Here is a 115343-nt window from a genome sequence, read left to right as displayed (position 1 = left end):
ATAAATGGCGGTTTGACATGTGCAGCAATGGCTTGTGGCGTGACCCCGCAAGCCCAAAAAAGCGGCACTTCACCATCGTTAATCGTCACGCGGTCACCGTAGTCAGGCTGATTTATATCGTCGATACCGATACTTTCCGGATTGCCAATATGGAGCGGTGCACCGTGGACGGTAGGAAAACGACTTGTTACTTGCACGGCGCGTACCACATCTTTTTCGGCAACAGGACGCATACTGACAACAGTGGGTCCTTCGAATATTCCGGCTTTAATGGTTGGAATAGATGTTTTGTACATCGGTACATTTATTCCTTCGTCGTTGTGGCGAATCGGAATGCCGTTGTTGACTAAAGCTTCTTCAAACGTAAAGCTACTACCAATGAGAAACGCGACCATGTCATTATTCCAAAGCTCCGTAATGTTTGTCAGCGTTTCCGTTAATTTCCCGTCTCGGTAAACATGATAAAGCGGAATGTCACTTCTTATATCTGCTGTAGGCGCGGATTGGACAGGTGTAAATGAACCGGCATCGGTGACGTCTATTAATGGACAAGATTTTGGGTTGCGCTGGCAAAACAGCAGGAAATCGAACGCCATGTCTTTTGGAAGAACGACAAGGTTAGCTTGCAAAAAGCCATTCGCCATCCCCGAAGTAGGACTCTTTAAATTGCCTTCTCGAATCAGCTGCCGGATTTCTTCTGGTGTGGAATTTTGTAAGTTGATCATTTGCGATTTTCTCCCATCTGAAAGCGTGAGTTTTATCAATTGGTAGTCTTGTTATATGAGGTTACTGATTAGCAATAAAAGTAATATCTGGTCATTATTTTATACATCAAATAAAACAACAAAGAGCACAATCAAAACGGTAATCCGTTCTGGCTGTGCTTTTTCATAGTGGATCAAACTTGAGCTGCCCAAATTTCAATTTCAATTTTGATGTCGGGCAACCCCAGTTCTGTAATGTACCCAATCGTCATGGCTGGATAATCAGTGCCGAATAGCTGTGACCATTCAGCATATAAGAAATCCCAATCGATCTTTTCGGTAGCCCATATATTTACTTTGATAATATTCTCAGCAGTTAACTGTTCTGAATAGAGAACTTGTTTAATATTTTTAACTGTATTGGTAATTTGAGAATGGAATCCCTTAGGAAGCTTGCCGTTCGCATCTAGACCAATTTGCCCCGAAGTCACATACAGCTCTGCATTTCTGGGGATTCTCGTAATGTGTGTGTAATTGCCGACGGGTTTCGGCATACCGATGGGATTGCGTCTGGTGATTTTATCGTTTTCCACTAGGCTTCCCACCTTTCTTTGCAATTGTATTTTTAGAAAAAGAAAGGATGATCAGTTGTTCCATACTACGTTTTTTTGCGCTTTCTCATTGACACTCAACTGAAAAACATCCGGTCTAGCGTAATGTCCCGATACGTCTAAATCGAACTGACTTTCGGCGATTTGGTCTAAATCGAGTTCGGCGTAGAGAATGGTTTCTTCTCCGTACACTGGCTCGACGATCAACTCCCCTAGAGGTCCTGCGATGCAACTTCCGCCGCGAGACATTTCCTCTGGCAACTCTTGAAATTCAGCCCGTGACGAAATAGCTTCTGGGTACATTGATTTTGTTGAATATTGATTGCACGACAATACGAAGCAACGCCCTTCTGCCGCTACGTGTCGAACCGTTGAGGTCCATGTATCCCGTCCATCGGCAGTTGGCATGACGTAAATCTGGATCCCTTTGTCATACATTGCAGCACGCGCGAGCGGCATGTAATTTTCCCAGCAAATTAACGCACCAAGTCGTCCGTAAGGCGTCTCGAAAACTGGCAATGTACTGCCGTCGCCTTGTCCCCAAATGAGACGTTCCGACCCGGTCGGTTTTAACTTACGGTGCTTGCCGAGCAATTCGCCATCAGGTCCATAAAATAAGACTGTGCAATACAGCGTGCCTTGGCTACCGTTCGAGTCTTTTTCGATGACACCGATTACGACGTAAGCTCCCGCTTGTCTCGCTGCTTTGCCAATCGCTTGTGTTTCAGGACCAGGTGCTGTGATGGAATTGTCCCAGTATTCACGAAAATCTTTGCGACCTTCCAAGTCACGGCTGCCAACCACTGCACCAAACGACATACCACGCGGATAGGCGGGGATGAATGCTTCTGGGAAGGCAATAATATTAGCTTGCTGCCTAGCTGCTTCTTGAATCAAACGAACTGTTTTGGCTACGCCTTTTTCTTTGTCCATGATTTCAGCACCGGCTTGGACGACGGCTACTTTGAATTTCGTGATTTTTTTCATGTGATCATCCTTTCGTATCTAGTAGGTGTTTTGAAAAATCCTAACTCGTTTAAAAAAAGTTTCGAATATACACAAAAAATATTCCATAAAATAGAAATAGTGGAAAATCGACTTGATCCAAAGCTGCATTATATATATCCTTGGTAAGAAGACATAACTTATATCGTAACAATTAAATCGTCTTTCTAAATCTGAATTTTGCAACAGTTAAATTATATCAAATTTAAATCAATCTATTACCACTGCTTTAACTTAAATAAAAATAAAAGTAGGTGAGAAAAATGAAAATAAAAAACATATATGTCGTTGGGGCAGTTATTAAAGACGGTAACAAAATCTTGTGTGCACAACGTGGAACGGAAAAAAGTTTGCCTGGTTTATGGGAATTTCCTGGAGGCAAAATAGAAGAAACTGAAACGCCGCAAGCAGCGTTGCGAAGAGAAATCCAAGAAGAAATGCATTGCCAAGTAGAAATTGGTGAACAAGTAGAACATACGGTGTATGAATACGACTTTGGTATTGTTCATTTAACTACGTTTTACTGCCAATTGGTCGAAGGAACTCCAGTATTAACAGAACATATAGCAATCGAATGGTTAGAAGCGCACGAACTCGAGCAGCTAGAATGGGCGCCAGCAGATATTCCAGCGATACAAAAACTAAAACAGCATGCTTAAGTTTAGAGATATAAAATTGGCTGAAAGAAAAGCGGGGGATAGGTATGAATTTTCTTCAGAATTTAGAAGACTCTCTATATAAAGGGTTTATCGACCAAGCAAAACCAAGTGGTGAACGTTTCAAGCCAACTTTGCTGATCAATAATACGAAAACAAATGACACTGTGTTGAATTCCATTACAGAAGAGTTAGATAGCTGTCAATCATTTCTCTTTTCTGTAGCATTCGTGACTGAAAGTGGCTTGGCGACCTTAAAAACGCATTTATCAGATCTTGACCGAAAAGGAATCAAAGGAAGAATTTTAACTTCGACTTTTTTAAATTTTAATCAGCCTAAAGTATTTAAAGAACTTATGAAAATCAATAATGTGGAAGTCCGGTTATCGAACATGAAAGGTTTTCATTCAAAAGGCTATATTTTTTCACATGAAACGCATCAGACGTTAATTGTCGGCAGTTCTAATTTAACGGCACAAGCCTTGCAAGTGAACTATGAGTGGAATGTCAAATTGAGTTCTCATGAAAACGGAGAATTGGTCCATCATTTTTATCAGCAATTCGAAGAGGTTTGGGAAAATGCACAACCGCTAACAGAACAGTGGATTACAAACTATGAACAATCTTATGTACCGATTGAATACCGCAAAGAATTAAAAAATATAGCTGAATTTCCCGAAGTGTATACTGAAAATCCGTTAAAAGAAGCCATCAATATCAAGCCGAACAAAATGCAAGAAGCTGCTCTTCAACAAATACAGTCAGTACGTGAAGCTGGAAATGACAAAGGTTTGGTAATTTCGGCGACGGGGACAGGGAAAACTTATCTATCTGCTTTTGACGTCCGAAGTTTTGCTCCAAAAAGAATGCTATTTATCGTTCACAGAGAACAAATTCTTCAAAAGGCAAAGTCGGACTTTATTCGAATACTGGGTGGAGTGGAAAGTGATTTTGGAATTCTTTCAGGAAATTTGAGAGAAACGGATGCGCGTTATTTGTTTGCGACGATTCAAACTATTTCAAAAGAAGCCACGCTCAATCAACTAGATCCGCAAGCTTTTGACTATATTTTGATTGATGAAGTACATAAAGCGGGAGCTAAGTCGTATCAGAAAGTCATCGAGCATTTCCAGCCGAAGTTTCTCATGGGCATGACGGCAACACCGGAACGAACCGATGATTTTAATATATATGAGCTATTCGACTATAACGTTGCGTATGAGATTCGCTTACAAGAAGCATTAGAAGAAGACATGCTTTGTCCGTTTCACTATTTTGGCGTAACCGACGTTGAGTATGAAGAAGGCGTGATTGACGAAGCGACCGTTTTTTCGAAATTGATAACAGAAGAACGAGTTGATCATCTTCTGCAAAAAATCAATTACTATGGACATTCAGGTGAAAAAGTGAGAGGGCTCATGTTCTGTAGCCGAAAAGAGGAAGCTATCAAGCTTTCAGAAGAATTGAATCGTAGAGGGTTAAAGACGGTAGCATTGACTGGCCAAAATTCGCAAGAAGAACGAATTTTACACGTTGACCGGTTAGAGAATGGCATCATTGATTATATTTTAACTGTCGATATTTTTAATGAAGGAATCGATATTCCGAGTGTCAATCAAGTGGTTATGCTAAGACAAACACAGTCTAGCATTATTTTTATCCAGCAGTTGGGCCGTGGTCTTCGCAAGCACGGATCAAAAGAATTCGTAACCATCATTGATTTCATCGGTAACTATAAAAATAACTACCTCATTCCAGTCGCGTTGTCAGGTGAGCGTTCACAAAACAAGGATAATATTCGCCGCCGAATGAAAGACACTAGCTACATCAGAGGGATTTCCACAGTGAATTTTGAAGAAATTGCGAAAAATCGTGTGTTCTCAGCGATTAAGAAAAGTAACTTAAGTGATATGAAGATTCTTCGAGAAACTTATCTAGAGTTAAAAAATAGAATCGGACGCATTCCACAGCTTCAGGATTTTATTCAGCACAACTCTATTGATCCGTTAGTGATTGTTCACAAATACACAACCTATCACCAGTTTTTATTGAAGTTGAAAGAAATTGATCCGCTTGTCACTGTTTATGAGGAACAGGTATTGACGATGCTGTCACTGGAAATTCTAAACGGCAAAAGGCTGCATGAGATCCTATTGCTTGAATTATTAGTGGGAAAAGACCAAGTCACGCGGGGCACTTACGAGCAATCTGTAAAATCCCATAACTGTACGGTCAATTCGGACACTTTTGCTTCGGTAGAGCGCATCTTAGGTTTAAGCTTTTTCAACCAAGGTCCACGTAAAAAATATGGCAATAAACCACTTGTGGTCTTTGGAGAAAGCAGCATCTATTTTAATGAAGATATTCAAGAAAGCTTAAAGAAGAATACGAGCTTCCGAAAAATGTTTGTTGATCTAATAGTGAGTGCTAAAGAATTGAGCAAAAGCTACGAATGTAATCGTGCTTTAACACGTTATAAAAAATACACGCGTAAAGATGCGTGCCGTTTATTAAACTGGTCAAGCGATGAAAGCTCCACGATTTATGGCTATAAAACAAAGCACGGTTCTTGTCCGATTTTTGTTACGTATCACAAAAATGATGAAGTAGAATCGAGCGTTGCCTATACAGAAGGCTTTATCAGTCCTGAAATCTTTAAATGGTCAACAAGAAGTAATCGCACCTTAGCATCTGGAGAAGTAAAAACCATTATAGATGCTGCGGAAAATAATATTGATCTCCATTTGTTTATCAAAAAGGATGACGACGAGGGTGGCGATTTTTATTATTTGGGTCAAGCTCTTCCAGATAAAGAAAACATAGAGCAAGCGTTGATGACGGATAAAAACCTAAAAGAAATCCCGGTAGTCCATATGCATTTAACGTTAGAGAATACTGTGGAAAGTAAGTTGTATCACTACATTACGAGTGAAGAAAACTGATTTTAACAGCAGCTCTTGTTAATGGAAGACACGTATTTAGATTCGCCACTGCCGGCAATGAGTACAGTAATCGGTGACTAGATACGTGATTCGCATGACTGGAAAGTAGCAGGTAACAAATGTGCTTACATAAAAAACTGCTGTCTCGTGAGTCTCTATAAGTACGATTAATGCTTGATTTTACTTTATTAATTTTTACTTTATCTCCATTTGAGAATAGGCTGATTGAAATGAAGTTGCCGACTCCTGCGGGAACAGCACGAGCTGGAGCCACTGGACTGAGTGGAGCGAAGGAAGCGGCAGAGGCCGTGCCCGCGGAAAGCGTCCGCCGCAATGAAAATTAGCCGGTCTTATCGAGAACAATAAAAGGGCTGTCACCAAAAGTCATTTTTTATGACCTTTTGAGGCAGCCCTTCTTTTTTATGCTTTTTACCCTGAAAATCCTACAACTTCACAATCGTTCTTCCTAAATGCTGGCCGTTTTTAATCGCTTCAATCGTCTGAGGCAATTCTTCAAGCGTTACTTCATCCGTTAAAGTCGTTTGGGTGATGTTCCATTCGTTGGCCATCTTCTCCCAAATAGCTCCACGCTTGTGAATCGGTACGTTCACCGAATCGATACCAAGCAAGCTTACACCTCTCAAGATAAAGGGCAAGACCGTAGTCGTGATTTGCAAGCCACCAGCGTTGCCACACATGCTCATACTGCCGTCGTAAGCAAGTTGAGGAATGAGTACAGCGGCAACATCTCCACCGACTGTATCGACCACATAATCAAAACGTGTTTTGTTTAATGGCTTTTGTAATTCACCTAAGTCATCTGCGAAAACGACGTTTGTTGCGCCAAGTGATTTTGCGACTTCAACTTGGTTGTCTTTCCGAACAAGTGCCGAAATGTTTTGGAAGCCCATTTTCGATAAAATCTGAAGTGCGATACTGCCGACTCCGCCTGTTGCGCCGGTAACCAAAATTTCGGGATGGTTCGCTGCGTCCATCCCGCTCTTTTCCAACGCACCAATAGACAGTGCTGCAGTAAATCCAGCTGTTCCGAAGACCATCGCGTCCTTTAAGCTCAAGTTACCAGGCAATGGGACGATCCAATCTGCAGGGACACGTGCGTATTCTGAGAAACCGCCTGTGTGGCTCATGCCCATGGCAAAGCCTGTAACGATGACTGCTTGCCCTTTTTTGAAACGTGAATCTGTCGACTCAAGGATTGTTCCGCTCAAATCGATTCCTGGTGTCATCGGATAATTGCGGATCACGCCGGTATTTTTTTGAACAGCTAACATATCTTTATAATTGATGGAGGAGTAGGCAACTTTGATTAAGACTTCACCTTCTGAAAGTTGGTCGATGGTGACCTCTTCTAAATCATAAGTGACTTCAGTATTTTGTTCATTAACTCGAATTGCTTTAAACGGATTCATAAAAAATTGCCCCTCTCTATTTGTTGTTTCTGAAGAATAGTTCTGCAACAAAATTATTTGAATACAAAACCTAACATGATAAGATGAATATTGTCAATATGGAGGAGATTAAATGGAACTAAATGAGTGTATTAACTACTTACTGAGTATTAGCCAAAACAAGGTGTTTAAACACTTTAGCAAGCTATTAGAAGAATACGACTTAACCCCAGCTCAATACGGGGTGTTAAATTGTTTATGGAGAAAAGGCGAAATGTCTCCTAAACAAATTGGTGCCATGATGCATTTGGAAGCTTCGACGGTGTCTGGGATTTTAGATAAAATGCAAAAAGCAGGCTTTATCGAACGCTCAATCGATCCTGAAAACCGCCGAAACATTTTAGTGGCCACCACGAAAAAGGCGAAAGCGATTCAACAAGACGTAGAAGCAACGACTGAACAGCTAAATGAGTCAGTGCTGCAATTTCTCTCAGATAGCGATAAAGTGGTGCTAAAGAAGTCATTAGCAAGTATTATACAAGCTGATTTTTATTAACTAAAAGAGCTACCGAATCGAGGGATTCGGTAGCTCTTTCTTATCGTAATTTTCTTTTTAAGCTAAGCTGTTTTTTCTTTTTCTTTTCTGAAATGGGCGGCTCTGGTGCTGGATTGTAAGTATCCGCATATAATCCGGTGTAGGACTTGTACCAGGTGAACAGATGACTCAAAATTACTTTAAGGACGGCGTAGGCCGGAATTCCGAGGATGACGCCGAAAATACCAAAGAGATTCCCCGCAGTCAATAAAACCGCAATGATGGTAACAGGGTGAATTTGTAAATTACTGCCAAGTATAAGCGGTTGAATAACACGCCCTTCTAAAGTTTGTTCGATAAAAAAGACAATCAGTACTTTAACGAGCATAAACGGCGAATGGACGACAATCGCGATAATAACGATAGGAACGAAAGCGATAAAGGATCCAAGAAAAGGAATCAAGTTCAAAATGCCCGCCAGTACACCTAAGGTTAACGCGTATTTAAGTCCAATGATGCTAAAACCAATCCAGAACATCAGTCCAACAAAAAAGGCGACAATCAATTGTCCTCGGATATACTGGCTAATCTGTAAGTTCATTTCGCGCAACAACAGGTAGCTATGTTCACGCATATTCGAAGGCACGAGCTTCATAATGTGATAAGGCAAATGGTGGCCGTCTTTCAGCAAGTAAAAAAGAATAAATGGAGTCGTGATGATAGCGAGTAACGTTGTCGACAAGACGCCAAAGACACTACCGAGGCCAGTCACGGTCGTACCCACCACATTATCTGCTTGATTAGTAATGGACGTGGATAAGTTCTCTGTTCCTCCCGTTAGCTGCGTTTGCAGTTGTGACAGCAAATTACTCTGGAAAAAGCTATCGATTTGAGAGACAAAGGTATTCAAATAGTCTTGCCAGTTTTCCAGTAAGCTTATTGTCTGTTCTCGGATAATCGGAATCAATGTCGCAATGCCCCAAGCGAGCAAACCAGCAATCACTACAAAGACAATTAAAATACTGGCCGAACGTGGGAATTTTTTCGTTTCCATCCAATTAACGAGTGGATTAAGCAAGTAATAAAAGACCCCCGCCATGATTAATGGCAGCCCCATGACATCGAAAAAAGCAGTGAATGGCCGGAATATAAAACTAACTTTTGGTAACAGTAGCAAGTTTACTAAAATCAACAAAACAATAATCAGTATGGCTACCGCTTTGTTGTTCAGTACCCATTTTGTAAACCAGGAAGCTGCATGGCTAAAAGGATTCTTGTTTTTATCTTGCTCCATCATGTCCACCTCTTTCTCGCTAACTCTAGCTAGTGTCGTTTTGAAATTCCATTTCTTGTAGTAAGATTAAAATACCCGGATAGCCGATTTTTCACACTAAAAAGAATTTTTCTTTCAAGTTGTTTCTAGGTATGTTGAAAGTTTGTCGTAAATTTCTAACGTATTTGTCCACATGTGGATAAGTGGCAGAGAATGACAAAACACCATAGTTATCCCCGTTTCTACGTGAAATCATCCACATATTCAAGGTTAGCTCCAATCCCTAAACAACTTCGCCTTCACTATCCACTAAATTAAAGAACAGAAAAAACCGAAACCTCAATTCTTTTCGTTCGTAGAATAGACAAGCGATTAGGAGGTGCGAGATATGGATACAAGTTTTTTGTTTGTTTGGCTAGTCGTTATTTTCGGCTTTCATTTTTTAAGAATATTTTTGAAAAAGCGCTTTGGGATTGATAAAGAAGCACAAGCAGGAGTTCCAGTGAAGAGATTCGAGCGATGGAATGGGTTGCTGACTGTAGCTGCAATCATTGCCATAGCTTTAATGTTCCAAGGTTCATTAGAAAGATTTTTCTTTTGGCTATTTTTTATTTTTTTTGTGGGGAGTGCTATGCAAATTATTTTAGAATGGAAGTATTTAAAAGGATCTCGAAAGTATCAGGCGTCACTTCTGTACTTTTCAATCGTAGCAGTAACCTTGGTCGTTTTCACGACGATGGCTTTCTTACAAGTAAGCTAGTAGATGAAAAACTTTCAGGCAAATTGATTTTTTGAGGAGGTAGAGTGAAATGGAGACGTTAATTCTAATTGGACTTGGTGCTCTTCTGCTGTTTATTGGCTTCTTGCTCCAGCGAATAGAGAAAAAGCACGGAGTAGACCGAAAAGCAGCGCCCGTAAAGAAAATCGAGCGATGGGTAGGATGGATCCTTGTCACGAGCTTGATTGTACTTTTGCTTTTGTCGATAAACGAGGTAACGATCAATTACATAAATGTCTTATTGTTTTTTGGAATAGTAGCATTGTTCCAGACCGTTCTTGAATGGGGTTATGTTAGAAATACGCAACGATCTGTTATTAGCTTGGTTTTAAATCTTGTTTTTTTGTTGTCGCTAGTTGGGTTGGTTGAAGTTGTGAAATGGACGATTGCGAACTTTTAAAAGAGATCTCGCTATGACGAAAGAATAAGCACAAGTCAGTAGAGAATAAATATTCTTTTCTCTTGTTTATACCGGATTCTGCGCTCCAGTCGGTCGCTTTCCGCGGGCTTGCCCCAAACTAACTCTGGCTAATCGCCCGAGTGGATTTCATCGCTTCGTTATCTCGCAGGAGCACCTCTTTGCCCTTTGGATCCTGGAGTGTGGAGGCTACACGTATTCAGCATCTCTAAGTAAGGAACGGATAAATAGTTTGCTCTCTTTGATTAAAGCCGCCTGCTTCTAAGCGGGCTGAGCCCACGGAAAGTGAAGTGGTCAGCTCGCTTGGAAGTATACACTACTATTCATTCTCATGTGGACTAGTTATCCAACACTACCGAACCGTCATACATTTTGCCATGAAGTTTCGCAAGTTTACCCGCCATGGTTTTGGGAGAATCTTTAAAATCTTGTTGGATCCAGTAAAAGAAAAAGCCTAAGCTGCCGTATGTCATAAAATAATTGAGTGTGGGAATTTCTAAGTCGCTCGTTTCTTCCAATTGTAGCTCTGTAGCAGATATTTGAACGAGCGTTTCACAAAACTGATTTTGTGAACCAGGCAGTACTTCTCCTCTAATAATCAACTGGAAGATAAATTGATGTTGATAAATGTATTCGAAAATTGGCAAATGACGCTGCACGTCGGTTGAAGAAAAGCGTTTTAAATTCTGAAAGCTCTTACGAAAATCACTTGCAAGATTTTCCAAGTGATCTGTCACGATAGCTGCGAGCAAGTCGTTCAAATCCTTATAATGTGAGTAGAACGTCACACGGTTGCAGTCTGCGCGCTTCGCGACTTCTGTAATAGTCAGTTGTTGCAGTTCTTTTTCTTGCAATAAATGCAATAAGGCTGTCTTTAACTTTTTTTGTGTTCGCAAAATGCGGCGGTCTTCTGTGCTGTTCACCTTATTTTCCTCCTCTTGTATCTAGAAAATGAAGCGATTTGTGAATTAAGTATGACATGGAATCTTTTCATTGGACAAACTAGATATTTATCTGTTAACTTACAAGTGTAGTTTAATTATGAATCGATTTCCAGCATAACCATAGGAGGAATAGAAAATGGCAAGATTACAAGGCAAAGTAGCAATTATTACGGGTGCGGCACAAGGTATGGGTGCATCGCATGCGAAGAAATTTATCGAAGAAGGCGCAAAAGTTGTAATCACGGACTTAAACGTAGAAAAAGGCGAAGCGCTAGCGAAAGAACTTGGAGACAATGCATTATTCGTTAAGCAAAACGTCACTAACGCAGAAGACTGGGCAACAGTAGTGGCAGAAACTGAAAAAGCATTCGGTCAAGTAGACGTATTGGTTAACAACGCCGGTATTACGATGGCAAAATCAATCTTACAAACGACAGAAGAAGAATACCGTCGCATTGTAGACATTAACCAAGTATCTGTATTCCTTGGAATGAAAACAGTCATTCCAGCTATGCAAAAAGTAGGCGGCGGTTCGATCGTCAACATTTCTTCTATGAACGGGATGGTTGGTGGAGCAATCGGTTACACAGATACAAAATTCGCAGTTCGCGGCATGACAAAAGCAGCAGCACTTGAATGCGCAAACTATGGTATTCGTGTAAACTCTGTACACCCAGGCGTTATCGCAACGCCAATGGTTGTTCAAGAAGATACAAAAGCAGCTGTAGAAGCATTTTCAAAAACAATTCCAATGAAGCGCGTTGCGCAATCTGAAGAAGTTTCGAACATGGTGTTATTCTTAGCTTCTGACGATGCAAGCTACTCTACTGGTTCAGAGTTTCTTGTTGATGGTGGACTAACAGCTCAGTAAAAACAAAATAAAAAGCCGTTACGCTGCAATTTGCGTAACGGCTTTTTTTATGTTGTTTTTTTGTTTACAAACAATACGAGTACGGGTCCAATAATTGGAATCCAAGCGAGTGATTTGAGTTTTGCTTGTGAGTAGAAATGATAGGTAGCATAGACGGATAAGCCCCATAGCACAAACCAGTCAACAGTCATAACAGATACCAGGCTTGATGCGAAAAAAGCTTCGCGGTAAGCAGCTAATGAAAACCCCTGGAATAATGTCAGGCCATTGAGTAACCAAAACACCATAAGCACAACCAGCCAAAAGCGGGAAGCAAGAAAGCGAGCAAGCCAGTCGGGAGTCCTTAATTTTCTATCAGCTTGTCGATTGCCAAAAGCGAAATACAGTAAGAGTGAAAAAGCACCAATACCGAAAGACAGCAGTGCAAACGGCCACGCCGGCCATTTTTGTCGATCATTGAGTAGCAGCAAAGTCAAAAAAACCAGTGGAAACAAGCCGAGCGCATTGAAAACGGCAAGCACGAGCGGATCAATGGCACCCAGGTCGCCACTGAATATGCTCGACAAGATTGGATCTGTTTCGCCACCAGGTGCTAGAAAAACAGCATAGCCGATTAGTAGTAGCCAGACAATCAAGAAAATCATGGGTAGCACTCCTTTTTAGAGTAAAGTTATTAAATGACTAGTTAAGTTGAATAAAAGAAAACGTTTTCTACACCGCTTCGGGCGCTTTGGGCATGGCTCCCGCAAGAAGCCAGGCAAAGTTCGCCTGGCTTCTTACTTCGCCGAGCCCATGGACGCGCGGTCCTGTCGCGCCAGAGGCATGAATCATATCCTGTGGGCCCGAAAGTACAGCTGTTTTGCAGAATATCAACAAGTGGAAATCATTCGTTCAACCTATGTAGTTCCCTTAAAAAGTTATGGACAAACGAACGAGTGGTTTAGCTAGCATGGAAAAAAACCATAAGGACAAACAAACCGAGAATTAGTAAGCTTCTGACTTTACTAGCTTTCCATGTGACAATGCTTGAACCAATGCCACCTATAATCAGTAACACAAGGCCCATTGTTTTGATCATGGGAACAGCAAAGGTATCACTGAATTCGATAAGAAAAGCCCCTAAAGCAAAAGAGCCCATACTTACTAGAAATTTTGGCGATGTAAAATCAGACTTCACAGACTGTTGGTCAGTCGCGTTCATTTTGAAATAAGCCCATGTCATCATTGCAATGGGTACACCAAACGCAATGAGGAAAGTGACAAGTGAATCTGTATCCGTCTCCAATGCATATGCCTCCAATCACGTAGAAAAATAAGTAGCAGGTGAAATCGTCTCTTTTGTAGAATTTTAACAGGTAGAGGAGTGCTTGCATATGGAAGTTGTGATGTATATGGGGTTATTTGTTCTTGTCATTTCTTATTTTCTTTTCTCGGACGTATATTTAAAGAAAAAGCGTGGAATCAAAAGAGGTTCGAGAAGTATTTTTCACGAAAACAAAAATCGTTACGTACTGATTTTGCAAGGAGTTATTTTCATCGGTTTTATTTACGCGTGTATGTATCTAGTTGCAGAACTAGATTTTACAGAACTTTCTTTAGCTGTCCAGATCAGTCCTTTAGCAGGTCTCTTTGTTCTCCAAACAGTTGTTACAGGGCTTGAAGAGTGGGTACTCCATCGAGACAAAGAGCGCTATTGGTATGATTGGACTGAAACAGTATTTGTTGGGCTAATTTTTGCTTTATTACTTACAACGGGAGGGTAATGACTATGTATAGGGTAACGAAAAAGAGAGCTAAAGCGTTGTTGATCGATTCGGTGATTGCTGCGACTGTGTCATTGGGCGCAGAACTGTTATTAAAAAAGAGAATAAAAAGTCCGTTTTTTCACCAGATAGTTTCGCCTTCATTAGTTTTCTGGGGGCTTGAGTATGCGCAGCTACGAGTGAACGGGCAAACAGTCGGACAGAAAGCGATAGGCATTGCGTTAAAAGATGAAGCCGGTGGTGAGCTAAGCGCAGAACAAATTCTCAAACACATCGTGCACCGAGATACGACAAGTGCCTTCATGTATGTGAAAAATCGAGCACGCTACGATAGTTACAAAGGTGAAAAATACCCACATGATCTTTATGCGCACACAGTCGTTAAAGAAGTAGATTGACGGTCATCTCTCCTTATTCAAGGAGAGATTTTTTTGTTTTGAAAATGATATTGCAAGATACAAGACATAATCTACCGGCATATCCTACTCGTTTGATTTGTGAGAATATATTCTATCGATATACAATCTTGTTTTTTAGCGCTACAATATCCAAGGTGCTAGTCATTCCATCATTTTTTAACGGGTGACAAGTGCAAACGTATACGTCAAAACGATGAACTAGATGGTTCGAAAGAATATAAAAGTAAGATGCTGGAGGATTTGTATGAAGAAACAAACAGAAATAAACAATACTGAAAAAGCTGGATGGGTCTTGTTGATTGGTATTGTGTTAATTGGAGCAAATTTACGTGTGCCGATCACGTCGGTGGGTACATTAATGTCATTTATCCGTGAAGATCTTGCTATAAGCAATGCGGTCGCAGGATTGGTTACGACATTGCCTTTAATCGCTTTTGCTGTGCTTTCTCCCTTTGCACCGAAAATCGCAAACCGTATCGGCATGCAATGGACAATCGCCTTATCCATGGTGTTTCTAATTATCGGAATTGCCATAAGGTCTGTAACGGGAATTGGTTTTCTGTTTATCGGAACACTTCTCATCGGATTGGCGATTTCTATAGGAAATGTGTTGATCCCGGGAATTATCAAAATGAATTTTCCCTATCGAATCGGCGTCATGACGGGGATATACGCAGTCTTTATGAATATATTCGGTGCGTTAGGCTCTGGTTTAAGTGTACCGATTTCTGGTATCGGTAATATGGGGTGGCAAGGTGCGCTTGGGGTTTGGGGAATACTTGCCACCATAGCCTTAATCGTGTGGCTTCCGCAATTGCGCAAACAGCAAGGAGCCGTGTCAAAAGCACCGATACAACCAAAACAAAAAACCAAGTTATGGCGATCCCCGCTTGCTTGGAGTGTCACTCTTTTTATGGGAGGACAGTCTTTAGTCTTTTATACCTTAGTCGCCTGGATGCCAGATATACTGAACACGATTGGGTACAATGCCGGTTCTGCCGGATGGATGGTCTTTCTAATGCAAGCGGCCATTATTCCGACTACGTTCGTAGTTCCCGTGATTGCTGAGAAGTTAAAAAATCAAGTCGGTCTTGCTATTGCTACAGCTTTGTTGTTTATGACCGGATTTTCGGGCTTGCTTTTTGGGAGTATGATGTTGGTGCCGTTGTGGGCCGTGTGTCTTGGAGTTGCTGGGGGAAGTGGATTTAGTCTTTCGATGATATTCTTTACACTAAGAACGAAAGATGCAAAAGAAGCAGTGGAATTGTCAGGGATGGCTCAATCATTTGGTTATATGCTGGCAGCTATTGGTCCTGTTTTTGCAGGTGTCTTGTACGATATCGGCAGCGGTTGGACATTGCCACTGCTATTCTTGATGTTGATATCTATTGTTATCTTGATTGCAGGGATCATCTCCGGTAAAGAAGGCACAATAGCAGAACGAGCTAAAATAGTAGCATAAATGCACGATAAGCTTTTATCACTCGACTTTCCTATCATAAGGAAAGTCTTTTTTTATGGATAAAACGAAATAAAGCAGCATTCTTCTACAATCTTCTTGCCAAGTTATATAATGATAAAAAAGCGAAAGGGTGATTCGCGTGAAACTGTACAAGGACTTGGCCAACTGGTGGCCGCAATGCTTTTTACTTTAAAAAGTTTTTTTCAATGACTTTGACGAACTTGTCACCAAATATGTTGGAAGTGAGTCGGGAGTTGAACCCAGATTGCCTTCATATGCAAAGCGAAATAGGGATAATCGACGCAGGGCGCGATTTTGATTTGGTATTTATTCATGACGTAATTTCTTATTTTACGGATAAAAATGATTTACTCACGGTAATGAAAAATGCTAAAAAACATTTGAACTCCGATGGCCTGCGCTATTTGGAATGGAGCTATGACTTAGACACAAAAGACCAAGTAACGGAAGTCGAATACGCTTATCTTATGTGTGGAGAAGACGACTAGATTTTTTATGAATTTGACAGCGCAAAATGCGTGTAGTTTTCTATGGGTAACTAATAGGTAACGCTGGAATTAACGCTCATTTTGAACGCGTAATCTTTTCAGAGGAACCCGGTACCTATTTTGCGATTGCTGCTACACAAATAAAACAAAAAGTATAAATATGATTCAAGGAATAGAAAGGACAGTGGATATGGAACAGTACCGCATCAATCCAGACAAGGGCATGGAATTTGGTATTTATACGTTGGGAGATCATCTGCCAGACCCGCATACTGGGCAGCGGATTTCTGCAAGAGAGCGCATTCAAGAAATCATTGGCTTGGCAGAACTAGCAGATCAAGCGGGACTCGACTTTTTCAGTGTCGGTGAAAGCCATCAAGAATATTTTGCCACTCAAGCGCATACGGTGGTACTCGCGGCGATTGCCCAAGCAACGAAAAATATCAAAATCTCTAGCTCTTCTACTATTATTAGCACGTCAGATCCGGTACGTGTGTTTGAAGATTTCGCGACCATCGATTTGATTTCAAATGGCCGCGCAGAAATTATTGCCGGGCGAGCGTCGCGTGTTGGATTATTTGACTTGCTTGGCTACGACATCCGTTATTACGAAGAATTGTATGAAGAGAAATTTGAGTTGCTGCTACAAATCAACAAAGAAGAAACGGTCGATTGGAGCGGGCAGTTTCGTGCTCCACTACGTAGCGCACAAGTTATTCCGCGTCCGCTTACAGGTTCGCTTCCCATTTGGCGTGCGGTTGGTGGACACCCAGCAAGTGCGATTAAAGCGGGGCATGCGGGTGTGCCGATGATGCTTGCGACGCTCGGCGGTCCTGCAGAAACATTCAAGCATACGATTGATGCTTACCGCGAAGCAGCGGAAGAAAGTGGCTTTAGTCCCTCTAAGTTACCTGTTGCGACTGCTGGATTTTTTAACGTGGCCGCAACAACTCAACAAGCCATGGAAGAAGTTTATCCACATGTGGATAAAGGGATGCGAAAAACCAATGGACAAGGTTACCCACAAGCCGCATTCATGCACGGTGCACAAATGGATAGCGTCATGAACATCGGCAGTCCCCAGCAAATTATCGAAAAAATCCTTTACCAACATGAACTGTTTGGTCATCAACGCTATATCGCGCAAATGGATTTTGGTGGCGTGCCGATTGACCGTTTAAAACGCAATATCGATTTGATCGGGACAGAAATTTTGCCAGCGATTCGGAAATATACGATGAAAAAATAAAAAGATGATTCAGGCATTGTGCCTGAACCATTTTTTCGAATGTTACTGTTTTACTTTTATCGTCGCTACAAAATCTAAAAGATCTTTCAATGGCATATCCGCCATCGAATCCAGGCGGTGCTCTACGTGACCAAAATTCATTGTGCTTGTGATTTTGTTCGGCACCACTACACAACTCATACCCGCGCGTTTTGCCGCTGTGGCACCATGAGCCGAGTCTTCAAAAACAAGACATGTCTCAGGAGCTAAATCCAAATGCTCGGCTGCTTGTAGATATAAAGCAGGATCGGGTTTTACTTTTTCAACATGGTCCGATGTTCGGATACACTGAAAGTAATCATACAGATCTAGGCGTTTTAAATGACCCGAAACCCAGTGATAACTAGAACTCGATGCCAAACCAATTCTCAAATCCATTTCTTTTGCTGTTTCCAAGTACTCAACGACACCATCGCGTGGTTTTTCTTTAGACAAAACAGAAAGAAATCTTTCTTTATATTGTTTGTTTAGTAACTCATGTTCTACGGGCTTCCCAATTTGCTGCTCCATATAATGGAACGGTGAAAACGAACCATCTGTACCTACTTCATTTTGCCACATACCTAGTGGCAATTCGCTATTATACTCGGCAAACATTTCTTGAAGAAGTTGATACTGATGCGTTTCTGTGTCAAAAATCAATCCGTCAAAATCAAATATAATTCCATTTATCATAAGGCACGTCCTTTGCTATTTAATTGAATAAGCTATTCTTCAAAATTAAAGCTACTCTATATCTTCTGCTATATGTCTAAATACAACATACTCAGAAGAAAGTGCGAAAGGCGGCGACTCCAGGGGGAACAGGACGAGCTGAAGACCCTGGACTGAGCGGAGCGAGGGAAGCGGCTGAAGCCGGCCCCCCGGAAAGCGTCCGCCTGGAGCGCTTTCTTCTTTGCTCTCTACGCCAACAACTTCGTCACTTCACGAGAAATAGCATGTGTGTTGATCGTTGATTCTAACTGCTCGTTTTTCACGCAGCTGATAAACTCTGCCAACTCATAATACATCGAGTCAAAATTATGCGCTACAGACAAGTCTTCAGTCTGCCCGTCTCTATACTTAATGAAGATATTTTTCGGATCACTGATGCGATCAATTTCAATGGTGCCATTCTCGCCTTGAATTTCACTTGGCAGAAAAGAATCCGAAATCTTCGAATACATAATAACTGCTTCCATATCCGCATAATTCCAAATCATGCTGCCTTGCCCATCGGCACCTGTCGATAATAGTAATTGATTTTTCATTGCAGACTCAGGGGCGCCAACCAAATGAATAATTGGTGCGATGCAATAAACGCCTAAATCCATTTTAGAACCATTGCCAAGTTCGGGCTTAAAGGCATTTTCAATAATGCCATTTTTGTATTTATCGTAACGTGAAGAATATTGGTTGTAATGAAACACAAAACGACGAATCGGCCCAATTTTATCGATATTTTTCTTCAAGTTCAAAAAAGAAGGAACCAATGTCGATTTCATCGCTTCCATATAAGTTGTTTTGTGTGTTCTTGAAGCTTCAATAATTTGGTCCATTTCATCAATTGATGTAACAGCTGGTTTCTCACAAAGAACATGAATGCCGTGCTTCATCGCCAATATGCTTTGCTCAGCATGCATAGCATTAGGTGACGCGACATAAACCGCTTCAATCTGTCCGCTGCTGAACATAGCCGCCATATCGGTATAGACGTTATCAATCGCGTATTTTTCCGCAAATGCGGTGCCAGTTTCTAACTTTCTGGAATATACAGCTCCAATTGTAAAGTCAGGATGCTCTTTAGCCGCTTTAATAAATCGGTCAGTAATCCAATTTGTGCCGATAATGCCAAACTTCATTGTAACTCCTCCAATATAAATATAGATACGATTCTCATCCTCTATTCTAACTTAAATATCTCCAAAAAGAGCGGGAGGGATCAGACTGTAGAAAAAGTCTCATTAAAGTGAATAGCGGTGTATAACTTCCAAGCGGGCTAACCACTTCGCTTTCCGTGGGCTCAGCTTCAGTCTCCTCGTCACTAACGTTCCTGCGGGGTCTTCAGCTTTCGCTCTCCCACAGGAGTCTTCGTGGTCAGCCCGCTTGGAATCTTCTTGCTTATATCAAAGTGAGTTATCTTAGTCTACTTTTTACCAATAAAAACGTTTCGAAGTCTTTTTAACTAATCAATCAAGGATCTGGAGCATCAAATGGCGACTCCTGCGGAAGAACGGAGTGATGAGACCCCGCAGGAGCTTGCGACGAGGAGGCTCAGGAAAGCGTCCGTTTGATGCGGAGGATCCCACATAAATACGAGACAATGAATTACTATTCTTTTGTCTACAAGCTGGGAGGGATGTTCTTTCTAAAGTTTGTTCGGAAAATGATTTAGCTTCTCGGCTACAGAAGTTATACTGTAAGTACACAAAAGCTTCACTGGAATAGCTGAGTTCTACTTTAATGTATGAGGAGTCCTTTAAATGAAAAAACTGCTGGGTCTAATAAGCTTAACTTTGGTCATGAGCGGCTGTAGCGATAATTCTACAAATGCCGAAGAAGTTTTAGTTTCGGCGGCATCTAGCCTGACAGAGGTCATGAAAGAAATGGAACAACAATTTCAAGAAGTAGAACCGAATATTGTGCTAACTTTCAATTATGGCTCATCTAGCAAATTGAGAAGCCAAATTGAACAAGGCGCACCGGCCGACTTGTTTTTGTCAGCTAGTGAAAGAGATATGGAATTACTGGAATCCCAACAGCTAATAGATGAAGATAGCATCAAGCCGTTTGCTGAAAATCAGCTCGTTTTAGCTTCATTAGAAGAATTTCCTGAAACAACTGATTTTCAAAAACTCGTCTTGAATACAGAAGAAAAGATTGCAATTGGAGAACCGGACAGTGTTCCCCTCGGCGCCTATTCAAAAAAAGCATTAAAAAATGAAAACTTGTGGAACTCCCTTAGTGCTCGTCTAATTTATGCGAAAGATGCTCGTCAAGTCGTTACTTATGTGGAAAGCGGAAATGCAGAACTCGGAATTATTTACTCATCAGATGCGTTTATTTCCCAGGAAATAAGTGGGACACTTGAAATGCCAGGGCAGACAGACCCTATTATCTATCCAGGAGCAGTCGTCGCCGATTCCGAAAATCAGCCTGCAGCAACTGCTTTTTTAGAGTTTGTCATCGGTTCAAAAGGGCAAGCCATTCTTAAAGAATATGGATTTATGCCCATAGCTGGAGAAACGCCATGATGGCTTATGATTTGTCTCCACTTTGGTTATCGCTCAGAGTCGCAGTGATTTCAACGTTATTTGTGTTTGTCGTGAGTCTTGCGCTGGCTCGCTTTATGACGAGACGTGAGTTTTTCGGCAAAAGTTTTCTTGAAGCGTTGATCCTATTGCCTTTAGTATTGCCACCGACAGTAATTGGCTTTGGGTTAATTGTGTTGTTTGGCATAAATGGGCCACTAGGTATATTACTTGAACAGTGGTTCGGCTTTCGCGTAGTGTTTACATGGATTGGTGCGGCAATTGCTTCGTTTGTTGTGTCGTTACCACTCATGTATCAAAGTGTTTTAGCCGCTTTTGAAAAAGTAGATCCACGCTGGGAAAACGTAGCGCGAACTATGGGTGTATCCGAATGGCGAATTTTTCGGACCATTACGTTTCCTCTTGCTTGGTCGGGTATTTTGGCCGGATTAATCTTGGCTTTTGCACGTGGCATCGGCGAATTTGGGGCGACGTTGATGATTGCCGGCTATATTCCGGGTATTACAGAAACAATTCCACTAGCTATTTACTTTGCTTATGAAGCAGGCGACATGGAAAAAGCTTTGTTTTGGGTATTGATTGTGTCGTCACTCGGAGTAGCTGCAATTACGTGGGTGAATTATTGGCGTAAAAAGACCGCTGTACGAATCGGAAGGGAATGAGCAAATGCTGCAAGTGGATTTCAAAAAGCAATTAGATCATTTTAGTTTAACGATGCAATTTAGATTGGATAAAGAAATTTTAGCATTGGTTGGCTCTTCTGGTTCAGGGAAAACGACATTATTAAACTGCATCGCAGGTATTGTCCATCCGGATGTTGGTGAAATTTCATTGAATGAACGAAAATTTTATAGCGATGATCAAAAGCCACTAAAAATACAAACGCGCAAAGTCGGTTATTTGTTTCAAGACTATGCACTATTTCCGCACTTGACCGTAGAACAAAACATTCTTTACGCAGTGCTAAAGGGCAGCAATATTGCGCATATTACGGAATTAACGAAAATTCTTGGCATTACCGGTTTGTTAGGAAAATACCCACACCAAATTTCAGGTGGTGAAAAGCAACGTGTCGCACTGACGCGTTCGTTAGCCGCACAACCCGATATTTTGTTGTTGGATGAGCCTTTTTCAGCATTGGACGATGCCAATCGTGACCGCTGTCAAAATGAACTGTTGCGAATTCACGAAAAGTGGCAGATTCCCATTATTTTCGTAACACACCGAATTGCGGACGCTGAAAAATTAGCCGACCGTATTATGAGAATTGAAAAAGGACAGATGACTGAAGAAACGGTGCGCTGAGAATATAAAAAAGTATAAACTCGTTTGAGAGATCAAGCGGCTAGAAAGTGGGAATCACAGTGGATGAACGTTATTCAAGACAAGTCTTATTCAAACCGCTTGGTGAGTCGGGGCAGCAACACTTATTACGTGCGACCGTTACCATTGTGGGGTGCGGAGCTTTAGGTTCAGCGATTGCAGAAACCTTGACACGAGCGGGTATCGGAACGATTCATTTGGTCGATCGTGATTACGTTGAAGTATCCAATTTGCAGCGCCAGCAATTATTTACGGAAGAAGATGCGCGTCAAATGATGCCCAAAGTGGCAGCGGCTGAGCAAAGACTAAAAGCCATTCGTAGCGATTTGCAGCTATTCACGTATTTAGAACATCTCGATGCAACGGGAATGCAGAAGTTGGCAGCAGTCAGTGATTTGATCTTGGATGCGACGGATAATTTTGAAACACGGTTGTTGATCAACGACGCTTCTGTAAAATTTGGTGTGCCTTGGATATACGGTGCTTGCGTTGGCAGTTCAGGTGTTGTATTTCCATTTGTGCCGGGAGAAAGCTCATGTTTTCGTTGCTTAATACCGGTGCTTCCTGCCATTAATGAAACGTGCGATACAGTCGGCATTATCTCACCAGCTGTTCAAGTGACAGCAGCGCTTCAATGTACAGAAGCTTTAAAGTGGTTGAGTAACAACCGTGATGCGATGCGTAAAAAAATCCATCATTTCAATTTATGGGACAATAGCCAATTGGATATTGGCGTTTCGCGCATTAAAGACCCTAACTGCAAAACGTGCGGAGAAGAGGCGGTATTCCCGTCACTCAACGAGACAGCCGCAAGTTCTTACGCTGTTTTATGTGGTCGCGATGCTGTACAAATATTGCCTGATGCGAACCGCCCGATTACATTAGACGACGCAGAGAAAGTCGGAAAACGACTAGAAGCTGGTGTGAAAAGAACTCCTTATTTTGTTGAACTGAAAGTCTTTAATCATCGCATGATGTTGTTCGGCAATGGTCGTTTGCTAATTCACGGCGTTCACAATATAGCAGAAGGTCGGAAATTATATCATCAAGTATTTGGCTAAAAGGAAAGGGGAGATTGGATGTCGGAAACATTTCATACTGATCATCAAGTGCGGATTGCGGTGTTAACTGTTAGTGACACAAGGACTGAAGAAACCGATACTGGCGGTCAGCTTGTACAACAGATGGCTAAAGATCATGAGCTAGAAATTAGTGACTATGCATTAGTTCCAGACGACATCGCACGCATTCGACTAACGATTTCTGACTGGTTGGAACAGGATGACATTGATACGATTATAACGACTGGTGGAACCGGAATAGCGAAGCGTGATGTTACTTTAGAAGCGATTCAGCCATTGTTTAAAAAAGAAATATCAGGATTCGGAGAACTCTTCCGTTACGTTAGTTTCACTGAAGATGTTGGTACAAAGGCTCTTCTTAGCCGAGCGGCAGCAGGAGTAGCCAATGACAAAGCCATTTTTGTATTGCCAGGATCTCGAGGAGCTGTAAAGCTGGCGATGGAGCGATTGATTTTACCGGAGATTAAGCATATATACTCGGAATTGACGAAGCATTAATCACGTTCATAATCACTGATTGAAAAACCCTGTGGCATTGTCAGTTGAATGACATTACCACAGGGTTTTTAAATTCGTAACGTAACAATTTAATCACGCGCGTAGTCAGATTTCCCACCGGTTTTCTCAAGCAGCATCGTCTGTCCAATGACCATTTCTTTACCAGAAGCTTTGCACATATCGTAAATTGTCAGTGCTGCAGCAGAAGCCGCGGTAAGGGCTTCCATTTCAACCCCTGTAGGTCCTTTTGTTTTTACGGAAACGGTCAACAACACTTCGAAATGTTTTTTTTCTTCATCAACATTCCATTGAAATTCAATATCCACGCCACTAAGTGCTAATGGATGACACATCGGAATGATTTGTGAAGTGTTTTTAGCTGCCATAATGCCAGCCACTTGGGCAACTGCAAAAACATCGCCTTTTTTATTGGTACCTTCTTTAATTTGTTGATAAATTGCTTTGTTTAACAAGACAGAAGTAGTCGCACGCGCTGTGCGGACACTGTCTTTCTTGTCGGAGACGTCGACCATCTTGGCACGTCCTTGGGCATTAAAATGTGTGAGTTCTGACAATGAAATCATCCTTTCGCGAGTGAATAATGTCAGTATAGCATGACGGATGTCGACTGCTTTAACTATTCAATCTGGTTGCATTGGTGCTTTACGTGAGGAACGCTTAGCACTACGTAGGTTGAATAAACTCTTATGATGGCTGTATTTTCTAATATTTACATTATTATTCCAGTATGTTTGAATAGAGAGAGTATAAAAAAAGGTGGAGATCAATTGAAAACGACAGAGTACCAAGATAATTTAAATCCGTTTATCGCTATTTGGACGCGTCCGCGCGAGACCGTTCGATATGTGATTGAAGAAAAAGAGTCTAATTTTAGCTTTTTATTAATCGTGTTGTCCGGCTTTGTGGGAGGTCTTCTCAGTAGCCTGGATTCAGAACTATTTCTTCCTGTATGGGGAATTCTTTTGCTAGCGTTAATAGGTGGACCGATTGGGGCTGTAGTAAGTACCGCGATTGGAGCTGGTATTTATTTGTTAGTAGGTCGGTTATTTAAAGGCGAAGCTACATATACTGAAATGTTTCGTGCAATTTTAACAGGACAAATTCCACAAATCTGGCTTTTTCCGCTTCTGTTATTTTGGATGCTCGTATTTCCGGAAACTTATTTTGTAGAGTCTGACCAACTGCCATTTGAGGACACGAATCTACTGTCAATGATTTTTTTCCTTATTTTAGGGGTAGTGTCTATTTGGACGTTTGTTGTTCAGTGTAAAGCTGTAGGAGAAGCACATAGACTTTCTGCTTGGAAAGGGTTTTTCATCATTGTTCTTCCTGGGATCGTGTTTATTGGAGTCATTGTGGCCATTATTGCCGCGGTTCTAACGACAATTATGTAAGTTATCAAAAACAAGGCAGCCAATAAGGCTGCCTTGTTTTTATGGTTTTTCTACCTTATGAATAACTCCAGTTTCTTCAACATCGGCTACTTCTCGACGGACCGTCTCTTTGACAACCTCTACGTCTTGAACGGTACGTTTGCCAATGACAATTTCTTCTCGAATGACTTTCTTTTTGCCAATATCTAAACGTTCTTCGGACAGCGGAATGTAAATGGCATCGCCTTTTTCATACGCTTGCTGCGGTGTTAATGTATGTTCACTTTTTTCATTAGCTGTTTCTTCAGTAATGGGACGTCGGTTAACGACGATTTCCTCGCGCTCTACGGGTACTTGAATTTCTCTGTCTTCTTCGACCATTTTTTTATGAACTTGGACTTCCCCTGTCTGAACTTTTTCTTTATCAATGCTTACCCGTTCTTCGTGTAAGGCAAGGCGTTGTTCTTCAGTAGCAATAGCTTTATTTGTTTGTTCAGGTGGGTAAGAGGGTTCGGGTTGAAGTGCAGATAAGGGTTCGCTGCTTGTGTAAAGGAGGAGTCTACCATTCTCAACCTGCTGGAAATAATAATCTGTTTCTTCCGCGCTCAATCCCATCCGGTTAAAGGCATCTTTTGTGATGTCATCGCCGGCTAAAAAAGCAATGACTTTGCCTTTGAAATTGTCCCGGTCTTGTGTATCCACATGGACAGCTGTGTGCGTGATTAGCAATTCTATTTGTTCGTCATGTTTTGATACTAAATACAGTTCCTCTTCTTCGTATCCTACTGCTTTGAGTTCACCGACTGTAATCAGCACTTGTGCTTGCGCATCAAATAATCCAATGCGTTTGTTTTCTTTTTTATCCATGCCCAATTCCTCCCCTATCAATTGTACCGAATTGCTTTGTTAAGGCTCATTTACCCGTAGTCACGTTCTAGATAAACCTCAACATCAAAAAGCGTATCCGAACAAAATCGTCCGGATACGCTTTTTTACCCATTAAAATAAATCGCGCTCATCTTTTTTCGGTTTTACTAGTTCATCAATATCCGCTTCTTCGTGTCGGACAGTTTCGCTCACCAGTTCGGAGTCTTGAACTGTGCGTTTACCGACAATAATTTCTTCACTAACGACGTCTTTCTTACGGACGTTGACACGCTCTTCTGAAACAGGAATATGAATCGTTTCTTCATCATCGTAAAGGTTTATATTTGCTGAATTAGTTGTATTCGAGTGGACTTCTTCGTTTACCGGACGACGTTCTACATAAACTTCTTCACGTTCAACTGGAATTTCGAGAGTTTGATGTTCTTCGACAACGTGCTTTCCGACAGTTACTTCACCTGTCTGAACCCGTTTTTTTTCAACGCTTAGTCGTTCCTCGTGAAGACGTAGATGTTCTTCTTCAGCAGTAGTTGCTCGCGCCCCTGTTTGAGTATGAGTGTGTGGCTTGTACGATGCGCCGTAATCGCTATTCACGTAAAGCACTAACTTGCCGTTTTCGACTCGTCTGTAATATTTGTCTGCTTCGCCGCTTCCTAACCCCATTTGTGTAAATGCATCATGCGTCGAATCTCCACCAGAAATGAATGACTTGAATTTGTCCATTATATCTTCATCATCTTGGACATTTAAATGAACATCTGTCTGGCCTTGAACCATAGATAGCTGATCGTTACGCTTAGCGATCACATACATATCTTCTTCTTTATAGCCTTGTGCTTTTAACTCGCTAATTTTGTGTAAAACTTCTGCTTGTACATCATATGATTGAATCATTACTGTTTCTTTGTTTGTCATTTCTAATTCCTCCCAATAGTGATGGATCACCTATAGAGCAAGGTAGTGATAATGTACCCTGTTGTTTTTCAGAACAAACCCATTGGTTTTGAATAAGCAGAAATGCTATAGCTTGAAAATAAACGCTTGCTTTCCTGTTAACTTTTTAATACACTATAAAACGTAATGATTACTATTTGTGAAAATGGACGACAATGTACAAAAGGAGGGGAAAAGATGAGAGTCAATATCACGTTAGCGTGTACAGAAACAGGCGACAGGAATTACAGTACGACGAAAAATAAGCGGACAAACCCCGAGCGCATTGAGTTAAAAAAATACAGCCCACGTCTTAATAAAGTTGCTATTCACCGGGAAACAAAATAATTTTTTGTGTAGTATAAAATGTAGCAATTACTTTTGGAGGTAATTTCATGGCTAAAAAATCAAAAATAGCACGTCATAATAAGCAACTGCAGCTAGTCGCGCAGTTTGCTGAGCAGCGACAAAGCTTTAAAGAACAAGGGAACATTCACGCATTAACCAATTTACCGAAAGATTCTTCTCCCACTCGTCTAGCTAATCGATGCTTGGTGACAGGAAGACCACGTGGATATATGCGGAAATTTGGGATTTCGCGTATTACCTTCCGGGAATTGGCGCATAGAGGTCAAATTCCTGGCGTTAAAAAAGCAAGTTGGTAAAACGAACCCAATCAAAAATAGCAGATTTTTATCTGCTGTTTTTTTATTTATATAGAACTATCGCAAAAAAAGTGTTTTAACTAATAAAATTTTTCTACCTGGCTCTTTTAAATATAACTTTTGATGCTATGATTAGGATATATTTAACTTATATACAAGAAGAAATTTTCAATAAGAAATGCACAAAGGGTGGTAATTAGAATGACAGTTCAAACAGCAAATGATATTTTAAAACGCAATAATGTTCAGGTTATTGGTCAAGGTGAAAAAACCTTAGTATTTGGTCATGGTTTTGGCTGCGATCAGCAAGTCTGGGACAATACAATTGTAGAATTTTCAGCAGATTATCGAATTGTCACTTTCGACTATGTTGGTGCAGGGAAAAGTGATAAGGCCGCTTATTCGACCGAACGCTATAGCACGTTAGACGGTTACAAACAGGATCTTCTAGAAGTTTGCGCTGCGTTAGAACTTGAGGAAATTTTATTTATTGGTCACTCTGTCAGCGCTATGATTGGGATGCTTGCTTCAATCGAACGTCCAGAGTTGATGGAGAAAATGATTATGATTGGACCATCTCCTTATTATCTGAACGAACCTGGCTACAATGGTGGATTTGAACAATCTGATATCGATGAATTATTGGATATGATGGAAATAAACTATAAAGAATGGGCGAAGTATTTGGCGCCTGTCGTCATGCAGAACGAGGAACGTCCTGAACTGGCTGCGGATTTTGAGCAATTATTGTGTTCAAATGACCCGATGATTGCTCGTCAATTCGCTGAAGTAACGTTCACTTCAGATCTTCGTGACCAATTAGATAAAGTTACAGTACCTACGTTGATTCTTCAACCAAAATTTGATGCCATTGTACCATTAGAAATTGGTCAATATCTCCGCGATCATATCTCAGGTAGTCAATTGGTTGTAATGGAAGCAATGGGACACAATCCACATTTGAGTGATTCAGAGGAAACGGTAAAACGCATTAAGGCGTATTTAGCAGAATAGAGGAGTGAAAATCGTGGAACAGCAACTCGATAGAGCCCCTTGTGGTTATTTGGTTCTGGACCAGGAATTGCGTGTCGTTGAAATGAATAGCACGTTGCGGAATTTGACAAGCGTAGAAAATCCGCAGCATATCCATGATTTACTGACTATCGCTTCCCGGATGTATTTCCAAACGTACTTTACTCCTTCTATTAAAATGCATGGCACCGTAAATGAAATGTTTTTGACCTTGAAAAGTGCGGCAGGACATATGCCAGTCTTGATGAATGCAGTAGAGCAAAATGGTTTGTACGAATGTGCATTGATCCAGATGAGTGTTCGTGGTGAATATGAAAAAGAACTCCTATTAGCCAAACGCAATGCAGAAAAGATCAACCGTGAAACAGTAGAAGCCTATGAGAAACTACAACATTTAATGAGCGAAGTAGAAAGTAAACAGCAACAACTGATTGATCTGAACTCAACACTACAGCAATTGTCCATCACGGATTCGCTAACGGGTTTGAAAAACCGTCGCTATTTGGAAGAGCGACTTCATGACTTTTTACTGCAGGCGCAAAATGGTCGAAAAGTGGCTCTTTTGATTTTGGATATTGATTATTTTAAGCAAGTTAACGATACATATGGTCACCAAATAGGTGATGCAGTATTGCAGGAATTAGCGTGGCATCTAGAAACGAAAGTTGGCACGGCCGATATTGTAGCACGTCTCGGAGGAGAAGAGTTCGTCGTCGTGATGCCAGACTTAGGAATTGAAGAAGGCTTAGCTATGGCTGACTCTTTGTGTAAGCACATAGAAGCTGCTGACTGGATGCATGTACCCATCACGGTAAGTATCGGTATCGCCATTTATGCGCCTGGAGACGAAGTAGGAAGCTTGCTCTCTAGAGCGGATGGTTTTCTATACAAAGCAAAAGCTAATGGAAGAAATTGTGTCTTCGGCAATGAATAAAGAACTACCTTTAACATCCGTCTTTAAAAACGGATGTTTATTTATTGGGAAAAATAGGGAACTGGACTCATTGCAACCATTCGTTTACCAGCTATACTTAGCGTACAAAATATCTTTGCCTCTGGAGGTCTTATGGAAAAAGAGAATCGGTTATTGGGGGAACGCGTGTCGTTAGATAAAGAATTGATCGCACAATTGATTCATGAGGAAGTCAATACCAATCTTCAGGCTGAGCAGTTGCAAATGAATAAAGATTTTATCGAAGTCGTCAATAGAATCCGAATCGATTTTGTGGATTTAATTGGACAATCCATTAGCAATAGCTGCGACATTCAAGGAGTTTATGCGAATATTCAACGGTGGGGAGAAAAAACAGGTAATTTTTTTCTCGAAAACAATCGATCATTAGAAGACGCACTTGTAGAAGTTTCTCTGTTCCGAAAACACATTGGAACAGTCATCAAAACAGAAGCCGTTCACAAAAAAGTTGCCATTCAAGTCGTTTTTGATATTATGGAAACCTTTCATTCGTTACTGGATTATGCAGCTGTTTCCTATACAGAAGCCTACACAGTTTCATATCGACGAAAATTGGCATGCGCAAGAAAAGAATTTCTTGAACTTTCCTCACCCGTTGTCCCGGTCAGTGATCAGATTGCCGTTTTACCACTAGTGGGTAGCATTGAAATAGACCGAGCTCGTTATATACTGGAGAAAACCTTACTAGCAACAAATCAACTAAAAATTACGGTATTGATTGTAGATTTGTCAGGTGTCGTGAGAGTCGACTCAATCGTTGCAGAACAAATTATTAAAATCATTCAGTCGCTAAAGCTTGTAGGTATACGCTCGGTTCTCACGGGAATTCGTCCAGAAATTGCAGCGATGCTTGTTGGTATTGGCGTCGATTTAAAAGACATTGAAATTGGTGGCAGCCTGAAACGTGTCTTACATCAGATGAATGTCACTTAATTAAAAAAACGCTGAAGTTCCTAGACTTCAGCGTTTTTTTTAGTTAGTCAATTTGTCACTGCTTCTGAATGCAGACTGGGTAAAGACTTGTGTAACGTCAGGGTTTCTTCATCAGTCAGTGCAATCATTGGCAACCGAACGCCGCCAGTCGGAACACCTGTCATGTGCAGTGCTGCTTTAACTGGAGATGGATTTGGCGCAGCGAACAATGCTTTCATTGTTGGCAATAACCGTCTATGAATAGTTGCTGCTGTTTTCACATCACCTGTTTTAAAACTCGTAATCATGTCTTGCAGATCGTTGCCGATAATATGTGCAGCAACCGAAACGATGCCCGCACCACCGATAGACAGCATCGGTAAAGTCAGACTGTCATCGCCGCTATAGACAGTAAAAGATTCAGCTGTGTGTTCAATAATTTCTGAAGCAGCATCCAAATCACCGCTCGCTTCTTTAATAGAAACGATATTGTTAATTTGAGACAAGCGGATGACGGTTTCTGGAAGCAAGTTAACGACGCTACGTCCTGGAATGTTATAGAGCATGACAGGTAGATGAGTCGACTCCGCAATGGCTTGGAAATGTTGGAACATGCCTTCTTGTGAAGGTTTATTGTAATAAGGCGTAACTAGCATAATGCCATCTACGCCGACTTTCTCTGCTTGTTGAGTCAAAGAAATCGATGCCCGCGTATTGTTCGAGCCGGTTCCTGCGATGACCGGAATCCGTCCAGCAACAGTGTTGACGGTAAACTGGAACAATTCTACTTTTTCCTCTATCGATAAAGTTGGCGATTCGCCTGTGGTTCCTGCGACGACAAGGCCGTCAGATCCATTAGCAATCAAGTGCTCGATTAAGTTTTGCGTTGCCGGAAAATCAATTTCCTCGTATTGGTCGAATGGTGTTACCATTGCTGTAATTACTTGGCCGAAATTCATACAGAACACACCCTTTTCTAATTTTTTTCGAAGCTTAGAGGTGAGAGGCCCGTCAGGAACAAACAAAAAAGCAGCAACAGGAGGTCCTGTTGCTGCAGTAGAAACAATGTTTACCATTTGCTCCTGTGCATCAGATAGCCCTCCATATAGTTTCCTATATGACAGTCCTGCATTTATTAAATGCAGACCCAGCGCACGGAAATGTGAGATCTCCGCCACTTCGGCAAATCCCCCTTTCGGCAAACGTCAACGGATCTCATCATCCTCGTTTTGCGTACTAATGGTTTTTGCGCCTCTATCCTACTCTTGTAAAAACAAGAGCAAGAAATATTGAATTAGCTGTACTATAACAAATGTTTCTATTAATTGCAAGATGAAGAACGTAAAAAATTATAACCGAGGAGAGATAGAATGAGTGAGCAAGCCTATGACCAACTGCTAGCCATTGCAACAACAGGAAACCAGCAAGGATTTAATGCCTCTTTGCATCATAATCGTTATGAGCCTACACCTTACGATTTACTCGACAAATTGTTTGAGCATTATAGCCTGTCTCCTGAAGATTGTATCGTTGATGTTGGCTGTGGAAAAGGGCGCTTGAATTTTTATGTGCATCATTTTTTTGGTGTAAAAAGTGTAGGCATCGAAATGAATCCGACATTTTACACAGAAGCCCTCGAAAATAAAAAACAGTACGCGAAAAAGCACAAAGGTGCAGAGTTTCACATTAACTTTTGTAATTGCTTAGCTCAGAAATACCCAGTTACAGCAGACGATACCGTATTCTATTTCTTTAACCCTTTTTCAGTGGCGATATTCATCGCATTTGTGAATAAAATTTTAGCTTCAGTCGAAAAATCTCCACGGACGGTAGACATGATTTTGTTTTTTGCCTCTCAAGATTACAGTGATTATCTGGAAGCTAACGGAGTTTTTCAGCTAATAGAAGAAATTCAATTGTCGGATTTCCATAAAGATCCGCGCGAACGATTTTTAATTTATCGATTGTCTAAAATGGATTAGAACTAGTGCTCTAAAGGGTATATTTACAGTAAAACAATTGTGAAACGAGGGACCCCTATGGAATGGAAAGGTAGAAAAGCCAGTAGAAACGTTGAAGATCGGCGAGGGAAAGGTGGAGCGCTAGTAGCAGGAGGCGGCATCGGCGGTATTTTAATTGTGTTATTAGTGGCTTTTTTAGGAGGCGACCCAGGTGTCATTCTTGATCAATTGGGTGGATCCTCAGGAACGACTTCAAACCAGTCTTACGAATCAACTCCACAAGAAGAAGAATTGGCTGAATTTGTGTCAGTCGTTCTAGCGGATACGGAACAAGTTTGGACAGAAGTTTTTAAAGAAGAAGGCATGGAATATGTTGAGCCGACACTCGTTTTGTATAGTGGCAGCGTCGAGTCTGCCTGTGGAACAGCAGGCGCAGCCGTCGGACCCTTTTATTGTCCAGGCGATTACAAACTTTATATTGATTTGAGTTTTTACAATGACCTACAAACCCAATTTCAAGCACCCGGTGATTTTGCCATGGCGTATGTCGTGGCACACGAAGTTGGACACCACGTTCAAAATCTTCTTGGTGTTATGGAAGACGTGCAGCCACTTCGCAGCCAGCTTAGTGAAGAAGAATACAATAAAGTGCAAGTACGCTTGGAGTTGCAAGCGGATTATTTGTCGGGCGTCTGGGCCCACCATGCGCAAGGTATGGGCTATTTAGAAGAAGGTGACCTAGAAGAAGCATTGACAGCCGCAAGTGCGGTAGGGGATGACACCATTCAACAGCGGTCCCGTGGTTACGTTGTACCTGAGAGTTTTACACATGGTAGTTCCGAACAGCGCCAGCGATGGTTTAAAAAAGGCTTTCAAGCCGGTAATTTAAAAGAAGGCGACACGTTTAATGCAACTGATTTGTGATGGCACCTAAAGTGAAAATTACTTTTAGCATGCAAATAAAAGGGTGCAGCATTGATATTTTTGCTGATGTGATTCATTATATAAAATAGACAGTCTTTTCATTTCGCATGGAAAGAAATATAGCTCTGCGAAGGAAGTACAGCATGTTGGATGACAATATCACACGCCTAGAATACAACGGCAAAGAATTAATCCTAATCGGTACGGCACACGTTTCTAAAGCTAGTGCAGAGCAGGTGAAAGCCGTCATTGAAACCGAGCGACCGGATTCGGTATGCATCGAATTAGATGCGCAGCGCTATGAATCGGTAACTCAAGACAGCAAATGGAAAGAAACCGACATTTTCAAAGTGATCAAAGACAAAAAAGCAAGTTTGTTACTCATGAATTTGGCTATTTCCTCTTTTCAAAACCGTCTTGCAGATCAGTTTGGCATCAAACCTGGACAAGAAATGATTCAAGGGATTGCTTCTGCTAAAGAAACTGGCGCAGAATTGGTACTCGCTGACCGTAATATTCAAGTAACGTTTTCGCGCATTTGGGGCAATATCGGTTTTATGGGGAAAGCGCAATTGCTGACTTCCGTATTCTTTAGTATTTTCAGCAAAGAAACAATCTCAGAAGAAGATTTGGAAAAGATGAAGTCACAGGATACCCTCAACGCGGTAATGAATGATTTTACCCAATCTTTCCCTAAACTGAAAGAGCCGCTCATTGACGAACGAGACCAATATTTGGCGCAAAAAATTAAAGAAGCTCCTGGTCAAAAAATTGTCGCGGTTCTTGGTGCAGCACATGTTCCAGGAATCATTAAAGAAGTCCACAACGAACACGATTTGGAAGAACTATCAAAAGTTCCAGCCAAATCAAAGTGGCCGAAAGTTATCGGTTGGGCAATTCCGTTAGCATTGGTCGCTATGATTGCCATCACGTTTATGAATAACCCTGCAGCTGGTCTCGACCAAACGATTAGCTGGATCCTTTGGACCGCATGTCTTGGGGCAATAGGTGCTGCTGTAGCTTTCGGTCATCCATTAGCAATCCTCACTGCTTTTGTCGGGGGTCCGATCGGTGCACTACATCCATTGTTAGCGGCAGGCTGGTTTTCAGGACTTGCACAAGCCTATGTTCGTCGCCCGAACGTTGGGGATTTCCAAACCTTATCGAAGGACGTTTTTACGCTTAAAGGCTTTTGGGACAATAAAGTTACGCGTGTTCTACTAGTTGTGGTGTTAACAAATTTGGGTACAGCAGCAGGCAATGTAATCGGAGGATTAGACGTTATTCGTTTGTTTTTCCAAAACCTATAAGTAGATTTCCTACCGGACGGCGAAACTTTGCTGTCCGGTTTTTTGTTTTTCTCTTGTTGCTGATAGTTTAAGAGCGGGTATATATAACAAAAGACCATTAGAAATGAGGAGGCGCATGGAGATGAGCTTTTTTCTAGTAGGCATTTTACTGTGGTCGTTGGTCATTTTGTCCGTCGTGTTGGCAATAATCGGTTTCTGGAGGGGTTCCTGGCAAGCGTTAGCCTGGAGCGGAATTGCTTTGCTTCCACCGATGCTACTTATTTATATGGGGGGAGATGGAGTTTGGTTCCAGTTTGGTATCTTGTTGCCGATCCTTTTGTTGGTTGCTGCTTTTTTGATGAAACAGCAAAAGACACCCAATTCGTAATCGGCTGGTAATTTCAGCCGATTTTTCTAAGCATGCCACTGGTAATTCCAAAGTCATAGTTATACAATTATTATACAAAAAATGCAGAGGAGCTAGGCCAATGAAATATCTATTAGGTCGAAGCAAGTTATTCATATTTTTAATTTTAATCTTATCGATCGTTGGGGCATATGTCTTTATCACATTACCGCAACGTGAGATTCCGGAAACCCCATCAAGCCTTGTTTTAATTTCAACAATTTTGCCAGGTGCAGGGCCTGAGGAAGTGGAAACGTCCATCACCAATCTGCTCGAGCGTGAAATCCAACAAGTAGATGGCATTGCATCGCTGCAATCCGTGTCTGCCAATTCTGCTTCCATCATTACACTGGAAATAGAAGATGGTGAGAATCCGGATGAGTTAATCAACAGCATTCAGCAACAAGTAGGAAATGCGACATCAGGATTTCCTGATAACGCATCAGAAACAACGGTGGAAAAACTAGATTTAACTTTCCCCTTAGTGTCGTACATGTTCTATGGGGATAAAGAAGAACTAAAAAGTATGGAAGATGCGTTAGCCACGCTTTCTGAAGAAGTAGAAGCCGTTTCAGGAGTTGCTGGAACAACGGTTAAAGGTTTAAACTCACAGCAAGTTCTAATTGAACTCAATAGTGAAGAACTAGCCGCTAATGGGCTTCAGCCATTTGAAGTGCTCCAATCGCTTCAACAAGCAAATCAGCCATTGTCACTTGGCACACATGATAATGGCAACGAGCAAGTGAGCCTAACTGTGCAACAAGGTCAAGGCATCGACAAACTAAAAGAACTACAAGTAGGTGCAGCAGCAGTACCACTTGAAGATGTTGCAACGATCGAGACGGTAGATCAAGAAACAGAAGATATTGTAACGTTTGAAGGCGAAGACGCCATTTCGTATACGGTCTTTTTGCAAACGGCACAAGACGTTCCTTCTGTAGATGATAAGGTCTCTAAAGTTATTGAAGAATTTGCAGCTGATCTTCCAGCTGGCGTTCAAGCTGAGAAATACGAATCTCAAGCTGATAATGTGAATGAAATCTTCGACAGCCTATATGTTTCATTGGCCATCGCTGTCTTAGCTGTTTTGATCGTCACAACAGCTGGATTAACGTTGTATGGATCTTTTGCAGTCGCGTTAACGGTCTTAGCTTCCGTACTCATCGGAATGATCCCGATTCCGTGGTTAGGCGTTGACTTGAACCAAATCTCAGTGATTGGTCTCATTATTGCCATCGGTATTTTAGTCGATGACAGTATCGTTGTTAACGATAATATTCAGCGGCGTTATAAGCTAGGGGATTCCGCTCGCGATGGAGCGATTACCGGCGTCCGTGAAGTATACCCGTCGATTATTTCTTCTAGTTTGGCAATTGTCGTGACATTCTCTCCATTGTTATTGCTATCAGGCGGTAATGGTGCGTTTATCAAGGCCTTGCCAAGTATTTTAATTACGACAATATTAGCTTCAACGGTGCTGTCGATTACACTTGTACCCATGATGCAATATTTGAAAACGAAACAAAGAGCAAAGAAAATTTCAGATACCCCTGGATTCTTAGGGAAACCACTCGAGAAAATTGCGTTGTTTTATTCGAATAAAGTATTGCGTGGCGTATTAAAACGCCCTCTACTTGTTGGCGTCGGAGGCATGTTAGTCGCGACAGGATTATTATCTCTTGCGCTCTTTACGCCTTTTGAATTTTTCCCAGCAGCTGACCGTGAAGAAGTAACGATGAACGTCCGCCTTGCAGAAGGCACAACGATTGAAAATACGGATGAATTTCTTGCTAACTTAACGGAAGAAGTCAAATCTGAAGATGATAACATTGCTGAAATTTCAATCTTTTCAGGTGAAGGATTGCCAAACTTGTTTGCCTCTTCAATGAACAACACAGGAGGCAACACCGGTCAAGTAGTATTCCGTATTGACCGTGAGCAAACAACCGCTTCGGACTTCATTGATAAGTGGCAGCCCGAGTTGCGTGAACGTTTCCCAGAAGCCGAAATTTTCTTGGATACGATTGTACAAGGGCCACCTGTAGGAGCTCCAGTTACAGTGGATATTACAGGTGAAGATATTGAAGAATTGGCGTCTATACGCGATGAATTAAAAGCGCAATTGTTGGCAGAAGGCGCTACGATTGTTACCGATAATTTAGGCGACTCGGTTCCAGCGATTGAGTATGTACCAAATCAACAGGCGCTACAAGAAAACAAAATCGCGCTTAGTTCAGTGACCAATCAACTCCAGCTGTTGACACAAGGTGTGCCTCTTTACACCATTTATGAAGGTCAAATGCCGTACCAAGTGTTCTTGAAGCAATCAGGCATTGACGATGGTCAACCAATTGACTTGTCTCAATTCGAAGTTCCGGCGCTTAGTGAACAAGGACCACCGACCTTGGTGCCGATGAATGAGTTGCTAACACCAGAAGACACAACGAAACTGTCACAGGTGCCGCATAAAGAAGGGGACCGTTCGATTACACTTCGTGCATTTGGTGACATTGATGACTTTGAAAACAACATGTTGGCTGTCATTGACAAAGAGCGTGAGTCATTGACAGAAGGCTACGAATTATCGACAGGTGGAGAAAACTCTGATCAAGAAGCTTTCTTTGCTGAAATTGGTCTATTGTTCCTAGTTGTCATTTTGTTAGTGTACTTAGTTATTGCTTTCCAGTTTAAATCGTTTAGCTTACCATTCCTTGTGTTGATCGCTGTTTACTTAGGTATTTCTGGTGCAATTCTTGGATTGTTCTTAACGCAAACACCGCTAAGCTTCCTTGGCGTTATGGGAATTGTTTCCCTGACAGGGATTGTTGTGCGAAACGCAGTTGTGTTGATTGACTTTGTAGAAACACGTCGTCTATCAGGAGACTTTGATATTAAGGAAGCCATTGTCGAATCAGGCTATGCCCGTATCAAACCAATCCTTTTGACAACTATCACGTCAATCATCGCACTCGTGCCAGTCGCGTTGTCAGGAGATCCATTATTTGAACCGTTAGCAGTTACAATCATTGCTGGACTTGCATTCTCAAGCTTGTTCACATTGGTAATGATTCCATCACTTTACTTAGTATTTTACCGTGTGAACCGTCGCAGAAATCAAGTGACAGAATAACAATAGACTGCGCAGCCTTTGGGTTGTGCAGTTTTTATTTGAATAATGAGTATTTGGAAAGTGAGCAAATCAGTAATAAAGTAACGTTGATCGAAAGAGTGAGTTATAAAGGGGATTCAACAGAACAAGCAGGTGATATGGCGAAAGCTTCGTTTTTGCTAGTGCGTAGGGCTGAGTCTTTCCGGCAATGCTCAATCCGATTCTGCGCGCTACAGCTTCACCTCGTAACATGAATAACTTAAGCCATACTGTGAATACGACAGACAAATAATCAGATTTCAGGTGCTGGAGTGAACATACGAAGTATTATCGGAGTAGTTTCAGCTTTTTTTCTAGGAAAATAACTTACTTTAATGAAGGAAGAGACTAAAAAAATGAAACAAAGCGTGTCACAGCGGGATAGGTGGGCAATGTATGCGTTATCATTTTGTCACACGATAGTCATTTACTTCTTTCACTAGATTTGGTAAGATGTCTGACGACAGTAGAGTTAAACAATGTATTTGCTTAATTTTCTGATAAAAATATATATAGATGAGGTGAAGTTGTGAATTTATTGTGGGGCATCTTTGGCGTATTCGTTGTTCTTGGAATCGCCTTCTTATTATCAAGCGGCAAGAAGTCTATCAAGCCACGGACAATTCTCGGCGGATTAGCCATCCAGATTACATTTGCATTTATGGTACTAGAATGGGAATTTGGAAGAAAAATGTTGTTAGGTCTTTCGAATAAAGTCCAAAATGTAATTGACTATGCAGGTGAAGGAATTGCTTTCTTATTTGGTCCAGCGGCTGACATTGGTGGATTTGGATTTGTTTTCGCCTTCCAAGTTTTGACAATTATCATCTTCTTTTCTTCTTTAATTTCAGTACTATATTACTTAGGTGTTATGCAAATTGTCATCAAAATTCTGGGAGGCGCATTATCGAAGCTTCTTGGAACGAGTAAAGCAGAGTCAATTTCAGCAGCAGCGAATATTTTCGTTGGCCAAACAGAAGCACCGCTAGTCATTCGCCCCTTTATCGCGGGGATGACCAAGTCCGAATTATTTGCAGTTATGACAGGGGGACTGGCTTCTGTAGCAGGTTCTACTCTGGCGGGTTACGCACTTCTTGGTGTACCGCTTGAATATTTGTTAGCTGCAAGTTTCATGGCTGCTCCAGCCGGGTTGATCATGGCTAAAATCATGATGCCGGAAACAGAAGAAGTCGAAGAAAAAGAGTTTGTTATGGAAAAAGACGAAGCTTCAGTTAACGTCGTAGATGCAGCAGCACGTGGTGCGTCTGACGGTCTTCAATTGGCGTTAAATGTGGGCGCGATGTTACTTGCATTTATCGCATTAATTGCTTTACTAAATGGTGTACTTGGCGGCATCGGTGGATGGTTCGGTTTTGGTGGTTTGACTATCCAAAGTATTTTAGGCGTCATTTTTGCACCGCTTGCATGGGCAATTGGTGTACCTTGGGCTGAAGCAGTCCAAGCGGGTAGCTTTATCGGACAGAAGCTAGTACTTAACGAATTTGTTGCGTATTCAGCTTTTGCTCCTGAAATTGCCAACTTGTCACCTAAAACGGTCATCGTTGTCAGCTTTGCTCTTTGCGGATTCGCAAACTTAAGCTCATTGGCAATCTTACTTGGCGGACTTGGTGCGATCGCACCAAGTCGTCGTTCAGATATTGCTCGTCTTGGCATGCGCGCCGTTGCGGCGGGTGTACTCGCTTCATTATTGAGTGCAGCAATTGCCGGAATGTTCGTTTGAAAAATAAAATAATGAGGGCCTGCAGCTATTGCAGGTCCTTTTTAGGTTTTGAGGCGAATAGCTGCGGCATATGCACGCTCGAGGAGAAATACGCACGCTCGGGATGCAGATACGCACGTTCACCGAGATTTCTGCACGCTCAAGCGAGACTTACGCACGCTCGTAGAAAAATACGCACGTTCAAAAAAACTCAACAAAAAAGCTTCCCACTCTATCGGGAAGCTTTTGCATTATTCTCGTATGCAATACGAGGAGGCTTTTGATTCTCCAGTTTTCTCTAAATCCAATTGACCAAGCAACCTGGTGGCAACCGCACGTGATGCGAATCCGCAGAAATTACGAAGCTTTTGATTTGTTATGGTCGGCCCTACAAACGTGAAATATTCTTGAAGAGCCAAAAGGTGCGCAGATGCGTCTCGTACTCCGCAATAATCGCAAACCCAGCTACGCTTGTTCCGTTGCATCGTAAAAGCTTTGCAAGTTTGACAATAGACGCCAGGTTGTAAATCTATTGGATCAATAAAATAGTAAGTGCACAAAGGGGGTTTTTTATAAGGGGTTTGATTGGTCAAAATCAATTTCTTGAGTTTAGTCAGTTTTATCATTTCGGCTTCGAGGGGGAAAGCCTGTAGAATTTTCAAAAGGTATTCGATCATTTGGTAAGTCTTACAACTAGCAACACCGCATGGTTTGGAAATAAATTCACTGTCTTTAGCGGTGAAAACAACCAAGCCAGATACGGGTAAATTAATTTTATGCAGTTTAAAATATTGTGTCAGAAAACGAATATGCTTATTCAGCTGGATTTTCGGATTTTCCATAACCGTTTTTTCTCCTGCGGAATTAATACGGAAAAATTCATCCGTCTGTTCATCAAAATGGAGTTGGCCACTAATGTTTTTAGACTCAATGATGATTACGCAACGCCTAGTCAGCAATAGACCATCCATTTGGACAGACCAGTTGTCGATTTTCAAGTTTACATCCCATAAGGTATGAAACTCTCCTTCAAAATGGAATTCATTGAATTTCTTCTGCATCCGATTTTCTCCACGCTTTCCCGCCGTAATCCAGTAGAGCTCCCTTTCAAGAAATTGCCGTTGTGGATGGTGACAGCTAAGCCTTGCTAGGAGTAACGTTAAAGCATCTGCTTGTGTTAATAAACTAATTTTTTTCGTTATGTCGTTCCCTCCTTTGTGTGAATTACTTGAATTATAGCACTCGCAGCTTTCTTGCAAAAGCTTATTTTAAAAATCTTAATTACCGGCTTTTCGCGAGCGAAAAGCGATAAAACCAACTAGTTTTTCGGACATATGCACGGTCGTGGAGAAATACGTACGTTCAGCGAAGGCATACGCACGATCGTGGAGAAATACGCACGTTCAGCGAAGGCATACGCACTATCGTGGAGAAATACGCACGTTCAACGAAGGCATACGAACGGTCGTGGAGAAATACGCACGTTCAGCGAGGGTATACGCACGGTCGTGGAGAAATACGCACGTTCAACGAAGGCATACGCACGGTCGTCAGAAAATACGCACACTCACATCCCAAATATCCACCCGCCAAGCGAAACACCTTGACAGTGCCTTCTTTTTAGATTACACTCCTACCTTGGCTTACCTATTTCGATAGGCAGAGCGGGTAGGGAGAGGGCTAATTTAATAGAAGGTTATGACGATGTTTAATTGGATGGATCGGTTTTTCGGTCTTCAGGAAAATGACACGACAGTTAAGCGTGAAATGACAGCGGGCTTAATCGGCTTTTTTACGGTGGTCTACATTATTGCCGTCAATGCGCTGATTTTGTCGGAAGCGGGCATGCCGCTTGAAGCAGCGATTGTTGCGACGATTGTGGCGTCGGTCTTTGGCTGTTTGCTCATGGGCTTTTGGGGCAATGCACCGATTTTGTTAGTGCCAGGTATGGGTATTAATGCGCTATTTTCGTACACGATGGTTCAGTCTATGGGCTTGTCTTGGCAGGAAGCGCTAGCGGTAGTGTTTGTTTCCGGTGTGATTTTTGTGGCGGTGGCTTTTACGCGTTTTGCGAAAATGCTGAGTGCCGCCGTGCCGCATTCGCTGAAAGAAGCCATTACTGTCGGGCTCGGCTTATTTCTTATGCTGATTGGTCTAGAAAAAGGCGGCATTGTTGAGCGTGGCACGAGTTCGATTTTGGCACTTGGTTCGCTTGCGGATGCGCATGTATTGGCCACTGTTTTGACGGTTATTATTGCGGTAGTGTTGTTTATTCGCAATGTGCCAGGGAATTTTCTGATTACCATTGTTGTGGGAACAGTCATCGCGGCGTTTTTCGGCCTTATCGACTTTGGCAGCATGAACGAGTCGTCGATTAACGCGACGGAAGCTTTTGCGGTATTTGGCGCGCTATCATTCGGGAATATCTTGTCCACAACGTTTTGGGTTGCGGTATTTTCACTGACCATGGTGCTAGTGTTTGAAAACATTGGACTGGTTCATGGGCAAGTGGCGTTTATTGAGCGCCCCGAGAAATTCAGTCGTGCTTTTCAAGCAACGTCTGTGTCTGCGATGACGTCGGGAATTTTTGGTACGAGTCCAACTGTAGCCACAGTTGAAAGTGCTGCGGGCATGACAGCTGGCGGTCGGACCGGATTAACGTCGATTACGGCGGGATTATTGTTTTTGGTCGCTTCGTTTTTCATTCCGGTCATCAAGCTGATACCAGATAGTGCAATTGCGCCAATCTTAATCATCATTGGTTTTTTGATGCTGCAAAACATTAAAAGCCTTGATATGACCGATATGACGGAAAGCTTTCCAGCGCTTTTAATCGTGGCGTTGATTCCGTTTACGTACAGCATTGCCGATGGAATCGCGATCGGCTTTATTATGTACCCGATTTTAAAAATCGCTGTCGGCAGAGGACGCGAAATATCTCCGACGCTCTACGTCATCGCTAGTTTATTCCTGGCGAATTTTGTTTTTCATTATTTAGGATAAACAATAGATGGTCACGCACTTGCTGAGCAAGTGCGTTTTTTTCTGCAGCAGTGTACAATAAAGACAAGAAGATCTAAAAGGAGCGGATACAGATGAAATACACCAAATCCAAAATGGAACAGTTGGTCAGTGATCATCCGGAATTGAAAAAACGGTTGAAAGTGCTGAAGGATGAGATGGAGCTTGAAAAAGGCTTTGCGTTAAAAGCGCTTTATCACTCAGAAGTCACAGACAACGGACCATACCAAAAAGACTACCAAGATCTTGATTGGCAATAAAACACAAAAAAACTCCCTCAATTTCATTATTGAGGGAGTTTTTTGGATAGGCATCAAAATTTTTGGTCATCTAACCACTGCTGCCAAATTTTCACATCGCTACCTAAATACCAGCGATTTTCTTTAGTTTGTTCGCAGTCCACACCTTGCCCACCAAGAACAAAATGCATTTCTGGATTTGCCTTGGCTAAAGCGTCGATATAGTCATTGGCCAGTGGCAACATCTTAGGAGAAGCGATGGACATACAGAGTAATTTGAAATTTTGTTTAGCGACCATTTCCTCTAAGCCTTCAAGAGGCGTATCTGGTCCAATGTAAACTACGGAAAAACCGTTCTCGCGTAAGAACAAAGTAAACAGCAACAAGCCAAGCTGATGTTGTTCACCGCTTGGGCTAAGTGCCATGACTTTTGGCAAGTTTGGTGAAATTGGGAAAATGCGGAAAAATTGATTAAAGCGTTGCTGAACGATATGGGTGATCATATGTTCGTGAGCAACACTAATGATGCCGTTCTCCCAAGCCTCTCCAATCCGTACCATCAGTGGCGCGATAATATAAAAAAAGACTGTTTGATGATGAAATAAAGAAAAATGCAAATCCAACAAATAGTTAAAGCGTTCCGTATCCATTTCGGCAGCGGCCTGAAAAAGTTGATCAATTTGTTCGCCGTATTCTAATGTCTCTCGGTTAGGAAGTTCGTTATTCGGAACAATAAACTTCTTGCGTGAAGCATGTAGTTTTTTTACAGCTTCACTTATCTTCATGCCGTTATCTTGTACTTGTATTTTTAGCCATTTCAAATCTTCCAGATTTTGATCCGAATACAAGCGATGTCCAGATTCTGTTCGGGCAGGAGTAATCGCACTATAACGCGTTTCCCAAGAACGAATTGTCACTTTCGGCATATCTAAAATTTTGGCAGCTGCTTTAATGTTATACATAGCATTACCTTCATTCTATCTATAGATTTATCGTACGTGTTGTACAAATATTATACAACGTATCGTTAGAGCCGTAAAGCAGGACACCGTAAGTGATAAAAACAACAAAAAACGAACTCTCTGGTGAGAATCCGTTTCAGATAACTGCCGAATTTTTTGCGGCACGTGAGCGTTGCCAAGCTGTAGTAATCAACAATGTAATCAGTAACATGATCAGTCCTAAAATGAATGGATAGACAATATTAATATCGTAAAGAACACCTGCTAGTAAAGGACCAATTACGTTTCCGATACTCATATAGGCATTGTTCATGCCCATCGCAAAGCCAACTTCACCATCAGCCATTTTGGAAATCAGTGTATTTAAGACAGGTCGTAAAATAGAAGTAGCAAGGAAAATGATTAGCGAAACAGCAAAGAACATAGCATAGCTTCCAGCAAAAAGAGACAGCAAAAAGCCAAATGCAGCGACACCAAGAAATGCAACCAAAATGGACACTTCACCATAACGGCGAACAATCCGATCTACAACAAATAATTGCACAATTACACTGACGACGCCCGTTGCAGTAATCATAACAGCGATATCTTTCGCCGTGGAATCGAACTGATTGTCTAAATACAAACCAACTACTGATTCGTAGGCTAGCAAACCAAAGCTCATAACGAGAGTAATGATTAACGGAATAAAATACGGCATCTTGGTGGAGCGGCCAATTTTAGTGAACATAGATTCTTCATCAGTCAACTTTGCAGCCAGTGAAGGATTGGCATCTGTAGCGTCATGTTCTTTCAACCAAATGACAGAAAAAACAGCAGCTCCTAGTGATACGAGTGCTGAGACTAGAAAAGGTAACTTTAAGGTGTAATCGGCTAAAAATCCACCAATTCCAGGTCCAACCACAATGCCGAGCGACATCGCTGCAGAAACCATACTCGTTCCTTTTGCGCGCTGGTCGAAAGTGGTAATATCTGCGATATAGGCAAAGATCGCTGGAATCAGCATCGCTGCCCCAACGCCACCGATGACACGAGAAAAATACAAAATCCAAATAGAATCAGAAGCATAAAAAACAAACATGGAGATGGTTAATCCAAATAAACCGTAAATAATCATTTTTCGGCGACCGTATTGATCGGCCCATTTACCAGCAATTGGGGAAAAGATAAATTGGGAAGCGGCAAAAATAGCAATCATCAGGCCTGCCGCCATGCCGCCTTGGTCGATTGAGACCAAGTACGAAGGCAGAATCGGAATAACAATTCCAAAACTTGCAACCGCGATAAACATATTAATCATTAAGATGAAAATCTTCTTTTTTTGGTCTGCAGACATGTTGCGCACCCTCTTTTCTTCTATATGTTCGTACAAATTTGTTTTCTATAACTTTTCTATACTATTTCAGTAGAAACTTGTTGTCAATGGAACGGTCTTGCTATATTTTCCATCTGTTAAATCCATAGAAAAGAGTGGTGAAATCGAAATTTACGTTAACTAAGAAAAGACTCCACGTGTTAACAAAACAAGAATTTCGAGTACCCACAAAAATTCATAAGCTTGGAAAAATTACATTTTTTGATTGCAAGAATAAAGAATTAATTTAATGAAATGTTCTTGTGTTTTGTTGCGGGACTGTGAAGAATAGCAGGAAAACTCTGTATTTGGAAGCTTAGTATAGAGTCGATGCACTAACGAATAAGATATAATTAATGTATAGGCTAACAAAAACTAAAGCCTCCGAAAGGTGATAAGGATGGACAATAAACTTCATCGTATCAAAGCTATCGAATTACAGGACCGAGTGGTATCTGCGGATGAGGCGGCGTCTTGGATCAAAGACGGAATGACGCTCGGATTAAGTGGATTTACACGTGCGGGAGATGCTAAAGCAATTCCTTATGCATTGGTTCGACGTGCCGAAACAGAGCAGTTTAAAGTAAATGTTTTTACTGGGGCTTCTTTAGGTTCAGATGTCGATAAATTAATGGCAGAGGCAGGAATTGTGCACAAACGGTTGCCGTTTCAAGCAGATCCGGCTATGCGCAGAAAGATAAATAGTGGGGATATGCTGTTTGTTGATCACCATTTATCACAAACGGCTGAATGGATCCGGGCTGGAGTCATCGAATCGATCGACTACGCGGTTATTGAAGCATTGGAGATTACAGAAGACGGCATGATTATTCCAACGACGTCGGTTGGCAACTCTTCGGTTTTCGTCAAGCACGCCAAAAACGTCATTATAGAAATCAACCTTTCGCAGCCTCAACTGTTTAAAGGCGTACACGATATTTATGAACCTGAAAAACAAGGTCAGCGTTCGCCGATCCCTTTGGCACATGTTAGTGATCGAATCGGGACAATCGGGGTACCCGTGGATCTTGAAAAAGTCCGAGCGATCGTCTTTACTGATCAGCCGGATTCTCCTTCAACTATTCTGCAACCGGATGACGACACCGAAGTGATGGCTCAACATCTACTGAATTTCCTGCGCTCGGAAGTCGCATCGGGACGCTTGACCAATCAGCTTGCTCCTTTGCAGTCGGGAATTGGTTCGGTCGCAAATGCTGTTTTGCACGGTTTAATTGATTCGGAGTTTGAAGACATGGAAGTCTATTCAGAAGTTCTTCAAGATGCTGTTTTTGACTTGATTGATGCTGGGAAAGTGAAATTTGCTTCCGCTTCGTCGATTACATTGTCTAAAGAAAAAATGGATCAGGTGTTTGGAAACTTTGAAGAGTATCGTGATAAAATCCTCTTGCGGCCACAAGAAATTACGAATCATCCCGGATTGATTCGCCGACTTGGGTTGATTTCCATTAATACAGCATTGGAATTTGATATTTATGGCAATGTCAATTCAACGCATGTCTCAGGCAGTAACATGATGAATGGCATTGGGGGTTCTGGTGATTTTGCTCGCAATGCACGTCTCTCGATATTTGTTACGAAATCGATTGCCAAAGGTGGCATCATCTCGAGTATTGTGCCATTCGCCACGCACGTTGACCATACTGAGCACGATGTCGACATCGTTGTGACTGAACAAGGGTATGCAGATTTACGTGGGCTCGCTCCGCGTGAGCGGGTTCCTCTAATTATTGACAACTGCATGCACCCAATGTATCGCGATCAAATGCGTGCTTACTATGAGGAAGCACTATTACGTGGTGGACAAACGCCTCATGTACTGGAAAAAGCATTTTCATGGCATGCAAATTTAACAACTAGCGGCACGATGCTTCTACCGTAGTAGCCGTATAGACCAGTCCTTTTAAAGGGCTGGTTTTTCTATTTATAGAAGAAAGCTAATTCATGTATAATTAGAAGGATGAGTTTAAACAGGAGGATTCGAATGGAAAGTTTTACGCTAGGTTCTCTATTGGATGTCATGGGAGAATTATTCTCTGACGAAATTTCAATAGCCGTTACAAATACAAAAGAATATATTTACTATCGTCCAAGTAAGCGAGTAGATTTAAAAATCAAACCAGGCGATTTGGTCAAGCCGGGAACGATTGCACACAAAGCATTGCTGGCAAATCAGAAAACGTCTGAATTCATTAATCGTGAAATTTTTGGTGTTCCATATCACGGCATGGCTGTGCCCTTTGAACATGAAGGTAAGTTGCAAGGATGTGTCATGGCCATTTATCCGGCATTTACTGAAGGGAAGTCAGTGGTTACTGTGAAAAGTCCAGATGGCTGGAAACCGATTCCTTTTACAGAAGTGAAGTATTTGGAAGTCAAAGATCGCAAAACCCATGTTCATGCAGAAGGCTATTCGGGCACCAATAAAAACTCTCTTCAGGAATTTGAATTTATACTGCCACGTGAATCATTTATCCGCTGCCATCGTTCATTTATTGTTAATGTGCATCATATAGAAGAAATTTACCCAGATACACATTCCACATTTGTTTTGGCAATGAATAACGGAGCACGAATCCCCGTCAGTCAGTCTTATTCTAGCTATTTCCGAAAACTTTTAGGGTTTTAAGAAAAGCGCATGTCCGCGAAAAGCGATCATGCGCTTTTTGGGGGCTTAAAAAAATGCTGTTTGAGACAGCTGTTTCTCTGCTTTGTGACAGTTAACGCTTGTCCATGCTGTAAAACTCAGTTTTTTAACAGGATAAGTTAAAATTATCTAATAATTAAAAGATAATCGATAATGACATGCTCTACCCTTTTTTACGTGAAATGCGATTTTAAACTGAGCGTACGCTCATGAAAACGCTTTATTTTCAAAAGAGCCATTAAAATTAATAGTGAAAGAGAGTGATCCACAATGGAACAGAAAGTTAATCGAATCAAAGCCAAACAGTTGCAGGAGCGAGTAGTGACACCTGAAGAGGCGGCTTCATGGATACAAGACGGCATGACACTTGGACTTAGCGGGTTTACGCGTGCTGGAGATGTGAAAGCGGTTCCTTTCGCTTTGGTGAAACGTGCAGAAAATGAAAGCTTTAAAGTGAATGTTTTCACAGGCGCTTCGTTAGGCTCAGACATCGATCGATTGTTTGCAGAAGCGGGGATTGTCAACAAACGTTTGCCATTCCAAGCAGAACCGGCAATGCGCAAAAAAATTAATGACGGTGAAATGCTGTTTGTCGATCATCATTTGTCACACACGGCAGAATGGGTTCGTACAGGCGTTACAGAACCGATTGATTTTGCTATTGTAGAAGCGTTATCTATTACAGCAGACGGCATGATCATTCCGACAACTTCTGTTGGAAATTCGGCAGTGTTTGCGAAACATGCTAAAAACATCATCGTTGAAATTAATATGGCACAGCCCCAATTATTTGAAGGCTTGCATGACATCTATGATACAGGCAAACAAGGTGAGCGCTTGCCAATTCCAGTAACCGCTGTTGATCAGCGCATTGGCACAGTTGGTATCCCGATCGATATGGAAAAAGTGAGAGGCATTGTTTTTACTGAACAATTGGACTCTCCTTCAACTATCGTGCCACCTGATGAAGATACAGAAATTATGGCTGGCCATTTGCTTGAGTTTTTACGTGCTGAAATTCGTGCAGGTCGCTTAACAGAAAGCTTGGCTCCTTTGCAATCAGGTATTGGATCTGTAGCGAATGCCGTTTTACACGGAATGGTTGATTCGGAATTTAAAGATTTACAAGTATATTCGGAAGTCTTACAGGATGCTGTTTTTGATTTGATGGATGCGGGTAAAGTAAATTTCGCATCTTGTTGCTCAATTACATTGTCCAAACCGAAAATGAAACAAGTTTTTGGGGAATTTGAAAACTACCGCAACAAAATTATTATGCGTCCACAGGAAATTTCCAATCATCCGGAAATTATCCGCCGTCTCGGACTCATTTCGATTAATACCGCATTAGAGTTTGATATGTATGGAAATGTTAACTCGACGCATGTTTCAGGCACGAACATGATGAACGGCATCGGCGGATCAGGTGATTTTGCGCGCAATGCTCGTTTGGCGATTTTTGTAACAAAATCAATTGCCAAAGGTGGAAATATTTCAAGCGTCGTTCCGTTTGTCTCGCATGTTGACCACACAGAACATGATGTGGATGTCGTTGTCACGGAACAAGGCTATGCAGATCTTCGTGGCTTAGCACCGCGCGAGCGCGTGGAAGTTATCTTGAAAAACTGTGTACACCCATCGTATCGTGCACAACTTCGCGCGTATTACGACGAAGCGCTAACACGCGGTGGGCAAACTCCACATGTCTTAGAAAAAGCGTTCTCTTGGCACACGGACTTAGCAAAAAACGGTACCATGCTACAGAAAAAACAGCAGGCAGCCGTATCTGTGTAAAATAGTTTGGAAATAAAACGCTTCTATAAAAATCAATGAAACCAGGTCTGCTTAACAGCGCTTGGTTTTATTGTTTCCAATAAGCTTCCATTAATCAGGCAATTCCGTATAGGCAAGATCCTTCTTTTTACCTTTTTTTATTTTTGAAATAGGCGGTATAAAAGCATTTATTAATCAGATTTTTCTGTCTAAACAAAAATAGTTGTTGTCAAGCGTTATTTTTAGTATTATAATAAGCAATTGTGAAATTTGAAATGAGGGTTCTTTAAATGAAAAATTCCATCTATGGATTAACGATAGACCAGTTAAAAGAATGGTTTTTAGAAAACGGCCAGAAAAAATACCGTGCGGAGCAAGTATGGGATTGGTTGTATATAAAACGCGTCACTGAATTCGCAGAAATGAACAATCTGTCGAAAGACTGTGTTCAGTTGCTAGAAGACAACTTTGCGATTCGCACGTTGAAAGAAACAGTGAAGCAAGAATCTGCAGACGGCACGATTAAGTTTCTTTTCCAAATGCAAGACGGTAACTTGATCGAAACGGTATTAATGCGTTTTAAATACGGAAATTCTGTTTGTGTAACCACACAAGTGGGTTGTAACATTGGCTGCAGTTTCTGTGCCAGCGGACTATTGAAAAAGAGCCGCGATTTAAACGCGGGCGAAATCGTTGAGCAAATTATGCAAGTGCAAGCGCATTTTGACACGCAGCAAAAAGAAGAACGTGTGAGTCACATCGTCGTAATGGGTATCGGTGAACCATTTGATAACTATACGAATTTGATGGGCTTCCTAAACATCGTTAATTCTCAAAAAGGTTTGGCTATCGGAGCTCGACACATCACCGTTTCAACAAGCGGTATCGTGCCAAAAATTTACGATTATGCAGATGAAGGCTTACAAGTAAACCTAGCAATTTCAATTCATGCACCGACTAATGAGTTGCGTACGCGTATTATGAAAATCAATAAAGCATATCCAATCGAGAAATTGATGGCTGCGATCGATTATTACCTAGAGAAATCCAACCGTCGCATCACGTTTGAGTATATTTTATTGCGTGACGTCAATGACCATGTAGAAGAAGCGCATCAATTAGCGAAATTGCTAGAAGATAAGCGTCACTTGTCATACGTGAACTTGATCCCGTACAATTCAGTTGATGAGCACGATCAATATCAACAAAGTACACCGGAAGCCATTAGTGCTTTCTACGACGCATTGAAGAAAAAAGGCATCAACTGTGGCGTACGTCACGAGCAAGGCGCCGATATCGATGCAGCTTGTGGACAGTTACGAAGCAAGCAAATCAAAAAAGAGAAAAAAGAAGTAACCGTTTAATAAGCAAAAACGTTCCTGATTTTCAGGAACGTTTTTTTATGCTGAAAACAAACTATTTTAAACAATGGTCTTTCAAAAAATACTTTTTTAGTAAATGAAACTTTCTGAACAATAAGAACGTATGAATCTTAGTAGCACGAGTAATTCATCCAATCGATTATTTTTAATCAAAAGTTTATAAATAATGGGTTAAGAAAGGAGGTGGGGGATTGAAGAAAGTTCTGTGTACAGTAATTTTGCTTGGAGCAGTCACCTTAGCTAGTTGTAGCGGCCTTTCAACACACGAAGATGATGAAGTAGCCGCTATTGTAAATAATCATGAAATTACAATAGGGGATTTACGATTTTTATATCCTGACGATAGCGCATTAGATTACTTGGATTCAGCAATAGCTGTAGAGTTGATCAAACAAGAGGTACAGGAAATGAACCTTGATATTTCTCCACATCTTACAGGAAAAACAACCTCAGAAGAATTTGAAAAACTTCCTCCAGTGAATACAAAAGATGAAGGTGGAAAGCAAGTGCGTGCGTATGCTATCGCTCAAGCTGAAAAACTAGATATGTCACCCGAAGAATTCCAAAAGCAATATGGTAAAAAAATTAATGAACAAAATGCTTATATCAATACGTATCTTGAGGAGAAACTAGGGGGAGGAAACGTTAATGATCTAACATGGATGGAGGAATTTGGGGAAGACTATAATAGGTTAGTAGAAAAATTAGTAGAGAAAAATAAAAATGACATTGACGTGTTTATTAATTAATGTTTTTGGAGAACACCATTTAGAAGTACACGTAGTTCTATACCAAACCAGCAAAAAGAATTGTATAAAGACTATAGAATTAGTAGAATCTATGATATAGTGATGTCGAAAACATAAATAAAAACACCACTAGGGGAGCCGGATATCGGCTGAGATGAGCATAAGCTCGGACCCTTTGAACCTGATCTGGATCATACCAGCGGAGGGAAGTGGCGGAACGTCTGCTATTTTCTTATCGACTGCATACGCCGCTTCCCTTTATTGGGAGCGGCGTTTTTATTTTGTGCAAGAAAATTGACCGTGCCTGTCAGAGCTAGGCACGGAAACTAGATACAGAAAAGGAGATAGGAAAATGACATTTTGTACAGAAGTGAGAAAAGAATGTAACAGTTTATGGCAAGCAAGTTTTGATCATCCGTTTGTAAAGGGAATTGAAGATGGGACATTACCAGTCGAGATATTCCGTTTTTATGTCATGCAAGACGCTTATTACTTATCCCATTTTGCTAAAATTCAGGCACTCGGTGCGTCTAAAGCGAAGGATATGGAAACGACGCAACGCTTTGCAATTCATGCGACACATACCAGTATAGCCGAGCTATCGTTACATGAATCATTTATGAAAATGTTAAGTGTTACGGAAAAAGACTGGTCCCAATTCGAACCTTCACCTACAGCATATGCGTACGTATCTCATATGTACCGCGCATCTGCAGGGGAATTGGCAGATGTATTAGCAGCCATATTGCCTTGTTACTGGTTGTATTACGAAATTGGTGAGCGATTGAAACATGCAAAACCGGATCATCCGATTTATGACCGGTGGATTGAGACTTACGGGTCCGAAGAATTTGGTGAACTGGTCAACGAACAAATTGAACGGATGAATCAGTTGTCAGAAGACTTGCCAGAAGCACGCCGTAAAGAATTAAAAGACCATTTCCGCAAAAGTAGTTATTATGAATTGAACTTTTGGGATCAAGCCTGGAGACAAGAATCCTGGTCTATAGAGCCAACTAAAAAAGTAGGTGTTTAACATGTTTCAACAAATAAAACAAAAAAATCCGTTGGTTCATTGCATCACAAACCACGTAGTATCGAATTTTCAAGCGAATGGTCTATTGGCAATAGGCGCTTCTCCAATCATGGGAGAAGCGCCTGAAGAAGTAGAGGAACTCGCTGGATTAGCACAGGCAGTGTCATTAAACATTGGAACTTTACACGCGGAGTCGCTGAAAAGTATGCTAATCGCTGGAAAAAAGGCAAACCAATTGGGCATCCCGGTTGTTTTAGATCCTGTTGGAGCAGGAGCAAGTAACTTCCGAATCCATGCTGTTCGAGAAATTTTAGAGACAGTTGACGTCAGCGTTCTTCGCTGCAATGCAGGAGAGCTCGCAGCTGTAGTGGGTAAAGAGTGGCAGTTTAAAGGTGTTGATGCCGGAGAGGGGCTTCTAGACGTTAAAGAGCTTGCTATGTCTACTGCGAAACAGTTGGGCTTGATTGTAGCGGTCACGGGCAAAATAGATTGTGTGACAGACGGAGACTGTGTTGATGAAATTCCTTTTGGAAGTCCGATTATGGCTTCGATTACAGGAACAGGCTGCTTACTGAGTAGCGTTGTCGCTGCAGGTCTTGCTGTTGATTCTGAAAATCCGTTAGAAACAGTGAGCGCTATTTTGCGCTATTTTGCGATTGCTGGTGAACTAGCTAGTCAAAGCGTGAGTCTCCCTGGAGATTTTCAACTTGCTTTCATGAATAGGCTAGCCAGTTTAACGGACGGCGAAGTCGCCGAACAAATTTATTTACAGGAGAGAGTGCTATGACAAAAACACCGCAAACTTTAACGATTGCTGGATCCGATTCTGGAGGAGGGGCAGGCATTCAAGCAGACTTGAAAACGTTTCAAGAGCTGGATGTCTATGGCACCTCTGTTATTACGGCCGTAACTGCTCAAAATACGATGGGTGTTTCCGCTATCTACCCAATGTCGGCACAAGCCGTACACATGCAATTAGAAGCGGTAGCTAGCGATTTTGAACTAACGGCTTTAAAAACAGGTATGTTATTCAATTCCGAAATTATTAAGGAAGTGGCAACTGCAATTCACAAGTTCGACTGGAAAAATGTCGTTGTGGATCCCGTCATGATTGCTAAAGGGGGCGCGGATTTATTGCAGCAAGAAGCAGTAGATGCAGTGAAAACGCATTTATTGCCACTGGCATTACTCGTTACCCCAAACATTCCAGAAGCAGAAGCTTTGACGGGCATCCCCATTACAGATGTTAGTAGTCGTCAACATGCGGCTGAAAAAATTTTGTCACTAGGTGCGAAATCCGTCGTTATTAAAGGTGGCCATGCAATGGATAGAGACTATGCAGAAGACTATTTTTTGCAGGCAGATGGGGAATCGTTCGTGTACCGAGCAGCTCGGATTTCAACAAAACAAACGCATGGTACTGGCTGTACGTTTGCAGCGGCTGTGACAGCAGAGCTAGCAAAAGGTCAGCAACTAAAAGACGCTATTTTTACGGCCAAACAATTTATTCAAGCGGCTCTTAGTGAACCACTGAATATTGGACAAGGTTATGGACCCACAAACCATGCGGCATATAAAGCTAGGATAGTAGAAAAGAGGGAGGCACATAAAATTGAAGTTTTCTACTAAATCATCCATCTATTTTATTATGGGTTCAAAAAACTCAGGAGTTCGAGACCCTTTGCAAGTAGTCGAGTTAGCATTAAGAGGCGGCATCAACCATTTCCAATTGCGAGAAAAAGGTGATGGTGCATTGACGGGTTCAGCACTACTTGAATTTGCGTTACATTGCCAGCGAATGTGTCGTGAGTACAGCGTGCCGTTTATTATCAATGATCAAGTCGAGCTGGCATGTAGTATTGGAGCAGATGGTGTTCATATCGGTCAAGATGATGCAGCGACGCAAAAAGTTCGTCAACTGATCGGAGCCGACAAAATTTTAGGCGTTTCTGTTCATTCTGTAGAAGAAGCTAAAATTGCTAGTATAGAGGGAGCAGATTACGTTGGAATGGGTCCGATTTTTGGAACAGTTTCAAAAGCAGATGCCAAAAAACCGGCTGGCGTCAAAGAAATTTTAGCAGTTAAAAATGAATTGCCTAACTTACCGATTGTTGGCATCGGCGGCATTACTGCTAAAAATGCCCATCAAGTTTGGCAAGCAGGCGTTTCAGGAATTGCCGTTATAACCGCAATCACAGAAGCAGCGGATATTGCAGAACGCATTCAACTGTTACAAGCGTCCTGCAAAGAAGAGCATAGAACATGACAACGAAAAAAATGGTCGTTATGGCGATGTTTGTGGCGATTGGAGTGGCAGGTTCTGCTTTTGTTTATTTTCCGGCAGGAATTGCTCGAGCCTATCCAATTCAGCACGCGGTCAATGTGATTGCAGCAGTTCTCTTGGGACCAGGTCCGGCTGTATTGATTGCCTTTATGACCGGAGTCATTCGAGTACTAACGGGAACCGGCTCGTTATTGGCTTTTCCTGGTGGAATGATTGGAGCTTGCCTAGCCGGCATTATGTATGCCAAGTTCGGTAAGATTTGGCTAGCTGCTCTAGGAGAAGTAGTAGGCACTGGACTCATTGCTTCACTAGTAGCGGTTCCTTATGCACAGCTTTTCCTTGGCACTGAATTTGGCGCTTTATTTTTTATGCCACCTTTTTTTATTTCCAGTTTGTCTGGTGCCGTGTTAGGTGTTGTATTGGCAACGCGTCTCATGAAGGCTCAGACTCCAAAAGCCTGGCAGTAAATCATTGAGCTTTCTAAATGTGTTTATAACTTCGTAAATAAGGGAAAATGAAAGATATAGACATTTAGAAAAAGGGAGTGGACAGAATATGGTGAAAATTGCAGTCGAGCATCCATTTACATCGGTACGTGAAGCGTTAGAGAAAAAGGGGTATCAGGCAGACATGCTTGAAGACAAAGTAGATTCTACTGATTACGACGTTATTGTTGTGAGAGACCAAGCAGATTTAGCTGACTATCACATGAGCGTGTCACTTGTCGAAGCTAAAGGCCGTACATTATATGAAATCGTGGAAGAAGTAGAAGAACGTCTTGTGCGCGGTGGGAAAATTCAAGAGCCGCAACCAACTGAAGCTGAACGAAAAGAAAGCGGTGGCGGTGGCGGCTTCTTAGCTGGCGCAGCAACTGGTGTAGTTATTGGAGCCGCAGCTGGATTGTTATTCGCACCAAAGAGCGGCAAAGAACTTCAAGAAATCGTTAAAGAAAAAGCAACGGCTTTAAAAGAAGACAACGCTGAAGGTTCAGGCGGCGCAGTAGATCAAGTGAAGGACAAAGTAAACCAACTAAAAGAAAAAGCAAGTGATTATACAGAAACTGCTAAAGATAAAGCAAGCGATTATACCGAAAAAGCGAAAGACAAAGCTGACGAACTCAAGGCAAAACGTGTAGAAAAACAAGAAGAAAAAGAAGTTGAAAAACAAGAAAAAGCTATTGAAAAAGAAGTGAAAGAGCAAGAAAAAGTAATGAAAAAAGAAGAAAAAGAGCAAGAGAAAGCTGAGAAAGAACACGAGAAAGCTGAAAAAGCAGTAGAAAAAGAAATCAAAAAAGCTAATAAAGAAGCCGACAAAGAAACAGGCGGCACCGAAGTGGTCGATTTGAAAGATGCAACGATCAAAAAAGACAATGCTGGCAACGTAACAGTTAAAGCAGACAACCCTAACAAAAAATAATGATAAAAAGGTGCCCCCAACTCAGTTGGAAGGCACCTTTTTTGATTTCAATTTGTTGTCGTTTAGTCACTTTAGACCTCGGATACTTCGTCTACAGAGTCATGCGATGTTGGTTCAGGTACACGAGACAATACGATCAGTCCGATGACGAATAAGATAACCAGACTGAACACACCCATATTGGATTTGCCTGTCACTTGAGAAGTAATAGCTACAAGCAAAGGACCAAGGATTGCGGCAAACTTCCCAAAGATATTGTAAAAACCAAAAAACTCATTGGAATTTTCTTTAGGGACGAGTTTCCCGAAATAAGAACGACTCAATGCTTGAATGCCCCCTTGGCTTGTTGCTACCAGCATAGCCAAAATCCAAAAATCCGTAATGGTTTCCAGAAAATAAGCATAGATACAAATAACGATATAAACACAAATTCCTACGTAAAGCATTTTTTTTCCGGTAAATCGATTAGCCAAACGACCGTAGAGAATGGCGAATGGCGCAGCGACTATTTGTGTAACCAGTAAGACAATCAATAAGCTCGATGAATTTAATCCCAAATCAGTGCCGTATGCAGTCGACAACGCAATAATGGTTCCAACACCATCAATATAAAAGAAATAAGCGATTAAAAACAAGACCAATGCTCGGTATTGCCGAATTTCCCGGAGCGTTTTTCCTAACCGTTTAAAACTTTGGCGAACTAGACGCGGTTCTCGTTTAATATAATGCAGTTGCTTAACATGGCGAAACATGGGGATTGAAAAAGCAATCCACCAAATGGCGGTGATCATAAAAGCGATACGGCTAGCGATGGTTACAGAAATGGGTAACAGACCATTTTGAGCGAGTATAATAATAGCAATCGATAATATAAATGGAATGGTCGAGCCGATATATCCGAGTCCGTATCCAAATGCGGAGACGCTGTTCATTCGTTTTTCTGTCGTGATGTCTACAATAAATGCATCGTAAAACAAATTAGCACCTGTCGCACCAAGAGCGGCGAAGACATAGCAAATCAACATGAGTAACCAATTTTCACTGGGTACGAAAGCCAGCAATGCAGTTGACGCAGTTCCTAATATGAAAAAGCCGACGAAAAATCGTTTTTTCAATCCTTCGTAATCCGCAATAGTACCCAATATGGGACCAATCATCGCTAAAATAAAGGTAAAAATAGCAATGGTATAACCTAAATAAGCAGTTGAATTGGCTAAGCTAACACCGGCTTCAGTGGCAGAGGCTTTATAGTAAATAGGGAATACAGCTGTCGTGATAATTAGGGTATAAGCAGAACTTCCCCAATCATACAATGCCCAGCTTTTCTCCTCTTTCGAAAATTTTTTCATGTTCTTTCCTCCTTTGTCTTTGAGATGCGGAATCGATATTTTTATATTCAAGAGACTGCATTTCGGGCACGTAGCATGTTACTTTACAAGATAACTTTATTGTACAAGAAGTTCCTTCTGAATAATGCAGAATGTTTTAAAAAATACAGAAATTTTACATGAATGAAGTGTTATAAGTGATTGGTTGAGTCTAATCTATGCTTCCTTTAAACTAAGGGAGGGTTAAGAAAGAAGGGGCATCATTGAAATTAATTTCGTGGAATGTTAACGGCCTTCGCGCTGTTATGAAAAAAGGCTTTATGGATTTTTTTACTCAAGTGGATGCAGATGTATTTTGCCTACAAGAAATCAAATTGCAGGAAGGGCAAATAGAAATGGACCTTCCCGGCTATTATACATATTGGAATTATGCCCATAAGAAAGGCTATTCAGGTACCGCTATTTTTACGAAGCAAAAGCCGTTATCGATTCAATATGGTTTAGGTGTAGAAGAACACGACACGGAAGGACGAATGATTACATTAGAGTTTGATAGCCATTATGTTATGACGGTATATACCCCAAATTCGCAGCACGGATTGCTTCGCTTAGCTTATCGGTTGTTGTGGGAAGAGGCTATTTTATCATTTGTAAAAGCGTTGGATAACCAAAAACCGGTTATTTTATGTGGAGATTTAAATGTGGCACACGAAGAAATTGATTTGAAAAATCCGAAAGCGAATAAGAAAAATTCAGGGTTTACCCCTGAAGAACGTGGCAAAATGACGCAGTTTTTATCAAGTGGATTTGTGGATACATTCCGCCATTTTCATCCGGAAGAAACTGACTTTTACTCGTGGTGGTCGTACCGCTCTAATTGTCGTGAAAAGAACGTTGGCTGGAGAATTGATTACTTTCTCGCCTCTCAAAAGCTCGTACCTCAACTTACAAGCGCAAAAATACATGCAGACATATGGGGATCAGATCATTGTCCGGTAGAATTGCAGATAAAACTATAAAAAGCGTTAATCGAAAATGGCTTTCTACAAAGTTTGTGCAACGATAACGGAATATTCTTTCGCACTTCCTCGACTTGATCGGTATGTTGAAACTGCATAAAAAGAAAAAATGGCAGAGAAAATGATTAATTTTTCTCTGCCATTTTAATTTTAAGAAATGTATAGGATATCTATAAGTTTCACGTGGAACTATTAAAGCTTCATAACACGCTTTGTCAGACGCTTGCAATTATCTTGGTCGAAATAATCAATATAATCTGTAGCTTTTGGGTACCACTCGTTCCAAGTAATTTTTTCTTCGATGATTTTTTTCAAGTATTCATAAACATGATCGATTGAATTTGCTTTATATCCACTAAGATCTGTATCCATATTTAAATAAGATCCTCTTTTATCTAAATATTCTTCTTGATCAAACATGAAGAATATAATAGGTTTATTTAAATACAGAAAGTCCCATGACACGCTGGTGATATCAGTCAATAACATGTCATTATGATCAATCGAATAAGCGATTGTTTCTCGACTAGAGTCGATAAATGTAATGCCGTTTTCAGCATTTGTTAAGTTGGTAAAGTAACTTTCAAATTTTTTCATGAAAGGATGCAACGCAATATTTAAATGAAGATGGTGATCGGCGAGAAGCTTTTGAATACCTTTGTGCTCCAATAAGCCGGTTGTGTTTTTAAAATAAGCGCTGTCAATAAATTGTTCTTTAGTCAAATCAAAAAGCCATTCACGCCAAGTCATCATCATTAAAATGTTTTTGACTTCTTTGGGTGGCTGATTTTGGGGGTACCGATCAAAGCGAGGAAAGCCAGTTATAATTAGTTTCTGTTCAGGCATTTCCCATTCATTTAGCTTCAAGTTGTATTCATATTGGGAAGCGCAATTGAAATAATCTGTTCTTTTTAATAAAGGAATATCTTCTTTTTGAATCAAAATCTTCTTGAATCCTTCTATGCCATGGCTAATGTGAGTGATGATCGTTTTCCGGTTGAGAAAAAGAAATTTATCAGCTGCTGGAACAATATCGTAAAGAAGAGAATGTCCATGGAATGTATAATCAGCTTGAAAAAACAGCAAATAGTTTTTGAAACTACCAAGTGGAACAGCATTTTCAATATTCTCGTTTTTAGCATAGATAGTTTTCGGATCGTACATCCAATAAGCCGTTACTTGTTCTTTATGGTTACTCAACAAATAGTTATGATAAATTGCGGCATTGTCTTCGTATTTTTCTCCAAGATTTCCACCGACTAAAGCAATTTTCTTTCCGTCTTTGTTTTTTACAAAAAAGGAAAGAGTATAGGCAATTGAAACTTTAAAAAATACCTTTAAAGGATCCCATCTCCCTTTTTCTTTTAATTCTATACTCATCTAAAAGCCCTGCTTTCTACTAGTTGTCATTACTTTAGTTTTCCACATATCACAGTCTTTGTCTATTGCCAGTTAGCGAAAAAATGGATTTAAAAGGGGGAACTGCCGAGAACGATAGCCAAAGACAGCGATTCAAGAAGAAGATGTCGATTGTAGATGTGCAACTCCATATTGACGAAATAACGTTACTAAGCGCTTTAGGAGTAAAAAAGTGGGATAGCAGAAGACGCCACACCACTTTTTTTACTTCTTAAATAATTCTTCTAATGCATCTTCAGTAGAGGAGTCAGCCAATTTAACATTTGATCGGTATGCAGCTCGTGTAATCAGATGTCCCGAAACCGGCGCCGTTAAAAAAACAAAGGTTATACCTAATAGGAGCCTGACGCTGATAAAGTTTTCAGATGCCCAGAAATAGATAAAGGTTCCAGATAACGATAACAAAACAGCGAGTGTAGAGCTTTTCGTAGCAGCATGTGAACGCGTGTAGACATCGGGCAACCGAAGAATTCCAATGGCGCTGATTACAGCCATGATACTACCGATTAGAATTAGAACAACTCCGAAATATTCAGCGATTGTGTTTATGCTCAACAATATCGCCCCTTTCAACAAAACGTGCCAAGGCAAGAGTGCTGATGAATGCTAAAATTCCAACAATCAAGATAACTTCTAGAAAAGCATGCGTGTGAAGAACCACAGAAAAAACAGCCACTCCCGAAATCAAATTGACACCGATCATATCTAGTGCGACAACACGATCAGGCATGGAAGGTCCACGGATGATTCGGTAAAGTGCCAGAATGATCGCTAGGATGAAAAGGGAAAGAGCAATGGTTAATAATGTGTCTATCAATTTCTTGTCACCTCCATAATTGCTTTTTCAAAAGCCTTGATGGACTTTAGTACGGCCTCACGTGAACTTTCTACATCCATCGCATGAATATAAAAAATTTTACCATTTGGCGAGACTTCCATAACGACAGAACCAGGAGTCAAGGTTAGCAGAAGGGCCAGTGTGGTCAATTCGTAATCGCCTTCCATACTATGTTCATAAGTGAAGATGCCAGGTTTTATATTCAGCTTTGGACTTAAAATTTGTTTCATAATCAGCAGGCTCGATTGGAAAAGTTCCGAAACAAAAATCAGCAGCAATTTGATGGTAGAGTAAACGCGCAGCAAGTAAAACTTAGTTCCAAAAAAACGGTGCATCAGAAAAAGAATGCCGATGCCAATCAAATAACCGCTAAGAAAAGTTGTGATATAAAAAGCATCTTCATCCATTAATAATGTCCATAGCAAGGCAATGGTGATATTTAATAGAAACTGAGCTGGCACTTGGATTCACTCCTTTCAATCGAGAATGGATTTACTGATGGATGCCTAATACTGCATTGATATAAATACCGGGATCCAGTAATGTTTCAGCAGCTTCTGTGACATAAACTGACAGACCTTCAGTGCCTAAGCCAATGCCGATAGTTAGGAATACAAGCACCAGACAAGGCAACAAGACACCTCTACGCAGTGGCAGCTGTTCTTCTTTACTGACGATTGTCTCCCCCCAAAAACAGTTTTTAAAAATGCGAAGCAATGAGTAAAGAACAAAAATACTCGATAACAGTGCCAGGGTTAACAGTACATAGGAACCGCTATCGATTGCTGCACTCGAAATCAGAACTTTGCCGATAAAACCGCTGAAGGGAGGAATTCCGGCAAGCGATAGCATTGTAATAAAGAAAGACCAACCAAGTAGCGGATAGTTCTTCATGAGTCCACTCATTCCTGCCATTTTCGAGGTGCCGCTCAGCGTAATCATCGTACCAACAAGTAGAAACAACAATGCTTTGGCAACCATATCATGAATTATATAGTAGATAGCTCCTTCAATTGCTTCGGGTGTGGCGATTGCCAAACCGACAAGCATGAACCCTACGGCAATGACAACGTTATAAGCTGCAATGCTGCGGATATCGTTAAAGGCGATTGCACCTAAGCTACCGCCGATTAAAGTCAACGCAGCCATAATGCCGATGATAGTATGTGTGATTTCTGGCTGATGGTAAAAAATCAATGAAAAGATACGGAACAGGGCATAAATACCAACCTTCGTTAGTAGTGCTCCGAAAAGGGCGGAAGTAACAACAGGTGGCGAACTGTAAGACCCTGGAAGCCAGAAGTACAAAAGCAAACCGGCCTTTAAACTGAAAACAATTAGAAAGACGATGCTGATGGTTGTCAGAAGCGGTGTTTGACCAACTTCTGCAACTCGTTCAGCTATATGTGCCATATTCAACGTGCCGAGCGTTCCATAGAGAAAAGCTAAAGCGACAAGGAAAAACCAGGAAGAGACGATATTAATAGAGACATATTTTACAGCTTCTCGTAATTGACGTTTGGAATTCCCTAAAGTCAGTAGTACATAAGAAGACAATAGCATTACTTCAAAACAGACAAACAAATTAAATAAATCACCAGTCAAGAATGAGCCATTGACCCCTGCTATCAGAAATAGCACGGTCGGATAAAAATACATGGTCTGTAATTCTTTGCTAGTGGAAATTAATGCATAGCTTAAGCAGATAGCTGTCACAATGCTAGAAGTCAGCACCAGCAGAATAGAAAAGGAGTCCGCAACGAATAAAATGCCGAAGGGCGGTTCCCAGCCGCCAAAATCCAACCGGAAAATTCCATCGGTCTGTACCGTATGTAATAGATAGAAAGAAATTCCTGCAGTCATGATCATAGCTGCAATGCTGATCCAGGCCTGGATACGTCCGTAGGTCCGGAGGAAAATCAATAATACACCAACAATAATCGGGAGTAACATGGGAAGAACTAAGATGTTATTCATCATCAGAACCTCTCATTGTTCCTAAATTGTCGGTACCCAGCTCTTGATAAGCCCGGTAGGCTAGCACTAGGATAAATGCGGTAACAGCAAAGCTGATGACAATGGCTGTTAGGATTAATGCCTGAGGCAGTGCATCCACGTAGGATTTAGCTTCTTCACCGAGCAACGGAACCGTACCCAGCTTTAAGCCGCCCATCGACAAAATCAGCAGATGAACAGCATGAGACAGAATGGCCGTTCCTAATATGACACGTACTACGTTTTTTGATAATACGAGGTAGATGGCGACCGTGGTAAGGACGCCGACCAAAATAATGATCAATGATTCCACAGGCTACTCATCCTCACTTATACTTAGAATAATATTCACGACAACGCCAATAACGGTTAATGCGATGCCAGCTTCAAATATGGTGACAGTGGCAAGCTCAGTTTTCCCAAAGATCGGTAAATCAAAGTAGCCGAAGCTTTGGCTCAGAAATGCGCCACCAAAAAACATAGGAGCTACACCGCTCATCATGGCCAACAATACACCGAGTGCAGAAAGTTTCTTAAAATCGATGGGCAATGCTTCACTGACGGTTTCCGAGTCGTAGGATAGAAACATTAAGACAAAAGCCGAAGCAATAACCAATCCACCAATAAATCCACCGCCCGGCTGGTTATGTCCGGATACAAACAGATAGATGCCAAAAGTTAAAATGATTAAAACAACAGCTTTTGAGACGGTTTTTAAAATCACATCATTGATGTTCATCTTTGTCCGCCTCCTTTCTAAGCTTTAAACGGATTAATGTATAGACACCGAGTCCGGCAATAAACAAGACCAGTGATTCAAGCATTGTATCGAAAGCGCGGAAATCACCCAGAATCGCATTGACGATGTTGTCTCCTCCTGTCAGTTCATAGGAATTTTCAAAATAACCAGAAATGCTTTCAAATAATGTGCCGCTATTAACTGTTAGGCCAATCAACGTAACTGTGATACCGGCTCCGATGGCAATCATCGCATTCCGAACTTTAATCCATTTTGGAGAATCTTCTTTTGTCCATTCAGGTAAAAAGTGAAAGCAGAGAAGAAATAAGGCGGTAGTTACGGTTTCAATAACCAATTGAGTCAATGCCAAATCGGGTGCTCGGAACAACACAAAGAAAATAGCGATGGAAAAGCCCAGCACACCATTTAGCAAGATGGCTGTAAGGCGAGATTTTACAAATAGGATAGCGATGGCCGCGATGGCCATCACCACAACTAGCATGCCTTCATAAAAACTAATGGGCGAGTCCGCTGTCAGATCAATTGATAACGCACCAGTAAAAATCAAGGCCCCCCCAGAAGTTACGATGAAAAAAACAAAGATATAGGCAAAATAAGTAGGCAGATGACCTGTCATGTAACGCGTAGTCAGCCAATTGGCTACGCGTTTCAAATCCTTTAGAAAAGAATTGTACAGTCCAGTAAAATTCCATCCTGCTGGCTGAAGCGAGTAAATCTTATGCCAACTGCGGAAAGTAAGGAAAAGAAAAGTGCCGACTACTATAATCCCCAGTGTCATAAACAATTCCGTATTAAAACCGTGCCATGCTGAAATTTGCGGAGCCGCTCCTGAAATTCCAGGAATAATGCCACTCATCGCAGGTTTCAGTAAATAGTCACCGAGCAGATTAGGGACGAAAAACAGACTCACAATCAATATGCAGAGAATAGCTGGAGAAATGAGCATGCCAATTGATGGCTCTATCGGCTTGCGATCCAACTTCTTTAATTGTGGTGTTCCGAAAAAAGTGCGAAACACGAAAATCATGCTATAGATAAAAGTAAAGACAGAAGCGATCCAAGCAATTATTGGAATCAGCAACCCCCATGTAGAAACACCAAAAGCGGGGAGACTGACCGCATCAACTGTCGCTGTGAAAAACATCTCTTTACTCAAAAATCCGTTAAGGAACGGCAGTCCAGCCATCGAAAAGCTACCAATAACAGCAAATGTAAACGTGATAGGCAAAAATGCCGAAAGGCCACCTAATCGCCGTATATCACGAGTTCCAACTTGGTGATCGATAATGCCGACGACCATAAAAAGCGCACCTTTAAATGTGGAATGGTTGACCATATGGAATAAGGCGGCAAAAATAGCTAAGCCGTACAAAGCACCTCGCTCACCATCACCAAAATGCAAAGCCGCTGAACCGAGGCCGAATAGACTCATGATCAAGCCGAGTTGACTGATTGTGGAATAGGCAAGCAACGCCTTCAAATCTGTTTGCCGCACAGCGCAGAAGGCTCCCCAGAACAAGGTGACAAGTCCAACGATGGTCACCGTCCAAAACCAGGCAGCAGTGCCGCCGAAAATCGGTATAAAACGAGCAACCAAATAAAGTCCGGCTTTCACCATCGTCGCTGAATGAAGATAAGCGCTGACGGGTGTTGGTGCTTCCATCGCATCAGGCAACCAAATATGGAAGGGGAACTGTGCCGATTTTGTAAATGCTCCGAGCAGTACTAGGAACATAGCTGGATAAAACAGGGCGTAATCTGTATACTGGCCGATGACAGCAATAGTTTCCCTGATGCTGAAAGTACCAGTCATCGAATGCAACATTAAAAATCCAGCAAGCATTCCGAAACCACCGAAGACGGTAATTAACAATGACTTTTGAGCACCATAACGGGAATTTTTGCGATGATACCAAAAAGCAATCAGCAAGAAAGAAGAAATACTGGTTAATTCCCAGAAGATGTACAGAACAAGAAGGTTATCAGATAGGACGACACCGAGCATAGCGCCCATAAATAGCAACAGATAAGCGTAAAAATGAGGGAACGAGTCGGATGATGATAAATAATAGATGGAGTAAAGAACGACAAGGCTTCCCATACCGGTAATTAATAAAGCCATGATCAAGCTGAGGCCATCAAGATAAGCGGTAAAGTTAATGCCTAATGAAGGAATCCAATCGACTGTCTGGATGAAAGTTTCACCATTTGCAACAGCGGGAATTTGGATGACGAACACAACAAACAAAGTGAGTGGGACGAGTAGCACGAGCCAGCCAATATGCAACGAGCCTATTCGTTTATGTATGAGTGGAATCAGAGCAGTAGCAATAAAAGGAATGAAGATAGCTAAAATCAATAGATGCACAGCAGAACCTCCTGTAGTAGAATAGACGAGCAATTGTGTATGGAAAAGCCATTGAGCGGGTATATATAAAGGAAAAAAGTTTGCTTTTTTAGTAAGATGATTGAAGTACGCAACACAATCATTGTAAATTATACAGGAAGTCTACAGACTTTTCATTTGCTAGCCAATGCTGAATTGAAAAATGCTGAAAATCTATAGGGATAGAAAGTTTAAAAGTGGCCATAACCTCTTGATTTTCTACAACAGAAGAAGTATAATTTCATAGTTTTGAATGTCAGGATAGGAATGATATTTTCAGGGGGGTGAACATAAATGAAAAAAATCAGAGGACGAATGGATGAAAGCATTCTGGTGTGCGTTTTTTACGGACCGAATGGAGAGCGATTAATCAATAGAGGAAATAAACTGGCTACCATGCTAGATTGTCCCTTGTATATTCTAACGGTAGATGCAGCGTCCGTTGATGAATTTGACGCTCAGAAAGCATCTTATATTGAAAGATGGAAAGAGCTTGCCGAAGAGTACGAAGCTGAAGAATTTATTGTTCGTGATAATGAAAAACGCCCCTCTGCAAAAGTGATTGCGGAAGTGGCTCATAAATTCAATATTACGCAAATTGTTATGGGACAGACTGCTAAAAGCAGATGGGAAGAAATTACTAAAGGTTCGTTCCTTAACATGCTACTGCGCGAAATTCCGTTTGTAGATTTGCATGTCGTTTCATTGGCACGCACAGTAAAAGGCGTCGAAGGTGACGAGTTTGAAAAAGGGGTTCGCTGTTACTTGGTAAAAGACGAGAACAGCTATAAAATTAACTTTACACAATCAAAAAACTGTCAGCTTGAAGGGATTTTCTTTAAAGAAATCGGTACCGATTTTGATAACGGGGTCTTTAAGTTTATGCATGATAATAAATTGTATCAGGTAGAAGTAACAGAAGATCGGATCGATTTGCCTGAAGTTATTGACAAGTGCTTAGATAAAGAATTGATAAGAAAATAAATCCACTAACAAAAGGCTGCTTCGCCACTGGAGTAGTCTTTTGTTTAGTTAAAAGGAGAATCAGTAAATCATGAAGAAGACTAAAAGATTAGCACCCATTCTTCCAAAGGAATTAGAAACCTGTTCTTTTGTTGAAGCTTTAGATGATCAGTACATAAGCAATTGCCGAATTTCACAGGAGACCATTGATTTTAGTACAGAAGAAGCTCTTCATATCGATCGGGTCGTTTTTGAAAACGTTCATTTTCTTGAAACGGTTTGGCCGCGTTCAGAATTTGTTGATGTTGTTTTTTTGAATTGTGATTTGTCGAATATGGATATGAGTCGTGCGGTTTTTCACCGAACTGAATTCCGTAATTCTAAATTGCTCGGCACGAATTTTGCGGAAGCCGGAATTCGTCATACTCTTTTTGATGAGTGTGTGATGAATTATGCAACTTTCGGTTTTTCTCTATGCAATACAGTGAGTTTTGTTTCTTCTTCTCTGCGTTTTGCAGACTTTTATGAGATGGAATTAAAGAGCAGTGAATTCAGTATGTGCGATATGAACGATATTAATTTTACAGAAACGAGTTTAAAGGGAATCGACCTGAGTACCAATACTTTTGAAAGCATCCAAGTATCGATTGAAAAATTGCGGGGTTGTAAAGTATCACCCGATCAAGCCATCGCCTTTGCACGACAAATGGGGTTGGTTGTCGAAAATAGGTAAGCTTATAGAAGAAATAAGAAAATAAGGGGCTGCATTCAAAAGGTCATGAACAATGACTTTGAATGCAGCCCCTTTTGTCAGCCGGGATTCAAAAAAACAGACGGAGAAAAAGATTTTCTTTTTCTCCGTCTGTTTTATGTTAGGGGCTTATGGACAGCCTCATGTTTTTATTATAAGCCATTTCCGCTTTTCTAAGGATCTAGAAGTCACTCTGACTATCGGAGCTTCATGGTTGCTTCCGCTTTTCGAGAGATTAACGGACGCCTTTCATAAATCCTTGAATGCGTGGTGCGAAAATGAACAATAGGATACTGAGGGCGATGGAAGCTCCCCCGATGATTCCAAAGTACATCATTTCATTTTCTACTGTATAGAACTTAACTAACTGCGCATTGATTGCTTGAGCGGCAGCATTTGAAAGGAACCACAGACTCATCGTTTGCGCTGAGAAAGCGGCAGGTGCTAATTTGGTTGTTGCCGATAGTCCTACTGGAGACAGGCAAAGTTCGCCAAGTACGACGATGAAATAACTTAGAACCAACCAAAGTGGGTTGACTAGTGCTGAAGCGCCACCAAAATAAGCAGGTAATAAGATTACCAAGAATGATAATCCGGCAAACAACAGGCCGAGTGAAAATTTCTGTGGAATAGATGGTTGTTTGCTTCCAAGTTTAACCCATAGCCAAGCGAAGACCGGGGCCAGCATAATGATGAATAATGGATTTAAAGACTGAAACCAGGCAGGAGAAATAGTGATTCCTGCAAATTCAAGGTCCGTACGAGTATCTGCATACGCAGCAAGAATCGTTGAACCTTGTTCTTGAATCGCCCAGAACATGACTGAGGCGATAAACAATGGAATATAAGCCAGTAGATGTGAACGTTCCACATCGGTTGTTTTTTTACTGCGGTACATAACTGTGAAATAAACGGTCGGAATCAAAATACCTAAAATACCAACAATCGCAACGAAGCTGTCAAAAGTTAGTAATCCAGTTGGAATACCGATAGCAACAACTGCTGCAATAACTAACGTAGCAATCGTGAAAATTTTAATCGTTCTCTTACGTTCCGATGGCAACAAAGGATTTGGTACAACAGTTCCTGCCAAACCAAGATTTTTCTTTTTAGTAGCTAAAAATATTACCAAACCTAAGAACATGCCTACAGCTGCAAGACTGAAACCTAGATGGAAGCTGATTTGCATGCCGACAGTACCAACGATTAGCGGGGCAAGAAACCCACCCATATTGATCCCCATATAGAAAATACTAAAGCCTGCATCGCGGCGGTCATCGTTTTCAGCGTAAATTTCACCTACAACACTGGATACGTTTGGTTTCAAAAGACCCGTACCTAGAACAATAAGCACCATAGAAACGAAGAATAAAGCAAGGTTTCCAGGGATCGCTAAAGCAATGTGTCCGAGCATGATGAGAACGCCACCATAAAATACAGCTCTCGACGTACCAAATATTCGATCGGCTAACCAGCCGCCGATAATTCCAGACATATAAACAAGTGATCCATATACAGACATGATGGATAGTGCAGTCGTTTTATCTAGACCAAGACCACCTGCGGACATTTCGTAGTACATATAAAAAACTAGAATAGCTCTCATCCCATAGTAGGAGAACCGTTCCCAGAACTCTGTGAAGAATAACGTAAATAGTCCTTTGGGATGACCAAAAAAGCCTTTTTGAGGAACACTTTCAACAATTTCTTGCCTTGAATACTTTTCAGACATCATACTAACCTCCAATTGTTTATTCTAACATAATACTTTTTTTAGTTGAAAAAATCAAAATTTATTTTTCTTTAGTATATAAAAGTTCTTTTTCTTGAATAAAGTAAGAGGAAAATAAAAAAAGTTTTTTTAGAATAGTTATTAAATTCAAAATTTATTTTAAGGTAATTTGCAACTCAAAGAATTTTTTCTCAAAAGAGTCTATTTACCTGCTATTTGAAATCCTTTTTAATATGGTAAAATTAGTGGGTATAAAAAACTAATTAATTACTACAATTAGGTACTTGTAGTTGGTGTTCACTAATTATTCACATTTTTTTAAAGAATTATCCAAAAAAGATTGTGAAAAAGCGCAAGGTGCAGTATATTTAAAATAGTTAGAATATTATTTAGGGAGCAGGAGTATATAATGAAACAATTAAGTAAACGAATCAAGGACTTAAGAGAAGCTAAAGGACTATCTACTGAAGAATTGGCAGAAGCAATCGGCTTTGCAAAAAGTACGGTTTGGGCTTATGAAAGTGGGAAAAAACAAGTCTCTGTAGTACATCTTGAAAGACTTGCTGATTATTTTGAGATTTCGGTCGACAGTTTGTTGGATCGCGACGAACGGACTATCAATGTTGATCTTCAAAATACTAGTTTCTTAAATGACTACAATTTAATGCTAGATGACCAGCCACTAAACCAAACTGAGATTGCTGAGGCTGCATCATTCATTCAAGTTAAACGGCGTATGGGCAGTTATGGAGCCGCGACTTCTTGATTGCTTGATGAGTTAATAAAATGTCCGCTCCTTTTAAATTGGAGTGGGCATTTTTTTTGCGTGTGCCTCCCATTTCTTCTTAAGATTCTGTCACAGAAAAAGGTGCGGAAATGTGGTAAGCTAACTCATACGATACGAGTATTAGGAGTGTTCTATTTTGTTGGAAAGCGCAAAAAAATTACTGCAGTCCCATTTTGGTTATGAGTCCTTTCGAGTAGGTCAAGAGCAAGCTATTACGCAAGTATTTGAAGGACATAATTCGATTTGCGTCATGCCGACAGGCGGAGGGAAATCTATTTGCTACCAAATTCCGGCGCTTGTTATGGAAGGCACCACCATTGTCGTGTCACCATTGATTTCACTGATGAAAGACCAAGTAGATGCACTTTTGGCCGCTGGTATTCCGGCGGCTTATATAAATAGTTCTCTCGATTTTGATGAGGTGAGAGAAACGTTAATGGACGTACAGCGTGGAGCGATCAAATTACTGTATATTGCACCTGAGCGATTGGATTCAGAAATGTTCCTTAATGAATTGCAAGGTGTTCATGTGCCGTTGATTGCTGTCGATGAAGCTCATTGTATTTCACAATGGGGGCATGACTTCCGTCCGAGTTACCGGTTGATTAGCCGGATGACAGAATTGTTTCCGAACAATCCGACAGTACTGGCTCTGACTGCCACTGCAACACCTCAAGTGCGGGAAGACATTTGCCGAATTTTGAACATTGAAGAGCAGCATACAATCATGACGGGATTTGAACGACCTAATTTAACATTTTCCGTCATACGAGGGCAAGATCGTGAGCGATTCGTGAAAGAATATGTGGTAAAAAACGATAAGGAAGCCGGAATCATTTATGCGGCTACTCGTAAAACAGTAGACTCGGTATACGAAATGCTACTTAAAAAAGGCATTAAAGCGGCCAAGTATCATGCCGGTATGCCTGATCATGAAAGAAAGAGTGGTCAAGAGCGTTTTCTGAATGATGAAGTGACGGTCATGGTTGCCACCAATGCATTTGGAATGGGGATAGACAAATCCAATATTCGGTTTGTTATTCATTACCAGCTTCCGAAAAACATGGAAAGTTATTATCAGGAAGCAGGACGTGCTGGGCGAGACGGCCTGCCAAGTGAGTGTATTGTGTTATATGCTTCGCAGGACGTTCAAACGCAGCGGTTTTTAATTGATCAAGCACAAGATCCTAGCCGCATTCCAGGAGAATTAGTGAAATTACAGGCAATGGTCGATTACTGTCATACAGAAAGTTGCCTCCAACAATTTATCATTCACTATTTTGGAGATACCGCAGCAGAAACGTGTGGGCATTGTGGAAGTTGTATAGATGATCGTGAAAGCTTAGATGTTACTAAAGACGTTCAGATGGTTTTGTCATGTGTCATTCGGATGGGGCAGAAGTTCGGTAAAGTGATGACAGCTCAAGTGTTGACCGGGTCCCGCAATAAAAAAGTGTTAGATTTCAAGTTCGATAAGCTGTCAACATACGGAATTTTAAAACACCAAAACTCCAAAGAAGTTTCGAATTTAATCGAATTCATGATTTCACAAGAATTATTAGCGGTTGAACAAGGCTCATTCCCAACTATCTACGTTCCAGCTGGGGGCAGAGATGTCTTGCTCGGTAAACGTCAGGTCCTTAGAAAAGGAGCAGTCGTGACAAAGCAAATCGCTGCTAACGATCCTTTATTCGAAGAATTACGTGTAGTACGGAAAAGTTTGGCTGATAAAGATGGTGTTCCACCTTTCGTTATTTTTTCTGATAAGACTTTGCAAGATATGGTAGCTAGAAGGCCGCAGAATGATGCTGAATTTTTGGAAGTCAATGGAGTAGGTGCCAACAAACTCGAAAAGTATGGCGATGCCTTTTTACAAACAATCCATTCGTTTGATGCTCCAAATAAATGAATAATTATAAACAAGTAAAACCTCAAATAATAGTGAGGTTTTTTTATTTTGAAAATAGTAAGTATGCATAAATATACGTTAAATTGTTATAGCAAATAATGTTCAATACTATGTTAAATGGAAGCGTTTTCAATTGTGTCATAGGGATTTGCCTTTATAAATTTTATTTTTTTATTCTATCGAATTGTATATATATTCAGACTTATGATATACTATCAAAATATTATGACACTTTAGTGTTATGAAGGAGGCGGTTTGATGAGCAAGAAAGAGTATCCAATCCCGCAAGGACTGTATCATCCAGATCAAGAGCACGAAGCGTGCGGAATAGGAATGATCGCCAATATTAACGGGGAAAAATCGCACGCAATCGTTCAAAATGCAATCAATATATTGTGCAACCTAGAACACCGGGGTGGCCAATCTTCTGATACGAGCACTGGAGACGGAGCTGGAATTTTAACTCAGATTCCTCATCGTTTTTTCTTGAAACAATGTGAAAAAGAAGGCATCACTTTGCCTGACGAAGGCAAGTATGGCGTCGGTATGCTATTTATGCCACAAGATTACGATTTGCGAATGAAAACCAAGGAAATGATTCATCAAATTATTCAAGAAGAAGGTCAAATTTGTCTTGGATGGCGTCCAGTTCCGGTCAATGATTCGTTCGTTGGAAAAGTTGCAGCAAAAACCAAACCTGTTATTCGTCAAGTATTTGTTGGTGCTGCGCACGGATTGGAAAATCGGATAGACCTTGAGCGGAAATTATACATTATCCGTAAACGAATTGAGCAGACTATGCTTGGAAAAGAAGAGTTTAAAGATGTCTACTTTAGTAGTCTTTCAGCAGGTACGATTGTTTATAAAGGTATGCTAATCCCAGAACAACTAGACTCGTTTTATATTGACCTCAACCATCCTGAATTCAAATCAGCATTGGCTCTCGTCCACTCCCGTTTTAGTACAAATACCTTCCCGAGCTGGCAGCGTTCACACCCTAACCGCTATTCAATCCACAATGGTGAATTTAATACTTTAAGAGGAAACGTCAATTGGATGCGCGCCCGTCAAGTACTATGCGAATCTCCAGCGTTTAATGCGGAAGACCTTCAAAAAGTTTTGCCGGTTATCGATGAAACTGGCAGTGACTCCTCTATGTTCGATAATTGCTTTGAATTTTTGCATTTATCTGGCAGATCGCTCGCGCATACGGCGATGATGATGGTGCCAGAACCTTGGGTCAATGATCCAACTATTAAAAAAGAGAAAAGAGATTTTTATGAATACCACAGCACATTAATGGAACCTTGGGATGGACCAGCTGCGCTTGTCTTTACAGATGGTAAACAAATTGCGGCGTGTCTTGACCGCAACGGTTTGCGTCCTGCTCGTTATTACGTGACGAAAAGTGGCATGATTGTCATGGGTTCAGAAGTAGGGGCTTTGGATATTTTTGCGGATGACATTATTTACAAAGATCGTCTGCGTCCAGGTAAAATGCTATTAGTCGATTTAGAAGAAGGGAAGATTATTCCGGATGAAGAAATCAAACTTCAAATTGCCGGAGAACTTCCTTATAAAGATTTTATCGAAGAAAATATGTTTGATATGGATGATCTTCCAGAGCCTTTGAAACCATCCAACTTTAACGAAACAGAAGCGTTGATTAAAAGACAGCTAGCTTTCGGTTATACAATGGAAGAAGTTCAAAAAATGATCAAGCCACTAGCGACTGAAGGCAAAGATCCTGTTGGTTCAATGGGTTATGATTCGCCATTAGCTGTGCTGTCGAAAAAACCACAACTTCTTTATAATTATTTCAAGCAACTATTTGCTCAAGTAACGAATCCACCGATTGACGCGATTCGTGAACATATAATTACGGCAGCACGCACAACTATTGGGGCAGAAGCTAATTTGGTTCAGCCAACTCCTAAAAGTGCCCGCCACATCCGCTTAGAAACACCCATTTTAACTAATTTTGAGCTCGAAAAGTTACGACAGCAATCGATTGATGATTTTAAAGCTGCTACGATTTCAATTTTATTTGCAAAAAACGGTGGAACACAGGCAATGGCACAACGATTAGATGCAGTTTTTGCAGAAGCGGATCAAGCAATTAAAAAAGGCGTAAAACTGATCATTTTATCTGATCGCGGAGTAAATGAAGAATGTGCAGCGATTCCGGCACTGTTAGCGGTTTCCGGCTTACATCACCATTTGATTCGTGAGAATACACGCATACAGATGAGTATTTTGTTGGAATCTGCGGAACCTCGTGAAGTTCATCATTTTGCTGCTCTTCTAGGTTATGGTGCAGAAGCCATTAATCCATATTTAGCTTTTGATACAATTGAAAACTTGGTTGAAATTGAAGATATACACAATGTTACTTTTGAAGAAGCGCAAGCAACGTATGTGAAAGCTGTTACGGATGGAATCATCAAAGTATTGTCTAAGATGGGAATTTCGACAATTCAAAGTTATCGGGGTGCGCAGATTTTTGAAGCAGTCGGTATTCATATGGATGTAATTGATAAATACTTTACTCGGACTTCTTCTCGACTAGGTGGAATTGGTCTCGATATTATTGCAAAAGAAGTGCTCATGAGACATGCAATAGCTTATCCAGTTGCTCAAGGTGACAATCAAGCATTAGAATCCGGTGACGAATTTCAATACCGTGAAAATGGTGAAAATCATCAATACAATCCGAAAACCATTCATACATTACAACATGCATGCCGAACAAATAACTACGAAGTTTTCAAGAAATACACGAACTTACTAACAGATGAGAAAGCCAACCTTCAATCGTTGCGAGGTTTGATGTCCTTTAAAAAGCGGACGCCAGTACCAATTGAAGAAGTAGAAACGGTTGAAGAAATCTGTGCGCGTTTTAAAACAGGTGCTATGTCATATGGCTCTATTAGTAAAGAAGCGCATGAGGCTCTTGCAATTGCGATGAACCGCGTAGGCGGGAGGAGCAATTCAGGAGAAGGTGGAGAAGAGACTTCTCGCTTTATTCCTGATGAAAATGGAGATAATCGCCGAAGTTCTATCAAGCAAGTAGCTTCTGGGCGGTTCGGTGTAACGAGTCATTACTTAGTGAATGCTGATGAAATTCAAATTAAAGTAGCGCAAGGAGCGAAGCCGGGAGAAGGGGGACATTTGCCAGGTAAGAAAGTTTACCCATGGATTGCAGAAGTTCGTGGTTCGACTCCAGGTGTGGAGCTTATTTCACCACCTCCACATCACGATATTTATTCGATTGAAGATTTAGCAGAATTGATTTTCAATTTAAAAAACGCAAATCCAGATGCACGAATTAGCGTTAAGTTGGTATCGGCTGTTGGGGTTGGAACAATTGCAGCAGGTGTTGCAAAAGGTCGTGCAGATGTCGTATTGATTAGTGGTTATGATGGCGGCACGGGAGCTGCACCAAAGACTAGTTTGAAGCATACCGGTTTGCCGTGGGAGATTGGATTAGCTGAAACGCATCAAACTCTTCTATTAAATGGCTTGCGTGACCGAATTATCGTAGAAACAGACGGCAAAATGATGACAGGTCGAGATGTAGTAACAGCAGCTCTACTTGGAGCTGAAGAATTCGGGTTTTCTACTGCTCCTCTTGTCGTACTGGGCTGCGTTATGATGCGTGTGTGTCATTTGGATACATGTCCAGTTGGCATTGCCACTCAAAATCCAGAACTGCGCGAGAAATACGGTGGAGATCCGGAACATGTCGTAAACTTCATGCGTTTTATTGCGACAGAAGCCCGCGAATTAATGGCAGAACTTGGTTTTCGTACAGTCAATGAAATGATTGGTCGAACAGACGTTATTGAAGCGAATCAGGCAGTTGATCATTGGAAAGCAGGCGGCATTGATTTGAGTGCATTGTTGTACCAGCCAAATCTACCGGAAAAAGTAGGACGCTATGCAACAGTCAAACAAAATCATGAACTAGAACAAACATTAGATTATCAGGAACTGTTGCCACGTTGCAAAAAAGCCATTGAAACAGGTGAACGTGTGGAAGTGGCAACAGCTATTCGGAATATTCATAGAGCTACAGGCACAATTGTGGGCAGTGCTATTTCCAAACGTTATGGTGCAGAAGGCTTACCTGACGACACGATTAACTTAAACTTTCAAGGATCTGCAGGACAGAGCTTCGGCGCATTTATTCCAAAAGGGATGTCGATGAATTTAATAGGAGATGCCAATGACTTTGTCGGTAAAGGCTTATCAGGCGGTAAAATTATGGTTTATCCAGCATTGGATTCAACATTCCTACCTGAGAAAAACATTATTATTGGTAACGTGTCGTTTTATGGGGCATCTGCAGGTGAGGCTTATATTTATGGCGTCGCAGGCGAACGTTTTGCGGTCAGAAACAGTGGCGCGAAAATTGTCGTTGAAGGTGTAGGCGATCATGGTTGTGAATACATGACAGGTGGTCGAGTAGTCATTCTTGGACAAACGGGTAAAAACTTTGCGGCTGGTATGTCAGGTGGCATAGCATATGTTCTCGATGAAGAAGGGACATTCAATGAACGCTGCAATCCAGAAATGGTTCATTTGCAGCCGCTTGCCGATCCAGCAGAAATTGAAGAGTTGCGAGAAATGATCCAAAAACATGTGCATTATACGAGCAGTACCAACGGAACACGGTTACTGGCGCATTGGGAGATTTACTCCGCAAAATTTGTGCGCGTCATTCCGAAAGCTTATCTGCAAATCAATGAACGAATCAGCAAGTTGCAAAGTAGTGGCATGGCAAGAGATGAAGCTGAAATGGCAGCGTTTGAAGAAAGTAAAATGGCTGGAGTTTAGGTCAGAAAATTACAACAGGAATCTGCAGACATAATCGAATGAATTGTGAATAGGAGGGAAACGATGGGGAAACCAACTGGATTTATGGAATATGACAGACAAACAGTCAAAGAGCGTAAAACCGGTGAGCGCACAAAGGATTGGAACGACTATACAATTCCTTTGTCAGATGAAGAAGTAGCAAAACAAGGAGCACGTTGTATGGATTGTGGAGTGCCGACTTGTCATACCGGAATGGAACTAGATAATGTAACGACGGGTTGCCCTGTAAATCACCTCATCCCAGAATGGAATGATCTTGTTTACCGCGGTCAATGGAAAGAAGCGTTACACCGTGAGCACCTGAAAAACAACTTTCCTGAATTTACAGGAGTGGCTTGTCCGGCTCCTTGTGAAGGCGCCTGTGTACTAGGCATCAATGCACCCCCTGTAGCCATTCGTACAGTCGAACGTTCCATTATCGAACGTGGATTTGCAGAAGGTTGGGTTGTGCCTGAACCACCTAAAACGCGAACTGGTAAAAAAGTAGCAGTGATTGGTTCTGGACCAGCTGGACTCGCTGCCGCTGCTCAATTGAATAAAGCAGGACATTTAGTAACAGTTTTCGAAAAAAGTGACCGTGTGGGTGGCTTGTTGACATACGGAATTCCAGAAATGAAACTGTCATACGATATGGTCACAAGACGTGTCAAGATTCTTGAGCGAGAAGGCATCACTTTTATCACAAGTGTAGAAGTGGGGAAGAATTACCCTTCTGCTAAATTGCAGAATGATTTTGATGCAGTAGTCATGTGTACCGGTTCAACCGTCCATCGGAATATTGATGTGGAAGGTCGTGCATTAGAGGGCGTCCATTTTGCCATGGACTTCCTGCACGCGAGTACAAAAAGTTTGCTGGATTCGAATTTTGATGATGGCAATTATATTTCGGCTAAAGATAAAAACGTCATTGTCATCGGAGGTGGAGATACCGGGACAGATTGTTTAGCGACGTCTGTTCGTCACGAATGCAAGAGTCTCGTTCAGTTTGATGTCTACGATAAAAAAGGCGTGATTCGTGACGAAAAAGGCAATCCGTGGCCACAATACCCGAAAATTCACCGTGTCGAATACGGCCACAAAGAAGCGGCTGCTACTTTTGGCGAAGATCCGCGAGCTTACGCGGTTATGACAAAGAAATTTGTTGGCAATAGCGAAGGGCAAGTCAAGGAAGTGCACACCGTTAATGTGAAATTGAAAATAGATGAGCAAGGCAACCGGATCCGTGAGGAAATTCCAGGCACTGAAAAAGTTTGGAAAGCGGATTTGGTCTTAATCGCTATCGGCTTTAGCGGACCTGAACAAGACCTAATTCAACAATTAGAGCTCGAGACAGAGAAAAATTCCCGAGTAAAAGCGGAGTATGGAAAATACACGACTAATGTAGAAGGTGTATTTGCAGCAGGAGATGTTCGCCGTGGTCAAAGTTTAATTGTTTGGGCAATAAATGAAGGACGGGAAGCAGCGCGTGAATGTGACCGGTTCTTGATGGGTTCTACTGTGTTACCGTGACGAACAATTAACTAACTGCATAAAAGAATATCGAAATGAGGAGCCATGACACAAGGTATGAGGTGTCATGGTTTTTGCAACTTTACTCAAAGCTTTACAGAGAGTTGTTTAAGGGTAACAACTAAATTTTCCTAATTAGTCATAGGGTTTATAACGATATTTTTATCCAATAAATACAATAGAGTATTGTAGAAAAATGTCGAAATGTATATACTATAAAGAGTGCAAAGATGGGATTTAAAGTAAATTAATTATGAGAAGATACATACTTCTACGTATTAATATAGTTGGATTTTTATTTTTGTAGCTAAATTCGAAACAGGGGGAGTAAATATGTTCAAGAAAAATTTGATCGCTGCATTATTTGCATTATTACTGGTAATCGGGATGGGTACGACAGGATTTGCGAACAATAACGTTCAGAGCGTAGAATATGGCATTACAGAAGATATGACTCCAGAAATAGCAAAAGCAATTGCTGATGTTAACAGTACGAATGCAAAAATATATGTAGAAATTAATAAAGCAATAGATAAATCTGAAAAAATGTATGCTAAGTATCAAAAGGACATATCTAAACAACCGAATTTGGTAAGACAAGCTGAGTTGACAAAGAAATATGGCGAAAAATCCGATAAGTTGATTAGTGATTTAAAACAGCAAACTGAAAAAATGACACTTAAAGGTATTGAAAAAGCTGAACGAGCTGGTTTAGAAGTAGAAATAGAACTTGTCTCAATAACGTTCGCTGATCGAACTGAGAAAATTGATCCGATTGTAGTGGTTTCCTGGTAATTGGATTGTATGTAAGAGAGCGGTGTGAATTTATAATAGTTTTGTGTTTATAAAGGATGTGCATATGATGAAAGGTTTGGATATATTAAAGCGCAATCATCTTGAGAAAGTGGAGAATGGCGCCACAACTCTTCGCTTACTAGGCAGAGGCAATGGACTAGAGGTAATGAGGCAATCTATTCTAAAAGACAATACTTTCATATTATTTCCAAGTGAAGATGATAATGCTTGTGAGTTTTTTTATATTCTCAGCGGTGATATCCAAGCTGAGATAGACGGGATACCGATGAAAATTGGATCTAATGACTTTTTTTCATGTACTAATTTAGAGAGCCCTGTGCATTTTACGGTCTTAAGTGATGTAGAACTTCTGTCGATATCTACTGTTCCAGTTTTTCATTATGTTAGTAAGTTGATAGAAGACTTACGCAAAATTGGACAATTGGTCGAAAAAAAAGACAGATACACATTTAATCATAGTTCGCGTGTAGCAAACTATGCTGTTAAAATAGCCGCAAAACTAAAATTAAGTAGAGAGCATATGGAGAATCTATTGTTGGCCTCTATGTTGCACGATATTGGCAAAATTAACATTCCGGAAGAAATTTTGAAAAAGCCAGGAAAGTTAACAGATGAAGAATTCGATTTGATGAAAAAACATCCAGGTGACGGTGCTAACATGATTCGAGAAACACCTTATGCAGAAATTGCAGCTATCGTTGAACAACACCACGAGCGTGTTAACGGAAAAGGCTATCCATTTGGACTAATGGCTGAAGAAATATTGTTAGAAGCTAAAATTATCGGGGTATGCGATACATTCGATGCGATGACAGAAGACAGAGCGTACCGATCTGCATTTTCTGCTGAACATGCGATGACCGAAATCAAAAATTTAATTGGGATTCAATACGATGGAGAAGTTGTTAACGCCTTCGAACAAGTGATAAAAGAAGAAGGCAAACTAATTTTATAAATGCTAAATCTAGACGCCTGAAATATTTTGAGGTGTCTTTTGTTTTGTCGAAAATGTTTAAGAGTGTCTCATTTAGTCAATACTTTATACACAATCATTTATACAATTGAGGAGGAATTCATATGGCTAGAAAATCATCAGGTGGCGTGTTTGGTAAACTTGTATTAATTGGCCTCGGTGCATTAATTGGTTCGGCAATGACTCAGCAGAAAACAGGAACAAGTGGGACCTCTCAAACGAGCAAAGCAGATATGAAAGCGAATATTAAAAAAGGGCTCGATCGTTTAAATGAGCAATCTGGTGGAATGGTAGATAAAGTGAAACCCACAGTTAACAAAGCTGTTGAAAAAGTGAAAACAGCAATTGATGCACAACAAGACATGATGAACAAGGAAAAGGATGCGTTGGATAAAGCTAACAAAACATTGCAAGACGAAGTTGGAAAGAATGCTGACAAGCGTACTCATTCAACTACTGATAAAACCGATACAAGTTCTGCAGAAAGTGTTTCTCCTAACACCAACAAACCAACAGGTGGGATTTATGGAGGAAGCACCAAATATACGGAGTCACTAAAAAAAGGTGTGTCGAATGACTCAGAGAAAAAGAATGATTCAACATTTGGCAAAGACAATTCTTCTCCTAACACCAAGGAAACATTTGGTGGAAGTACGGAATATACAGATTCCTTGAAAAAGAACTTATCGGAAAATTCGTCGAAAAAAGATAATTTACCTAAAGATGATTCAACATTCGGAAAATGAATTTGATATAATAAAAGAAGAAAAAACTATGCACGTTTGCAGAAACGGCATAGTTTTTTTCTTTCTTATTTTATCGGAATATTCGAAAAACGAAAGGGGATGCTAGCTTGTTTAAAACTTATTCAACGGGCGCATTTTTTGATGAAATGTTTACGCCATATGGAAAACCAAAATCACATTACCGAAATTTCTTTGACGTCCTTCAAAGATTTTCAGAAGAAGAGCTGAGAGAAAAGCATGAAACAGCTCAATTGTCTTTTTTAAGGCAAGGAATTACATTCACTGTCTACAACAATAACGTGGGCACTGAAAGAACCATGCCTTTTGATTTTGTTCCCATTATCATTCCTTCTGAAGACTGGGAAGTGATTGAAAAAGGAATGATTCAACGAGCGGAAGCACTCAATCAATTTTTGGAAGATGTCTATCATGACAAACGGATTCTTCAAGATGGAATCGTTCCGAGAGGACTAGTCGAAGACAATCCCTATTATTACGATGAACAAATAAAGGGAATTGATATTCCGTTAAAAAATCATATTTTTTTAGCAGGCATTGATTTGATTCGTGATGAGAATGGGAAATACCATGTGCTTGAAGATAATTTACGCAATCCGTCAGGCTTGTCTTATGTCTATCAAAACCGTTACGTCATGCGTCAAGTCTACCCCGAATTTTTTGCCAGTCAGTCAGTTCACACCCTCGAGCACCAATTGTCTCATTTGCATCAAGCGATATTAGATCATGCACCAGAATCAAGAAAAGATAAGGCTTTTGCCGTTTTGTTGACACCTGGTATGTACAACTCTGCCTATTACGATCATGTCTTTTTAGCCCAACAGATGGGAATCGATTTAGTAGAAGGCAGGGACCTTATTGTTAAAAAGAATATTGTCTATATGAAATCGATGAGAGGGTTAAAGCGTGTCGATATTATTTATCGTCGAATTGATGATGATTATTTAGATCCTGAAGCATTTTTGGCTCACTCTGCTTTGGGCGTTCCTGGTTTATTGCTGGCTTATAGAAAAGGCAATGTGGCGATTTTGAACGGTATTGGCAATGGTGTGGCAGACGATAAAGCGATATACGCTTATGTTCCGGATATGATTCGCTATTATTTGAACGAAGAGCCGATCATTGACAATGTAAAAACGTATTTACTCGATAGACCTGAAGAACGGGAATGGGTTTTAGAACATCTAGACGAATTAGTAGTCAAGAATGTAGGGTCTTCAGGTGGCTACGACATGTTAGTCGGACCACATGCATCTAAAGAGCTAATCGAAGAATTCCGAGAAAAAATTATTCAATCCCCTCATCAATATATTGCCCAACCTACGATTAAACTATCTAGAGCTCCTGCATACCAAGGAGAAGAATTTTATCCATGCCATGTTGATTTGAGAGTGTTTGTAATCCGAGGGGTAGATACACAGGTTATGCCGGGCGGACTATCCCGTGTTGCCTTGAAAAAAGGATCGCTTGTCGTCAATTCTTCACAAGGCGGTGGCGGAAAAGATACGTGGGTATTTAAGAAAAGAGAAGAGGAGGGGACTCCTAATGCTTAGTCGTGTAGCGAATTCGTTGTATTGGATGTCAAGAAATGTTGAACGAGCGGAAAATAATGCGCGAATTTTGGATGTTCAATTATTACGAATGATCGAAGCTTCTGACGAAGAACTAGTCGGTGGCAGTGATTGGAAACTTATTTATGAAATTTGTGCTTCAACAGAGACAATGGAACAAATCAAATCGATGCCTAGTTACCAAGAAGATCAGCTTGTTTATTATTTAGCGATGGAGAAAAGCAATTTTAATTCTGTTGCAAGCTGTGTAAGAGTTGTCCGTGAAAATGCAAGAATTAGCAGAGATCATATTCCTGATGACTACTGGGAAGCTTGGAATCGCTGTTACTTAATGTTAAAGGAAATGGATCAGCAAAGCTGTACAGTTCAAGAAATGCGTGTATTTCTTGAACAAGTCAAGTTAACGTCATTGATTACGCAAGGAATCGTTGAATCTTCGATGCCGCGTGGTGTCCCTTACCAAATTATCAAAATAGCCAAATGGTTGGAACGCGCAGAAAAAACAGCACGTATTTTAAATGTCGTTTGCGAGCGAACAAGAGAACGGTCGGTAGAAACCCAATCGGAAGATTACTATTACTGGCTAGCTGCTTTACGAATGACGAATGGGTACAATGCTTATTTAAAAATGAATCCACCGCAGATGAAGCCAAAGAGAGTGTTGGCGTTTTTGATTGCGAATACTGATTTTCCGCGTTCGATTCGTTATTGCCTTGCGCACGTTCGTCAAGCAATCGATGAATTGGAAGGTGGGAAAATTTCTCATTATTCATGGGAACTCTATGCAAAATTAGATCAGTTGCAAGCGGAATTTAAAGAAATTAGTATAGATGAGCTAAGCTCGGACGAAATTATGGATTTTCTAAACGACTTCCAAAATGGCTGTAATGAAGTGGGACATATTTTTTCGAAAACCTATTATTTAAGCGATTCTGAGATAAACTCTGTAGAGTCCAGCCAATCACAAAGCATGGGCGCGAAAGGAATAACATCTATGAAATATAAAGTTGAACATACGAATGTTTTCGAGTATGAAACTATTGTCGATCAAAGCATGAATTCAATTCGGTTAAAGCCAAGAACCGATGAATGTCAGCGACTTTTATCTTACCGTGCCGACATTACACCTGCTTCTTTGACGAAAGAACATATCGATATTTGGGGCAATCACGTGGAAACATTTTTTATTGCTGAGCACCATCAACATCTTGAAGTCAAGACAACATCAATTGTCAGCATTCAAAAAAGTCCGTTTATTCACAGAATTGATTACTCACCAGAAATGAATGCTATTTTTCATTCGCAATTATTCGGTGAGCATTATTTAGCGTTTTTGAGTAATACAGCATATACCTACTTAACCGTGGAGCAAATGAGTCAAATCGACCGTGAACTTGGAATCATGAAGAATCCAGTGCAATATGCAATTGATGTAATGGAATACATTCATCAGCATTTTACGTACGATGGCGAATCTACGACTGTCGATACGAAAGCGGAAGAATCTTTTAACCTTAGAAAAGGTGTTTGTCAGGATATTACGCACGTGATGTTAGGGATTTTGCGTTGCAAGCACATACCGGCGCGTTACGTTAGTGGCTATTTGTATGTAGGCGAAAACTCTGCACTAGTGGGTGATGCTGCGAGTCATGCATGGGTAGAAGTAATGGTGCCGGGCATCGGTTGGGTCGGTCTAGATCCTACTAATAATGTGGAAGCGTTGGAAAGCCATATTCGGGTTGGTGTTGGTCGGGATTATAACGATGTCAGCCCGGTTCAAGGGGTTTACCGTGGGGGAAGCCAATCGTTGGATGTTAAAGTCTCAGTGAGCCTCATGGATCAGTAGTAACTCTTGTGCCGCACGATTTTTACCCTTATTAACATTGACGAAGCTGGATAAAACTTAATAATCGTTTAACTGCAGAATTTTCTAATCCGTGCGATAATAGGAGAACCTGAAATTTTTGAACGGAGATGGAGAATAATTATGAACAATAAAAAGTTTAGTGAGTACGGAGTAAGTGAACCAATTGTAAAGGCTCTTGAAGGACTGGGCTATACAGAACCGACAGAAGTCCAAAGTAAAGTGATTCCTGTAGCATTGTCAAAGACTGACCTAACCGTAAAGTCGCAAACAGGAAGCGGTAAAACAGCAGCGTTCGGAATTCCAATCTGCGAACTAGTTGACTGGGAAGAAAACAAACCGCAAGCATTAATTTTGACACCAACGCGAGAATTAGCAGATCAGGTAAAAGAAGATTTAACAAATATCGGCCGCTTTAAACGCATTAAAGCAGCGGCAGTTTATGGTAAACAGCCTTTTGCTTATCAGCAGGCTGAACTCAAGCAAAAATGTCACGTCGTCGTTGGAACACCGGGCCGTGTTTTTGATCATATTGAACGTGGAACATTGAACTTAGAGCGTATAGAGTACTTAGTTCTTGATGAAGCGGATGAGATGCTGAATATGGGCTTTGTCGAACAAGTAGAGGCTATTATCAACAAATTGCCGAAGCAGCGCACAACCATGCTATTTTCAGCGACTTTGCCTGAAAATGTAGAAAAACTGCAGAAAAAATACATGACTGATCCCAAGCATATAGAAATTGCTGCCACTGAAAGCTTAACAGCTCAAATCGATCATTCGTTATTTGTTGTTGCTGAACAGAAGAAGTTTTCGTTGTTACGTGACGTAACAATTGTTGAAAATCCGGATAGCTGCATTATTTTCTGTCGCACAAAAGACAATGTCGATTTTGTCATGGAACAATTGGAAAAGCATTATTATACTTGTGATAAATTGCACGGTGGTATGCTTCAAGAAGATCGTACAGCAGTCATGAACGATTTTAAGCGTGGCGAATTCCGTTACTTAGTAGCGACAGATGTTGCAGCACGCGGAATTGATATTGACAGTATTACGCACGTCATTAATTATGACTTGCCAATGGAGAAAGAAAGTTATGTGCACCGTTCAGGCCGTACCGGACGTGCGGGTAAAACAGGAAGAGCGATTTCGTTTGTAACACCAAACGAGGATAAATTTCTTGCGGAAATCGAAGAGTATATCGGATTTGAAATTCCGCGTAGAACAGCTCCTTCAGTTAATGATGTGGATCGTGCAATGCCTGCGTTTACTGAGAAGCTTGAAAGCCGTCCAAAACTCAAAAGAAATAAAAATGAACAAGTGAATAAAGATATTCTTAAGTTGTACTTTAATGGTGGCAAGAAAAAGAAACTTCGTGCTTTTGATTTCGTTGGAACTTTGACGAGCATTCCGGGAGTGACAGCTGAAGACATTGGGATTATTAAAATTCAAGATACAGTGACGTATATTGATATTTTGAACGGCAAAGGCCCTATGGTGCTAAAAGCGATGAAAGATAAAACCATAAAAGGAAAGACACTCAAAGTGCATAAAGCAAATAAATGAGTAGCAACCACAGGCATTTAAAAGCCTGTGGTTTTTTATTTTCCTGGAAATAAAATTGGCATGTAACATATGAAATAGTTAAAAAGTCTTTTTATATACCATTATTTAGGATAAAAAATATGTCTATGCAATACTTATGTCACAAAATGAATTCTTATTGTAATGGAATATGTTCTTTATTGTTACACGTCTGTAATATTACCGTGCTATTTTGGTTGTACTTAGAAAAAGCAAAGGGGATAGCGGATTGAAAAAACTATTAATCGTATTGAGTTTTGCACTGGTTTTATTCCTAAGCACTTCGATCGTAAGTTCGGCTGCAACTAATGTTTACACAGTAAAAAGTGGGGACACATTATATAAGATTGCGAAAACACAAAAAGTATCGGTTAGTAATTTAAAGATTTGGAATGGCTTAAAATCCAATACAATCCATCCAAAACAAAAACTCAAATTGAAAAAAACAACAGCAAAGCCAGCTTCTAAAAAACCGACTCCATCACGTGCTACGAGTGGATCGGTAAAAAAAGAGTTTACAGTTAGTTCAACAGCCTATACAGCATATTGCAAAGGGTGTTCAGGAGTGACAAGAACTGGACTTAACTTAAAGAAGAATCCTGGACTAAAAGTTATCGCAGTAGATCCGAAGGTCATTCCGCTAGGGACGAAAGTTCATGTTGAAGGCTATGGCTATGCGGTTGCTGGGGACACGGGCGGCGCTATCAAAGGTAAAAAAATTGACGTTTTCATCCCAACTCAAAGCAAAGCACTTAAGTGGGGACGCAAAAATGTAAAAATAAAAATACTTAACTAAAAAAACTCCGACTCATTTTCATGAGTCGGAGTTTTTTTAATTAAAAAGAGATGTCATTTGATATTCAATCTGTGTTTTACAAAAATACAATTACAGGTCGTTCTCTTAAAATGGGTTTATCTACTTGAGCCGCACATTGAAAAGATCAAAAGAGGGTAAACTCAAATAAATAGTCTTTTATTAACTTACACGGTATAATATTTGTATAGTAAATGTAGAACTTTTAGGGTGATTCGAAATGGAGGGCATCTGTTATGCCGGAAAAAATGATTGTCATAGGAGCTGGACCAGGCGGTTTAGCTGCAGCTATGCTATTGGCCAGTAAAGGCTATCAAGTAGACGTCTACGAAAAACAACCATGGGTCGGAGGCAGAAATGCCGAACTGCGCCTTGGTGACTTTACCTTTGATACAGGGCCTACTTTTTTAAGTATGTTGCATTTGGTAGAAGAACTGTTTGAAGCTACTGGACGCGACTTAAAAGATTATATGAATGCAGTTGAGTTGGATCCTATGTATGAGCTGATTTTTGAAGATCAAAATTTGATCATGACACGGAATAATCAAGAGATGAAGAAACAAATAAATAAGAGCTTTAAAGGTGATGGAGACGGATATGAACGTTTCATGAAAGAAACAGGGAAAAAGCTAGAAGCCTTATCGCCTATGTTGCAATCGAAGATGGACAGTTATTTTGATATGGTTCACCCGAAAGTTTTAAAAGCTCTTCCAGAACTTGAAGTAAACAAAACTTTGTACGACGTATTATCTCGCTACTTTAAAGATGAACGGATGAAAATGGCGTTTGCTTTTCAATCGAAATACTTAGGAATGTCGCCGTGGGAATGCCCTGGTGCTTTTTCAATTCTTTCCTATATGGAACATGCTTACGGCATCTATCATCCAATTGGTGGGGTCAATCAATTATCACAAGCGATGGCAAAAGTGGTAAAAGAATTAGGTGGGAAAATTCACACGAGTACGGGTGTAAAGAAATTATGGATTGAAAATCGCAAAGTTAAAGGCGTAGACCTTGAAAATGGTGAGCGTAAAAGAGCGGACGAAGTAATCATTAATGGGGATTTTGCTCACGCGATGAACAATTTAGTGGAACCGGGGATTCTGAAAAAATACACACCTGAAAAATTGGCAAAGAAAAAATATTCTTGCTCAACATTTATGTTGTATTTAGGATTGGATAAAAAATACGATCTCTCTCATCACACAATTGTATTTGCAAAAGACTACAAAAAAAATGTTGAAGAGATGACGAAGTCTCGTATTCTTTCAGCAGACCCTTCGATTTATGTGCAGAACGCTAGTGTCACTGATCCGACCTTGGCACCAGAAGGGAAATCAGCGCTCTATATTTTAGCACCTGTGCCTAATAATTTTAGTGATATTGGCTGGGAAAAAGAACAACATGCCTTCCGAGAATTGGTGTTGGACACGATTGAAGAAAAAACAGAGTTTAAAGACTTGAGAAGTCACATTGAAGTTGAAAAAATGCTGACACCTATGGGTTGGCAAGAAGATTATTCAGTTTATCAAGGAGCAACATTTAACCTCGGACATCAACTAACTCAAATGATGGTATTTCGTCCTCACAATAAATTTGAAGAATTAGGGAATTGCTGGTTGGTTGGTGGGGGAACTCATCCAGGAAGTGGGTTGCCGACTATTTTGGAGTCTGCGCGCATAACAGCTAACGGCATTCTTCAGCAACACGGAAAAACAGGAATACCAATTTTACCTCTACCTAAAATGGAGGGATTTGCATGAAAATAGCTATGGTCGGTGGTGGCGTCGGTGGTCTGATGGGCGCTTTATATTTATCGAATATGGGATTTGACGTTACTATTTTGGAAAAAGAGAAGAAGCTGGGCGGTCGCTTAACTTTCGTAGAAAGAGACGGTTTCAAAGTAGATCAAGGTCCAACCATCGTCTTATTACCTGAAATGTTTCAAGAACTACTCCAACAAGCAGGGATTCAAGCAGAGGATATCGAATTGTTATTATGTGATCCACTTTATTCAATTCGTTTTCCAGATGGTACGGTGTATACCAAGTACCCAGATATTGATCGTCAGTTACAAGAAATCGAAAACGTCTTTCCAACTGAAAAAGAAGGATTTCTTCGATTTATCTCAGAAGGGCGTGAACGCTTTAAAATTGGCAAGTCCTCATTTTTAGAACATTCATTTGTAAAAAAAGCCGATTTTTGGACAGCGGGAAATATAAAAAAACTATTAAAGCTAAAACCTCACCAGTCTGTTAATAAGCTGATGTCGAATTACTTTCGGGATGAACGGTTGCAATTAGCGTATTCCTTACAATCTTTGTATATCGGTGGAGATCCTTTTCGTGCTCCAGCGATGTATGCTCTTGTTCCTTTTAGCGAACATGAACACGGAGTGTATTATTTAAAAGGTGGGTACGGTAGCTTGATTCCAGTTCTGGAAAAAGAATTGCGAGCACGTAATAATGTCACGATTAAAACAGAGATTTCAGTACAACAAATCGTCATAGAAAATCAGCAAGCAAAAGGAATTGAGACGGCAGAAGGCTTTGAAGCATTTGACGCAATTGTTTACAACGGTGATTTTCCAGGTATCGAAAAAATAGTGCCAGCGCAGAAAAAACGAAAGTACACAGCTTCTTCAGGATGTGTCTTGTTGTATTTTGGGCTAAATAAGGTTTATGAAGAAGGCAATGTGCATCAATTTTTCATGGGTGATAGCTATGAAGATCATATGGATGATGTATTCATGAAAAAGCAGAAAACGGAAAATCCGGCCATCTACACCTTCCATCCATCGAAAATAGATGATTCGTTGGCTCCAGAAGGTAAAGGTGTTCTTTATGTATTGGTTCCAGTACCTTCAGGAACAGATATCGACTGGGCAAACGATACCGTCTGGATTGACAAAATTATTGATCGCATGGAGAAGTTAGCTTTTCCAAATTTCCGAGAAGCCGTCGAGTGGATGGAAATTCGGACGCCTAAAGAAGCAGAAGCTTTTGGTTTGTTTAAAGGAGGCAGTTTTGGAATCGGTCCGACTTTGTTCCAGTCAGGCGTTTTTCGTCCTCAAGTCAAACCATTTAAGACAGATCATTTGTATGCAGTTGGTGCCTCAGTTCATCCAGGAGGAGGAATACCGATTGTCATGCAAGGTGCAAAACTGCTAGCAGAGCAAATACAAAGCGATTTTGCAAAGGAAAGGGGCAACGCATGATGGACTTAAAAGATGCTTATACCTCCTGTGAAAAAGTTATTGCTATGCATTCGAAAAGTTTTTATAAAGCTTTTTCTTTATTGCCAAAGGAAAAGCGTAAAGCTGTCTGGGCCGTTTATACGTTTTGCCGTACAGTTGACGACATTGTAGACGAAGGACTAAATTCAAAAGAAGAGCTCGAGCAATTTAAGCGTGATTTTAATGAATTCATAGAAGGCGTTTATGATTCTGAAAATCCGATGTGGGTGGCGCTTGCTCACGTATTCGAAAATTATGAAATGGATGTCGAGGCATTTTTAGGGTTGATCACGGGGCAAGAAATGGATTTGACGATCAACCGCTACCGAACGATGGAAGAACTGTTGAACTACAGTTATCACGTGGCAAGTACAGTCGGACTGATGCTGCTGCCAATTTTGGCGCCAGGTAAAACAGCCGTTCTAAAAGAAGGTGCTATTTCTCTTGGCTATGCCATGCAGATAACCAATATTCTCCGTGATATCGGAGAGGATCTAGAGATGGGTAGAATCTACTTGCCGGAAGAAATTATGCACAAATACGAACTAGACGAAGAGGAGCTGCGATCTGGAATTGTGAGTCCGCAATTTATTGCTGTTTGGGAATGTTTAGCAGACGAAGCCGAATTTCATTATAAAAAAGCGTTTGAAACAATTCAAGACTACCCACTGTCTTCAAGAGTTCCAGTCAAGGGGGCAGCGCTCGTATACCGAGAAATTCTTTCGACCATCCGCTTGAAAGAATACAATGTCTTCAGCGAAAAGCATTACGTACCAGACAAATCAAAACAAGCAATCCTAGCTTGCTTGTAAAAAGAAAAGCGTAAGCACCCGTGTAGCTCTGCCGGGCATAAGATGATCTGGCGAAGCGGCGTACTTTGCCGCACAGCCAGAGTGGCTTATGACCCAAAGAGCTGGGTGCTGGAGCTGAACAAAAGAAAAGCGTAAGCACCCGTGTAGCTCTGCCGGGCATAAGACGATCTGGCGAAGCGGCGTACTTTGCCGCACAGCCAGAGTGGCTTATGACCCAAAGAGCTAAATCTAATAGAAAAAAGACACGTAAACACAAGGTGAAAACCTGTGTTTACGTGTCTTTTTTGTCTTTAGGTTAAGCAGGTATGTCACTTTAAGGAAAACCTTTTTTAGAAGCTGAAATGATTTTTTCGGCGACGTTCAGTCCGCTTAACACAACCATTGGCGATCCACCGCCGGGGTGAGTACTTCCACCGACGAAATAGAGATTTTGAACATCACGACTAGCATTAGCGGGACGCAAAAAGGCATCTTTTCGCTTATTGGAAGAAGGACCGTACAAAGCTCCGCGGAATGAACCGAATTTTTCACGAATAAAAGTAGGGGTGAAAACTTTTTCTTCTACTAAATAGCTACGAATGTCGACGTCATAGCTTAACAAGAAGTCATAAATACGTTCCTTGTAAGCTTCAGGATCAATTTGAAGATGTCCTTGTTTGGTCAGTGCAGGTGCATTGACTAAGATAAACAGGTTGTCGCCATCGGGTGAAACGGAAGAATCCGTATAGGACGAGTTGCTAATGTAGACAGTGGGTTCGTCGCTATATGCAGAAGCCTCAAATAAATCGCTAAACTCTTTTTGATAATTCGATGAGAAAAAAACATTGTGGTGCTTCAAAACATCGAGTCGTTTAGTTAAACCGACAGTTATAACGAATGCCGATATTGATGGTTCGAAAGCTGCCACTTTCGCATCAGATAAAGAAGGACGTTTTGCTTCTTCAACTAAAGCGGGAAACGCTGATAATAAGTCTCCATTTAAAATAACCAAATCAGCAGCAACGTGGGTACCATCTGCAAGTTCAATGCCAACTGCTTTTTTATCAGCTGTTACTATTTTTGCAACCTCTGTACCGGTATGCAATCGAGCACCTGATTTTCTAGCAACAGCAGCAAAGGCATCCGCAATTCCGGTATTTCCACCTTTTGTATAGTAGACACCTTCAACCAACTCCAAATAGGCGATCATGGAAAAAGTGGCGGGTGCCCGGTAAGGTGAAGAACCAATATATGTGGCATAGCGGTCAAATGCTTGAACTAAGTAAGGGTCGGTGAAGTAGCGCTGGAAAAAATGATGCATGGACTCTGCTGGGCGTACTTGTAAAAGCGCAAAGCCAAGAGAAGGTGATAAATAATCACGCCAGGATTGGAACGTTACCGGAAAGAAATAGCGCTTTGACAATGCATATAAGCGACTGATTTCTTTTATGAAAGCCTTGTATTTTTCAGCGGCTGCAGGGTCAAAGCTTTGAAGCTGGTAAATCATTTGTTGTTGATTATTAGTAAAGTCAAATGCACGACCATCAGGGAAATGATTGCGGGTATGAACTTCTAACGGAATGAAGTTCAGGTAATCTTGTGGACTTTCGCCGGTCTGTGAGATGACACTATTGAAGACATTTGGCATTGTGATGGTATTTGGACCAAAGTCAAAATGATAACTTCCCAGTTTAACGGGCATAAGTTTGCCACCAAGATGATTGTTTTTTTCAAAAAGTTCTACATCGAACCCTGCATGGGCAAGCGTTACTGCGGAAGAAAGTCCACCCAATCCGCCACCGACTATAACGATTTTTTTCATGAATAATGCCTTCCTTTCCACGAATAAGGCTGTTTTTTCAAGGATTTTCGCATCGATTCCACCAATACGGCAAGCATAGCTGCTGCTTGAAGGGGAATCAGGAAAGACAAGTACCAACGTTGGTTGGTGACCATGTCTACGTACCAGCGCTGAACAACTGTCAACGCGTAAGGGGCAATCCACCAGTAAGAGCCACTCAATCCGCCGTAAATAGCTAAAAATGGAGGGAGAACGTAAAATATCGAATAAAATAAGATAAGAAAGACGGCCATTAGCGGAGAGCGGCCGATTCCTGCATAGCTATTTTTAAGAAATCCTTCCCACACTTCAGCGTTCGTCTCATACATTCGACATTTTACTGACATCGTAATATTCGCTAACACCACGCTAAAGCCGTGAGCTTTTACTTGACGTGCGATATGGACATCCTCGACTAGCGAATCACGAACAGCAGCATGGCCGCCAATTTTTTCGTAACTGGTTCTTTCAAACATCATCCACATGCCGTTAGCTGCTGTAGCCGCTTTAAATTTAGTGTAATTGGCCAGTGCAATCGGCAAGTGGAATAAAATCACAAAATGTAGCATCGGTACGAGAAGCTTACTTAGAAAAGGTGTGACATCAAAAGCCGGAAAGCCAGTGAGCAGTTGCGTGCCTTTTCGCTGCATTAACACCAATGACTGCTCAATGGCTTGTGGACGAAAACGAACGTCAGCATCGACAAACAGTAAATAGTCTCCAGAAGCGGCGAGTTGCAATTGGTGACAAGCGTGCACCTTTCCAACCCAACCTACAGGCAATTCGTCGCCTTGTAAAATAGTGAAACGATCGTCACCAGCGATTGTGCGCTCCAACTCCCTTTGCGTGCCATCCGTTGATTGATCATTTAGGACAATAAATTCTATATGGCTGTAAGAGGAATTCTTTAAGGATTTTATAAGAATTTCAACATTGCGTTCCTCGTTTCTCATGGGAACTAAAACGGATACCAAAGGCTCAGCTGAAAGTTTTGGATGTTTAGACAGAGCTGGAAGAAACAAACGATTGATAATAATCCAGGCTAGGAAAAGTAAATGGATTCCGATATAGCTAGCCATCATCATTTTCTTCTTCTTCCGAGAGAATAAAATGTTTCGCTATTTTCGCTGATTACTGTATTTCTTAAAGAATTAAGTTGTTCTGTGGAAAGTTGTTGAAGATAAAACGTTTTTTCTTTGCGTGTCATATGTTCAAGCGTACTCGCTCGTATCGGTTGGTGCTGTTGAATCCACAGCTCAGGTTTTTGCTGATGTCCAAAAGAGTAATAGAAACTGAGTGGCACAATAGGGACTTCTGGACAATGTTCTATTAAGTAAGCGGCTCCTGCTTGAAAAGCGAGTGGCCTTGTTTCGAGATGAAATTCATCGCCTTGAGGAAAAAGAACAACGGACTTTCCTTGCTTTAGTAATGCTTCAGCGTATTGAAGCGAAGTCAAAATTTCTTTAGGCTTTTGACGATTAATAGAAAATGCTCCAAGGTAGCGAAAAAAAGAGTGTTTTTTAAGCCCTTCTTCGTGCATCATCATATGAATATCGTGATGCCAGACTGTGCGATTTAAGTAGAAAAAAACAAGCCCATCCCACCAAGAACTGTGATTAGCAATAAACAATACGGGCTTATCCGGTATCGGCTTTACTCCTTGTCCAAGTATCCGAGAAAAGGAAAACCGGATGAGCGGCGTCAAATACATCGTAAATCCTGCCTCAAATAAAGCTGATTTCTTTGCACTAATCATACAGGTTTCCTCTTCCAAGCAAGCAAGACAATCGCGACAGTCAAGCAAGTGGTTAAAATAGCAGCTAAGGTTAAACCACCGATTGCGCCAAGCATGACGAACATGGCAATCATCAATACATAGAGAAGAACCATCCGTTTTTCAGCTAAGTTGCTAGTAATGATCATCTTTCGTTTTTTCATCATCAAATCAATAATCAGATGAAGAACGAATGCTACGACAAACCATCCGAAGAAATTGGTCCAAGGAATATCATAATAGAGTCCGGTATCAGCCCAAATCCAATATTGTTTTATTTGATAGGCTACTGGATCAATAATCAAGTCAATAATTACAGCCCCAATGCCTCCAACAATGGCATACACTAAGCCACCGCTCGGGACAATCCAACGCGCTACGACATGGGTGGTTGCCATGACCATTAACCAAGCGAAACCTATGGCAATTGGAACACCGAATACATTGGGGGCAAAACGATCTGTGTAATCATAAGAACCAAATAAGAAACCGCTGTCCGAACCTGCCCATTCCACAATAAATGTTGAAAAGAATACAAAGACGCCGAGCACAGAACCACCAACAACACCAAAACGTTTAATGAAATACAAAAAGCCTAATGTACCAGCTAAAATCAAAAAGAATGCATTGGCCCATTCAAGCCAAGATGGCAAAATGTCAAAGCCGAGTAAAATGATGCCGCAAACATACCAAAAGATAAAAAGTTTAAAGATCCGATTTTCCCACACGATAAACAGCCCCTCAATAAAATGACTTATACAAATATTATACAGGATAGAAAGAGAAATACGAAAAGAACCGATGCTACATAGAAAAGAGCGCTAGATTTTGCTTGTGAGTTGTTTAAAGAAATCTAGTTTTTAAGGGAATAATTAGTCGAAGTAGCCATTCGTAATGGCCATTCTTCTTAAACGATTGTTCTATAAACCAGCCTTTGAAAATTCATGATTTAGGCTAACTTGACATTAAAAAAAACGGCATTCAAGTTCTTTTCTTGTATTGACTGTTATTTTTGAAGAGTAGATTTAAGGAATTAAACTAAAAAAAATGAGGTTTTTCATTTTTCGACGAGCCTCTCTAACCCTTTACTGGTGGCTATTTATGCATGTTTATAAATAATCTGAGAAAATAATTTCTGTAGAATTTTCTGTAAACTATTGCAGGTTTTCCTGCATGATAGTATAATTTAAAGAGTAAGAGAGTGTGTTCTTCAAGTGGGGGCGTTAAATATGCAGGATTTACTGCGAAGTATTTCTAATTCTTATCCAGATTTTAGTTCAGGTCAAAAAAAGGTAGGTGATTTGTTTTTCAAAGAGCCTATTTTCTTAGCATTTTCTACTGCTCTTGAAGTCGGCAAGCGAGTCAATGTCAGTGAATCGACGGTAATTAGGTGGACGCAAAAACTTGGATACAAGGGATATGCAGAATTTCAACAAGTTGTGCAGCGGAAACTAGCTGAAGAACGTCTGGAGAAAGCGGAGCAGAATACTCCAGAACCTGTTGATGATCAATCTTTTTTGGAGAATTTACTGGACGCAGACATTTTGAGTATCGTCAAATTGAAGAAATCGATAAATGAGGAGAAACTTCTTCAAGTTGTCGACAAAATCAGTCAAGCAGATCAGATTTATGTAACTGGCAATTTTTTTGATTATGGGATAGCTCATTGGTTCGCTAATTGGCTGAACTTGGTACTTGGTCATACGGAAACAATATATCCTTCGACTGGAGAATACTATACACAGCTATCGAAATTGAAAAAAGGAGATTTGGTAATTGCTTTTGTTTTTCCGCGATATACCCGAATGGTTATCGATACACTAAAAACTGCTAAAGCACAAGGAGCTGAAGTTATCATTTTGACTGATTCAAATGATTCTCCAGCGATGTCTTATGCAGACTACGCACTGACTGTATCCGTTAATTCAAATTTGAATATTGATTCGTATACTTCTGTCCATGCACTTTTAACTTCGATCATGCGGTTTGTTTACGTCAAGGAGCATGCAAAAGTGAATAGTAATTTAGCAAAAGTGGAAGCAGTCTATAAAGACCAGAATCTTTTTATTTAATCGTATTCAATTTACTGGGAATTTCCGGAACGCCTTGGCGATTTGGTCAACTATAAACGAAAAGGGGAGAATAAAATGAAAAAGAAATTATCATTTTTAAGCGTAATTTTTTCTGCGGGAATGCTATTGGCAGCTTGTGGGGGAGACGACTCAACTAGTTCGGAAGAAGGATCAAGCACAGACGATGGGAACAGTGATTTGAATTTACTAGAAGAAGGCAAATTCACAACTGCTTCAAGTGGACTATACAAGCCGTTTAACTTTGAAGAAGGCGGCAATTTGACAGGCTTTGATATCGATATTGGAAATGCTATTTCGAAAGAAATGGGCCTAGAGCCGAATCCAGTAACAACGCCATTTGAAACAATTATTCAAGGGTTAACAACGAATCGATTTGATGCCGTTTTAGGATCGATGGCGATTACTGAAGAACGAGCTAAACAAGTAGCATTTTCAGATCCATACTACTACTCAGGTGGTGTCATTTTTGTCCGCGTAGGAAATACAGAAATTACTTCGGAAGCCGATCTTGAAGGCATGACAATCGGCGTCGTTGGACAAAGTACGTATGATACAGCTGCTCAAAAATACACAGATGATATTCAGTACTACAGTAGTGATGTTGTAGCGTTACAAGATTTGACGGTTGAAGGTCGTTTAGATGCTGTTATTACAGCTGATGTAGTAGGCTTTGAAGCACAAAATGCAGGTCTTGAAATTGAAGTTGTCGGAGATCCGTTATGGATTGAACAAGCAGCTGTAGCTGTAAGACCTGATGACGAAGCTTTACTTGAAGCAGTTAACGAAGCATTAGCTGCGATTATCGAAGATGGCACATACGATGAAATTTCTCAGAAATGGTTTGGACGTAACCTCCTCGATGTGGATCTTGAAGGAATTGAAATTCTCAACTAAACAAGCTGAAATGGAGAGGAGCGGCGGTTATGCCAGAAATACTTGTAACAGTTTATGATGTATTCATGCGAACGTACCCTGGGTTTTTAGAAGCCACTGTCGTTACACTTCAATTAACAGCGATTGGTGTCATTTTGGGAACGGTTATCGGACTCGTTTTTGCACTGATGAAAATTTCAGGATCGAAAATCTTGCAAGCTATTGCTAATATTTATATCACCATCATTCGTGGTACGCCACTGATTGTACAAATTATGTTTTTATACTTTGGTATCGTTGAAATTTACACAATGTCGAATTTTTGGGCTGGAGCTATTGCACTAGGTGTTCATAATGGTGCTTACATTGCAGAAATTTTCCGTGGTTCCATTCAAGGAATTGACCCAGGCCAACGCGAAGCCAGTATGTCGCTTGGGATGAATCAAAAGCAAACAATGAGCCGTATCGTCTTTCCACAGGCGTTGCGCCGCTCGATTCCGCCGCTTGGCAATCAATTTATCATTACATTAAAAGACTCATCACTTGTTTATATTATTGGGGTAGCAGAAATCTTTTCACTTGGAAACCGAGAAGCGGCGCAATCATACCAGCCGTTTGAATCATTCATGGTTGTTGCACTCTACTATTTGGTACTGGTAATGATTTTCACGTTCTTATTGCGTTTGTATGAAAATAAACTCGATGTCGATAAAGCCTAAGGAGGAACGAAAATGATTATTGGAGAAAACATTCATAAATCCTTTGGTGACCTCGAGGTGTTAAAAGGGGTAGACCTTCACGTAAAGCCCCAAGAAGTTGTAGTGCTTGTTGGAGTCAGTGGCTCTGGGAAAAGCACACTTCTTAGATGCTTTAACTTCCTTGAGATGATTAATGATGGAAAAATTACCATTGACGGTCATGAGGTAAATGCAAAAAAAGACAATTTAACAAAGATTCGTGCCGAAGTCGGTATGGTGTTCCAACACTTTAATTTATTTCCTCATAAGACGGTACTGGAGAATGTAATCGAAGCACCGATTACCGTTAAGAAGATGAAGAAAGAAAAAGCTCGAGCTCTTGGTATGGAGTTGCTGAAAAAAGTTGGCCTAGAAGATAAAGCCAAAGTTTACCCGAGTAAGCTTTCCGGAGGACAAAAACAGCGTGTTGCTATTGCACGTTCACTTGCCATGGAACCAAAAGTCATGCTTTTTGACGAACCAACTTCAGCGCTAGACCCAGAGTTAGTTGGAGAAGTGCTTCAAGTTATGAAACAACTAGCTGAAGAAGGAATGACGATGGTTGTTGTGACTCATGAGATGAAATTCGCTAAAGAAGTAGCGGATCGTATTATTATGATTGATAAAGGAACAATTATTGAATCGGCAGATCCCAAAAACTTCTTTGAAAATCCACAAAACGAACGGACAAAACAATTTATTCAGCTAGTTGAATAGTAAGGCTAGCAAATAGGTTGAAAATACTATGCGAAATAAGAAGGAATCGGTTCAAATGAACTGATTCCTTCTTTGTTTTCACAATTGATGTTTGCTATCTTCCAAAAAGGCTAAGGTATAGTAATGAAATCGTTTAAGGAGGCAGAAGGGATGAAAATCGAAGAAATCATGACAGTTGATGTCGAAACATGTAAACCCGAATCAACGCTTCAAGAAGTTGCCTCGAAGATGCGGGAAATCAATGTAGGGTCTATTCCTATTTGTGAAGAAGGCCGCCTAGTCGGCATCGTTACAGATAGGGATATTGTCATTCGAGGAATGGCTGAACAACTTCCGAATGATGCGCCCATATCGGAAATCTTATCGGCAGAAGTTATTACTGGAACGGCAAAGTTAACAATCGAAGAAGCAGCAGAGTTGATGGCCGCACATAAGATTCATCGGCTACCGATTGTTGCAGATGAACATGTAATTGGCATAGTCTCTTTATGCGACTTAGCTGCAAAAGACGTTTTAAAAACCCAGCAAGCAGAAAATGCGATCGTTAACATTTCCAAAATAGACTAAAAGCTAGAAAATCGATTTTTCATGGAGTCGATTTTTTTCTTTAAATAATAGATTAGTTGATGAAAGGCAACATTTATCAATTGTCAAACACATGGAACGAATGCTTTGTTTCTTGATTGCTTGTAAACCTAGAAAATAATTTGAAAAAAAACCGTCCAGGGAGTATAGTTATAACAAAATCTATTCTGATAGAGGAGATGCATATGGCTAGAGCAACCAGAAAAATTGAAATTCTTCATGCAGCGTCCAAAATAGTCAGTGAACGGGGCATTTTTAATTTGACGTTAGAAGCAGCGGCTATTGAAGCTGGAGTTAGTAAAGGTGGATTGCTTTATCATTTTCCTTCAAAAGAAGCTTTAGTCAAAGGAATGGTAGACCACTTAGCTGAAAATTACCGGCATAAAATTGCAACTTCAGTAGAAGAATCATCCAAAGAAAAAGGGAAATGGATTCGCGCATACGCTGATGTAACTTTTAATAATCCATACCCAAATAAAGAAATGCATGCGGGTTTATTAGCCGCTAAAGCTGTGAATTCTGATTTGTTGGATCCAATTCGTGACCTCTATAATGAGTGGCAAGATGAAATTGAAGGCGATGGTATCGATCCTATTAAAGCTACTATTATTCGTTTAGCGACAGATGGAATTTGGTTGTCTGAACTTTTTGATATACATTATTTAGGTGAAGAAAAAAAGCAGGAAATTTATATGAAGTTAAAAAATTGGATAGATGAATAATAAAAATCACACCATTTAACAAAATGGTGTGATTTTTTTAAATTTTTTTAATAATGGGTTAAAGCCAAGCCGCGTCTAGGGTGAAGGAGTTTTCTATAGACTAGTTGAGACGTTTACGAGGGAAATCGCCTTGAAACAATACCGTCTGGATGGTACAGTTTAAAATATTAAAAACACTTAATTGGTTATATGGAATAAAAAGTAATTTAACTTAGAGTACATACCTAAAGATCAAATAGGGAGAGATTATATGACACAAAAAGTTTTATTAACAGTAGCCGTGACGGGAGCTGGGGATACAGCAGGGAAAAATCAATATGTTCCTGTGACACCCAAAGAAATAGCAGACTCTGCAATTGAGTCTGCAAAAGCAGGCGCAACTGTTGCACATGTTCATGCACGTAATCCTAAAACAGGTGGTATTAGCCATAGTCTAGATCAATACCGAGAAATTATTGAACGTATTCGTGAATCTGAAACAGACGTAATAATCAATATTACATCTGGTGGTGGAGGAGACTTTATCCCTAATCTGTCAAACCCTTCAATGGGCGCAGAAGGTACAGATATGCAAACGCCTGAAGAACGACACGAGCCAATAGGCAGTTTGCTTCCAGAAATGTGTACGTTAGATTGTGGAAGTGTCAACTTTGGCGATATGGTTTATATGAGCCCAACTCGTTGGCTACGTGAACAGGCAAGGCTTATACAACAAAGCGGCGTGAAGCCAGAGCTTGAGTGTTTCGATACGGGACATCTTCGGTTCGCCAAGCAATTAATAGCAGAAGGTCTAGTTGATGGGGATCCGATGTTCCAATTCTGTCTGGGCATTCCGTGGGGAGCAGAAGCTGACGAAGAAACGATGTTGTACATGAAAAATCGTCTTCCAGACAATGCTCATTGGTCAGCTTTTGGTATCGGACGGATGCAAATGCCGATTTTGGAAATGGCCGCACAAAACGGTGGAAATGTTCGTGTGGGACTTGAAGATAATCTTTATTTAGGAAAGGGAATTTTTGCACGCAACGAACAACTTGTTGACCAAGCGGTAACAAAGCTGCACGCTGCACATGTAGAAGTGATGACGCCGCAAGAAGCGCGTATCCACTTTAACTTGAGAAATCCTTATGGAGGTGAGAAATAATGGGGAGTAATCTGCAACAGATAAACCAAGTGGCGGTAATTGGGACAGGTGTAATCGGTAATGGTTGGATAGCTCGCTTTTTAGCTCAAGGCTATGACGTCATCGCATTTGACCCTTCTGAAGGTGCAGAGCAGCGGACCCAAAAAGCCGTAGCACAGGCATGGCCATCTTTAGAGAAGATAGGCTTAGCAGAAGGTGCGAATCGAAACCGTCTCGCATTTATGCCGACTATTGAAAAAGCCGTTTGTGATGCTGATTTAATCCAAGAAAATGTGCCAGAACGAGAAGACTTGAAAAAAGCCGTATTGGCAAGTATTGATGCACATGCTAAGAAAAGCGCTATTATTGGGTCGAGCACTTCAGGTATTATGCCGAGTGTTTTGCAGGAAGGTTTAGCACATCCTGAACGCCTGATCGTAGCACATCCTTTTAATCCAGTTTACATATTGCCTTTGGTTGAACTAGTAGCAGGTAGGAAAACGGATCAACTCGTTATGGATCGTGCTAAAAGCTTTTATGAAAGTATAGGGATGAAGCCGTTGATTATTCAAAAGGAAATCGAAGGTCATTTGGCAGATCGGTTGATGGAAGCATTGTGGCGAGAAGCATTGCATCTGGTAAATGACGGAGTTGCAACTACTGAAGAAGTAGATGCTGCTATCATTTATGGAGCAGGCTTGCGTTGGGCTCAAATGGGACCATTCTTAACATTCCATCTTGCTGGCGGCGAAAAAGGAATGCGTCACATGCTTGAACAATTTGGTCCTGCACTAAAACTACCTTGGACCAAACTAGAGGCCCCTGAACTAACGGATGAATTAAAAGAAAAAATTATTTCAGGATGCGAAAGCCATGCAGGTGACGTAACGATTGGTGAGTTAGAAAATAAACGCAACGAATTTTTAGTTGAGCTACTAAGTTTGGTTGAATCTTATTGGCCAGAAACTACAGCAACTAAAAAACTAGTAGTTGAAAAATAGATTATTGGGAAGGGGGAAGAGGTGTGGCACGTTCGACCTTTCTATATGAAGAAAAAGTTCAAAGTGAATGGGTTGATTACAATGGTCATATGAATGATGCGGCCTATGCAAAAGTATTTAGCCAAGCAGCGGATAGCTTTATCGGATTCCTGGGCTTGACTGCAAATGTTCGAACCCAACTAAATTACACGATCTTCACGCTAGAAACACATTTATGCTACTTGAAGGAAGTCCATGAACACGATAGCTTAGCAATTAGGGTGAAGCTGCTGGATTGTGATGCGAAAAGATTGCATGTCTTTTTGACAATGAATAACTCAGTTGGTGACTTGGTCGCGACAAGTGAACAAATGTGGATGGGAATGGATTCAGTACTAGGAAAACCTACACCGTTTCCAGAAACGATAGCAATAGCAATAGAAGTGCTAAGAACCCAACAAAAAGAACAACCGGTACCAGAACAAGCAGGCAGAAAGATTGGCTTTCGATGATCATCTGAAACAAAAAATTAAGGGGTATGTTGATGAAAAAGATAGAAGTAAATAACCTAACAAAAATTTTTGGCTCTCATCCGCAACAAGGATTGAAAAGACTTATGAACGGTGAACAAAAAGATGATATTTTAGCAGAAACTGGAATGACTGTGGGGGTTAATCAAGCTTCTTTCTCGGTAGAAGCAGGTGAGTTTTTTGTTATTATGGGATTGTCAGGAAGTGGGAAATCTACATTAATCCGTTTAGTAAACAGATTAATCGAGCCGACTTCAGGTGAAGTGCTAATTGATGGCGAAAATATTGTGGAAATGGGAAAAAACAAACTAATTGAAACGAGACGGAAAAAGCTAGGCATGGTATTTCAGCAATTCGGATTGTTTCCACATCGAACTGTTTTGCAAAATGTAGCTTATGGTCTTGAAATTCAAGGAGTCAAAAAAGAAGAACGCAACAAGCGCGCTCAACAATCAATTGAAGATGTTGGTTTGCATGGGTATGAAAACAGTTATCCAAAAGAGCTGAGTGGTGGAATGCAGCAGCGCGTCGGTCTTGCGCGTGCACTCGCTAATGATTCGGATATTCTTTTAATGGATGAGGCATTCAGTGCGCTAGATCCATTAATCCGTAAAGAAATGCAGGACGAACTGTTAAATCTGCAGAACAAATTAGGGAAAACCATTTTGTTTATTACACACGATTTGGATGAAGCGTTAAAACTTGGAGACCGAATCGCTATTATGAAAAATGGTGAAATTGTTCAGGTAGGAACAGCGGATGAAATTTTAGAAAATCCTGCGAATGAATATGTGTCAAATTTCGTTAAAGATGTAGATCGCTCCAAAGTTCTTATGGCTTCTCATGTTATGAAAAAGCCAGCTGTTCACATGATGGATAAAAGCGGTGCGTTAGCTGCTGTCCGCAAAATGGAAGATGCCGGAGTTTCAAGTATTTTTGTAGTTGATAAGGAGAAAAATTTCAAAGGTTTGTTAACAATCGACAATGCCATCAATGCTTATAAAAAAGAATTGGCAATTGAAACGGTATTAATTAAAGATATTCACGAAATTTCTCCAGATACCCCTTTAAATGACCTCTTTGGTGTGGCTGTCGAAGCGAAATATCCACTGGCAGTAATAGAGAACGGAAAGTTACTTGGCATCGTATCACGTGTTTCTATTCTTTCCGGCTTAGTGTTAGGGAAAGGTGAGGTGACTAGCTCATGAATTATTTCACATTGCCTCTTGAAGAATGGACAAATCGATTTGTAGATGATTGGCTATTACCGGTCACAGGTGATTTTTTCGATAGTATCAGCAATAGCCTTCGTACTTTTGTCGATGGTGTAACGGATTTTTTGATTGCAGCTCCTCCAGAAGTGCTTGTGCTAATTCTTGTATTAATTGCTTGGAAATTCTCTGGTAAAGGACTGGCGTTGTTCGCTTTGCTTGGGAGTTTATATCTGGGATCTGTTGATTTGTGGGAAGCAGCAATGCAGACGGTCTCCATCGTTATCGTTTCTACGTTGATATCCATCATTATCGGTATTCCACTTGGAATATTAGCAGCTACCAACAAAACGATGGCTAGCATTGTTCGCCCGATTTTGGATTTTATGCAGACTTTGCCAAGTTTTGTTTATTTAATACCGGCTATTCTTTTATTCGGGCTTGGAAATGTTCCGGCCGTAATTGCTACTTTCGTATTTGCTACACCACCAGCAGTACGGATGACAACGCTCGGTATTCAGCAGGTTCCTGCGGATGTTGTAGAAGCGTCAAGAGCTTTTGGTTCGACTAAATGGCAACTGCTTTATAAAGTACAGTTACCTTTAGCAATGCCTTCAATTATGGCAGGAATCAATCAGACGATGATGCTGGCCTTATCAATGGCAGTTATTGCTTCAATGATTGGAGCACCTGGACTTGGTTCAGTAGTTCTTGAAGGAATCTCTACGGTAAATGTGGGACTTGGCCTGACAGGCGGTTTAGGTATCGTTGTGTTAGCTATTGTAATGGATCGCATTACTCAAGGATTGGTTCAAAAAAATAAAAAATAAAAGGGGAAATGAATGATGAAAAAAATTTTATTTGTAACAATGATTGCATTAATGGTTGCAGTATTAGCCGCTTGTGGTTCTGATAAAGAAGAAACAGGAAAAGCAGAAGGTGCCGAACAAAAAACAATTACTTTCGGTGTAACTCCGTGGACCAGTACTGTACCACCAACAAAAATTGCTGGTTTGATCTTAAAAGATATGGGCTATGAAGTTGTTGAAACAAGTGCAGATGCAGGTAGCGTTTATACGGGCTTGTCTCGCGGAGATCTTGATGTATTTATGGATGCATGGGTACCGATCCACCAAACATATCTTGATAAATACGAAGACACCATTTCAAGTACTTCTGTCAGCTATCCGGATGGAGAAACAGGCTGGACGGTTCCTACTTACATGGAAGATATCAATACTGTTGAAGACTTAAAAGGTCGCGAAGCTGAATTTGGCAATAATTTTTATGGCATTGAAGCAGGAGCAGGAGCAACGATTGAAAGTAACGAAATTCTTGAAGCCTATGAATTTGATATGACACAAGTAAATTCTTCAGAGGGCGGTATGCTAGCTCAGGCTCAAAAAATGATGGCTGATGAAGAACCGGTTGTCTTTTATGGCTGGAGACCACATACTATGTTCAACAAATTTGACTTAAAAGTGTTGACGAATGAAAAAGGATTTTTTGAAACCTCTTCTGTTGAAGTCATCACGAACAATGAATTAAAAGGGAATGCACCAGAAGCTTATGAATTCTTAAGTAACTGGAGTATTTCAATTGATGATGTGGAAGAAATGATTGTGAAGATTGAAGAAGGTGACGATCCTGAAACAGTTGCACAAGAATGGATTGACAACAATCAGGACAAGGTAGATGAAATGTTAGGTAAGTAAATTGAAAAAGTGTATTTCCTATTGCTTAACCAATAGGAAATACACTTTTTGGTTATAACGGGTATATAGGTAGAAAAGGGAGCGAGGTGATAGAGATGGAATTGATTGGAACACCCAATCTACTAACTCAAAAAGATAAACACATTCAAAAAGTAGTAAGCTTCGAAAAGACTAAAGTAGTAAATATCCAATTGCAAGTTGGAGAAAGTATTTCAGAACACGATTCGGCTGCGGATGTTCTCGTTATTGTGCGAAGTGGAAAAGTCTCGTTTAATGTAGAAAATGAAACGATCGTCGTGACCCCTGAAAATATTCTGCATATGAGTCCAAAAGAAAAACACAGTTTACTAGCTATTGAACCAAGCGATTTGCTGGTTCTGCAAATTAACCAATGAAAAAAGCTCACGTATCGTTAGCGTGAGCTTTTTTACTTTTTTAGATTTAGGCTTCTTATGATTCTATTATGCCTGTCGAATCTATATAGCAGCCTTTGCTTTTCTAGTTGTCTAGCTCCGGCTGCCAGATTCTCGGGTCATAAGCCACTCCGGCTGTGTGGCAAAGAACGCCACTTCGCCAGAGGGTCTTATGCCTGTCGAATCTACACGGCAGCCTTTGCTTTTCTTGTTGTCTAGCTCCGGCTGCCAGATTCTCGGGTCATAAGCCACTCCGGCTGTGTGGCAAAGAACGCCACTTCGCCAGAGCGTCTTATGCCTGTCGAATCTACATAGCAGCCTTTGCTTTTCTAGTTGTCTAGCTCCGGCTGCCAGATTCTCGGGTCATAAGCCACTCCGGCTGTGTGGCAAAGAACGCCACTTCGCCAGAGCGGCTTATGCCTGTCGAATCTACATAGCAGCCTTTGCTTTTCTTGTTACCACTCAAATTTTTCTGGGTACTCGGCCTTTATGTCGATTTCATGTATTGGCTTTTTGTAAGGTGTTGCGGCGGCAATGACTTGATTGCGGAATGCCGTGTAATCTTGATCTTGTACGGCGATTTTCATTGCGATAGTGGACAGACTTTTTTCACGTTGTTCTTTCGTCATGCCAATGTATTTCAAGTTCAGTAAGTCAACATATTGAATTGCGTAATCATTTACTGAAGCAGGTTGATTAAAGGCTTTTAGGATAACGTCAAATTCTTCAGTTGGCACGTGTCCCTGGAGACAGTCAAGGACCAAGGATTGAAAGCGGAAAATGGTCGGTAAGTGAACATCCCACAGTGGAAATTTTTTATCTTCTTGATAGAAGTTGACGAAATCCTTCAAAGCGATAGCGGCGTAGATTAATTCGGGCCATAGTATTTCTGTGGAAAAATAAATATTCTTGTCGGGAGCGATCAAGCCATGCTGTTTCATCGTATGTTCATGCAGTCCGTTAAAAACAAAATCTATATTGCGATCACCTTGAGCAGCTTGGCGAATTTGATAAGCTACATTAAGGATTCGCATCCGCGATCCTTCGTAACCATAGTACTGGTCTTCCTGACCAATCATTTTATAAATGGCCACGTTGAGTTCGTCTAAATCGAAGTAATCGCCGCTGACTTTAACGCCTGTATGGTTCGGTGTACTTTTCATATTCAGCATGTTAATAGCCTCCTCAACGTTTTGGTGTGTAACCGAGTTGATTGAATAGCTCGTTTCGTTCTGCGTCAGTCAAATCGCGCCATTCTCCAACAGGCAGATCTTCTAAAAAGATATTGATAATGCGGACTCGTTGTAAACTCCGAACCTCGTAGCCAAGCGCTGTACACATGCGGCGGATTTGGCGATTTAAACCTTGACGTAAGGTTAGTTTAAAGGTGTAACTAGACAACTTTTCAGCTTTTGCTGGAAGTGTTTTTGTATCGAGAATTTCGACACCTTCTTCCATTTTTGCTAAAAAGGATTCGGTGATCGGCATATCTACTTTGACGATGTATTGTTTCTCATGTTCATTCTCAACACGTAAAATTTCGTTGACGATATCTCCGTCATTAGTCAATAGGATAAGTCCTTCTGAATCTTTATCCAAGCGTCCTATGTGAAAAATACGTTCTGGATGATTAACGAAGTCAACAATATTTCCGTCAATATGCCGTTCTGTTGTACTGGTAATGCCAATGGGCTTGTTTAATGCCAAATAGACGTATTGTTGCTTGGGCTGTTCGATGATTTTGCCATCAACTCGGACTTCGTCGTTGGATTCGACTTGGCTACCCAGTTCGGCTAATTTGCCATTAATCGTCACACGTTCTGCTTCAATGAACTTATCGGCTCCGCGTCTTGAAGTAATGCCTGTTTCGCTTAAAAACTTATTGATTCGCATAATAAATTCCTCTCAGTTCCATATTTCCTAGTCTCGCTCTTATTATACATCAACTACGTGGGCGAATAAAAAAATTTGATGTTCCACAGTTGCAATTTTTAGATTAGTTTGACAATATAGAAGAGAAGCTGTTATTGATATGCCTCGGACTATCCGAAAGAATGTAAGCGCGTACATAACGGTAAAACGAGTAAAGGGGAGAAATGGGAATGGTCTACGCAATGCCGAATACAGAAGGCTCAAAAGTTACGTTTAAAGATAAGTACGACAACTTTATAAATGGAGAGTGGAAAGCACCAGTTAAGGGGCAATATTTTGATAATGTCTCACCAGTAACAGGTAAGAAATTTACAGAAATTGCTCGCTCCACTTCGGAAGACGTAGAACTGGCTCTTGACGCAGCACATGCGGCAAAAGAAGCTTGGGGAAAAACTTCAGTTACTGAACGTGCTAATGCTTTGCTTAAAATTGCAGATCGTATGGAGCAAAACCTAGAAATGCTCGCTGTAGCTGAAACGTGGGATAACGGCAAAGCAGTACGTGAAACTTTGAACGCCGATCTGCCACTGGCAATCGATCATTTCCGTTATTTTGCTGGAGCGATTCGGGCACAAGAAGGTTCGCTAAGCCAAATTGACAACGATACTGTAGCTTATCACTTCCACGAGCCACTTGGTGTTGTTGCTCAGATCATCCCATGGAACTTTCCGATATTAATGGCTGTTTGGAAACTAGCACCTGCTCTTGCTGCTGGTAACTGTGTCGTATTAAAACCAGCTGAACAAACGCCAGCAAGTATTCTGGTGTTAGCTGAACTGATTGGGGATATTTTACCTCCTGGAGTCTTGAATATCGTTAACGGCTTTGGTCTTGAGACAGGTAAGCCGCTTGCTTCAAGTCCGCGCATCAGCAAAGTAGCATTTACCGGTGAAACGACTACAGGTCGTATGATCATGCAATATGCATCTCAAAACCTGATTCCAGTTACACTGGAACTGGGCGGGAAATCACCGAATATCTTTTTTAAAGACGTAATGGACAAAGACGATGCGTTTCTTGATAAAGCAATCGAAGGATTTGTCATGTTCGCATTGAATCAAGGCGAAGTGTGTACATGCCCATCTCGTGTGTTAATTCAAGAAGACATTTATGATGAGTTTATGGAACGTGCACTAAAGCGTGTAGCAGCTATCAAAACAGGAAATCCGCTTGATCCAGAAACAATGATGGGAGCACAGGCTTCCACAGAACAAATGGAGAAAATCTTGTCCTACTTAGATATCGGCAAGCAAGAAGGAGCTGAAGTTCTTGCAGGAGGCGATCGCAATAAATTAGATGGTGATTACTCTGAAGGCTTCTATATTCAACCAACAGTCTTTAAAGGCCATAACAAAATGCGTGTTTTCCAAGAAGAGATTTTTGGACCAGTTGTTTCCGTAACGACTTTTAAAACGAAAGAAGAAGCGCTTGAAATTGCCAACGACACACTATACGGATTAGGCTCGGGAATTTGGACGCGTGATACCAACACAGCTTATCGCTTTGGTCGTGGCATTCAAGCGGGACGCGTATGGACAAACTGCTACCACCAATATCCAGCTCACGCAGCTTTCGGTGGATACAAAATGTCAGGCTTTGGCCGTGAAAACCATTTGATGATGCTCAACCACTATCAACAAACAAAAAATATGTTAGTTAGCTATAGTGAAGATAAACAAGGATTCTTTTGATTCTAGAGGAAGTCTACAAGTGTTTCAGTGAACCAAGAAAGTAGGGATAGCAATGGTCGAACGCGTTATTGCGACAGATGCTGCTATTGAATTGATTGAATTGCTGAAGGAAAAGCATGGACCGGTTATGTTCCATCAATCAGGTGGCTGCTGTGACGGCAGTTCACCGATGTGTTATCCAGAAGGTGACTTGTTTATCGGAGATCAGGATATTTTGATGGGAGTTATCGGAGACAGTAAATTCTATATGCACAAAAACCAATTTGACTATTGGAGCCATACGCAGCTAATCATTGATGTCGTTCCAGGACGCGGCGGAATGTTCTCGCTGGAAGGAGTCGAGGGTAAACGATTTTTAACGAGATCGAGAGCTTTCACTTCAGATGAAACCAAAGAATTACAGCAACAAGCTTGAGTAAAACCGGATGCAAATGCATCCGGTTTTTTACTGTTTATAAATTTTTTGATATTCGAGAAGCCGCTCCATATAACTTGAATGAAAGAAACCGACTTTTCTACACCGCTTTGCCCAGCTTGCGCTATGTAACTTGTTGAATAAGAAGGCATTGTCTATGTTTCCATTGTTAACTAGAAGATATGGAGAAAAGTAGTAGAGACTCCCCGCGAGCCCTTGGCAACTGGCACCGCGTTGTCCTGAAGCACCAGTTGCATGACCCACATCCTGTAGGCCCGAAAGCATAGCTAGTTTGTAGAATGTCTACAAGTGGAAATCATTAGTTTAAGCCATATGGAACAAGGGGTGAAGATAGAAAGTAGGCTAGTAAAATGGTATAATTTTAGCATGAAAGGTGGTTATCCAGTTGACGAAATTAGTGAACCGAGTTTCTCGCGAACAAGCCAATCATGCGATTTCCTACGCTTCGCATTCTTTAGTTACAGAAGGATTTGAAGTGACAAGTGAGGATGAAAATTTCGTTCGGTCGGTATTGACTGGTGAACGGACGGAAGCACAATTCCATCAAGCCATCAAAAGGAAGTTTGATGTCTAACTATCAGCACACTTCCATGTATTGTTACTCTGGGACTGATGTATTGATTAATTTATTTCATGTAGAAGATGAAGAAAAACTGAAAGAATTGGAGAAAGTTTATTCGTTGCTTCGTCTTTCGGAACTTCAACTGCAGAAACCGATAAATCTTTTGGATATTAACGCATTTTTAGCTATCCACCAATATATCCTTCAGGACGTTTATCCGTTTGCTGGAGAATTGAGACAAGAAATGATTTCCAAAGGTTCTTCTTCTTTTGCTCATCCTAAACACATAGAAGCACAGTTGCTAAAAATTTTTACTGACTTAAAATCGGAAAATTATTTGAAGAAATTACCGCGAAGTCAGCTGATCTCAAGACTTGCTTATTTTCTTTCAGAATTGAATGCTTTACATCCTTTTCGTGAAGGTAATGGACGCAGTGTTCGCGAATTTGCGCGCCAGTTGGTACTCAATGCGGGTTATCGATTGGATTGGGGAAAAGTACTAGAGCCCGCTGAGATTATTAATGCTTTTGTCGACTCCTTTAATAAAGATAATAACCGTCTAGAAAGACTGTTGGACGACATCATTACGCCATGAAAAATGCCAGTTACTCAGAGAGTACTGGCATTTTCTGCATGTTACGTTATAGGATGTTCCCGAAGCCAGTCGATTCCAAATTCGACAAGGGGTTTCATATCTACAAGACGGGTTTCGGCTTGCCCGAGCAAACCTTCAGAAATACTACCTGGAAAAGCTTTTGCGATTTCTGGGAAGCGGTCTGAATCCATATCTACACAGTCGTAAGTTTGCCAAGCACGTTTTCCATCCTTCAAAACAGCTGCGCCTTGCGGTATAGTAGGCCGGTTTTCTTGAACAAATTCAGCATAGTGAAGCGCCGTACACGAATCAAAGCCGACACCAATAAATAAGATTTTCACATCTACTTGCAACATTTTTGCGAGCGGCGATTTTTCCCCGAAAGAGTCCTCGAGGGGTTGTTCACTCATCCATTCAGCAGCTTGTTTTCCATAGGCTGCAAAGGAATGTGAAGGGTGAGGGCTACGTATAGTTGCAGGATGGCTATGGAAGCATTCTGCAATTTTCCCCATGCCGCGTAATTCGCTTAAGTGGGGATCAAAAGCAGGAAGCTGTTCGCGTATTGGCTGATGCCAATTTTCAGGGACTGGTGGCTGCATCCAGTAACTAGGGTCTGAGTTGTCCGTAGACTGCGCAGGCATGACAATTGTGCCTGCTTCTGTAATCGTTTCAAGCAACGCTTCAACGACCGCCTGAGCACCTCCAGCGATCCATCCCATGGACTTCAGTGAAGAATGAACCATTAACGCATCTCCAGTAACAATGCCTAGTTGCCGAAGTTGATGCTTTATAGTTGTTTTTGATTGGAATTCAGGGGTATTTAAAATATTCAATAACTCTGACATAAAGCATCCTCCTCATTTCAATATAGTATATAGGAAAGCCCACTGTTTTTGGGGAACTTCTGATGTTAGGGCAATAGAGAAAGGAATGATGAAAATGGAAGCAAAACCAATGAAAGAATCAAGAACAATCCAAACAAAGTTGGTTCTCCCACCCGATACCAATCATATGGACTCCATATTTGGTGGCAAAGTATTAGCTTATATCGATGAAATTGCAGGGATCACGGCAATGAAACATGCACGCCGTCAAGTAGTTGTAACTGCATCGATTGATTCTGTGGACTTTTTGTCTTCAGCACGTGTTGGAGACGTACTCGAACTCGAAGCAAATGTCACGTCAACCGGCCGAACTTCGATGGAGGTATATGTTCGAGTAAAATCGAAAAATCTGCAAACGGGTGAAGAAAAGTTAACAACGGAATCCTTCTTGACCATGGTTGCAATGGGGGACGACGGAAAACCAACTCCTGTCCCACCTGTGTTACCGGAATCTGCAGGAGAAAAACTCTTTTTTGACACAGCACCTGCAAGACGCGAACACCGAAAAATGAGAGTGAAAACACCAAGAACATAAGAAAAAGGTGTGTGGAGTTTAATCCATGCACCTTTTTTGTTCGATTAACTTTCAGAATTTACGTTCTCTAATGCGTTGCCCGTTTCGCTACTAATAACGGATAGGCTCCCATCCGTTTCGAGAACGACTGCTTTTACTTTTTCGGTAGAGCCAAATCCTGTATTGCGGATGGCTTGTAAAATCTCCATTTCTTTGATGCGTTCTTTTTTCATCGCTTTTCTTAAAAAACTTCCATCCAGAAATAGCAAACGTGGTTCTGATTTGATAACGTTGTTCACCCATTTGGAATGAACCGAAAAAAAAGTAAGTAAATACTGCAGGAAAATCAGTAATGCAAATGCAGTCATTCCTTCAAGTAAGCTAATGCTGCTGTCTAATAATATGGTGGCAAGTGTTGAACCTAAAGCGACAGTTACGACTAAGTCGAAGGCATTTAACTTAGTTAATGTACGTTTACCAGAGGCACGAAGTAAGATAATAAGTCCCACGTAAGCTAAAAAACCGACAGTGACAATTCGAATAAAGCTAGTGAGCGTAATTTCAAACATGTAATTCCTCCTCTTATGTGTCTTTCAATAGAACTTATCCACATGTTAATAAGTCCTATTCATATGATAAAATTAACAAAATTCAAATATCTTATCCACATAGCACACAAAAACATCCATTTTGCTGTGCATAAGGCTAGGTGGTTAGAGAGTTTATGTGGAATAATGGGTTTTCAAGCGTTTTGCTATTCCACTCTATGATTCCCTTTAGGGTTATCAACAAACACAAAATAAGCAGAAAAACAGTGAGAATGATTTAAACTTCTCTTCAAGAGAAATGAAAATAAGTATCCTGATATCGGAGTAACGCATTAAATTATGTTTAGCTGATAATAAAATGATGCTAGGTGTATGCATTACTTAAAAAAAACACACAAAAAAAGAGTAACCGAGGCTACTCTTTTTTTGTAATTTTCGTTAAGAGAATATCTCACACGATAAACTTTTATTTTTTGGCTAACAATTCTTCGAAGTATGCGCTAAATTCTTTTGAACGCTTTAAAATCGTGCTAGAAGATACACCAAATTTTTCACTTAAGTCTTTTGCAGAAAGCATCGGACCTTCAATCAGTTCGTGATCCTGCAAGAATCTCCAATACCCCGCAACAAGCGCTTCGGGTTTTTGAACAGTCGGCTGTTGACTGACAAGGTAGCTGTTTAAAATGCTTGTAATGTTGTCGACAGTTTCTTTATCAAACTCTGCCTGCTCGATATGCTTATCAAGTTCAGTCATAACAGCGTCATGTTCTGGAGAAAGCTGAATGCTTTCTTCTACGCTGCCTGTTGAGTACTTAACAATTTGTTCAACAATTGGTAAATAGTTGTCGCGTAAATAGCTTTCATCTTGCGTAGCATTTTCAGCAGCTATTTGTGCTTTTAATTGTTCGAAGAATGGACTAAACTCTCCAACAACGGTTAAATAGCCATTTAGGAAAAGAACGCCTTTTTCTCCAACACGAGAGTCTGGAAGAAGGATAGCCAGTAAACCTTGTCCATTTTCCATATCAGTTGGAGGCTGGTCTGCCATTTCAAGCGTTTCACCAGTAAAGACGTCTATAAACTGAGCTTTCTCAGTATCTCCTTTAACATATTGACCAAGGAATACTTTTACGTCTTTCCAATTTCCAAGTACTTCTTTTGTTGTTGGACGTTGAGCAAGGTCAATGTGTTTTGTTAAAAATTCTTCCCACAATTCGGGTTTTTTCATAAACAGGAAATTCTCAATAACAAATGCTTGCGCATCGTTTTCAGCCATCGATTTCATTAGATGTGGCTGCCATTCTTGTTGCAA

At 40.8% G+C, this 115343-nt stretch carries 112 protein-coding genes and 2 riboswitches (2 of these 114 only partly in view); of the genes, 76 read left to right on the top strand and 36 right to left on the bottom strand.

Features of this window, described 5'->3' with window-relative positions:
- The 3 genes from AJGP001_RS15815 to AJGP001_RS15805 all read right to left on the bottom strand — a co-directional run.
- Positions 1–725: the 5' portion of a putative hydro-lyase gene (locus tag AJGP001_RS15815; RefSeq protein ID WP_071152747.1), read on the bottom strand. The gene continues 67 nt to the left of window position 1, outside the view; only the first 725 of its 792 coding nucleotides appear in the window; it begins with the start codon at positions 723–725; its stop codon lies beyond the left edge, outside the window.
- 173 nt (positions 726–898) lie between these two features.
- Entirely contained in the window at positions 899–1297 is a 399-nt protein-coding gene (locus AJGP001_RS15810) for a RidA family protein (protein WP_058384124.1), read from the bottom strand.
- A gap of 51 nt (positions 1298–1348) precedes the next feature.
- Positions 1349–2302 carry a carbon-nitrogen hydrolase family protein gene (locus AJGP001_RS15805; RefSeq protein WP_071152746.1) on the bottom strand — a complete coding sequence of 318 codons (954 nt, stop codon included), beginning with the start codon at positions 2300–2302 and terminating at the stop codon, positions 1349–1351.
- Positions 2303–2583: 281 nt separating this feature from the next.
- Between AJGP001_RS15805 and AJGP001_RS15800 the strand changes: the two genes are divergently transcribed.
- Entirely contained in the window at positions 2584–2979 is a 396-nt protein-coding gene (locus AJGP001_RS15800; protein ID WP_071152745.1) for a (deoxy)nucleoside triphosphate pyrophosphohydrolase, read from the top strand.
- 44 nt (positions 2980–3023) lie between these two features.
- Positions 3024–5918, top strand: coding sequence for a DEAD/DEAH box helicase (locus tag AJGP001_RS15795; protein ID WP_078080760.1), 2895 nt, complete (start codon positions 3024–3026; stop codon positions 5916–5918).
- A gap of 443 nt (positions 5919–6361) precedes the next feature.
- On the opposite strand, the gene AJGP001_RS15790 is transcribed toward AJGP001_RS15795, so the two are convergent.
- A complete protein-coding gene (locus tag AJGP001_RS15790; RefSeq protein ID WP_071152744.1) occupies positions 6362–7348 on the bottom strand; it encodes a YhdH/YhfP family quinone oxidoreductase in 987 nt (328 codons plus the stop codon).
- Positions 7349–7460: 112 nt separating this feature from the next.
- On the opposite strand from AJGP001_RS15790, the gene AJGP001_RS15785 reads away from it, so the two are divergent.
- Positions 7461–7883 carry a MarR family winged helix-turn-helix transcriptional regulator gene (locus tag AJGP001_RS15785; protein ID WP_071152743.1) on the top strand — a complete coding sequence of 141 codons (423 nt, stop codon included), beginning with the start codon at positions 7461–7463 and terminating at the stop codon, positions 7881–7883.
- Positions 7884–7923: 40 nt separating this feature from the next.
- Here AJGP001_RS15785 and AJGP001_RS15780 read toward each other — a convergent pair whose 3' ends face one another.
- Positions 7924–9156, bottom strand: coding sequence for an AI-2E family transporter (locus AJGP001_RS15780; protein WP_078080759.1), 1233 nt, complete (start codon positions 9154–9156; stop codon positions 7924–7926).
- Positions 9157–9523: 367 nt separating this feature from the next.
- Here AJGP001_RS15780 and AJGP001_RS15775 point away from each other — a divergent pair, with 367 nt between their 5' ends.
- Both AJGP001_RS15775 and AJGP001_RS15770 read left to right on the top strand, forming a co-directional pair.
- Positions 9524–9895 (top strand): DUF4181 domain-containing protein, encoded by a 372-nt coding sequence (locus AJGP001_RS15775; protein ID WP_071152742.1) that lies wholly within the window; start codon positions 9524–9526, stop codon positions 9893–9895.
- A gap of 49 nt (positions 9896–9944) precedes the next feature.
- Positions 9945–10313 carry a DUF4181 domain-containing protein gene (locus AJGP001_RS15770; RefSeq protein ID WP_071152741.1) on the top strand — a complete coding sequence of 123 codons (369 nt, stop codon included), beginning with the start codon at positions 9945–9947 and terminating at the stop codon, positions 10311–10313.
- A 356-nt stretch (positions 10314–10669) separates the two neighbouring features.
- Here the strand turns inward: AJGP001_RS15770 and AJGP001_RS15765 are convergent, their stop codons facing one another.
- The gene (locus AJGP001_RS15765) at positions 10670–11254 is read right to left on the bottom strand and encodes a TetR/AcrR family transcriptional regulator (RefSeq protein ID WP_071152740.1); all 585 of its coding nucleotides are present in this window, start codon (positions 11252–11254) and stop codon (positions 10670–10672) included.
- A gap of 157 nt (positions 11255–11411) precedes the next feature.
- On the opposite strand from AJGP001_RS15765, the gene AJGP001_RS15760 reads away from it, so the two are divergent.
- On the top strand, positions 11412–12146 hold the full coding sequence (locus AJGP001_RS15760) for a glucose 1-dehydrogenase (RefSeq protein WP_071152739.1): 735 nt from the start codon (positions 11412–11414) through the stop codon (positions 12144–12146).
- A gap of 47 nt (positions 12147–12193) precedes the next feature.
- Here the strand turns inward: AJGP001_RS15760 and AJGP001_RS15755 are convergent, their stop codons facing one another.
- A complete protein-coding gene (locus AJGP001_RS15755) occupies positions 12194–12790 on the bottom strand; it encodes a hypothetical protein (RefSeq protein ID WP_078080758.1) in 597 nt (198 codons plus the stop codon).
- 296 nt (positions 12791–13086) lie between these two features.
- Positions 13087–13431 (bottom strand): hypothetical protein, encoded by a 345-nt coding sequence (locus AJGP001_RS15750; RefSeq protein WP_071152738.1) that lies wholly within the window; start codon positions 13429–13431, stop codon positions 13087–13089.
- An 88-nt stretch (positions 13432–13519) separates the two neighbouring features.
- On the opposite strand from AJGP001_RS15750, the gene AJGP001_RS15745 reads away from it, so the two are divergent.
- The 5 genes from AJGP001_RS15745 to AJGP001_RS15725 all read left to right on the top strand — a co-directional run bounded on the left by AJGP001_RS15745 (position 13520) and on the right by AJGP001_RS15725 (position 17548).
- Positions 13520–13909, top strand: a complete 390-nt coding sequence (locus AJGP001_RS15745) for a DUF4181 domain-containing protein (protein ID WP_071152737.1) — start codon at positions 13520–13522, stop codon at positions 13907–13909.
- A gap of 5 nt (positions 13910–13914) precedes the next feature.
- Positions 13915–14307, top strand: a complete 393-nt coding sequence (locus AJGP001_RS15740; protein ID WP_071152736.1) for an RDD family protein — start codon at positions 13915–13917, stop codon at positions 14305–14307.
- A gap of 265 nt (positions 14308–14572) precedes the next feature.
- Positions 14573–15790 carry a CynX/NimT family MFS transporter gene (locus AJGP001_RS15735; RefSeq protein ID WP_078080757.1) on the top strand — a complete coding sequence of 406 codons (1218 nt, stop codon included), beginning with the start codon at positions 14573–14575 and terminating at the stop codon, positions 15788–15790.
- 206 nt (positions 15791–15996) lie between these two features.
- Positions 15997–16299 (top strand): class I SAM-dependent methyltransferase, encoded by a 303-nt coding sequence (locus tag AJGP001_RS15730; RefSeq protein WP_071152735.1) that lies wholly within the window; start codon positions 15997–15999, stop codon positions 16297–16299.
- 190 nt (positions 16300–16489) lie between these two features.
- A complete protein-coding gene (locus AJGP001_RS15725; RefSeq protein WP_078080857.1) occupies positions 16490–17548 on the top strand; it encodes an LLM class flavin-dependent oxidoreductase in 1059 nt (352 codons plus the stop codon).
- Positions 17549–17590: 42 nt separating this feature from the next.
- On the opposite strand, the gene AJGP001_RS15720 is transcribed toward AJGP001_RS15725, so the two are convergent.
- Positions 17591–18262 (bottom strand): HAD family hydrolase, encoded by a 672-nt coding sequence (locus AJGP001_RS15720; RefSeq protein WP_078080756.1) that lies wholly within the window; start codon positions 18260–18262, stop codon positions 17591–17593.
- Positions 18263–18489: 227 nt separating this feature from the next.
- Positions 18490–19428: a Gfo/Idh/MocA family protein gene (locus AJGP001_RS15715; RefSeq protein ID WP_071152733.1), complete on the bottom strand. Its 939-nt coding sequence runs from the start codon at positions 19426–19428 to the stop codon at positions 18490–18492.
- A 621-nt stretch (positions 19429–20049) separates the two neighbouring features.
- Between AJGP001_RS15715 and modA the strand changes: the two genes are divergently transcribed.
- Genes modA through AJGP001_RS15690 form a run of 5 tightly spaced genes read left to right on the top strand, consistent with a single transcriptional unit; the run spans position 20050 to position 23741 of the window.
- A complete protein-coding gene (gene modA / locus AJGP001_RS15710) occupies positions 20050–20820 on the top strand; it encodes a molybdate ABC transporter substrate-binding protein (RefSeq protein ID WP_071152732.1) in 771 nt (256 codons plus the stop codon).
- Positions 20817–21500, top strand: a complete 684-nt coding sequence (gene modB, locus AJGP001_RS15705) for a molybdate ABC transporter permease subunit (RefSeq protein ID WP_071152731.1) — start codon at positions 20817–20819, stop codon at positions 21498–21500. Before modA ends, modB begins: the two co-directional genes overlap by 4 nt.
- A gap of 4 nt (positions 21501–21504) precedes the next feature.
- The gene (locus AJGP001_RS15700) at positions 21505–22143 is read left to right on the top strand and encodes an ATP-binding cassette domain-containing protein (RefSeq protein ID WP_071152730.1); all 639 of its coding nucleotides are present in this window, start codon (positions 21505–21507) and stop codon (positions 22141–22143) included.
- Between the two features lie 59 nt (positions 22144–22202).
- Entirely contained in the window at positions 22203–23222 is a 1020-nt protein-coding gene (locus tag AJGP001_RS15695) for a ThiF family adenylyltransferase (RefSeq protein WP_071152729.1), read from the top strand.
- Positions 23223–23240: 18 nt separating this feature from the next.
- On the top strand, positions 23241–23741 hold the full coding sequence (locus AJGP001_RS15690) for a MogA/MoaB family molybdenum cofactor biosynthesis protein (protein WP_071152728.1): 501 nt from the start codon (positions 23241–23243) through the stop codon (positions 23739–23741).
- A gap of 89 nt (positions 23742–23830) precedes the next feature.
- Here the strand turns inward: AJGP001_RS15690 and moaC are convergent, their stop codons facing one another.
- The gene (gene moaC / locus AJGP001_RS15685) at positions 23831–24316 is read right to left on the bottom strand and encodes a cyclic pyranopterin monophosphate synthase MoaC (RefSeq protein WP_071152727.1); all 486 of its coding nucleotides are present in this window, start codon (positions 24314–24316) and stop codon (positions 23831–23833) included.
- A gap of 213 nt (positions 24317–24529) precedes the next feature.
- On the opposite strand from moaC, the gene AJGP001_RS15680 reads away from it, so the two are divergent.
- Entirely contained in the window at positions 24530–25156 is a 627-nt protein-coding gene (locus AJGP001_RS15680; protein WP_071152726.1) for a Yip1 family protein, read from the top strand.
- A gap of 39 nt (positions 25157–25195) precedes the next feature.
- Here AJGP001_RS15680 and AJGP001_RS15675 read toward each other — a convergent pair whose 3' ends face one another.
- Together AJGP001_RS15675 and AJGP001_RS15670 are read right to left on the bottom strand one after the other, a co-directional pair.
- Entirely contained in the window at positions 25196–26002 is an 807-nt protein-coding gene (locus AJGP001_RS15675; protein ID WP_071152725.1) for a DUF2382 domain-containing protein, read from the bottom strand.
- 132 nt (positions 26003–26134) lie between these two features.
- Entirely contained in the window at positions 26135–26935 is an 801-nt protein-coding gene (locus AJGP001_RS15670; RefSeq protein ID WP_071152724.1) for a YsnF/AvaK domain-containing protein, read from the bottom strand.
- A gap of 216 nt (positions 26936–27151) precedes the next feature.
- On the opposite strand from AJGP001_RS15670, the gene rpmG reads away from it, so the two are divergent.
- The 5 genes from rpmG (at position 27152) to AJGP001_RS15645 (ending at position 30556) form a co-directional block, all read left to right on the top strand.
- Positions 27152–27301: a 50S ribosomal protein L33 gene (gene rpmG, locus AJGP001_RS15665; RefSeq protein WP_071152723.1), complete on the top strand. Its 150-nt coding sequence runs from the start codon at positions 27152–27154 to the stop codon at positions 27299–27301.
- A gap of 47 nt (positions 27302–27348) precedes the next feature.
- Entirely contained in the window at positions 27349–27618 is a 270-nt protein-coding gene (gene rpsN, locus AJGP001_RS15660) for a 30S ribosomal protein S14 (RefSeq protein WP_071152722.1), read from the top strand.
- 201 nt (positions 27619–27819) lie between these two features.
- A complete protein-coding gene (locus tag AJGP001_RS15655; protein WP_071152721.1) occupies positions 27820–28632 on the top strand; it encodes an alpha/beta fold hydrolase in 813 nt (270 codons plus the stop codon).
- Between the two features lie 13 nt (positions 28633–28645).
- Positions 28646–29584 (top strand): GGDEF domain-containing protein, encoded by a 939-nt coding sequence (locus tag AJGP001_RS15650; RefSeq protein ID WP_245830215.1) that lies wholly within the window; start codon positions 28646–28648, stop codon positions 29582–29584.
- A gap of 132 nt (positions 29585–29716) precedes the next feature.
- Entirely contained in the window at positions 29717–30556 is an 840-nt protein-coding gene (locus tag AJGP001_RS15645) for an STAS domain-containing protein (protein WP_071152719.1), read from the top strand.
- A 47-nt stretch (positions 30557–30603) separates the two neighbouring features.
- On the opposite strand, the gene dapA is transcribed toward AJGP001_RS15645, so the two are convergent.
- Positions 30604–31494 (bottom strand): 4-hydroxy-tetrahydrodipicolinate synthase, encoded by an 891-nt coding sequence (dapA, locus tag AJGP001_RS15640; RefSeq protein WP_071152960.1) that lies wholly within the window; start codon positions 31492–31494, stop codon positions 30604–30606.
- Positions 31495–31621: 127 nt separating this feature from the next.
- Positions 31622–31800, bottom strand: a riboswitch (Lysine riboswitch).
- A gap of 105 nt (positions 31801–31905) precedes the next feature.
- Between dapA and AJGP001_RS15635 the strand changes: the two genes are divergently transcribed.
- From AJGP001_RS15635 to AJGP001_RS15610, 6 genes are all read left to right on the top strand, one after another.
- A complete protein-coding gene (locus tag AJGP001_RS15635; RefSeq protein WP_071152718.1) occupies positions 31906–32517 on the top strand; it encodes a class I SAM-dependent methyltransferase in 612 nt (203 codons plus the stop codon).
- Positions 32518–32574: 57 nt separating this feature from the next.
- Positions 32575–33420, top strand: coding sequence for a KPN_02809 family neutral zinc metallopeptidase (gene ypfJ, locus AJGP001_RS15630; protein WP_058384158.1), 846 nt, complete (start codon positions 32575–32577; stop codon positions 33418–33420).
- Positions 33421–33563: 143 nt separating this feature from the next.
- Positions 33564–34730: a TraB/GumN family protein gene (locus tag AJGP001_RS15625; protein ID WP_058384159.1), complete on the top strand. Its 1167-nt coding sequence runs from the start codon at positions 33564–33566 to the stop codon at positions 34728–34730.
- 121 nt (positions 34731–34851) lie between these two features.
- A complete protein-coding gene (locus AJGP001_RS15620) occupies positions 34852–35097 on the top strand; it encodes a hypothetical protein (protein ID WP_058384160.1) in 246 nt (81 codons plus the stop codon).
- A 100-nt stretch (positions 35098–35197) separates the two neighbouring features.
- The gene (locus tag AJGP001_RS15615; protein ID WP_071152717.1) at positions 35198–38245 is read left to right on the top strand and encodes an efflux RND transporter permease subunit; all 3048 of its coding nucleotides are present in this window, start codon (positions 35198–35200) and stop codon (positions 38243–38245) included.
- A 547-nt stretch (positions 38246–38792) separates the two neighbouring features.
- Positions 38793–40004 carry a NupC/NupG family nucleoside CNT transporter gene (locus AJGP001_RS15610; protein WP_058384162.1) on the top strand — a complete coding sequence of 404 codons (1212 nt, stop codon included), beginning with the start codon at positions 38793–38795 and terminating at the stop codon, positions 40002–40004.
- A gap of 230 nt (positions 40005–40234) precedes the next feature.
- On the opposite strand, the gene AJGP001_RS15605 is transcribed toward AJGP001_RS15610, so the two are convergent.
- The gene (locus AJGP001_RS15605) at positions 40235–41173 is read right to left on the bottom strand and encodes a nuclease-related domain-containing protein (RefSeq protein WP_078080855.1); all 939 of its coding nucleotides are present in this window, start codon (positions 41171–41173) and stop codon (positions 40235–40237) included.
- A 514-nt stretch (positions 41174–41687) separates the two neighbouring features.
- Here AJGP001_RS15605 and AJGP001_RS15600 point away from each other — a divergent pair.
- The gene (locus AJGP001_RS15600) at positions 41688–42986 is read left to right on the top strand and encodes an NCS2 family permease (RefSeq protein ID WP_071152716.1); all 1299 of its coding nucleotides are present in this window, start codon (positions 41688–41690) and stop codon (positions 42984–42986) included.
- 92 nt (positions 42987–43078) lie between these two features.
- Positions 43079–43264 (top strand): hypothetical protein, encoded by a 186-nt coding sequence (locus AJGP001_RS15595; RefSeq protein WP_071152715.1) that lies wholly within the window; start codon positions 43079–43081, stop codon positions 43262–43264.
- 53 nt (positions 43265–43317) lie between these two features.
- On the opposite strand, the gene AJGP001_RS15590 is transcribed toward AJGP001_RS15595, so the two are convergent.
- Positions 43318–44205, bottom strand: coding sequence for a MerR family transcriptional regulator (locus AJGP001_RS15590; protein WP_071152714.1), 888 nt, complete (start codon positions 44203–44205; stop codon positions 43318–43320).
- 136 nt (positions 44206–44341) lie between these two features.
- Entirely contained in the window at positions 44342–45541 is a 1200-nt protein-coding gene (locus AJGP001_RS15585) for an MFS transporter (protein WP_071152713.1), read from the bottom strand.
- 418 nt (positions 45542–45959) lie between these two features.
- Between AJGP001_RS15585 and scpC (AJGP001_RS15580) the strand changes: the two genes are divergently transcribed.
- From scpC (AJGP001_RS15580) to AJGP001_RS15530, 11 genes are all read left to right on the top strand, one after another.
- On the top strand, positions 45960–47459 hold the full coding sequence (gene scpC, locus AJGP001_RS15580; RefSeq protein WP_071152712.1) for a succinyl-CoA:acetate CoA-transferase ScpC: 1500 nt from the start codon (positions 45960–45962) through the stop codon (positions 47457–47459).
- Positions 47460–47561: 102 nt separating this feature from the next.
- Positions 47562–48206: a LytTR family DNA-binding domain-containing protein gene (locus AJGP001_RS15575; protein WP_058384167.1), complete on the top strand. Its 645-nt coding sequence runs from the start codon at positions 47562–47564 to the stop codon at positions 48204–48206.
- 288 nt (positions 48207–48494) lie between these two features.
- Entirely contained in the window at positions 48495–50018 is a 1524-nt protein-coding gene (scpC, locus tag AJGP001_RS15570) for a succinyl-CoA:acetate CoA-transferase ScpC (RefSeq protein ID WP_071152711.1), read from the top strand.
- Between the two features lie 269 nt (positions 50019–50287).
- Positions 50288–51361 carry a dual-specificity RNA methyltransferase RlmN gene (gene rlmN, locus AJGP001_RS15565; RefSeq protein ID WP_071152710.1) on the top strand — a complete coding sequence of 358 codons (1074 nt, stop codon included), beginning with the start codon at positions 50288–50290 and terminating at the stop codon, positions 51359–51361.
- Between the two features lie 209 nt (positions 51362–51570).
- Entirely contained in the window at positions 51571–52128 is a 558-nt protein-coding gene (locus tag AJGP001_RS15560) for a hypothetical protein (RefSeq protein WP_071152709.1), read from the top strand.
- A 121-nt stretch (positions 52129–52249) separates the two neighbouring features.
- A riboswitch (TPP riboswitch) is annotated at positions 52250–52353 on the top strand.
- Positions 52354–52480: 127 nt separating this feature from the next.
- Entirely contained in the window at positions 52481–53164 is a 684-nt protein-coding gene (gene tenA, locus AJGP001_RS15555; protein ID WP_071152708.1) for a thiaminase II, read from the top strand.
- 1 nt (position 53165) lies between these two features.
- Positions 53166–53951 carry a hydroxyethylthiazole kinase gene (thiM, locus tag AJGP001_RS15550; protein WP_071152707.1) on the top strand — a complete coding sequence of 262 codons (786 nt, stop codon included), beginning with the start codon at positions 53166–53168 and terminating at the stop codon, positions 53949–53951.
- Complete coding sequence (gene thiD / locus AJGP001_RS15545) at positions 53948–54793, top strand: bifunctional hydroxymethylpyrimidine kinase/phosphomethylpyrimidine kinase (protein WP_071152706.1); 846 nt, start codon at positions 53948–53950, stop codon at positions 54791–54793. The genes thiM and thiD overlap by 4 nt, the downstream gene beginning before the upstream one ends.
- Positions 54777–55430 carry a thiamine phosphate synthase gene (gene thiE / locus AJGP001_RS15540; RefSeq protein ID WP_071152705.1) on the top strand — a complete coding sequence of 218 codons (654 nt, stop codon included), beginning with the start codon at positions 54777–54779 and terminating at the stop codon, positions 55428–55430. The genes thiD and thiE overlap by 17 nt, the downstream gene beginning before the upstream one ends.
- Positions 55427–55915, top strand: a complete 489-nt coding sequence (gene thiW / locus AJGP001_RS15535; RefSeq protein ID WP_071152704.1) for an energy coupling factor transporter S component ThiW — start codon at positions 55427–55429, stop codon at positions 55913–55915. Before thiE ends, thiW begins: the two co-directional genes overlap by 4 nt.
- Before the next feature lie 88 nt (positions 55916–56003).
- Positions 56004–56864 carry a YkuS family protein gene (locus tag AJGP001_RS15530; RefSeq protein WP_071152703.1) on the top strand — a complete coding sequence of 287 codons (861 nt, stop codon included), beginning with the start codon at positions 56004–56006 and terminating at the stop codon, positions 56862–56864.
- Between the two features lie 71 nt (positions 56865–56935).
- Here the strand turns inward: AJGP001_RS15530 and AJGP001_RS15525 are convergent, their stop codons facing one another.
- Positions 56936–58213 carry an MFS transporter gene (locus AJGP001_RS15525; protein ID WP_058384176.1) on the bottom strand — a complete coding sequence of 426 codons (1278 nt, stop codon included), beginning with the start codon at positions 58211–58213 and terminating at the stop codon, positions 56936–56938.
- Between the two features lie 242 nt (positions 58214–58455).
- Here AJGP001_RS15525 and AJGP001_RS15520 point away from each other — a divergent pair, with 242 nt between their 5' ends.
- Positions 58456–59211: an exodeoxyribonuclease III gene (locus tag AJGP001_RS15520; RefSeq protein WP_078080754.1), complete on the top strand. Its 756-nt coding sequence runs from the start codon at positions 58456–58458 to the stop codon at positions 59209–59211.
- A gap of 192 nt (positions 59212–59403) precedes the next feature.
- Here the strand turns inward: AJGP001_RS15520 and AJGP001_RS15515 are convergent, their stop codons facing one another.
- The 8 genes from AJGP001_RS15515 to AJGP001_RS15480 form a co-directional block, all read right to left on the bottom strand.
- On the bottom strand, positions 59404–60591 hold the full coding sequence (locus AJGP001_RS15515) for a CDP-glycerol glycerophosphotransferase family protein (RefSeq protein WP_078080753.1): 1188 nt from the start codon (positions 60589–60591) through the stop codon (positions 59404–59406).
- A gap of 243 nt (positions 60592–60834) precedes the next feature.
- Positions 60835–61185, bottom strand: a complete 351-nt coding sequence (locus AJGP001_RS15510; protein ID WP_058384179.1) for a Na+/H+ antiporter subunit G — start codon at positions 61183–61185, stop codon at positions 60835–60837.
- Positions 61163–61447, bottom strand: coding sequence for a Na(+)/H(+) antiporter subunit F1 (locus AJGP001_RS15505; RefSeq protein WP_071152702.1), 285 nt, complete (start codon positions 61445–61447; stop codon positions 61163–61165). The genes AJGP001_RS15510 and AJGP001_RS15505 overlap by 23 nt, the downstream gene beginning before the upstream one ends.
- Positions 61444–61929 (bottom strand): Na+/H+ antiporter subunit E, encoded by a 486-nt coding sequence (locus tag AJGP001_RS15500; RefSeq protein WP_058384181.1) that lies wholly within the window; start codon positions 61927–61929, stop codon positions 61444–61446. Before AJGP001_RS15500 ends, AJGP001_RS15505 begins: the two co-directional genes overlap by 4 nt.
- A 31-nt stretch (positions 61930–61960) precedes the next feature.
- Positions 61961–63445, bottom strand: coding sequence for a Na+/H+ antiporter subunit D (locus tag AJGP001_RS15495; RefSeq protein WP_078080752.1), 1485 nt, complete (start codon positions 63443–63445; stop codon positions 61961–61963).
- Positions 63438–63776 carry a Na(+)/H(+) antiporter subunit C gene (locus AJGP001_RS15490; RefSeq protein WP_058384183.1) on the bottom strand — a complete coding sequence of 113 codons (339 nt, stop codon included), beginning with the start codon at positions 63774–63776 and terminating at the stop codon, positions 63438–63440. The genes AJGP001_RS15495 and AJGP001_RS15490 overlap by 8 nt, the downstream gene beginning before the upstream one ends.
- A gap of 3 nt (positions 63777–63779) precedes the next feature.
- Positions 63780–64202: a Na(+)/H(+) antiporter subunit B gene (locus AJGP001_RS15485; RefSeq protein WP_058384184.1), complete on the bottom strand. Its 423-nt coding sequence runs from the start codon at positions 64200–64202 to the stop codon at positions 63780–63782.
- Positions 64189–66591, bottom strand: a complete 2403-nt coding sequence (locus AJGP001_RS15480; protein WP_071152700.1) for a Na+/H+ antiporter subunit A — start codon at positions 66589–66591, stop codon at positions 64189–64191. Before AJGP001_RS15480 ends, AJGP001_RS15485 begins: the two co-directional genes overlap by 14 nt.
- 312 nt (positions 66592–66903) lie before the next feature.
- Here AJGP001_RS15480 and AJGP001_RS15475 point away from each other — a divergent pair, with 312 nt between their 5' ends.
- Complete coding sequence (locus AJGP001_RS15475) at positions 66904–67593, top strand: universal stress protein (RefSeq protein ID WP_071152699.1); 690 nt, start codon at positions 66904–66906, stop codon at positions 67591–67593.
- A gap of 70 nt (positions 67594–67663) precedes the next feature.
- Positions 67664–68305 carry a pentapeptide repeat-containing protein gene (locus AJGP001_RS15470; protein ID WP_058384187.1) on the top strand — a complete coding sequence of 214 codons (642 nt, stop codon included), beginning with the start codon at positions 67664–67666 and terminating at the stop codon, positions 68303–68305.
- Between the two features lie 253 nt (positions 68306–68558).
- Here AJGP001_RS15470 and AJGP001_RS15465 read toward each other — a convergent pair whose 3' ends face one another.
- Positions 68559–70055 carry a peptide MFS transporter gene (locus AJGP001_RS15465; RefSeq protein WP_078080751.1) on the bottom strand — a complete coding sequence of 499 codons (1497 nt, stop codon included), beginning with the start codon at positions 70053–70055 and terminating at the stop codon, positions 68559–68561.
- A 409-nt stretch (positions 70056–70464) separates the two neighbouring features.
- Between AJGP001_RS15465 and AJGP001_RS15460 the strand changes: the two genes are divergently transcribed.
- The 14 genes from AJGP001_RS15460 (at position 70465) to AJGP001_RS15395 (ending at position 91577) form a co-directional block, all read left to right on the top strand.
- Entirely contained in the window at positions 70465–70821 is a 357-nt protein-coding gene (locus AJGP001_RS15460) for a helix-turn-helix domain-containing protein (RefSeq protein WP_058384189.1), read from the top strand.
- Positions 70822–70978: 157 nt separating this feature from the next.
- Positions 70979–72751, top strand: a complete 1773-nt coding sequence (recQ, locus tag AJGP001_RS15455; RefSeq protein ID WP_071152698.1) for a DNA helicase RecQ — start codon at positions 70979–70981, stop codon at positions 72749–72751.
- A gap of 258 nt (positions 72752–73009) precedes the next feature.
- A complete protein-coding gene (gltB, locus tag AJGP001_RS15450; protein WP_071152697.1) occupies positions 73010–77590 on the top strand; it encodes a glutamate synthase large subunit in 4581 nt (1526 codons plus the stop codon).
- Positions 77591–77653: 63 nt separating this feature from the next.
- On the top strand, positions 77654–79141 hold the full coding sequence (locus AJGP001_RS15445) for a glutamate synthase subunit beta (protein ID WP_071152696.1): 1488 nt from the start codon (positions 77654–77656) through the stop codon (positions 79139–79141).
- 333 nt (positions 79142–79474) lie between these two features.
- On the top strand, positions 79475–79936 hold the full coding sequence (locus AJGP001_RS15440) for a hypothetical protein (RefSeq protein WP_071152695.1): 462 nt from the start codon (positions 79475–79477) through the stop codon (positions 79934–79936).
- A 67-nt stretch (positions 79937–80003) separates the two neighbouring features.
- On the top strand, positions 80004–80912 hold the full coding sequence (locus AJGP001_RS15435) for an HD-GYP domain-containing protein (RefSeq protein ID WP_071152694.1): 909 nt from the start codon (positions 80004–80006) through the stop codon (positions 80910–80912).
- A 122-nt stretch (positions 80913–81034) separates the two neighbouring features.
- Positions 81035–81676 (top strand): hypothetical protein, encoded by a 642-nt coding sequence (locus tag AJGP001_RS15430; protein WP_071152693.1) that lies wholly within the window; start codon positions 81035–81037, stop codon positions 81674–81676.
- Between the two features lie 107 nt (positions 81677–81783).
- Positions 81784–83247 carry a circularly permuted type 2 ATP-grasp protein gene (locus AJGP001_RS15425; RefSeq protein ID WP_143039484.1) on the top strand — a complete coding sequence of 488 codons (1464 nt, stop codon included), beginning with the start codon at positions 81784–81786 and terminating at the stop codon, positions 83245–83247.
- Positions 83240–85111, top strand: a complete 1872-nt coding sequence (locus AJGP001_RS15420) for an alpha-E domain-containing protein (protein ID WP_078080750.1) — start codon at positions 83240–83242, stop codon at positions 85109–85111. Before AJGP001_RS15425 ends, AJGP001_RS15420 begins: the two co-directional genes overlap by 8 nt.
- 141 nt (positions 85112–85252) lie before the next feature.
- Complete coding sequence (locus tag AJGP001_RS15415) at positions 85253–86698, top strand: DEAD/DEAH box helicase (RefSeq protein ID WP_071152692.1); 1446 nt, start codon at positions 85253–85255, stop codon at positions 86696–86698.
- Positions 86699–86945: 247 nt separating this feature from the next.
- Positions 86946–87512 (top strand): 3D domain-containing protein, encoded by a 567-nt coding sequence (locus tag AJGP001_RS15410; protein ID WP_071152691.1) that lies wholly within the window; start codon positions 86946–86948, stop codon positions 87510–87512.
- Positions 87513–87766: 254 nt separating this feature from the next.
- Positions 87767–89293 (top strand): phytoene desaturase family protein, encoded by a 1527-nt coding sequence (locus AJGP001_RS15405; protein ID WP_078080749.1) that lies wholly within the window; start codon positions 87767–87769, stop codon positions 89291–89293.
- On the top strand, positions 89290–90747 hold the full coding sequence (locus tag AJGP001_RS15400) for a phytoene desaturase family protein (protein WP_078080748.1): 1458 nt from the start codon (positions 89290–89292) through the stop codon (positions 90745–90747). Before AJGP001_RS15405 ends, AJGP001_RS15400 begins: the two co-directional genes overlap by 4 nt.
- Positions 90744–91577 (top strand): phytoene/squalene synthase family protein, encoded by an 834-nt coding sequence (locus AJGP001_RS15395; RefSeq protein ID WP_071152690.1) that lies wholly within the window; start codon positions 90744–90746, stop codon positions 91575–91577. The genes AJGP001_RS15400 and AJGP001_RS15395 overlap by 4 nt, the downstream gene beginning before the upstream one ends.
- A gap of 313 nt (positions 91578–91890) precedes the next feature.
- Here the strand turns inward: AJGP001_RS15395 and AJGP001_RS15390 are convergent, their stop codons facing one another.
- From AJGP001_RS15390 to AJGP001_RS15375, 4 genes are read right to left on the bottom strand one after another with little or no spacing between them, the layout of a single operon-like run.
- Positions 91891–93378 (bottom strand): phytoene desaturase family protein, encoded by a 1488-nt coding sequence (locus AJGP001_RS15390; protein ID WP_078080747.1) that lies wholly within the window; start codon positions 93376–93378, stop codon positions 91891–91893.
- A complete protein-coding gene (locus AJGP001_RS15385; protein ID WP_071153357.1) occupies positions 93375–94478 on the bottom strand; it encodes a glycosyltransferase family 2 protein in 1104 nt (367 codons plus the stop codon). The genes AJGP001_RS15390 and AJGP001_RS15385 overlap by 4 nt, the downstream gene beginning before the upstream one ends.
- Positions 94478–95152 carry a lysophospholipid acyltransferase family protein gene (locus AJGP001_RS15380; RefSeq protein ID WP_071153356.1) on the bottom strand — a complete coding sequence of 225 codons (675 nt, stop codon included), beginning with the start codon at positions 95150–95152 and terminating at the stop codon, positions 94478–94480. The genes AJGP001_RS15385 and AJGP001_RS15380 overlap by 1 nt, the downstream gene beginning before the upstream one ends.
- Entirely contained in the window at positions 95149–95898 is a 750-nt protein-coding gene (locus AJGP001_RS15375; protein ID WP_078080746.1) for a carotenoid biosynthesis protein, read from the bottom strand. The genes AJGP001_RS15380 and AJGP001_RS15375 overlap by 4 nt, the downstream gene beginning before the upstream one ends.
- Positions 95899–96399: 501 nt before the next feature.
- Between AJGP001_RS15375 and AJGP001_RS15370 the strand changes: the two genes are divergently transcribed.
- The 13 genes from AJGP001_RS15370 (at position 96400) to AJGP001_RS15310 (ending at position 106851) form a co-directional block, all read left to right on the top strand.
- Positions 96400–97242: a MurR/RpiR family transcriptional regulator gene (locus AJGP001_RS15370; protein ID WP_078080745.1), complete on the top strand. Its 843-nt coding sequence runs from the start codon at positions 96400–96402 to the stop codon at positions 97240–97242.
- Positions 97243–97317: 75 nt separating this feature from the next.
- Positions 97318–98157, top strand: a complete 840-nt coding sequence (locus tag AJGP001_RS15365) for a transporter substrate-binding domain-containing protein (RefSeq protein WP_078080744.1) — start codon at positions 97318–97320, stop codon at positions 98155–98157.
- A gap of 29 nt (positions 98158–98186) precedes the next feature.
- The gene (locus tag AJGP001_RS15360) at positions 98187–98855 is read left to right on the top strand and encodes an amino acid ABC transporter permease (RefSeq protein WP_071153355.1); all 669 of its coding nucleotides are present in this window, start codon (positions 98187–98189) and stop codon (positions 98853–98855) included.
- Positions 98856–98867: 12 nt separating this feature from the next.
- Positions 98868–99590, top strand: a complete 723-nt coding sequence (locus AJGP001_RS15355; protein WP_078080743.1) for an amino acid ABC transporter ATP-binding protein — start codon at positions 98868–98870, stop codon at positions 99588–99590.
- Between the two features lie 150 nt (positions 99591–99740).
- The gene (locus tag AJGP001_RS15350; protein ID WP_071153354.1) at positions 99741–100157 is read left to right on the top strand and encodes a CBS domain-containing protein; all 417 of its coding nucleotides are present in this window, start codon (positions 99741–99743) and stop codon (positions 100155–100157) included.
- Positions 100158–100360: 203 nt separating this feature from the next.
- A complete protein-coding gene (locus tag AJGP001_RS15345; RefSeq protein ID WP_058384211.1) occupies positions 100361–100897 on the top strand; it encodes a TetR/AcrR family transcriptional regulator in 537 nt (178 codons plus the stop codon).
- 250 nt (positions 100898–101147) lie between these two features.
- Complete coding sequence (locus tag AJGP001_RS15340) at positions 101148–102041, top strand: beta-keto acid cleavage family enzyme (RefSeq protein ID WP_071153353.1); 894 nt, start codon at positions 101148–101150, stop codon at positions 102039–102041.
- Entirely contained in the window at positions 102041–103021 is a 981-nt protein-coding gene (locus tag AJGP001_RS15335; RefSeq protein ID WP_078080742.1) for a 3-hydroxyacyl-CoA dehydrogenase NAD-binding domain-containing protein, read from the top strand. The genes AJGP001_RS15340 and AJGP001_RS15335 overlap by 1 nt, the downstream gene beginning before the upstream one ends.
- Positions 103022–103044: 23 nt before the next feature.
- Positions 103045–103512 carry a thioesterase family protein gene (locus AJGP001_RS15330; RefSeq protein WP_071153352.1) on the top strand — a complete coding sequence of 156 codons (468 nt, stop codon included), beginning with the start codon at positions 103045–103047 and terminating at the stop codon, positions 103510–103512.
- Between the two features lie 32 nt (positions 103513–103544).
- Entirely contained in the window at positions 103545–104738 is a 1194-nt protein-coding gene (locus AJGP001_RS15325; RefSeq protein WP_058384215.1) for a quaternary amine ABC transporter ATP-binding protein, read from the top strand.
- Positions 104735–105571, top strand: a complete 837-nt coding sequence (locus tag AJGP001_RS15320; RefSeq protein ID WP_058384216.1) for an ABC transporter permease — start codon at positions 104735–104737, stop codon at positions 105569–105571. Before AJGP001_RS15325 ends, AJGP001_RS15320 begins: the two co-directional genes overlap by 4 nt.
- A gap of 15 nt (positions 105572–105586) precedes the next feature.
- Positions 105587–106456, top strand: a complete 870-nt coding sequence (locus AJGP001_RS15315) for a glycine betaine ABC transporter substrate-binding protein (RefSeq protein WP_058384217.1) — start codon at positions 105587–105589, stop codon at positions 106454–106456.
- Positions 106457–106551: 95 nt separating this feature from the next.
- On the top strand, positions 106552–106851 hold the full coding sequence (locus AJGP001_RS15310; RefSeq protein ID WP_071153351.1) for a cupin domain-containing protein: 300 nt from the start codon (positions 106552–106554) through the stop codon (positions 106849–106851).
- Between the two features lie 473 nt (positions 106852–107324).
- Here the strand turns inward: AJGP001_RS15310 and AJGP001_RS15305 are convergent, their stop codons facing one another.
- Together AJGP001_RS15305 and AJGP001_RS15300 are read right to left on the bottom strand one after the other, a co-directional pair.
- Positions 107325–108041 (bottom strand): DUF6904 family protein, encoded by a 717-nt coding sequence (locus tag AJGP001_RS15305; RefSeq protein ID WP_071153350.1) that lies wholly within the window; start codon positions 108039–108041, stop codon positions 107325–107327.
- 13 nt (positions 108042–108054) lie between these two features.
- On the bottom strand, positions 108055–108762 hold the full coding sequence (locus AJGP001_RS15300; RefSeq protein WP_058384220.1) for a pseudouridine synthase: 708 nt from the start codon (positions 108760–108762) through the stop codon (positions 108055–108057).
- A 209-nt stretch (positions 108763–108971) separates the two neighbouring features.
- On the opposite strand from AJGP001_RS15300, the gene adh reads away from it, so the two are divergent.
- From adh to AJGP001_RS15280, 4 genes are all read left to right on the top strand, one after another.
- Complete coding sequence (adh, locus tag AJGP001_RS15295; RefSeq protein WP_071153349.1) at positions 108972–110492, top strand: aldehyde dehydrogenase; 1521 nt, start codon at positions 108972–108974, stop codon at positions 110490–110492.
- Positions 110493–110544: 52 nt separating this feature from the next.
- The gene (locus AJGP001_RS15290) at positions 110545–110907 is read left to right on the top strand and encodes a DUF779 domain-containing protein (RefSeq protein WP_058384222.1); all 363 of its coding nucleotides are present in this window, start codon (positions 110545–110547) and stop codon (positions 110905–110907) included.
- 406 nt (positions 110908–111313) lie between these two features.
- Positions 111314–111502: a hypothetical protein gene (locus AJGP001_RS15285; protein WP_058384223.1), complete on the top strand. Its 189-nt coding sequence runs from the start codon at positions 111314–111316 to the stop codon at positions 111500–111502.
- Positions 111495–112085: a Fic/DOC family protein gene (locus AJGP001_RS15280; RefSeq protein WP_078080741.1), complete on the top strand. Its 591-nt coding sequence runs from the start codon at positions 111495–111497 to the stop codon at positions 112083–112085. The genes AJGP001_RS15285 and AJGP001_RS15280 overlap by 8 nt, the downstream gene beginning before the upstream one ends.
- Before the next feature lie 41 nt (positions 112086–112126).
- Here AJGP001_RS15280 and AJGP001_RS15275 read toward each other — a convergent pair whose 3' ends face one another.
- Complete coding sequence (locus AJGP001_RS15275; protein WP_078080740.1) at positions 112127–112930, bottom strand: AAC(3) family N-acetyltransferase; 804 nt, start codon at positions 112928–112930, stop codon at positions 112127–112129.
- 94 nt (positions 112931–113024) lie between these two features.
- Here AJGP001_RS15275 and AJGP001_RS15270 point away from each other — a divergent pair, with 94 nt between their 5' ends.
- The gene (locus tag AJGP001_RS15270; protein ID WP_078080854.1) at positions 113025–113504 is read left to right on the top strand and encodes an acyl-CoA thioesterase; all 480 of its coding nucleotides are present in this window, start codon (positions 113025–113027) and stop codon (positions 113502–113504) included.
- A 44-nt stretch (positions 113505–113548) separates the two neighbouring features.
- Here the strand turns inward: AJGP001_RS15270 and AJGP001_RS15265 are convergent, their stop codons facing one another.
- Together AJGP001_RS15265 and AJGP001_RS15260 are read right to left on the bottom strand one after the other, a co-directional pair.
- Positions 113549–114052, bottom strand: a complete 504-nt coding sequence (locus AJGP001_RS15265; protein ID WP_078080739.1) for a DUF421 domain-containing protein — start codon at positions 114050–114052, stop codon at positions 113549–113551.
- A 445-nt stretch (positions 114053–114497) separates the two neighbouring features.
- Positions 114498–115343 carry the 3' portion of an SEC-C domain-containing protein gene (locus AJGP001_RS15260; RefSeq protein ID WP_071153348.1) on the bottom strand. It continues 174 nt past the right edge of the window, so 846 of the gene's 1020 nt are visible here — the last part of the coding sequence; its start codon lies off the right edge, out of view; its stop codon occupies positions 114498–114500.

This window comes from Planococcus faecalis (assembly GCF_002009235.1).
GTDB lineage: Bacteria > Bacillota > Bacilli > Bacillales_A > Planococcaceae > Planococcus > Planococcus kocurii.
This window is presented reverse-complemented; position numbering and strand designations above follow the sequence as displayed.

Coding starts and splice junctions, on each gene's coding strand:
- AJGP001_RS15805 (WP_071152746.1), bottom strand. CDS start 2,302: ATGAAAAAAATCACGAAATTCAAAGTAGCCGTCGTCCAAGCCGGTGCT.
- AJGP001_RS15800 (WP_071152745.1), top strand. CDS start 2,584: ATGAAAATAAAAAACATATATGTCGTTGGGGCAGTTATTAAAGACGGT.
- AJGP001_RS15795 (WP_078080760.1), top strand. CDS start 3,024: ATGAATTTTCTTCAGAATTTAGAAGACTCTCTATATAAAGGGTTTATC.
- AJGP001_RS15790 (WP_071152744.1), bottom strand. CDS start 7,348: ATGAATCCGTTTAAAGCAATTCGAGTTAATGAACAAAATACTGAAGTC.
- AJGP001_RS15785 (WP_071152743.1), top strand. CDS start 7,461: ATGGAACTAAATGAGTGTATTAACTACTTACTGAGTATTAGCCAAAAC.
- AJGP001_RS15780 (WP_078080759.1), bottom strand. CDS start 9,156: ATGGAGCAAGATAAAAACAAGAATCCTTTTAGCCATGCAGCTTCCTGG.
- AJGP001_RS15775 (WP_071152742.1), top strand. CDS start 9,524: ATGGATACAAGTTTTTTGTTTGTTTGGCTAGTCGTTATTTTCGGCTTT.
- AJGP001_RS15770 (WP_071152741.1), top strand. CDS start 9,945: ATGGAGACGTTAATTCTAATTGGACTTGGTGCTCTTCTGCTGTTTATT.
- AJGP001_RS15760 (WP_071152739.1), top strand. CDS start 11,412: ATGGCAAGATTACAAGGCAAAGTAGCAATTATTACGGGTGCGGCACAA.
- AJGP001_RS15755 (WP_078080758.1), bottom strand. CDS start 12,790: ATGATTTTCTTGATTGTCTGGCTACTACTAATCGGCTATGCTGTTTTT.
- AJGP001_RS15745 (WP_071152737.1), top strand. CDS start 13,520: ATGGAAGTTGTGATGTATATGGGGTTATTTGTTCTTGTCATTTCTTAT.
- AJGP001_RS15740 (WP_071152736.1), top strand. CDS start 13,915: ATGTATAGGGTAACGAAAAAGAGAGCTAAAGCGTTGTTGATCGATTCG.
- AJGP001_RS15735 (WP_078080757.1), top strand. CDS start 14,573: ATGAAGAAACAAACAGAAATAAACAATACTGAAAAAGCTGGATGGGTC.
- AJGP001_RS15730 (WP_071152735.1), top strand. CDS start 15,997: ATGACTTTGACGAACTTGTCACCAAATATGTTGGAAGTGAGTCGGGAG.
- AJGP001_RS15725 (WP_078080857.1), top strand. CDS start 16,490: ATGGAACAGTACCGCATCAATCCAGACAAGGGCATGGAATTTGGTATT.
- AJGP001_RS15720 (WP_078080756.1), bottom strand. CDS start 18,262: ATGATAAATGGAATTATATTTGATTTTGACGGATTGATTTTTGACACA.
- AJGP001_RS15715 (WP_071152733.1), bottom strand. CDS start 19,428: ATGAAGTTTGGCATTATCGGCACAAATTGGATTACTGACCGATTTATT.
- modA (WP_071152732.1), top strand. CDS start 20,050: ATGAAAAAACTGCTGGGTCTAATAAGCTTAACTTTGGTCATGAGCGGC.
- modB (WP_071152731.1), top strand. CDS start 20,817: ATGATGGCTTATGATTTGTCTCCACTTTGGTTATCGCTCAGAGTCGCA.
- AJGP001_RS15700 (WP_071152730.1), top strand. CDS start 21,505: ATGCTGCAAGTGGATTTCAAAAAGCAATTAGATCATTTTAGTTTAACG.
- AJGP001_RS15690 (WP_071152728.1), top strand. CDS start 23,241: ATGTCGGAAACATTTCATACTGATCATCAAGTGCGGATTGCGGTGTTA.
- AJGP001_RS15675 (WP_071152725.1), bottom strand. CDS start 26,002: ATGGATAAAAAAGAAAACAAACGCATTGGATTATTTGATGCGCAAGCA.
- AJGP001_RS15670 (WP_071152724.1), bottom strand. CDS start 26,935: ATGACAAACAAAGAAACAGTAATGATTCAATCATATGATGTACAAGCA.
- rpmG (WP_071152723.1), top strand. CDS start 27,152: ATGAGAGTCAATATCACGTTAGCGTGTACAGAAACAGGCGACAGGAAT.
- rpsN (WP_071152722.1), top strand. CDS start 27,349: ATGGCTAAAAAATCAAAAATAGCACGTCATAATAAGCAACTGCAGCTA.
- AJGP001_RS15655 (WP_071152721.1), top strand. CDS start 27,820: ATGACAGTTCAAACAGCAAATGATATTTTAAAACGCAATAATGTTCAG.
- AJGP001_RS15645 (WP_071152719.1), top strand. CDS start 29,717: ATGGAAAAAGAGAATCGGTTATTGGGGGAACGCGTGTCGTTAGATAAA.
- dapA (WP_071152960.1), bottom strand. CDS start 31,494: ATGAATTTCGGCCAAGTAATTACAGCAATGGTAACACCATTCGACCAA.
- AJGP001_RS15635 (WP_071152718.1), top strand. CDS start 31,906: ATGAGTGAGCAAGCCTATGACCAACTGCTAGCCATTGCAACAACAGGA.
- ypfJ (WP_058384158.1), top strand. CDS start 32,575: ATGGAATGGAAAGGTAGAAAAGCCAGTAGAAACGTTGAAGATCGGCGA.
- AJGP001_RS15625 (WP_058384159.1), top strand. CDS start 33,564: ATGTTGGATGACAATATCACACGCCTAGAATACAACGGCAAAGAATTA.
- AJGP001_RS15620 (WP_058384160.1), top strand. CDS start 34,852: ATGAGCTTTTTTCTAGTAGGCATTTTACTGTGGTCGTTGGTCATTTTG.
- AJGP001_RS15615 (WP_071152717.1), top strand. CDS start 35,198: ATGAAATATCTATTAGGTCGAAGCAAGTTATTCATATTTTTAATTTTA.
- AJGP001_RS15600 (WP_071152716.1), top strand. CDS start 41,688: ATGTTTAATTGGATGGATCGGTTTTTCGGTCTTCAGGAAAATGACACG.
- AJGP001_RS15595 (WP_071152715.1), top strand. CDS start 43,079: ATGAAATACACCAAATCCAAAATGGAACAGTTGGTCAGTGATCATCCG.
- AJGP001_RS15590 (WP_071152714.1), bottom strand. CDS start 44,205: ATGTATAACATTAAAGCAGCTGCCAAAATTTTAGATATGCCGAAAGTG.
- AJGP001_RS15585 (WP_071152713.1), bottom strand. CDS start 45,541: ATGTCTGCAGACCAAAAAAAGAAGATTTTCATCTTAATGATTAATATG.
- scpC (WP_071152712.1), top strand. CDS start 45,960: ATGGACAATAAACTTCATCGTATCAAAGCTATCGAATTACAGGACCGA.
- AJGP001_RS15575 (WP_058384167.1), top strand. CDS start 47,562: ATGGAAAGTTTTACGCTAGGTTCTCTATTGGATGTCATGGGAGAATTA.
- scpC (WP_071152711.1), top strand. CDS start 48,495: ATGGAACAGAAAGTTAATCGAATCAAAGCCAAACAGTTGCAGGAGCGA.
- rlmN (WP_071152710.1), top strand. CDS start 50,288: ATGAAAAATTCCATCTATGGATTAACGATAGACCAGTTAAAAGAATGG.
- tenA (WP_071152708.1), top strand. CDS start 52,481: ATGACATTTTGTACAGAAGTGAGAAAAGAATGTAACAGTTTATGGCAA.
- thiM (WP_071152707.1), top strand. CDS start 53,166: ATGTTTCAACAAATAAAACAAAAAAATCCGTTGGTTCATTGCATCACA.
- thiD (WP_071152706.1), top strand. CDS start 53,948: ATGACAAAAACACCGCAAACTTTAACGATTGCTGGATCCGATTCTGGA.
- thiW (WP_071152704.1), top strand. CDS start 55,427: ATGACAACGAAAAAAATGGTCGTTATGGCGATGTTTGTGGCGATTGGA.
- AJGP001_RS15530 (WP_071152703.1), top strand. CDS start 56,004: ATGGTGAAAATTGCAGTCGAGCATCCATTTACATCGGTACGTGAAGCG.
- AJGP001_RS15525 (WP_058384176.1), bottom strand. CDS start 58,213: ATGAAAAAATTTTCGAAAGAGGAGAAAAGCTGGGCATTGTATGATTGG.
- AJGP001_RS15515 (WP_078080753.1), bottom strand. CDS start 60,591: ATGAGTATAGAATTAAAAGAAAAAGGGAGATGGGATCCTTTAAAGGTA.
- AJGP001_RS15495 (WP_078080752.1), bottom strand. CDS start 63,445: ATGAATAACATCTTAGTTCTTCCCATGTTACTCCCGATTATTGTTGGT.
- AJGP001_RS15485 (WP_058384184.1), bottom strand. CDS start 64,202: ATGAACATCAATGATGTGATTTTAAAAACCGTCTCAAAAGCTGTTGTT.
- AJGP001_RS15475 (WP_071152699.1), top strand. CDS start 66,904: ATGAAAAAAATCAGAGGACGAATGGATGAAAGCATTCTGGTGTGCGTT.
- AJGP001_RS15470 (WP_058384187.1), top strand. CDS start 67,664: ATGAAGAAGACTAAAAGATTAGCACCCATTCTTCCAAAGGAATTAGAA.
- AJGP001_RS15465 (WP_078080751.1), bottom strand. CDS start 70,055: ATGTCTGAAAAGTATTCAAGGCAAGAAATTGTTGAAAGTGTTCCTCAA.
- AJGP001_RS15460 (WP_058384189.1), top strand. CDS start 70,465: ATGAAACAATTAAGTAAACGAATCAAGGACTTAAGAGAAGCTAAAGGA.
- gltB (WP_071152697.1), top strand. CDS start 73,010: ATGAGCAAGAAAGAGTATCCAATCCCGCAAGGACTGTATCATCCAGAT.
- AJGP001_RS15445 (WP_071152696.1), top strand. CDS start 77,654: ATGGGGAAACCAACTGGATTTATGGAATATGACAGACAAACAGTCAAA.
- AJGP001_RS15440 (WP_071152695.1), top strand. CDS start 79,475: ATGTTCAAGAAAAATTTGATCGCTGCATTATTTGCATTATTACTGGTA.
- AJGP001_RS15435 (WP_071152694.1), top strand. CDS start 80,004: ATGAAAGGTTTGGATATATTAAAGCGCAATCATCTTGAGAAAGTGGAG.
- AJGP001_RS15430 (WP_071152693.1), top strand. CDS start 81,035: ATGGCTAGAAAATCATCAGGTGGCGTGTTTGGTAAACTTGTATTAATT.
- AJGP001_RS15420 (WP_078080750.1), top strand. CDS start 83,240: ATGCTTAGTCGTGTAGCGAATTCGTTGTATTGGATGTCAAGAAATGTT.
- AJGP001_RS15415 (WP_071152692.1), top strand. CDS start 85,253: ATGAACAATAAAAAGTTTAGTGAGTACGGAGTAAGTGAACCAATTGTA.
- AJGP001_RS15405 (WP_078080749.1), top strand. CDS start 87,767: ATGCCGGAAAAAATGATTGTCATAGGAGCTGGACCAGGCGGTTTAGCT.
- AJGP001_RS15400 (WP_078080748.1), top strand. CDS start 89,290: ATGAAAATAGCTATGGTCGGTGGTGGCGTCGGTGGTCTGATGGGCGCT.
- AJGP001_RS15395 (WP_071152690.1), top strand. CDS start 90,744: ATGATGGACTTAAAAGATGCTTATACCTCCTGTGAAAAAGTTATTGCT.
- AJGP001_RS15390 (WP_078080747.1), bottom strand. CDS start 93,378: ATGAAAAAAATCGTTATAGTCGGTGGCGGATTGGGTGGACTTTCTTCC.
- AJGP001_RS15385 (WP_071153357.1), bottom strand. CDS start 94,478: ATGATGGCTAGCTATATCGGAATCCATTTACTTTTCCTAGCCTGGATT.
- AJGP001_RS15380 (WP_071153356.1), bottom strand. CDS start 95,152: ATGATTAGTGCAAAGAAATCAGCTTTATTTGAGGCAGGATTTACGATG.
- AJGP001_RS15370 (WP_078080745.1), top strand. CDS start 96,400: ATGCAGGATTTACTGCGAAGTATTTCTAATTCTTATCCAGATTTTAGT.
- AJGP001_RS15365 (WP_078080744.1), top strand. CDS start 97,318: ATGAAAAAGAAATTATCATTTTTAAGCGTAATTTTTTCTGCGGGAATG.
- AJGP001_RS15360 (WP_071153355.1), top strand. CDS start 98,187: ATGCCAGAAATACTTGTAACAGTTTATGATGTATTCATGCGAACGTAC.
- AJGP001_RS15355 (WP_078080743.1), top strand. CDS start 98,868: ATGATTATTGGAGAAAACATTCATAAATCCTTTGGTGACCTCGAGGTG.
- AJGP001_RS15350 (WP_071153354.1), top strand. CDS start 99,741: ATGAAAATCGAAGAAATCATGACAGTTGATGTCGAAACATGTAAACCC.
- AJGP001_RS15345 (WP_058384211.1), top strand. CDS start 100,361: ATGGCTAGAGCAACCAGAAAAATTGAAATTCTTCATGCAGCGTCCAAA.
- AJGP001_RS15340 (WP_071153353.1), top strand. CDS start 101,148: ATGACACAAAAAGTTTTATTAACAGTAGCCGTGACGGGAGCTGGGGAT.
- AJGP001_RS15335 (WP_078080742.1), top strand. CDS start 102,041: ATGGGGAGTAATCTGCAACAGATAAACCAAGTGGCGGTAATTGGGACA.
- AJGP001_RS15325 (WP_058384215.1), top strand. CDS start 103,545: ATGAAAAAGATAGAAGTAAATAACCTAACAAAAATTTTTGGCTCTCAT.
- AJGP001_RS15320 (WP_058384216.1), top strand. CDS start 104,735: ATGAATTATTTCACATTGCCTCTTGAAGAATGGACAAATCGATTTGTA.
- AJGP001_RS15315 (WP_058384217.1), top strand. CDS start 105,587: ATGAAAAAAATTTTATTTGTAACAATGATTGCATTAATGGTTGCAGTA.
- AJGP001_RS15310 (WP_071153351.1), top strand. CDS start 106,552: ATGGAATTGATTGGAACACCCAATCTACTAACTCAAAAAGATAAACAC.
- AJGP001_RS15305 (WP_071153350.1), bottom strand. CDS start 108,041: ATGCTGAATATGAAAAGTACACCGAACCATACAGGCGTTAAAGTCAGC.
- AJGP001_RS15300 (WP_058384220.1), bottom strand. CDS start 108,762: ATGCGAATCAATAAGTTTTTAAGCGAAACAGGCATTACTTCAAGACGC.
- adh (WP_071153349.1), top strand. CDS start 108,972: ATGGTCTACGCAATGCCGAATACAGAAGGCTCAAAAGTTACGTTTAAA.
- AJGP001_RS15290 (WP_058384222.1), top strand. CDS start 110,545: ATGGTCGAACGCGTTATTGCGACAGATGCTGCTATTGAATTGATTGAA.
- AJGP001_RS15280 (WP_078080741.1), top strand. CDS start 111,495: ATGTCTAACTATCAGCACACTTCCATGTATTGTTACTCTGGGACTGAT.
- AJGP001_RS15275 (WP_078080740.1), bottom strand. CDS start 112,930: ATGTCAGAGTTATTGAATATTTTAAATACCCCTGAATTCCAATCAAAA.
- AJGP001_RS15270 (WP_078080854.1), top strand. CDS start 113,025: ATGGAAGCAAAACCAATGAAAGAATCAAGAACAATCCAAACAAAGTTG.
- AJGP001_RS15265 (WP_078080739.1), bottom strand. CDS start 114,052: ATGTTTGAAATTACGCTCACTAGCTTTATTCGAATTGTCACTGTCGGT.